This is a genomic window from Bacillus benzoevorans, assembly GCF_014207535.1.
Lineage (GTDB): Bacteria > Bacillota > Bacilli > Bacillales > Cytobacillaceae > Bacillus_BD > Bacillus_BD benzoevorans.
This window is the reverse complement of record NZ_JACHGK010000002.1, coordinates 57,672-173,014: the sequence shown is the minus strand read 5'-3', so window position 1 is coordinate 173,014 and position 115,343 is coordinate 57,672. Positions and strand designations below refer to the sequence as shown.

Annotated in this window: 111 protein-coding genes, 1 tRNA gene and 1 riboswitch (2 of these 113 cut by a window edge); of the genes, 87 read left to right on the top strand and 25 right to left on the bottom strand. The window is 39.9% G+C overall.

What is annotated here, in order from left to right:
• On the top strand, positions 1-84 hold the end of the coding sequence (locus tag HNR53_RS04120) for a hypothetical protein (RefSeq protein WP_184523120.1). 237 nt of this gene lie to the left of the window's left edge; the window shows 84 of its 321 coding nt (coding positions 238-321); the start codon falls outside the window, past its left edge; its stop codon occupies positions 82-84.
• A gap of 147 nt (positions 85-231) precedes the next feature.
• Here HNR53_RS04120 and HNR53_RS04115 read toward each other — a convergent pair whose 3' ends face one another.
• From HNR53_RS04115 to HNR53_RS04105, 3 genes are read right to left on the bottom strand one after another with little or no spacing between them, the layout of a single operon-like run.
• Complete coding sequence (locus tag HNR53_RS04115; RefSeq protein ID WP_184523118.1) at positions 232-1,908, bottom strand: b(o/a)3-type cytochrome-c oxidase subunit 1; 1,677 nt, start codon at positions 1,906-1,908, stop codon at positions 232-234.
• A 15-nt stretch (positions 1,909-1,923) separates the two neighbouring features.
• Positions 1,924-2,391 carry a cupredoxin domain-containing protein gene (locus HNR53_RS04110; RefSeq protein ID WP_184523698.1) on the bottom strand — a complete coding sequence of 156 codons (468 nt, stop codon included), beginning with the start codon at positions 2,389-2,391 and terminating at the stop codon, positions 1,924-1,926.
• 41 nt (positions 2,392-2,432) lie between these two features.
• Positions 2,433-2,570 (bottom strand): cytochrome c oxidase subunit 2A, encoded by a 138-nt coding sequence (locus tag HNR53_RS04105; RefSeq protein WP_184523116.1) that lies wholly within the window; start codon positions 2,568-2,570, stop codon positions 2,433-2,435.
• Positions 2,571-2,656: 86 nt separating this feature from the next.
• Here HNR53_RS04105 and HNR53_RS04100 point away from each other — a divergent pair, with 86 nt between their 5' ends.
• Positions 2,657-3,475, top strand: a complete 819-nt coding sequence (locus HNR53_RS04100) for a carbonic anhydrase (RefSeq protein ID WP_184523114.1) — start codon at positions 2,657-2,659, stop codon at positions 3,473-3,475.
• A 59-nt stretch (positions 3,476-3,534) separates the two neighbouring features.
• Here the strand turns inward: HNR53_RS04100 and hmpA are convergent, their stop codons facing one another.
• Positions 3,535-4,758, bottom strand: a complete 1,224-nt coding sequence (gene hmpA, locus HNR53_RS04095) for an NO-inducible flavohemoprotein (protein ID WP_184523111.1) — start codon at positions 4,756-4,758, stop codon at positions 3,535-3,537.
• Positions 4,759-5,033: 275 nt separating this feature from the next.
• Between hmpA and HNR53_RS04090 the strand changes: the two genes are divergently transcribed.
• From HNR53_RS04090 to HNR53_RS04075, 4 genes are all read left to right on the top strand, one after another.
• The gene (locus HNR53_RS04090) at positions 5,034-5,471 is read left to right on the top strand and encodes an Rrf2 family transcriptional regulator (RefSeq protein WP_184523109.1); all 438 of its coding nucleotides are present in this window, start codon (positions 5,034-5,036) and stop codon (positions 5,469-5,471) included.
• Between the two features lie 188 nt (positions 5,472-5,659).
• Positions 5,660-5,941, top strand: coding sequence for a DUF2325 domain-containing protein (locus HNR53_RS04085; protein ID WP_184523107.1), 282 nt, complete (start codon positions 5,660-5,662; stop codon positions 5,939-5,941).
• A gap of 52 nt (positions 5,942-5,993) precedes the next feature.
• Entirely contained in the window at positions 5,994-6,455 is a 462-nt protein-coding gene (locus HNR53_RS04080) for a flavodoxin (RefSeq protein WP_184523105.1), read from the top strand.
• A gap of 11 nt (positions 6,456-6,466) precedes the next feature.
• Positions 6,467-7,261 carry a PD-(D/E)XK nuclease family protein gene (locus tag HNR53_RS04075; RefSeq protein WP_184523103.1) on the top strand — a complete coding sequence of 265 codons (795 nt, stop codon included), beginning with the start codon at positions 6,467-6,469 and terminating at the stop codon, positions 7,259-7,261.
• Between the two features lie 60 nt (positions 7,262-7,321).
• Here the strand turns inward: HNR53_RS04075 and dapA are convergent, their stop codons facing one another.
• The gene (gene dapA, locus HNR53_RS04070) at positions 7,322-8,215 is read right to left on the bottom strand and encodes a 4-hydroxy-tetrahydrodipicolinate synthase (RefSeq protein WP_184523101.1); all 894 of its coding nucleotides are present in this window, start codon (positions 8,213-8,215) and stop codon (positions 7,322-7,324) included.
• Positions 8,216-8,347: 132 nt separating this feature from the next.
• Positions 8,348-8,529: riboswitch (Lysine riboswitch) on the bottom strand.
• 311 nt (positions 8,530-8,840) lie between these two features.
• On the opposite strand from dapA, the gene HNR53_RS04065 reads away from it, so the two are divergent.
• The 3 genes from HNR53_RS04065 (at position 8,841) to HNR53_RS04055 (ending at position 12,289) form a co-directional block, all read left to right on the top strand.
• Positions 8,841-9,734: a LysM peptidoglycan-binding domain-containing protein gene (locus tag HNR53_RS04065; RefSeq protein WP_246439274.1), complete on the top strand. Its 894-nt coding sequence runs from the start codon at positions 8,841-8,843 to the stop codon at positions 9,732-9,734.
• A 470-nt stretch (positions 9,735-10,204) separates the two neighbouring features.
• A complete protein-coding gene (locus HNR53_RS04060; RefSeq protein WP_184523099.1) occupies positions 10,205-11,251 on the top strand; it encodes a polysaccharide deacetylase family protein in 1,047 nt (348 codons plus the stop codon).
• A 99-nt stretch (positions 11,252-11,350) separates the two neighbouring features.
• Positions 11,351-12,289, top strand: coding sequence for a bifunctional enoyl-CoA hydratase/phosphate acetyltransferase (locus HNR53_RS04055; protein ID WP_184523097.1), 939 nt, complete (start codon positions 11,351-11,353; stop codon positions 12,287-12,289).
• A 295-nt stretch (positions 12,290-12,584) separates the two neighbouring features.
• Here the strand turns inward: HNR53_RS04055 and menC are convergent, their stop codons facing one another.
• Complete coding sequence (gene menC, locus HNR53_RS04050) at positions 12,585-13,712, bottom strand: o-succinylbenzoate synthase (protein WP_184523095.1); 1,128 nt, start codon at positions 13,710-13,712, stop codon at positions 12,585-12,587.
• A gap of 157 nt (positions 13,713-13,869) precedes the next feature.
• Here menC and HNR53_RS04045 point away from each other — a divergent pair, with 157 nt between their 5' ends.
• The 7 genes from HNR53_RS04045 to HNR53_RS04015 all read left to right on the top strand — a co-directional run bounded on the left by HNR53_RS04045 (position 13,870) and on the right by HNR53_RS04015 (position 20,266).
• Entirely contained in the window at positions 13,870-14,376 is a 507-nt protein-coding gene (locus tag HNR53_RS04045; RefSeq protein WP_184523093.1) for a CBO0543 family protein, read from the top strand.
• A 165-nt stretch (positions 14,377-14,541) separates the two neighbouring features.
• The gene (locus tag HNR53_RS04040) at positions 14,542-15,297 is read left to right on the top strand and encodes a polyphosphate kinase 2 family protein (protein ID WP_184523091.1); all 756 of its coding nucleotides are present in this window, start codon (positions 14,542-14,544) and stop codon (positions 15,295-15,297) included.
• A gap of 153 nt (positions 15,298-15,450) precedes the next feature.
• Positions 15,451-15,915 (top strand): DinB family protein, encoded by a 465-nt coding sequence (locus HNR53_RS04035; RefSeq protein WP_184523089.1) that lies wholly within the window; start codon positions 15,451-15,453, stop codon positions 15,913-15,915.
• A gap of 140 nt (positions 15,916-16,055) precedes the next feature.
• Positions 16,056-16,676 carry an NUDIX hydrolase gene (locus HNR53_RS04030; protein ID WP_184523086.1) on the top strand — a complete coding sequence of 207 codons (621 nt, stop codon included), beginning with the start codon at positions 16,056-16,058 and terminating at the stop codon, positions 16,674-16,676.
• Between the two features lie 134 nt (positions 16,677-16,810).
• Positions 16,811-17,554: a ClpP family protease gene (locus HNR53_RS04025; protein WP_184523084.1), complete on the top strand. Its 744-nt coding sequence runs from the start codon at positions 16,811-16,813 to the stop codon at positions 17,552-17,554.
• Entirely contained in the window at positions 17,551-17,769 is a 219-nt protein-coding gene (locus tag HNR53_RS04020) for a YlzJ-like family protein (protein WP_184523082.1), read from the top strand. Before HNR53_RS04025 ends, HNR53_RS04020 begins: the two co-directional genes overlap by 4 nt.
• Positions 17,770-17,911: 142 nt before the next feature.
• Complete coding sequence (locus HNR53_RS04015; RefSeq protein WP_184523080.1) at positions 17,912-20,266, top strand: DNA translocase FtsK; 2,355 nt, start codon at positions 17,912-17,914, stop codon at positions 20,264-20,266.
• Between the two features lie 28 nt (positions 20,267-20,294).
• On the opposite strand, the gene queE is transcribed toward HNR53_RS04015, so the two are convergent.
• Genes queE through queF form a run of 4 tightly spaced genes read right to left on the bottom strand, consistent with a single transcriptional unit; the run spans position 20,295 to position 22,686 of the window.
• On the bottom strand, positions 20,295-21,029 hold the full coding sequence (queE, locus tag HNR53_RS04010; protein ID WP_246439271.1) for a 7-carboxy-7-deazaguanine synthase QueE: 735 nt from the start codon (positions 21,027-21,029) through the stop codon (positions 20,295-20,297).
• Positions 21,022-21,504, bottom strand: a complete 483-nt coding sequence (queD, locus tag HNR53_RS04005) for a 6-carboxytetrahydropterin synthase QueD (RefSeq protein ID WP_221452213.1) — start codon at positions 21,502-21,504, stop codon at positions 21,022-21,024. Before queD ends, queE begins: the two co-directional genes overlap by 8 nt.
• 2 nt (positions 21,505-21,506) lie before the next feature.
• On the bottom strand, positions 21,507-22,166 hold the full coding sequence (queC, locus tag HNR53_RS04000) for a 7-cyano-7-deazaguanine synthase QueC (RefSeq protein ID WP_184523076.1): 660 nt from the start codon (positions 22,164-22,166) through the stop codon (positions 21,507-21,509).
• 22 nt (positions 22,167-22,188) lie between these two features.
• The gene (queF, locus tag HNR53_RS03995) at positions 22,189-22,686 is read right to left on the bottom strand and encodes a preQ(1) synthase (RefSeq protein ID WP_184523074.1); all 498 of its coding nucleotides are present in this window, start codon (positions 22,684-22,686) and stop codon (positions 22,189-22,191) included.
• Positions 22,687-23,174: 488 nt separating this feature from the next.
• On the opposite strand from queF, the gene HNR53_RS03990 reads away from it, so the two are divergent.
• The 20 genes from HNR53_RS03990 to mutL all read left to right on the top strand — a co-directional run bounded on the left by HNR53_RS03990 (position 23,175) and on the right by mutL (position 47,704).
• On the top strand, positions 23,175-23,903 hold the full coding sequence (locus HNR53_RS03990; RefSeq protein ID WP_184523072.1) for a GntR family transcriptional regulator: 729 nt from the start codon (positions 23,175-23,177) through the stop codon (positions 23,901-23,903).
• A gap of 211 nt (positions 23,904-24,114) precedes the next feature.
• Positions 24,115-25,389, top strand: coding sequence for an EF-P 5-aminopentanol modification-associated protein YfmF (gene yfmF, locus HNR53_RS03985; RefSeq protein ID WP_184523070.1), 1,275 nt, complete (start codon positions 24,115-24,117; stop codon positions 25,387-25,389).
• A gap of 4 nt (positions 25,390-25,393) precedes the next feature.
• Positions 25,394-26,683, top strand: a complete 1,290-nt coding sequence (gene yfmH / locus HNR53_RS03980) for an EF-P 5-aminopentanol modification-associated protein YfmH (protein ID WP_184523068.1) — start codon at positions 25,394-25,396, stop codon at positions 26,681-26,683.
• Positions 26,684-26,797: 114 nt separating this feature from the next.
• Complete coding sequence (ymfI, locus tag HNR53_RS03975) at positions 26,798-27,520, top strand: elongation factor P 5-aminopentanone reductase (protein WP_184523066.1); 723 nt, start codon at positions 26,798-26,800, stop codon at positions 27,518-27,520.
• Between the two features lie 158 nt (positions 27,521-27,678).
• A complete protein-coding gene (locus HNR53_RS03970; protein WP_184523064.1) occupies positions 27,679-27,924 on the top strand; it encodes a DUF3243 domain-containing protein in 246 nt (81 codons plus the stop codon).
• Between the two features lie 277 nt (positions 27,925-28,201).
• Entirely contained in the window at positions 28,202-28,990 is a 789-nt protein-coding gene (locus HNR53_RS03965) for a DUF3388 domain-containing protein (protein ID WP_184523062.1), read from the top strand.
• A gap of 10 nt (positions 28,991-29,000) precedes the next feature.
• Positions 29,001-29,954 (top strand): helix-turn-helix domain-containing protein, encoded by a 954-nt coding sequence (locus tag HNR53_RS03960; protein ID WP_343065264.1) that lies wholly within the window; start codon positions 29,001-29,003, stop codon positions 29,952-29,954.
• A 98-nt stretch (positions 29,955-30,052) separates the two neighbouring features.
• Entirely contained in the window at positions 30,053-30,631 is a 579-nt protein-coding gene (gene pgsA, locus HNR53_RS03955; RefSeq protein WP_184523058.1) for a CDP-diacylglycerol--glycerol-3-phosphate 3-phosphatidyltransferase, read from the top strand.
• Between the two features lie 84 nt (positions 30,632-30,715).
• A complete protein-coding gene (locus HNR53_RS03950; RefSeq protein WP_184523056.1) occupies positions 30,716-31,951 on the top strand; it encodes a competence/damage-inducible protein A in 1,236 nt (411 codons plus the stop codon).
• Positions 31,952-32,249: 298 nt separating this feature from the next.
• The gene (recA, locus tag HNR53_RS03945; protein ID WP_184523054.1) at positions 32,250-33,308 is read left to right on the top strand and encodes a recombinase RecA; all 1,059 of its coding nucleotides are present in this window, start codon (positions 32,250-32,252) and stop codon (positions 33,306-33,308) included.
• Positions 33,309-33,666: 358 nt separating this feature from the next.
• Positions 33,667-35,229, top strand: coding sequence for a ribonuclease Y (gene rny / locus HNR53_RS03940; RefSeq protein WP_184523692.1), 1,563 nt, complete (start codon positions 33,667-33,669; stop codon positions 35,227-35,229).
• 72 nt (positions 35,230-35,301) lie between these two features.
• Entirely contained in the window at positions 35,302-36,099 is a 798-nt protein-coding gene (locus HNR53_RS03935) for a TIGR00282 family metallophosphoesterase (RefSeq protein WP_184523052.1), read from the top strand.
• 216 nt (positions 36,100-36,315) lie between these two features.
• The gene (gene spoVS / locus HNR53_RS03930; RefSeq protein ID WP_184523050.1) at positions 36,316-36,576 is read left to right on the top strand and encodes a stage V sporulation protein SpoVS; all 261 of its coding nucleotides are present in this window, start codon (positions 36,316-36,318) and stop codon (positions 36,574-36,576) included.
• A gap of 454 nt (positions 36,577-37,030) precedes the next feature.
• The gene (locus HNR53_RS03925) at positions 37,031-38,761 is read left to right on the top strand and encodes a 2-oxoacid:acceptor oxidoreductase subunit alpha (RefSeq protein ID WP_184523048.1); all 1,731 of its coding nucleotides are present in this window, start codon (positions 37,031-37,033) and stop codon (positions 38,759-38,761) included.
• Positions 38,762-38,764: 3 nt separating this feature from the next.
• Complete coding sequence (locus HNR53_RS03920) at positions 38,765-39,631, top strand: 2-oxoacid:ferredoxin oxidoreductase subunit beta (protein ID WP_184523046.1); 867 nt, start codon at positions 38,765-38,767, stop codon at positions 39,629-39,631.
• Positions 39,632-39,927: 296 nt separating this feature from the next.
• Positions 39,928-41,553 carry a tRNA (N6-isopentenyl adenosine(37)-C2)-methylthiotransferase MiaB gene (gene miaB, locus HNR53_RS03915; protein ID WP_184523044.1) on the top strand — a complete coding sequence of 542 codons (1,626 nt, stop codon included), beginning with the start codon at positions 39,928-39,930 and terminating at the stop codon, positions 41,551-41,553.
• Entirely contained in the window at positions 41,554-41,982 is a 429-nt protein-coding gene (locus tag HNR53_RS03910) for a YlbF/YmcA family competence regulator (RefSeq protein ID WP_184523042.1), read from the top strand.
• A gap of 312 nt (positions 41,983-42,294) precedes the next feature.
• The gene (locus HNR53_RS03905; protein WP_184523689.1) at positions 42,295-42,840 is read left to right on the top strand and encodes an outer spore coat protein CotE; all 546 of its coding nucleotides are present in this window, start codon (positions 42,295-42,297) and stop codon (positions 42,838-42,840) included.
• Positions 42,841-42,996: 156 nt separating this feature from the next.
• Entirely contained in the window at positions 42,997-45,684 is a 2,688-nt protein-coding gene (gene mutS / locus HNR53_RS03900) for a DNA mismatch repair protein MutS (RefSeq protein ID WP_184523040.1), read from the top strand.
• 25 nt (positions 45,685-45,709) lie between these two features.
• Positions 45,710-47,704, top strand: coding sequence for a DNA mismatch repair endonuclease MutL (mutL, locus tag HNR53_RS03895; RefSeq protein ID WP_184523038.1), 1,995 nt, complete (start codon positions 45,710-45,712; stop codon positions 47,702-47,704).
• Positions 47,705-47,820: 116 nt separating this feature from the next.
• Here mutL and HNR53_RS03890 read toward each other — a convergent pair whose 3' ends face one another.
• Both HNR53_RS03890 and mreBH read right to left on the bottom strand, forming a co-directional pair.
• A complete protein-coding gene (locus HNR53_RS03890; protein WP_184523036.1) occupies positions 47,821-48,228 on the bottom strand; it encodes a nucleoside 2-deoxyribosyltransferase in 408 nt (135 codons plus the stop codon).
• Between the two features lie 172 nt (positions 48,229-48,400).
• Positions 48,401-49,408, bottom strand: coding sequence for a rod-share determining protein MreBH (gene mreBH / locus HNR53_RS03885; RefSeq protein WP_184523034.1), 1,008 nt, complete (start codon positions 49,406-49,408; stop codon positions 48,401-48,403).
• A gap of 332 nt (positions 49,409-49,740) precedes the next feature.
• Here mreBH and miaA point away from each other — a divergent pair, with 332 nt between their 5' ends.
• From miaA to spoVK, 3 genes are all read left to right on the top strand, one after another.
• Positions 49,741-50,700, top strand: a complete 960-nt coding sequence (miaA, locus tag HNR53_RS03880; RefSeq protein WP_184523032.1) for a tRNA (adenosine(37)-N6)-dimethylallyltransferase MiaA — start codon at positions 49,741-49,743, stop codon at positions 50,698-50,700.
• Positions 50,701-50,735: 35 nt separating this feature from the next.
• Positions 50,736-50,975, top strand: coding sequence for an RNA chaperone Hfq (gene hfq, locus HNR53_RS03875; RefSeq protein WP_184523030.1), 240 nt, complete (start codon positions 50,736-50,738; stop codon positions 50,973-50,975).
• A gap of 307 nt (positions 50,976-51,282) precedes the next feature.
• Positions 51,283-52,227, top strand: a complete 945-nt coding sequence (gene spoVK, locus HNR53_RS03870) for a stage V sporulation protein K (protein ID WP_184523020.1) — start codon at positions 51,283-51,285, stop codon at positions 52,225-52,227.
• Positions 52,228-52,269: 42 nt separating this feature from the next.
• Here the strand turns inward: spoVK and HNR53_RS03865 are convergent, their stop codons facing one another.
• Genes HNR53_RS03865 through HNR53_RS03855 form a run of 3 tightly spaced genes read right to left on the bottom strand, consistent with a single transcriptional unit; the run spans position 52,270 to position 55,444 of the window.
• Entirely contained in the window at positions 52,270-53,118 is an 849-nt protein-coding gene (locus HNR53_RS03865; protein ID WP_184523018.1) for an STAS domain-containing protein, read from the bottom strand.
• 60 nt (positions 53,119-53,178) lie between these two features.
• The gene (locus HNR53_RS03860) at positions 53,179-55,041 is read right to left on the bottom strand and encodes an ATP-binding protein (RefSeq protein WP_184523008.1); all 1,863 of its coding nucleotides are present in this window, start codon (positions 55,039-55,041) and stop codon (positions 53,179-53,181) included.
• A 1-nt stretch (position 55,042) separates the two neighbouring features.
• The gene (locus HNR53_RS03855; RefSeq protein ID WP_184523006.1) at positions 55,043-55,444 is read right to left on the bottom strand and encodes an ATP-binding protein; all 402 of its coding nucleotides are present in this window, start codon (positions 55,442-55,444) and stop codon (positions 55,043-55,045) included.
• A gap of 250 nt (positions 55,445-55,694) precedes the next feature.
• Here HNR53_RS03855 and HNR53_RS03850 point away from each other — a divergent pair, with 250 nt between their 5' ends.
• The 3 genes from HNR53_RS03850 (at position 55,695) to HNR53_RS03840 (ending at position 59,137) form a co-directional block, all read left to right on the top strand.
• The gene (locus tag HNR53_RS03850) at positions 55,695-56,480 is read left to right on the top strand and encodes an ABC transporter ATP-binding protein (RefSeq protein ID WP_184523004.1); all 786 of its coding nucleotides are present in this window, start codon (positions 55,695-55,697) and stop codon (positions 56,478-56,480) included.
• A gap of 104 nt (positions 56,481-56,584) precedes the next feature.
• Positions 56,585-57,847 (top strand): GTPase HflX, encoded by a 1,263-nt coding sequence (hflX, locus tag HNR53_RS03845; protein WP_184523002.1) that lies wholly within the window; start codon positions 56,585-56,587, stop codon positions 57,845-57,847.
• A gap of 9 nt (positions 57,848-57,856) precedes the next feature.
• A complete protein-coding gene (locus tag HNR53_RS03840; protein WP_184523000.1) occupies positions 57,857-59,137 on the top strand; it encodes a methionine gamma-lyase family protein in 1,281 nt (426 codons plus the stop codon).
• Positions 59,138-59,203: 66 nt separating this feature from the next.
• Here HNR53_RS03840 and HNR53_RS03835 read toward each other — a convergent pair whose 3' ends face one another.
• Entirely contained in the window at positions 59,204-59,650 is a 447-nt protein-coding gene (locus HNR53_RS03835; protein WP_184522998.1) for a ferritin family protein, read from the bottom strand.
• Between the two features lie 212 nt (positions 59,651-59,862).
• Between HNR53_RS03835 and HNR53_RS03830 the strand changes: the two genes are divergently transcribed.
• From HNR53_RS03830 to HNR53_RS03810, 5 genes are all read left to right on the top strand, one after another.
• A complete protein-coding gene (locus tag HNR53_RS03830) occupies positions 59,863-60,270 on the top strand; it encodes a MerR family transcriptional regulator (protein WP_184522996.1) in 408 nt (135 codons plus the stop codon).
• A 120-nt stretch (positions 60,271-60,390) separates the two neighbouring features.
• The gene (gene glnA, locus HNR53_RS03825) at positions 60,391-61,725 is read left to right on the top strand and encodes a type I glutamate--ammonia ligase (RefSeq protein WP_184522994.1); all 1,335 of its coding nucleotides are present in this window, start codon (positions 60,391-60,393) and stop codon (positions 61,723-61,725) included.
• A 205-nt stretch (positions 61,726-61,930) separates the two neighbouring features.
• Positions 61,931-62,959 (top strand): Delta(5) desaturase DesA, encoded by a 1,029-nt coding sequence (desA, locus tag HNR53_RS03820; RefSeq protein WP_184522992.1) that lies wholly within the window; start codon positions 61,931-61,933, stop codon positions 62,957-62,959.
• 81 nt (positions 62,960-63,040) lie between these two features.
• A complete protein-coding gene (locus HNR53_RS03815) occupies positions 63,041-64,183 on the top strand; it encodes a sensor histidine kinase (RefSeq protein ID WP_184522990.1) in 1,143 nt (380 codons plus the stop codon).
• Positions 64,180-64,779 (top strand): response regulator transcription factor, encoded by a 600-nt coding sequence (locus tag HNR53_RS03810; protein ID WP_184522988.1) that lies wholly within the window; start codon positions 64,180-64,182, stop codon positions 64,777-64,779. Before HNR53_RS03815 ends, HNR53_RS03810 begins: the two co-directional genes overlap by 4 nt.
• A 95-nt stretch (positions 64,780-64,874) precedes the next feature.
• Here HNR53_RS03810 and lexA read toward each other — a convergent pair whose 3' ends face one another.
• Positions 64,875-65,492 (bottom strand): transcriptional repressor LexA, encoded by a 618-nt coding sequence (lexA, locus tag HNR53_RS03805; protein ID WP_184522986.1) that lies wholly within the window; start codon positions 65,490-65,492, stop codon positions 64,875-64,877.
• 161 nt (positions 65,493-65,653) lie between these two features.
• On the opposite strand from lexA, the gene yneA reads away from it, so the two are divergent.
• The 4 genes from yneA to tkt all read left to right on the top strand — a co-directional run bounded on the left by yneA (position 65,654) and on the right by tkt (position 69,249).
• Positions 65,654-65,974 carry a cell division suppressor protein YneA gene (gene yneA / locus HNR53_RS03800; RefSeq protein ID WP_184522984.1) on the top strand — a complete coding sequence of 107 codons (321 nt, stop codon included), beginning with the start codon at positions 65,654-65,656 and terminating at the stop codon, positions 65,972-65,974.
• An 11-nt stretch (positions 65,975-65,985) separates the two neighbouring features.
• Positions 65,986-66,648, top strand: a complete 663-nt coding sequence (locus HNR53_RS03795) for a YneB family resolvase-like protein (protein ID WP_184522982.1) — start codon at positions 65,986-65,988, stop codon at positions 66,646-66,648.
• Positions 66,649-66,750: 102 nt separating this feature from the next.
• The gene (locus HNR53_RS03790) at positions 66,751-66,984 is read left to right on the top strand and encodes a DUF896 domain-containing protein (protein WP_184522980.1); all 234 of its coding nucleotides are present in this window, start codon (positions 66,751-66,753) and stop codon (positions 66,982-66,984) included.
• Between the two features lie 264 nt (positions 66,985-67,248).
• A complete protein-coding gene (tkt, locus tag HNR53_RS03785; RefSeq protein WP_184522978.1) occupies positions 67,249-69,249 on the top strand; it encodes a transketolase in 2,001 nt (666 codons plus the stop codon).
• Positions 69,250-69,356: 107 nt separating this feature from the next.
• Here the strand turns inward: tkt and HNR53_RS03780 are convergent, their stop codons facing one another.
• Complete coding sequence (locus HNR53_RS03780; RefSeq protein WP_184523688.1) at positions 69,357-70,319, bottom strand: bile acid:sodium symporter family protein; 963 nt, start codon at positions 70,317-70,319, stop codon at positions 69,357-69,359.
• Positions 70,320-70,533: 214 nt separating this feature from the next.
• Here HNR53_RS03780 and sirA point away from each other — a divergent pair, with 214 nt between their 5' ends.
• From sirA to HNR53_RS03745, 7 genes are all read left to right on the top strand, one after another.
• Positions 70,534-70,977, top strand: a complete 444-nt coding sequence (sirA, locus tag HNR53_RS03775) for a sporulation inhibitor of replication protein SirA (protein WP_246439261.1) — start codon at positions 70,534-70,536, stop codon at positions 70,975-70,977.
• 88 nt (positions 70,978-71,065) lie between these two features.
• Positions 71,066-71,281: a YneF family protein gene (locus HNR53_RS03770; protein WP_184522973.1), complete on the top strand. Its 216-nt coding sequence runs from the start codon at positions 71,066-71,068 to the stop codon at positions 71,279-71,281.
• A gap of 494 nt (positions 71,282-71,775) precedes the next feature.
• Positions 71,776-73,542, top strand: a complete 1,767-nt coding sequence (locus tag HNR53_RS03765; protein WP_184522971.1) for an ABC transporter transmembrane domain-containing protein — start codon at positions 71,776-71,778, stop codon at positions 73,540-73,542.
• Positions 73,526-75,301, top strand: coding sequence for an ABC transporter ATP-binding protein (locus tag HNR53_RS03760; protein WP_184522969.1), 1,776 nt, complete (start codon positions 73,526-73,528; stop codon positions 75,299-75,301). The genes HNR53_RS03765 and HNR53_RS03760 overlap by 17 nt, the downstream gene beginning before the upstream one ends.
• A gap of 93 nt (positions 75,302-75,394) precedes the next feature.
• Positions 75,395-76,102: a cytochrome c biogenesis CcdA family protein gene (locus HNR53_RS03755; RefSeq protein ID WP_184522967.1), complete on the top strand. Its 708-nt coding sequence runs from the start codon at positions 75,395-75,397 to the stop codon at positions 76,100-76,102.
• 55 nt (positions 76,103-76,157) lie between these two features.
• Positions 76,158-76,517 (top strand): response regulator, encoded by a 360-nt coding sequence (locus tag HNR53_RS03750; protein WP_184522965.1) that lies wholly within the window; start codon positions 76,158-76,160, stop codon positions 76,515-76,517.
• 174 nt (positions 76,518-76,691) lie between these two features.
• A complete protein-coding gene (locus HNR53_RS03745; protein WP_184522963.1) occupies positions 76,692-77,180 on the top strand; it encodes a CcdC family protein in 489 nt (162 codons plus the stop codon).
• Between the two features lie 74 nt (positions 77,181-77,254).
• Here HNR53_RS03745 and HNR53_RS03740 read toward each other — a convergent pair whose 3' ends face one another.
• Positions 77,255-77,680 (bottom strand): DUF2621 domain-containing protein, encoded by a 426-nt coding sequence (locus HNR53_RS03740; protein WP_184522961.1) that lies wholly within the window; start codon positions 77,678-77,680, stop codon positions 77,255-77,257.
• A 274-nt stretch (positions 77,681-77,954) separates the two neighbouring features.
• Between HNR53_RS03740 and HNR53_RS03735 the strand changes: the two genes are divergently transcribed.
• Positions 77,955-78,051, top strand: a tRNA-Sec gene (locus tag HNR53_RS03735).
• 130 nt (positions 78,052-78,181) lie between these two features.
• On the opposite strand, the gene dapB is transcribed toward HNR53_RS03735, so the two are convergent.
• Both dapB and HNR53_RS03725 read right to left on the bottom strand, forming a co-directional pair.
• On the bottom strand, positions 78,182-78,946 hold the full coding sequence (gene dapB / locus HNR53_RS03730) for a 4-hydroxy-tetrahydrodipicolinate reductase (protein WP_184522959.1): 765 nt from the start codon (positions 78,944-78,946) through the stop codon (positions 78,182-78,184).
• 228 nt (positions 78,947-79,174) lie between these two features.
• Complete coding sequence (locus tag HNR53_RS03725) at positions 79,175-79,516, bottom strand: cupin domain-containing protein (protein WP_184522957.1); 342 nt, start codon at positions 79,514-79,516, stop codon at positions 79,175-79,177.
• A 183-nt stretch (positions 79,517-79,699) separates the two neighbouring features.
• On the opposite strand from HNR53_RS03725, the gene HNR53_RS03720 reads away from it, so the two are divergent.
• The 10 genes from HNR53_RS03720 to HNR53_RS03675 all read left to right on the top strand — a co-directional run bounded on the left by HNR53_RS03720 (position 79,700) and on the right by HNR53_RS03675 (position 92,252).
• Positions 79,700-81,010 carry a toprim domain-containing protein gene (locus HNR53_RS03720; protein ID WP_184522955.1) on the top strand — a complete coding sequence of 437 codons (1,311 nt, stop codon included), beginning with the start codon at positions 79,700-79,702 and terminating at the stop codon, positions 81,008-81,010.
• Complete coding sequence (locus HNR53_RS03715; RefSeq protein WP_184522953.1) at positions 80,986-82,404, top strand: hypothetical protein; 1,419 nt, start codon at positions 80,986-80,988, stop codon at positions 82,402-82,404. The genes HNR53_RS03720 and HNR53_RS03715 overlap by 25 nt, the downstream gene beginning before the upstream one ends.
• Complete coding sequence (locus HNR53_RS03710) at positions 82,364-83,059, top strand: hypothetical protein (RefSeq protein WP_184522951.1); 696 nt, start codon at positions 82,364-82,366, stop codon at positions 83,057-83,059. The genes HNR53_RS03715 and HNR53_RS03710 overlap by 41 nt, the downstream gene beginning before the upstream one ends.
• Positions 83,037-86,252: an AAA family ATPase gene (locus HNR53_RS03705; protein WP_184522949.1), complete on the top strand. Its 3,216-nt coding sequence runs from the start codon at positions 83,037-83,039 to the stop codon at positions 86,250-86,252. The genes HNR53_RS03710 and HNR53_RS03705 overlap by 23 nt, the downstream gene beginning before the upstream one ends.
• A 341-nt stretch (positions 86,253-86,593) precedes the next feature.
• Positions 86,594-88,087: a YHS domain-containing protein gene (locus HNR53_RS03700; protein ID WP_184522947.1), complete on the top strand. Its 1,494-nt coding sequence runs from the start codon at positions 86,594-86,596 to the stop codon at positions 88,085-88,087.
• A gap of 21 nt (positions 88,088-88,108) precedes the next feature.
• On the top strand, positions 88,109-88,351 hold the full coding sequence (locus HNR53_RS03695; RefSeq protein ID WP_184522945.1) for a toluene-4-monooxygenase system B family protein: 243 nt from the start codon (positions 88,109-88,111) through the stop codon (positions 88,349-88,351).
• Between the two features lie 34 nt (positions 88,352-88,385).
• The gene (locus HNR53_RS03690; RefSeq protein WP_221452211.1) at positions 88,386-88,724 is read left to right on the top strand and encodes a Rieske 2Fe-2S domain-containing protein; all 339 of its coding nucleotides are present in this window, start codon (positions 88,386-88,388) and stop codon (positions 88,722-88,724) included.
• A gap of 6 nt (positions 88,725-88,730) precedes the next feature.
• A complete protein-coding gene (locus HNR53_RS03685; protein WP_184522943.1) occupies positions 88,731-89,030 on the top strand; it encodes an MmoB/DmpM family protein in 300 nt (99 codons plus the stop codon).
• 36 nt (positions 89,031-89,066) lie between these two features.
• Positions 89,067-90,071: a ferritin family protein gene (locus tag HNR53_RS03680; protein ID WP_184522941.1), complete on the top strand. Its 1,005-nt coding sequence runs from the start codon at positions 89,067-89,069 to the stop codon at positions 90,069-90,071.
• Between the two features lie 282 nt (positions 90,072-90,353).
• Positions 90,354-92,252 carry a XylR N-terminal domain-containing protein gene (locus HNR53_RS03675; RefSeq protein WP_184522939.1) on the top strand — a complete coding sequence of 633 codons (1,899 nt, stop codon included), beginning with the start codon at positions 90,354-90,356 and terminating at the stop codon, positions 92,250-92,252.
• 434 nt (positions 92,253-92,686) lie between these two features.
• Here the strand turns inward: HNR53_RS03675 and HNR53_RS03670 are convergent, their stop codons facing one another.
• On the bottom strand, positions 92,687-93,115 hold the full coding sequence (locus HNR53_RS03670) for a hypothetical protein (protein ID WP_184522937.1): 429 nt from the start codon (positions 93,113-93,115) through the stop codon (positions 92,687-92,689).
• A 300-nt stretch (positions 93,116-93,415) separates the two neighbouring features.
• On the opposite strand from HNR53_RS03670, the gene HNR53_RS23620 reads away from it, so the two are divergent.
• Complete coding sequence (locus HNR53_RS23620) at positions 93,416-93,934, top strand: TM2 domain-containing protein (protein WP_377802023.1); 519 nt, start codon at positions 93,416-93,418, stop codon at positions 93,932-93,934.
• Between the two features lie 416 nt (positions 93,935-94,350).
• Here HNR53_RS23620 and HNR53_RS03660 read toward each other — a convergent pair whose 3' ends face one another.
• Positions 94,351-95,304: a zinc-binding dehydrogenase gene (locus HNR53_RS03660; RefSeq protein ID WP_184522935.1), complete on the bottom strand. Its 954-nt coding sequence runs from the start codon at positions 95,302-95,304 to the stop codon at positions 94,351-94,353.
• A gap of 388 nt (positions 95,305-95,692) precedes the next feature.
• Between HNR53_RS03660 and HNR53_RS03655 the strand changes: the two genes are divergently transcribed.
• A complete protein-coding gene (locus HNR53_RS03655; protein WP_184522933.1) occupies positions 95,693-95,983 on the top strand; it encodes a hypothetical protein in 291 nt (96 codons plus the stop codon).
• A gap of 137 nt (positions 95,984-96,120) precedes the next feature.
• Here HNR53_RS03655 and HNR53_RS03650 read toward each other — a convergent pair whose 3' ends face one another.
• Positions 96,121-96,744, bottom strand: a complete 624-nt coding sequence (locus tag HNR53_RS03650) for a hypothetical protein (RefSeq protein ID WP_184522931.1) — start codon at positions 96,742-96,744, stop codon at positions 96,121-96,123.
• 565 nt (positions 96,745-97,309) lie between these two features.
• Between HNR53_RS03650 and HNR53_RS03645 the strand changes: the two genes are divergently transcribed.
• The 14 genes from HNR53_RS03645 to HNR53_RS03580 all read left to right on the top strand — a co-directional run bounded on the left by HNR53_RS03645 (position 97,310) and on the right by HNR53_RS03580 (position 111,567).
• Positions 97,310-97,702 carry a GrdX family protein gene (locus HNR53_RS03645; RefSeq protein ID WP_184522929.1) on the top strand — a complete coding sequence of 131 codons (393 nt, stop codon included), beginning with the start codon at positions 97,310-97,312 and terminating at the stop codon, positions 97,700-97,702.
• Positions 97,677-98,966 (top strand): glycine/sarcosine/betaine reductase component B subunit, encoded by a 1,290-nt coding sequence (locus HNR53_RS03640; protein WP_184522927.1) that lies wholly within the window; start codon positions 97,677-97,679, stop codon positions 98,964-98,966. The genes HNR53_RS03645 and HNR53_RS03640 overlap by 26 nt, the downstream gene beginning before the upstream one ends.
• Before the next feature lie 13 nt (positions 98,967-98,979).
• Complete coding sequence (locus HNR53_RS03635) at positions 98,980-100,284, top strand: glycine/betaine/sarcosine/D-proline family reductase selenoprotein B (RefSeq protein ID WP_184522925.1); 1,305 nt, start codon at positions 98,980-98,982, stop codon at positions 100,282-100,284.
• A gap of 196 nt (positions 100,285-100,480) precedes the next feature.
• Positions 100,481-101,890: an MFS transporter gene (locus HNR53_RS03630; RefSeq protein WP_184522923.1), complete on the top strand. Its 1,410-nt coding sequence runs from the start codon at positions 100,481-100,483 to the stop codon at positions 101,888-101,890.
• A 313-nt stretch (positions 101,891-102,203) separates the two neighbouring features.
• Positions 102,204-102,359, top strand: coding sequence for a DUF3934 family protein (locus HNR53_RS03625; RefSeq protein ID WP_184522921.1), 156 nt, complete (start codon positions 102,204-102,206; stop codon positions 102,357-102,359).
• 767 nt (positions 102,360-103,126) lie between these two features.
• Complete coding sequence (locus HNR53_RS03620) at positions 103,127-104,248, top strand: ferritin family protein (RefSeq protein WP_184522919.1); 1,122 nt, start codon at positions 103,127-103,129, stop codon at positions 104,246-104,248.
• An 18-nt stretch (positions 104,249-104,266) separates the two neighbouring features.
• Entirely contained in the window at positions 104,267-104,563 is a 297-nt protein-coding gene (locus HNR53_RS03615; RefSeq protein WP_184522917.1) for an MmoB/DmpM family protein, read from the top strand.
• A 14-nt stretch (positions 104,564-104,577) separates the two neighbouring features.
• On the top strand, positions 104,578-106,077 hold the full coding sequence (locus HNR53_RS03610) for a ferritin family protein (protein ID WP_184522914.1): 1,500 nt from the start codon (positions 104,578-104,580) through the stop codon (positions 106,075-106,077).
• A gap of 21 nt (positions 106,078-106,098) precedes the next feature.
• Positions 106,099-106,377 carry a hypothetical protein gene (locus HNR53_RS03605; protein WP_184522912.1) on the top strand — a complete coding sequence of 93 codons (279 nt, stop codon included), beginning with the start codon at positions 106,099-106,101 and terminating at the stop codon, positions 106,375-106,377.
• A gap of 79 nt (positions 106,378-106,456) precedes the next feature.
• On the top strand, positions 106,457-107,482 hold the full coding sequence (locus HNR53_RS03600) for an NADH:ubiquinone reductase (Na(+)-transporting) subunit F (RefSeq protein ID WP_184522910.1): 1,026 nt from the start codon (positions 106,457-106,459) through the stop codon (positions 107,480-107,482).
• 127 nt (positions 107,483-107,609) lie between these two features.
• On the top strand, positions 107,610-108,524 hold the full coding sequence (locus tag HNR53_RS03595) for a catechol 2,3-dioxygenase (RefSeq protein ID WP_184522908.1): 915 nt from the start codon (positions 107,610-107,612) through the stop codon (positions 108,522-108,524).
• Positions 108,525-108,582: 58 nt separating this feature from the next.
• The gene (locus tag HNR53_RS03590) at positions 108,583-108,915 is read left to right on the top strand and encodes a 2Fe-2S iron-sulfur cluster-binding protein (protein ID WP_184522906.1); all 333 of its coding nucleotides are present in this window, start codon (positions 108,583-108,585) and stop codon (positions 108,913-108,915) included.
• A gap of 136 nt (positions 108,916-109,051) precedes the next feature.
• Positions 109,052-110,908 (top strand): XylR N-terminal domain-containing protein, encoded by a 1,857-nt coding sequence (locus HNR53_RS03585; protein ID WP_184522904.1) that lies wholly within the window; start codon positions 109,052-109,054, stop codon positions 110,906-110,908.
• Between the two features lie 113 nt (positions 110,909-111,021).
• A complete protein-coding gene (locus HNR53_RS03580; protein ID WP_184522902.1) occupies positions 111,022-111,567 on the top strand; it encodes a DUF1572 domain-containing protein in 546 nt (181 codons plus the stop codon).
• A 339-nt stretch (positions 111,568-111,906) separates the two neighbouring features.
• Here the strand turns inward: HNR53_RS03580 and yppF are convergent, their stop codons facing one another.
• On the bottom strand, positions 111,907-112,125 hold the full coding sequence (gene yppF / locus HNR53_RS03575; protein WP_184522900.1) for a YppF family protein: 219 nt from the start codon (positions 112,123-112,125) through the stop codon (positions 111,907-111,909).
• 333 nt (positions 112,126-112,458) lie between these two features.
• Between yppF and HNR53_RS03570 the strand changes: the two genes are divergently transcribed.
• A complete protein-coding gene (locus HNR53_RS03570) occupies positions 112,459-112,926 on the top strand; it encodes a GNAT family N-acetyltransferase (RefSeq protein WP_184522898.1) in 468 nt (155 codons plus the stop codon).
• Between the two features lie 313 nt (positions 112,927-113,239).
• Positions 113,240-115,343, top strand: the 5' portion of a protein-coding gene (locus HNR53_RS03565; protein WP_184522896.1) for a UPF0182 family membrane protein. It continues 662 nt past the right edge of the window; only the first 2,104 of its 2,766 coding nucleotides appear in the window; the start codon lies at positions 113,240-113,242; the stop codon falls past the right edge of the window.

Here is a 115,343-nt window from a genome sequence, read left to right as displayed (position 1 = left end):
TTTATTGGAAAATATCAGAAGTTTAATCATTTAGGGGAACAGTCGCGAAAATCACCTGTATGGCATGTTTTGGTCCAATTTTAAAACGCTTTCACGAAGCCGGTTTCCAGATATGAATAAAAGGCAGCTCCAAAGGGAAACTGCCTTTTTTGATTAGTAGCTTTTTTTATCCTTATAGATTCAGTTTCCATCTCTCAAAAGTCTCCTGTAGAAACTTTTTTCCCTTTCTTTTTACCAGCTGCGAATCGGCGGAGAACCCGGTGCGTGCTGGAACATATGCATAACAGGTACGGTATAGGCGATTAATACTAAAGCAATGGTGATCCCAATCCATACTGTCCAGCGCTCCAAAATTGCCGGCGGCTTTGGCTGATCTTCCTCCACTTCTCCGATTGGATAATCGACAGCGCTTTCTGCTTTGGGTGAAAAAAACCATAAGTAAACGATATTTACAAGAAATAATACGGCGCTGATAAATAAAAGAACACTTCCAGCGCCGGTAAAAAAACGGTATGGTTCCCAAACTTGAGCGGCTGGATGACCGCTGTACGTCGTAAAGGCAGTTCGCCGCGGTTCACCAAGTACCCCGACAATATGCATGCTTGTGGACATAATTAACATTCCAATTGTCCATACCCAGCATTGGATTAATCCCAATTGGTTGGCAAAAGGGGTTAATTGACGGTTTCGCATCGCCGGAACGAGCCAATAGGCGATAGCGAAGAAAGTTAGGATAACAGCCGCCGCAACGGTAATATGAAAATGACCTGTAATGAATAACGTATTATGTACCACCTGATTCAATTGAAAGCTGGTATTCACAACCCCTCCAGCACCTGCTGGAATAAATATAACCATCCCGAGAAAAGTGGCCGTAAATCTGACATCCTTCCACGGAAGTTTTCCAAACCACCCAAATAATCCAGTTGCTCCTTTTTTGCGTCCGGCAATTTCAAATGTTGCGAGGATGGCAAAAGCTGTCATCAATGATGGAATGACGACAATCATTGTTAAAACAACTTGAAGGAACTTCCAAAAGGATGATACACCTGGTTCCATCAGCTGGTGATGAAAGCCAACCGGGACAGAGTAAAGAATAAACAAGATAAAAGTCAACCTGGGCAAAGAATTGCTGAAGATTTTGCCGCCGACGATTTTCGGAATAAGGACGTACCAATAAATATAGGCAGGCAGCAGCCAAAAATAAACAAGCGGATGACCGAAATACCAGAAAAAAGTCCTGCTTAATTCCACATTAATTTTATCCACCCAGCCTAACGACCATGGAATCAATTGAAAGACCACTTCGATGGCGACCCCGACCGTACAAATAAGCCATAGAACCATGGTTGCTACAGCCATATAGGCAAAAAGGGGAGATGCTTCTCCCGGATGTCTTTTTCTCCATTGATAATAATTCATAAAAACTGCCACACCGCTAAGCCAGCTTCCCACTACAACTAATGCCAGACCAATATAAAAGATGGGGGAAGCTTGCATCGGTGCATAAAATGTATAAAGAACTGAAGCGTCATTGGTAATAATGACATACAAACTGAGCAATGTCCCAATCACCATCATGTAATAGCCAATCCATGCTATTCGGTTCGCTGCAGGCATAAGTTTACCATCGAGTGTTTTGGCTAGTCCTGAATAAAGGAAGCCGATGATAAAAAAGGTGGTAAATATAAGGGCAAGGGAAACACCATGTGCTGTCAACAGCTGATAATACCCAATATTATTGGGCAGATCAATATAGCCTGTTCGCTGCAACGCCTGGAGCAGCCCTGCGATCACACCAATTAGAAAAGCAAAAAAGGCAAAACCAAGATGCGCTAGAATTAGTTTTCTGTCCTGATTCTGAAAAATGATTTTATCGGCTGATATATCACGTACTGTATTCTCCATTTTTAAACTCCTTTATTAAATGACCTTTAATTTTCCCATCATAAGTTGATGACCAGAACCGCAATATTCGTGACATAGGATTAAATAATCCCCCGCCTCTTTAAAGGTATATGTAAATTCGGCAATATGTCCGGGAACCGCCATTATGTTGACATTTGTATTTGGAATGTACAGCCCATGAACCACATCGGGGCTGGTTACTTCAAAATGAACGGTGGAACCAGCGGGTATTTCTAATTCCCCTGGTAAAAATGTAAACATTTGTGCCACCATGGTTGCTTTGTATTCATTTGGTCCGGTTTTAACCAATTCAGGCTTGTTAAATGGTGCCGTTGTTTGCACCTCTTCAGGCGGCATGGTTCTCATCTGACCGGGCGGCTCTAACCCGAGTCCGATGGCCAAAATTCCAAGGATGGTAAGAAAGACGACTAGTGAAAGAGCTCCGATTGTCAGCCAAACTTTCTCGTAATAGGGTAAGTGAATATTCTTGAACATGGTTTCCTCCTTAACACTTCATCATTGAATTATCGCTGTAAATAAATTGCTAACATCACAATCCAAAAAAGAAGGACTAGCGATCCGATGATTAATACAGAATAGAAAGTTCCCCTTAATTCTTTTTTATCTGTAACGTTAGAAGTTGTTTTACTTTGCCGTGTCATGTTCTCACTCCTTCCTCTTTTACCTATTATTTACATTGTGGGTAAATTTATGTATTGTTGAAGGGGAAAAAGAAAGGAATGAAATAATGGAAAAGAAATATCTGAAACTACTTATAATCTTTATGGTTTCAATTACGTTGAGCGCTTTTACAGAAGCTCCAAAGGAAAGCAAGAAAGTTAACCCCATCCATGCGCAAACCGTAATCACGCAAAATACAGAGGAGCCGCACTGGTCTTATGAGGGAGAAACTGGACCGCCATATTGGGGGCAGTTAGATCCCTCCTTTGCATCCTGTGAAAAGGGCAGGGAGCAATCACCGATTCCCATTGAATCATCCTTGAAAGAGGGGCAGAAAGAACTCGATGCGATAAAAGGTCAGTATCAGCCCGCCGCTGTAATGCTCCTGAACACTGGACATGCCATTCAGGCTGATGTAACGGCACCAAATAACAAAATCAGGATAGATGGCAAAGTATATAATCTGCTGCAGTTTCATTTCCATAATCCAAGTGAGCACAAAATCAACGGGAAGCAGTATCCAATGGAAATTCACTTCGTCCATCAGGATGAACATCAAAGGATTGTTGTACTTGGAGTAATGATTGAGGAAGGAAAGGAAAACGGGGAAATATCCGCTTTATTGAAAAACTTAGACCATGATAGAAAAATGACAATAGATATCAAAAAACTAATTCCTAGTCAGTCCAGGGTCTTTCAATATAATGGTTCTTTGACAACGCCGCCCTGTACAGAAGGAGTCAAATGGGTAGTATTAAACACACCGCTCGAACTATCTCAGGAGCAAATCCATGCCTTCGGAGAATTCTATCAAAATAATAACCGTCCGCTGCAGCCTTTACATAAGCGGGAAATAATGGTTGGAAGTTTCAGACAAAACAAATAGATGCTGGCTGATAAACAAAAAGCAGAAGAACGAATGAGATCGTCTTCTGCTTTTTACGATTATGCAGTTACAACTTCTGCTGCCGGTTCTTCTAATTGACCTGCAGGACCGAAGAATTCGAAATGGATATTTTCTGCTGGCACGCCCCATTCTTTTAAGCTGCGGTAGATAGCTTTCATAAATGGTACAGGACCGCAGAAATAGAATTCAGCTTGATTATCTGGAAGAATTGATTGTAACCATGGTAAATCAATAAATCCTTCTTTATCAAATCCATTTGCGGCAATATCTTCTTCGGTTGGCTCGGAATAGGCGACAAAACTCTTAACGTTTGAATTCTCACTAGCAAGACGGGCCACCTCTTCTTTTAACGCATGAACGCTGCTGTTTAAAGCGCCGTGAATAAAGGTGACTGCACGTTCCGGCTGAGATGCCGCAATCGTATTCAACATACTTAACATTGGTGTCAAGCCAACACCGCCGCTGAGTAAGACGACAGGTTTATCGTCAGATTGAAGAGTAAAATCACCTGCAGGAGCGCTAACCTGAAGGATATCGCCAGCTTGAACAGTATCATGCAGATAACTAGAAACAACACCTAGCTCTTCACGTTTCACACTGATACGGTAATAATCTTTTCCTGGTGCATCTGATAAACTGTAATGACGCAGGTGCGTGTATTCGCTGTCTTCCGGCTTCACTTTTACAGTTAAATATTGACCTGGCAGGTAGGAAGCGATAGCTTGCCCATCTTCTGGTTTTAAATAGAAAGAAGTGATGACATCACTTTCTTGAACCTTTTTATCTACGATAAAGTTTCTAAAATCATCCCATCCGCCTGGCTGTTCTTTGGCATCTTTGTACATTTCGCCTTCAATCCCAATAAATGCGTCTGCAATGACACCATAAGCTTCAGCCCATGCATTGATAATTTCATCGGTTGCTGCATCACCTAATACATCTTTAATCGCCTTCAATAAATTTTCCCCAACGATTGGATAATGTTCTGCTTTAATCCCTAATGCGCGGTGCTTTTGCCCGATTTGCTTTACTACCGGAATTATCGCCCCTAGATTATCAATGTTTGCTGCTGCTGCATAAACAGCGTTTGCAAGTGCTGTCTGCTGACGTCCTTGTCTTTGATTGGATTGGTTAAAAACATTCTTTAATTCGGGATGACTGCCGAATAATAATTGATAGAATCTTGTTGTAATATCTTTCCCGTGTTGTTCCAATACTGGAACTGTACTTTTAATAATATCGATTGTTGTTTGCTTTAACATTTGTGTCCCCCGTCCCTAAACATATATATCATTTACATGTTTAATAATATAACAATAGTGAATAAAAAGATATATTAAAAATGTATCTTTTTGAAATGTCACAAAAAATTCACAAATCCACCCTGAAAACTTCTTTGTTCATTTGTCATTTCCTTGATAATCTAAAAGAAAGAAATAGTTTTTCGGAAAAAGATTATATTTTCGCGTCAATGCCGTAAAGATGAAAAAGCGCTCTAAAAATGCTATAGTGAATGGTATACAAGGGAGATAAAATCATGAGACTAACAAATTATACTGACTATGCATTACGGGTATTAATCTATTTAGCTTTGAAGAAGGAGGAAGAATTAAGTACCATCAAAGAAATAGCGGATACCTATCAAATTTCAAAAAATCATTTAATGAAAATCATTCATGAACTGGGATTGCTGGGATATATTGATACGATCCGGGGACGCAATGGCGGGATTCGTTTATCAATGGATCCAGAAGATATTAATATTGGCGAACTGGTTCAGAAAACCGAAGAAGATTTCCACTTGGTTGAATGCTTTAACGGTGATACAGAAAAAGCGAATCATTGTATTATCACTCCTGCATGCCGTTTGAAGCATATTTTGCATGAATCTCTGCTGGCTTTTATCCAAGTGTTGAAAGGTTATACACTAGCTGATTTAATCGAAAACAAAGCAGAGCTAAAAGAATTATTTTAAGAGATTTTAACGGAGCATATTTAAATAAAAAGCAGCATTCTACGGGCAGCAAAGATTTCCATTTAAACGAATAATGGAAATTCTTGCTGCTTTTATTTTGAAGCACTTTTTTATATTGACAATGATAATCATTATCATTTAAAATGAAATTAAGTAAAATATTCAAAAACAATTAGAGGTGACTAGTAATGAATTCCTTGTTGATAATAGGTGCTGATCATTTAGGGGTAATTCCTGATAAGTTAGCATCAGTTGGTTTTAGAAAAATCCTACATATGAATGGCAGAAAAGTTCAGATGGTGAAGAGAGACATACCGGAAAGTATTAATTGCATTCTTATTTTAACAGATTACGTAAATCATAATTTAACAGCTGTGATTAAGAAGCGGGCGAAGAATCAGTCGATTCCAATCTATTATGCAAAACGTTCCTGGAGTTCTATTTATCATGTGCTTAAGGACGTTGTTTAATTATAGACTATATTGAGAATTATTATCAATTAATTAATTGGGGGCGTTAACAATGGCAAAGATCGTCTTAATTTATGCTAGTATGAGTGGAAATACCGAAATGATGGCAGAGGCCGTTGCAGACGGGATAAAGGAAGCAGGGGAAGAAGTGGAAGCCATAGATATTATGAATGGTGTATTTGCGAAGGATTTACTTAATTATGACGGAATCATCCTAGGTTCTTATACATGGGGAGATGGGGAACTTCCTGATGACTACTTAGACTTTTACGAAGAATTGGAAGGGGTTGATTTAAGCGGCAAAAAGGCGGCGGTGTTCGGTTCAGGAGATACGGGGTATAATTCCTTTTGCGCCGCAGTAGATATATTAATGGAGAAGTTAAAAGAACGCGGTGCTGATGTTTATGCTGCAGAAATAAAAGTAGATTTAACACCAAGTGAAGCGGATGAAGACGAGTGCAGAACGTTAGGGAAGAATTTTGTCACGTTCTTGAATGGAAATAGGGTAAAATAAAGGAGGTCAGCATGATGGAAGGCAGCCACCCGCAAATCTCGATCAAAACGATGACAGATGATCACTTAGAGTCATTTATCAGATGTCCGTATAAGTTTTATTATCAGTATGTCCTGCAGCGGCATTCAAAGGGATTGAGATGGAGACAGGTGGTTCAGCATATCGTAAAACGTGTGGTTCGGAAATATTATACATTACCATTAGATGCACGGAGTAATTTGAATATTTCGAACCTGATTGATAAAGCCTGGCGCCCGATTAGTTTAAGATGGTTTGATTCACGTCTGCAATACTATATGGTCATCGCCAAAACAAGTGAACATTTGCTTGAATCTTTATTAAAGGGGAAAAGTGAAACGCCGCCGTTCCTGTTATATCAAAAATTGAATGCTTATGTTGACGAATTGGAAACCCGGATTCAGGTAACTTTTGAATTAGCGGAATGGTCATCCCGTACCTTTACGATAAAGAAATTCCTTTTGCAAGCAGATGTGGAAATGTTCCGCCTCTATTATCACTTACTCGTGGTATTTTCCGCTAAAGTTTTTGAAAAACTCCCGGAGAAAATTGTTTTGATCACTTTGCTTGATGGGAAGGAGCATGTATTTTTCCCGAAGATGGAAGATGTTTCTTCCGGTATTCAGTATCTGCTAACAATGAAATATCTGCTGCAGCAGCATCCTGCTGAATTTTTTCAATCAAGAACATGGAAGGATTGCAGTCATTGTCCTTTTTCAGAGAAATGTACAGAAGGGACTGCCTGGGTAATAAGAGAGAATAAAACAAATGCTGTCTTTTTACATTAAGCTTTCTTTGAATTGAATATGAAAAGGGCTGCGGACATAATCCGCAGCCCTTTTCATGTATTAGCAAGCTTCTTGAATGGCTTTTTTCATGACATCCAATACTTGTTGTAAAGAGTTTATTTCTTCATCATTTAACGGAACAAGCGGCAGGCGTACGCCTCCAACGTGTATACCCGTTAAATTTAAAGCAGCTTTAACAGGGGTTGGATTCGGTGAAGCAAAGAGCGCTTTAATGACAGGCAGAATGCTCTGATGGAACAAAGCGGCTTCACGGTGATTTCCGTTTTTGAAATGCTGAATCATCGCTTGCATTTCATTTCCAATGACATGCGCGGCAACAGAAATGACTCCAGCTCCACCAATCGCTAAAGTAGGAAGTGTCAGAGCATCTTCACCTGTGTATACGGCAAAATCGCTGCCGGTCTGGCTGATAATTTCAGTCATTCCTTCTAAATTACCGCTGGCATCTTTAAGCGCAACAATATTAGGGAGCTTAGAAAGTCGAACAGTTGTCTCAACGGTCATATTAATGACGCTTCGTCCTGGTATATTATAAAGAATAATTGGAAGTTTAGTAGCTTCAGCTATTGCTTTAAAATGTTGATATAAGCCTTCCTGTGACGGCTTGTTGTAATATGGTACCACCAGCATGATTCCATCTACTCCGCATTGTTCAGCGAGTTTTGTTAAATGGATGGATTCCCTCGTATTATAGGAACCTGTGCCGGCAATAACAGGCACTCTTCCGCCCGCAAGTTCAACGACAAATTTATATAGCTCCACTTTCTCTTCTGTTGTTAACGTTGGTGATTCGCCAGTTGTCCCTGATACGACTAAACCTTCTGTGCCATTTGCCAGTAAATGATTAACCAAATTCTTTGTGGCATTAAAATCGATATCACCGTTTTGATCAAATGGAGTAACCATTGCTGTTAAAATTTGTCCAAAATTCATTTCTTCTCCTCATCCTTTTCGTGATTTTTATCAAAATAGAGGGAGAAGGGCAGTTCATAAAAAACGCAAATAAGCAGCATTGAGGGTTCCGCTGCTGCAGTAGAAACAATATGTAACAAAGAATGTTCCTGTGCGTAAGATAGCCCTCCATATAGTTACACCTATATGACAGTTCTGTATTTTTTCAACATCAGAACCAGCTTCAAGAAAAATGAGGTTCTATCAGCTTCGGCAAATTCCCCTTTCTACATTATTCAACGGACCCCATTATCCTTCTAATGTGTACTGATGGTCTTTGCGCCTCTATCCTTACTTCAAAAATAATTGAAATAAGTATATCTTCATTTGGTTATTAAGATAATAGCAGAATTTATTTGCTTTGGCAAGAGCGGTTTAGCAATTCGGCACTTGGACCTTGTACAAGCAAAATGTTGTAAGAGGCAGAGTGGAAATTCTATACATACATTTTCAAAATGGTAAATACGGTTATAGATAAGGAGTTGTTTTCTATTTTAACTTTATTCAGCAGAAGTCTCGCGCTTCAAAAGTTATGGGATCAATAAAATGAGTTAAGCAGTTCAGTAGGGGTGCAAAACCGGCTGAATAAAGTTAAAGCCTCCGGCGGATGCCTCGATTTTTTAAAGGTAATTTTTCGAGCAAGCTCGAAAAAAATCGGGTGCAAATTCGCCGGGTCGAATTTGATGAAAATGGAGTGATGGCTGTGCCCGTTATTTTCCGCGAATATTACATCTACACCGTATATCCAGGGGATACTCTTTATTCGATAGCGCAAAAGTTTAATAGTTCAGCAGGTGAAATCATGAGAGTCAATCACATCTTCCCACCGGTGACGGATCCTGGATTGATTTTCCCGGGAGATGTCCTTTTGGTACCCAATCTGGTGAAAACAGGGAAAGTCCATTATATTGTCCATACCGGAGATGCATTGAACAAAATTTCCTATACGTATAGCACCTATATTGATTTAGTTTCCGGGATCAATCATTTAGGAAATCCGAATATGCTGTTTCCTTCTCAACGGTTAGTCATCCCTGCTTTTATTTATGAAGTGAAAACGGGGGATTCCCTCAATGCAATAGCAAGCAGGTATGGCCTCCCTTTATCGAGTATTGTTCGTGCAAATGAAAGGCGTCCTGGATTCCAGGCGGATGTGATTTGGCCGGGGTACCATTTAATCATCCCATTACCAACCATGCGCAATATGGTCGTTTGGACTCCACTTCCAGGCACCACTGTAGGCAGGGGATTTAAAATTACAGGTCAGGCGAGGTCATTTGAAGCGAATGTGCTTCACCAATTAAAGGATGCAAATGGAATCACCATATCAAATGAACGGTTTACGACAGCTGATATCGGTGCACCTGAATATGGGAATTTTACCAGTATGGTTCCTTTTGACCGCAGCCCGACATCCAATAGGGGTGAACTTTGGGTATATACAAGAAGTGCTAAAGATGGAAGCATGCAGGATTTAGTAAGGATGAGGGTCTATTTTTAGGAGAAAAGAAGGGGAAGTTCTACGAGGAATATAAAATAGGAAAGGGGATCAGCCGCAATCCGTGCTGGTCCCCTTTCAATTAGCGGCGATTTTTCTTTTCTGGAGACTAGTTCAATGGGCTAGTTTTTCCTGTTTTTCCACTACTTCCATGAGGAAATAGGATACAATAGAATTATAGAATATGAGATACTCTAATTAATTCTATTCTAGATGTGATGTACTTTGAACCTTTCCTAACTTCCTGCGCACTAGAACGGAAACAAACAGCATCAAACATACTCTTTTTTATATGAATCTCAGAAAATGGAAAAATATGTATTGAAAAAAATGTAATAATTGTTATATATTGTTAAGGAATGAACTTATTTTGAAAAGAATTGTCGTTTATATTTCATAATTGATGCACAAATCGTCATGCTTATTGGGGATTTCGACCAGGGATAAAAAGGTAAAAGGGGTAAATGGGTACAATGAATAGGAAACAAAGGTTTCAGGATAGACGAAGAAAGAGATTCAGGAAATCTGCGCTTCGTTTTATTTTTAGTGTTTTATTAGTCTTAGTGGGCGGTTTTATCTATGATAATATGAACTTGGACATGGTTTTCAAGGAAATTTTTGCAAACGATGAAATCATTAAAGAGCCAGTGAATGAAGTATCTTCTGTTGTATCAAGGAAAGGACCGCTTGACCTGGATGAACGATTTACATACTCAGAATCCTTTGCCAAAGAAGCTGATCTAAACAGAAATAATATTTTTATAGGAGATAACTATAAAGATATTAAAATAGACCCGAATGGTTTAGCGGACGCTGCGGACAGTCGTGCAGCTGAACAGATAGAAGGGGATGCAAAATATGCCAGTTCTGCAGAACCAGAACAGAAGGTTCAGCAGGCAGATGCCCCGGAAAATGATGTACATACCAAAACGGTGTATTTAACCTTCGATGATGGTCCGAACCAGTTTTCCGATCAATTACTTGCAGTATTGGAGTCATACAATGCAAAAGCAACCTTCTTTATGATTGACAGGAATATTCGCAGCTTTCCTGACGCTGTTAATCATATGATTGCAGCGGGTCATAGTGTAGGGCTGCATAGCGTTAGTCATAATGTGAAAGTATTCTATCAGTCTGCTTCAAGTGTTATTTCAGAAATGAATCAGGTGCACGACACGGTGAAGGAAGTAACCGGGCTAGATACGATGCTTATCCGCACCCCATATGGAAGTGTTCCGTATATGCAGGATTCATATTTACAGGCGGTTCATGATAATGGCTATTTAATGTGGGATTGGAATATTGATAGTAAAGACTGGTATTATCGAGACCGCCGCTATGTTGACACAAGTATTGCCCAGCTTGAGGCGCATGCAGAAAGTACAGAACCGCTTGTGATCCTCCTCCATGAAAGGGAAGAAACGCTGGCGCATCTGCCTGAACTACTTGAATACTTGAAGAGCCAGAATTATAAGATGAAAGCTCTCGACAGTTCCATGACACCAGTGGCCTTTAAATAGTTTCTAAAAAGTCATCAAGATCACTGTACTTGATGACTTTTTGTGTGCTGTGTCTTAAAGTTTTCCAATTTTGTAAATCCTGAAGGAAGAGGAGTTGACATGATGCATGAGCAAATGATTCGCACTATGGATGAGCTGAGGGCAAAGTCGTTCTATGAAAATAAGCAAATTATTGCTGTAGCTGCTGCGGAAGATGAATACGTACTCCATGCGGTTAAAGCTGCTGTCGAGGAAAAGATTTCTGAATTTGTGCTGGTTGGAAATGAAAAGATCATGAAAGAAAAGGCAGAATCCATTGCGCTTGATTTAAGCAATATCCCAATAGTGGATGAAAAAGAGCCGCACCAAGCAGCGGAAAAAGCAGTCAGTCTGATTCGGGAAAGTAAAGCTCATATTCTGATGAAAGGAACGCTTAGTTCTGCTGAACTGCTAAAGGCTGTTCTGCACAAGAAGGAAGGATTACGAACAGGGAATATACTAAGTATGGCAGGGGTGTTTGAATTACCCGCTTATCATAAATTATTAATACTGACTGACCCGGCAGTAAACCTTGTTCAAGATTTAACACATAAAATAAGCATGTTAAAGAATGGGATAGAGATTTCTCAGGCTCTGGGCATTCTGCGTCCGAAGGCTGCTCCTCTATGTGCAATAGAAAAGGTCAATCCTGCAATGCAGGCAACCATGGATGCGCAAATACTGTGTGAAATGGCTGAAAAAGGGGAAATCGAAGACATCATCCTTGAAGGTCCAATGTCACTGGATGTGGCGATCTCTGCGGAAGCAGCTAAGCAGAAGGGAATGGTTAGTCAAATTTCTGGAGATGTTGATATTCTGCTGACTCCTAATATTGAAGCGGGGAATATCCTGTATAAGACGTTAATACATCTCGCAAAAGGGAGGAATGCAGGGATTGTACTCGGTGCAAGTGTCCCAATTATTATGACATCCAGATCCGATTCAGCAGATGCGAAAATGAATAGTATTGCATTGGCGCTTTTAATCTCAGACTGCCGAAAAAAAGCGGGATGGGATTGATGTTGTATGGGTGAAAATACCCACCCCATTTCTAATGCAGTCTTTTTTATAAGGCTGTGTTAAAGATGTTGATTTTGGAGGACTTTGTTGATTGGAGTGGAAGGCACGAAGACTCCTGCGGGAACAGCGAGACAGACGAGACCCCGCAGGCACGAAGTGGCGAGGAGGCTCAGGCGTAGATGAGCGGAAAGCGAAGTGCTTGGAACGGAAATCAACAATCAAGTTTAACAGAGTCTTTTATAACAAGAACGGTCATTCATGAAAAATGACTGATTTTTATCCATATTTCAGCAAATTATATAGGGCGGTATGTTGAAGAGGACAGGGTATAATAATCGACCATAGGGCGGTTTACCTCATAGCCGATTCCCGGCTTTTCCGGGACAGTAATCAGTCCGCCCTCCACGGTTACCTCCGGCTCAATAATATCCCTATCCCAATAGCGCGACGAACCGGCTGTATCTCCAGGCAATGTGAAGTGCTCTAAAGATGTGATGGCAATATTATGAGCACGGCCAACCCCTGCTTCAAGCATGCCGCCGCACCACAGATCGATGCCTTTTTCCTGACAAAGATGATGTATTTTAAGCGACTCACTTAATCCGCCAACCCGGCCGATTTTGAGATTAATGACTTTGCAGCTTCCTAAGTCAATGGCTTTACGGGCATCCTCGGCGGAATTGATGCTTTCATCTAAACAAAGCGGCGTTTTGAGCAGTCCTTGCAGTGCCGCATGGTCAATGATATCATCAGATGCCAATGGCTGCTCAATCATCATCAGCTGATATTGGTCCAATTCTTTGAGTATATCGATGTCTTTCAAGGTATAAGCCGAGTTTGCATCAGCCATTAATGGCAGGTTTGGAAACCTTTTGCGGATACTTTCGATGACGGATAAATCCTGTCCTGGTTTTATTTTGACTTTCACCCGGCGGTAGCCTTCCGCGAGAAATCCTTCAATGACATGCTGAAGCTGCTCCTCGCTTTCTTGAATACCGATGCTGATCCCCACTTCAATTTGCTTTCGTTTCCCGCCAAGTGCCCGGCTTAATGGCATTTGCTGTTTTTTTGCCCATAAATCCCAAACCGCTCCTTCAATGGCCGCTTTTGCCATATGATTTTTTTTCATAAAAGCAAAGCGACGGTTCAAATCGTCCGGGTGTTCAATGGGTGATTGAAGGGCAAGCGGGATTAAAAAGTCCTCAAGCATATGCCAATTTGTTTTAACGGTTTCCTCTGTATACCACGGTGTTTGAAAAGCAACGGATTCTCCCCAGCCGGAGATACCATCTTCATCGATTACCTCAATGAGAATAAAATCCTTCGCCGTCATCGTTCCGTAGCTAGTGACCCAGGGTGATTTCTGCTTCATTTGCAAATGCCTTAAAATGACTCGATCAAGCTTCAAAACAGCTGCCCCCATTCTATTTCGTCTTGTTTCATTATTGCTTTTGTAAAAATAAATTTCAATAGTTCAGCTGGAAATTCATGGCATGATGAAAATGGAGATTAATTCATCCTGATTTCATACATGAAACATTGCTTAAAGAGATAAATTAACCCTTATAGGGGGTGAAGTGATGAAAAATAATAAAGAAAATACTATCGAAGGTTCCGTATGGTTCATTATGACTCTGCTATTATTTATATTTGTACCGAAAAAAAGGATACGCGAAGCGATTGTGATCTTCATTTTTAAACAAAGCATCACCTGGCTTTTTGGTCTGCTTGTTGTGGAAAAGGGATTGATCCGTTATCCAAAACGGCTTTTTTTCAAAAAAGCGACAAAAACCAGTTTCTCTTTTGAATATTTTGTTTATCCATCTCTTTGCGTTTTGTTTAATTTATACTATCCAGTAAAGAGAAATATTTTGTTCAAAAGCTTATATTACCTTTTTTATACCTTCATTATTACCGGATTTGAGCTGTTCGCTTTAAAATTTACAAGGCTGATTTCTTATAAAGGATGGAAATTATCTTGGACCTTCTCCACGATTTTCTTTACTTTTTTATTATCGCATCTTTTTCACGACTGGTTTTTTAAAAACGGCAAAATTAATGAAGAGATCAATCAATTACCGAGTTAGGAGGCTGTAGTACAGCCTTTAAAGTAGGGTCCATTCCTCATTATATTACCTACCACTGCATTGGAACCTGTGTTATTTTATAGAAAGACATATGAAATGATCCGGTATGACCAACAATGGGCATGGTAGCGGAAATCGGGCCATAATAGAGGGAGATGCTTTTAAGTGGAGCAGGGGCGGATTGGAGAAGACTTTACCTATACGGTCATTGAAAAAAAGGAATATGAGAAGACATTAAAGAAATACCAATGGAGATTGTTACGGCTTCAGCATGTGTTTCATCAGGAAAAAATGGCAGCGATAATCGTGATGGAAGGGGTCGATGCCGCCGGAAAAGGGGGAGTTATTAAGCGGATTACCGAACATTTAGATCCCCGCGGGTTCCGGGTAATGGCGATCGCGGCTCCTGAACCGCATGAAAAGAGATATCATTATTTACAACGATTCTGGAGAAAAATTCCTCAGTATGGTCAAATGACGATATTTGACCGTTCCTGGTACGGGCGTGTACTCGTAGAGCGGATCGAAGGCTTTGCTAAAGAGAAAGAATGGAAACGGGCCTATGGTGAAATCAATGATTTTGAAAAAATACTGTCGGTTGATGGCTATTTGATTATTAAATTTTACTTTCATATCACAATGGATGAACAATTAGCCCGCTTTAAAGCAAGACAGGAAAATCCTTTTAAGCGCTGGAAGCTGACAAGTGAGGATTGGCGCAATCGGGAAAGATGGGATGATTATGTGATTGCCGCGGAGGAAATGTTTGCGAAAACAGATAAAAACTATGCACCTTGGCATATCATTGCCTGCGACGATAAGAAATATTCCCGTATTGAAACGTTGAAAATCATTGTCAAGAGTATGGAAAATTATTTAAAAGACCAAGATATTCCTCTGCCGGATTATGGAGAAGAGTAAATGGAGCATGGTTTATCCTTTATATGAAGGAAAAATAAGGTCATGGAATGTCTTTTTATTGCTTATCATTGTATAGATTGTTACAATGAAAAATGTGGCTTTATTACTGTAAATAACATAAATAAATACATAACAGGACATGGAGGAGAAAACATGGGAGATTTATTAAAAAATCAATTTGATATTGTACGTTCAAGACTCGTTTCAAGATTAGCTGAATTACCTGAAGAAGTAACAGAAACAGTGCCTGAAGGGTTTCCTAACAATATTCATTGGAATCTTGGACACTTATTACTAGTAACGGAAAGATTTATTTTTAGCGGTAATGAGCAGCTTCCTGCTCACTATAGCGACTACTTTGCTCCAGGTACAAAGCCTGCTGATTGGAAAGGGGAAGCTCCAAGTGTTGCTGAGCTTCTTGAACAGGCAAAAGAGCAATTAATCCGCATAAAAGCAGTACCAAATGAGCGCTTTCAGGAAAAATTGCCTGAACCAATGGTAGGGCAAACAACAGTTGGACAATTAACAAGCTTTGCTATTTATCATGAATCCTATCACTTTGGTCAAATTCATGCGATGAGACGCGTGATTGAAACCTCTTTAAATAATACAAAATAAGAAATGATAAAGGACAGCCCGTCTATGACCGGCTGTCCTTTTTAGATAGCACTATTTAGCTTGAGTGGCATTCTTTTTCACTTTTAGAGAAAACCATGTATAATAAATATAATTTACTGTCATGTTGGAGGTCGCTATAGATGAATGCAGCAGCCATATATAAAAAATTAAAAGACCGCAAGCCATCCATTCTTGGACACGAAAAGCTTCCAAAGTATGCCGTATTACTTCCACTTGTTACGATCGAGAATGAAACGCATGTTTTATTTGAAGTCAGAGCGATGAGTTTACGCCGCCAGCCTGGAGAGATTTGTTTTCCCGGGGGCAGGATGGACAAGTCTGATGTTGATGAACGACAATGTGCCATCAGAGAAACAACAGAGGAGCTGGGAATTGCTGAGGCCGAAATAGAAGATATCATCCCGCTTGATATTCTCCACTCACCAAATGGTAATCTAGTCTATCCTTTTGCTGGGGAAATTTCTATCTTTGAACAAATTAAGCCAAATACATCGGAAGTCGGTGAAATTTTTACGGTGCCGCTTTCCTTTTTGCTAGAGACAAAACCAGAAATTCACCGCGTACATCTTGTGGTACAGCCTGAAGAAGGGTTTCCGTACGACTTGATAAGCGGCGGTGAAAATTATCAATGGCAGAGACGCAATGTAGAGCAATATTTTTATCAATATAATGGAAAAGTGATTTGGGGATTGACAGCGAGAATTTTGAGTCATTTTATTGAATTACTTAGGAGTAAATAAAAGAAAAACATCCTGTCCTGATGGAGCAGGATGTTTTTTTGCAAACGAAAGAAACGAAAATAGTGCATTTTGCATGAAATGGGCGGCGCCATCTCATACTATTCCTATCATGAGTTTTGAAGGGAGTATTATCGATGGTCAATTTTTTTTTACGTAATGAAAACGAAGAACAGGAAGAGCCGAAAGAAGAACGTCCGTCAAGCTTAATGGAAAAAATTCAGCAGCTGGGGCAGACAAATGTGGCACAAATGCCGCAGGATTCTAAGATTCATTGCCTGACAATCATTGGTCAAATTGAAGGGCATTTGCAGCTTCCTCCGCAAAATAAAACAACGAAATATGAGCATCTCATTCCGCAAATTGTCGCGATCGAGCAAAATCCGAAAATTGAAGGGCTGCTGGTCATTTTAAATACGGTTGGCGGTGATGTTGAAGCAGGACTGGCCATTTCAGAAATGCTGGCATCTTTATCGAAGCCGACCGTTTCCATTGTTTTAGGCGGAGGGCATTCCATTGGCGTCCCGATAGCAGTGAGCTGTGATCACTCGTTTATCGCAGATACTGCGACGATGACGATTCATCCGATCCGCCTGACCGGTCTAGTCATTGGGGTTCCGCAAACCTTTGAGTATTTAGATAAAATGCAGGAGCGTGTCGTCAGATTTGTGACGAAGCATTCGAAGATCAAAGAAGAGGTCTTTAAAGACTTAATGTTTGCCAAAGGAAATTTAACACGAGATATTGGAACGAATGTCATTGGAACCGATGCTGTTGAGTATGGATTAATCGATGAGATCGGCGGAATCGGTGAAGCGATGAGAAAACTGAATGAGTTAATTGAAAGTCGAAATGAAGAAAAGGAGAGGCTGATCCAATGATTTTGTATACAACGATGCCACAGGAGCTTGTCTATCAAACGCCGGTCAGTGAATTTGGAAAACAGGAAATTATCCAATATGAAGGGATACCCCTGCTTGTTGAACGGGATGAAAATCAGAGTTATCGGGTCATCCAAGTCATGAGCACGGATCCGACTCACTTTCTCGATGGCCGCTGCACACCTGGTAGGATTTTGACGAATAACCGATTCTAATGCCATGATCTGCAAAAAAGTTTTGTCCGAAAGAATTTAGGAGTTCGTGCATTCATTGTGATATAATACTAGTATTGAATGTTAGAGCAGCCGCCATGGCTGCTCTCTTCTTTCATAAAAAATAAATCAGTAAGGTGATACGATGGCGAAAAGAAAGAGACGGCGGTCGAGAAAACAAGATCAAATAAAGCGCACGATTCAATTTGAATTAATAGCCCTTATATTGATTGCTTTAGCCATCATTTCAATTGCAAATCTAGGGGCTGTCGGTCATGTAATCGTCCTCTTTTTCCGCTTTTTTATTGGTGAGTGGTATATGATTGCGCTGGCAGGGATGGTGGTTTATGGCGTTTACTTAATGTGGAAACGGGAAAAACCTCCTTTATTTACAAGTAAATTAATTGGTTTCTATTTAATAATTGCCGCCATATTGCTCTTAAGTCATGTGACGCTTTTTCAGCTTCTATCGAATGGCAATCGGTTTGAAAGTCCAAGTGTGATTGCCAATACGTGGGAATTGTTCTGGATGGAAGTGAAAGGTGATGACAGTACGACCGATCTAGGAGGCGGAATGGCTGGAGCTGTGTTATTTGCTTTATTCTATTTCTTGTTTGATGAGGCCGGTTCTAAGTTCGCGGCCGTGATTCTCATTATAATTGGAATCATTTTGCTGACAGGAAAGACTTTTGGTCCAGCACTGGGCAAAGGACTTACTGCTTTTGGATACTTTCTAAAGAGACAATGGCAAGGTTTTCTGGATGATATAAAGAACTGGAAACAAGAACAGCAGGAAAAACGGGAAGTCAGAAGGATGCAGAAGGAAGAAGTAAAAGCAAGACGAGCGCTGGAGGAACACCAGGCGAATCCGATTATACATATTGCCGGACAGACTGAAGCACAACAGGAAGGGTCGATTCGGCCTGAACCGATTATTAACAGTTTTGCCGATCGCGTGTATCAGCCTGTAAATGGACAGGCGGAGGAAACAGCAGAAGCCGTAGAAACAGAAAAGGATCAGGAGGATACAGAAGTCGATGCGGTCCCCATGTCATTTGCAGAAGTGGAGAATGTGGACTACCAACTGCCATCCATCCAATTGTTAAAATTACCACGGAAAACCGATCAAAGCGGGGAGTATGAGTTAATTCATGCGAATGCGGCAACATTGGAACGAACCTTTCAAAGCTTTGGTGTAAAAGCTACCGTTACGCAGGTTCATTTAGGTCCTGCTGTCACCAAATACGAGGTTCATCCTGATATTGGGGTGAAGGTAAGTAAAATTGTCAGTCTCACAGATGATTTAGCTTTAGCTTTAGCGGCAAAGGATATCCGGATGGAAGCACCGATTCCAGGGAAATCTGCGATTGGTATCGAAGTGCCGAATTCGGAAATTGCAGTCGTATCATTGCGTGAAGTGCTGGAATCAAAACAAAATAATAAGCCGGATTCGAAGCTGTTGATTGGATTGGGTCGTGATGTCACTGGAGAAGCGGTGATGGCAGAGTTAAATAAAATGCCTCACCTGCTTGTTGCCGGTTCAACAGGAAGCGGGAAGAGTGTCTGCATTAATGGGATTATTACTAGTATTCTTATGCGAGCGAAACCCCATGAAGTGAAATTAATGATGATTGATCCGAAAATGGTTGAATTAAATGTCTACAATGGGGTTCCCCATCTATTGGCACCGGTTGTGACGAATCCGAAAAAGGCTTCACAGGCATTGCAGAAGGTTGTCAGTGAGATGGAAAGAAGATATGAGTTATTCTCTCACACGGGAACGCGGAATATTGAAGGCTATAATGAACATGTCAGACGGCATAATGCCGAGGAAAATGGCAAACAGCCGCTGCTTCCATATATTGTTGTCATTGTAGACGAGCTGGCTGATTTAATGATGGTGGCATCAAGCGATGTGGAGGATTCGATCACAAGACTCGCCCAGATGGCCCGTGCCGCCGGCATCCATTTAATTATTGCCACCCAGCGTCCTTCTGTCGACGTTATTACCGGTGTTATTAAGGCGAATATCCCATCGCGGATTGCCTTTGCTGTATCATCTGCTACAGATTCACGGACCATCCTCGATATGGGCGGTGCCGAAAAGCTTTTAGGAAGAGGGGACATGCTATTTTTCCCTGTCGGCGCTTCAAAACCGGTCCGTGTTCAAGGGGCCTTTTTATCAGACGATGAAGTAGAAGAGGTAGTTGATTTTGTCATCGGTCAGCAAAAGGCTCAATATCAAGAAGATATGATCCCGGATGATATTCCGCAAAAAAGAGGCGAAGTAGAAGATGAGTTGTATAGTGATGCCGTTGATTTAGTACTGGAAATGCAGACGGCATCCGTATCCATGCTGCAGCGGCGTTTCCGTATCGGCTACACACGTGCCGCCAGATTGATTGATGAGATGGAGGCACGGGGAATTGTTGGTCCATATGAAGGAAGCAAACCGCGGGTTGTATTAGTGGGTAAAACAACAGAAGATATTATAAGCTAAAGAAAACTCGCCGATTGGCGAGTTTTCTTTAGACTCCGCGTTTATTTCCCCATAGGTAGGTATGTAATTGCGGGAGCACCTTTACATCATTTAATTCGGGATCAAGCATGACTTTATCAATCAGGCTTTCATATTTTTGCAGCAAGGCTGATACGAGTGCCTGATGATCTGCCGTTTGGCTGTCGCTGTTGCCAACCTGTAAAAAGAATGGGAAAGCAGGGTAGCGCTGATGAATGTTTTTCGCATAGTTGTAATCTTCCTCATTAAAAACCACGACCTTTATGGAAACATGCTGCTTCAAACTCTTGCTGCCTAATCTTTCTGCAATATCGTCTAAGGTAGAAAAGTTCGTCGTCATTCCGGAACTTGGCGGTTTAGGCGAAAGGGTTAATTCATCAATCTGATAAAACCAGTCCTGCCATTTACTTCCTTGTGTTTCCAGCCCGATTTTGATTTGGTTTTGTTTTAATAGATCGACCAGGGAGGATAAATGATTCAACAGTGCCGGGTTACCTCCGGAAATCGTGACAAAGGAAAAAGAGCTGCCACCTAATGTTTTTAATTCCTGCCAAATTTCAGCGGCATCCATCTGTTTGATTTCGTCCTTAACGCTGCCGTCCCAGGTAAAGGATGAATCACACCAGGAACAGGAATAGTCACAGCCGGCGGTTCTGACAAACATCGTTTTCTGACCGATGACAGCCCCTTCACCCTGAATAGTAGGACCAAAAATCTCGATGACTGGTATGAGACGATTACTCAATTTCCATCCACTCCCGTCTTGCTTCGGCATAAGAAGTTGGGGTTTCGTACAGACGGACAAATTCGACTCTTATCCCGTTCTCTTGTTTTTGTTTATCTTCCTTCTGCAGCGCTTTATTCATTTGTTCATAAATCCAAACCACAATATTTTCGGCTGTCGTATTCATTGGCGGAAGCGTTTCATTCAAGTATCTATGATCCAAATAGATTTCAATGTCCGTTTTCCAAATTTCTTTTATCTCCGCGAAATCAATGGTGATACCTCTTTCGTCGACAAATCCGCTTAGACCCAAAACCACCTTGTACGTATGACCGTGAAGATTCTTACATTTTCCCTCGTAGCAATGTAGGTGGTGAGCAGCGTCAAAGGTGAATTCCTTGCTTACGAGTACCCGTTTGTGGTGGTATTTAAGCTGTTCCCTTTTGATATCTTCATCTATCTTCTGTAATTGTTCGACAATGCGAAATCCATACATGGTTATAATTCCTTTCTTGTGTTCAAGTAATCATCCAGCCCTTTTTGTCTCAGCTTGCATGCAGGACATTCACCGCATCCATCGGCGATAATGCCGTTATAACAGGTCAATGTTTTTTTGCGGACAAAATCAAAGGCACCTAAATCGTCGGCAAGCTTCCAGGTTTCTTCTTTGTTCAGCCACATTAGCGGGGTGTGCAGGACAAAGTTTTTATCCATGGAAAGATTTAATGTGACATTCAATGATTTAATGAATATATCGCGGCAGTCCGGATAACCGCTGAAGTCGGTTTCGCAAACACCTGTTATGATATGCCTTGCTCCAATTTGGCTTGCCAGCACACCGGCAAAGGAAAGAAATAACAAATTTCTCCCAGGAACGAAGGTAGAAGGAAGTTCCCCGTTTTCACCGTCCTTCACTTCAATGTCCGTCCTTGTTAAGGCATTGGGTGCCAATTGATTTAAAAGGCTCATATCAAGGATATGATGTTTGACCCCAAGTTCGGAAGCGATTTGTTTCGCACAATCAATTTCAGCTTTATGTCTTTGGTTGTAGTCAAACGTAACGGCTTCTACTTCAGCAAACTTTTCCAGCGCCCAGAATAAACAGGTTGTACTGTCCTGACCGCCGCTAAATACAACAAGTGCTTTATCTTTTTTCATGCTATGCTTCTCCTTTTTCCAATTATCGGTTATCCACTTTTTCCGGATACAGGTCATGATTCATTAAGCGATACTCCGCCATTTGCTCAAATTTGCTGCCAGATTTACCGTAATTGCAATAAGGGTCAATGGAGATTCCGCCTCTCGGAGTGAATTTACCCCAAACTTCTATATATCTTGGCTCCATAAGCTGAATCAGATCATTCATAATAATATTCATGCAATCCTCATGGAAATCTCCATGATTGCGAAAACTGAATAAATAAAGCTTAAGTGATTTACTTTCTACCATTTTCTTATCAGGGATATAGCTGATATAAATAGTGGCAAAATCCGGCTGCCCGGTAATGGGGCAAAGGCTGGTGAACTCCGGGCAGTTAAATTTAACAAAGTAATCCCGGTTGGGATGCTTATTATCAAATACTTCGAGTATGTCCGGGGAGTAATCAAATAAATATTGAGTGTTTTGATTTCCTAATAATGTAATATTCTCCAGTTGAGAATTCTTTTTTTCAGACATTAAAAAAGGCCTCCTATATATGGTTTTAATCATATACAAAGGCTCATAGCAAAAGTATAACTTTGAAATAATAAAAACCATACCGCAGCTGGATATGGTTGATCAAATAATCAAAGCCATAGTTTTTTATAGAGGGTTTCCGCTATGAACCTCTCCCACTTGAAAAAATGGTATATAATAATAAATAGAGATATTGCTACTATAGTGAATTTTTTATGTGTTGTCAACGGCTCGTGAATGATAGCGATAGAATCATTCATAATGAGGAGGTTATGAGGGAATCTTTTCTGCTTTAACTGTACTATTACAGCGATTTCCATTATATGATAGTAATAAGGTATGTGATTTTGTATCATTATTGATTTTCGACAATATTCGCAAAACAGTATTTATTTATTTTTTGAAAAGTGTTATATTATTTCACAATTGGTTGAAAAGTAATCAGATTAGAGGTCTGACGATATAGAAAAAAGTTGGGGGAGTCCTGCATGTCTTCGATTAAATCAAATAATCGGCATTTATATTTACAGATCATTGATCGCATAAAGCAAGATATTGAAGAGGGGTTATATAAAGAGAAAGAAAAGCTGCCCTCTGAATTTGATCTTGCCAACCAGCTGGGTGTAAGCCGGGCAACGCTTCGTGAAGCGTTAAGGATTCTTGAAGAAGAGAATGTTATCATCCGCCGCCATGGTGTAGGGACTTTTGTCAATACAAGACCGCTGTTTAACACAGGGATTGAACAGCTGAAGAGTGTGACGGGAATGATTGAGCAAGCGGGAATGGTACCGGGTACGATTTTCCTAAGTACAGATACAAAAGGCTTTACGGAGGAAGATGCAGTGTTTTTTTCCTCTTCGATGGAGGATGAAGTCGTTGTCGTTGAAAGGGTAAGGACCGCTAACGGCGAACCAGTTGCCTACTGTATTGATAAAGTGCCGGTGGCTAAATTTCCAGAAACCTTTACCCATGAGCACGAGTCTATTTACCAGCTCTTGGAAGATACGCATCATAAAAAAATTATGTATGCCGTGGCTGATATTGAGCCAATAGGTTATCACGAGAAAATCTCGCCGATTCTTGAATGCGATCCAGAAACGGCACTCTTGGTGTTAAAACAAATGCACTATGATGAAGATGAACAGCCGATACTATATTCTGTAAACTATTTCCGCGCTGACAGATTCCGTTTTCATGTTTTGCGAAAAAAGGTCTGAATGGTTGGAGAAAATATTCAGGTGAGAGTCAAAAAGTCCGATGAAACGTCATCGGGCTTTTTTGCTGTGCCGTGGTCTTAATTATTTGAATTAAATCATTTGATCCCTGTATAGTAAGAATAGGTTGGTAATAATAGGAGAATATAGAAAATAACATGCTGGAAGTATACATATGATGATATGAACGACTTTAAAGGAGGAAGGCAGACGAATGGGTGTTATATCAGAACAAATCATCGATTTAAAGGGATTAAAGCTCCATATCATCCCTACTGAGAAATATAAGACCAATACGATAGTATTTAAAATGAAAGCACCTTTAGATAAGGAAGATGTGACAAAACGGGCACTGCTTGCGAATGTACTACAGAGCAGCTCGAAAACATATCCGTCAACCACCCTGTTAAGATCCTATTTAGATGAATTATATGGTGCCACATTTTATATCGATTTAGCCAAAAAAGGGGATTATCATATTATCAGTTTCACGATTGAAATGGCGAATGAGAAATTTCTCTCGCATGCAGAGCCTCTTTTGCAGAAGGCGTTTGCGTTTTTAGCGGAAGTCATTACGAATCCGAATGCAGATAATAGCTCTTTTGAGCAAAATACGATTGAAAATGAGAAACGTTCGTTAAAACAGCGGATCCAATCTGTTTATGATGATAAAATGAAATACTCCAGTTTCAGGTTAATCCAGGAAATGTGCAAGGGCGAACCGTATGAACTATATGTTCATGGGATTGCTGAGGATGTCGATTCCATTACAGGTGCAAGCCTCTATGAATACTACCGGGAGGCAATAGATGCTGACGAACTTGATTTATTTGTCGTGGGCGATGTACAAAGTACCGAGGTAGAAAATGCCGTCAGCGGTATGTTCCAGTTTGCGGAAAGGACAGCGAAAAAGGCCGCAAGAAGTGCAGTCAGTTCCATATCAGAAGAGAAAGAAGTCATTGATAAACAGGACGTGAAACAAGGGAAGTTAAATATCGGCTTCCGCACGAATGTCTATTACGGTGACGATGACTATTACGCCCTGCAAGTATTTAACGGGATATACGGCGGCTTTTCTCATTCGAAACTCTTTATTAATGTCCGCGAAAAGGCGAGTCTGGCCTATTATGCTGCCAGCCGTCTCGAGAGCCATAAAGGGCTGATGCTGGTCATGTCAGGAATCGATAATAAAAACTACGAACAGGCTGTCAATATTATAAAGGAACAAATGAAAGCGATGACAGCCGGAGATTTTACGGATAATGAAATCCAGCAAACAAAGGCGGTCATCAAAAATCAGCTGCTGGAGACGATTGATACTTCGAGAGGCGTTGTGGAAATCCTTTACCATAATATCGTCTCCGGAGCGCAAATATCACTTGATGATTGGCTCGGTGAAATGGAAAAGGTAACAAAAGAAGATATCGTCAAGGTTGCGGAGAAAATCCAATTGGATACGATTTATTTCTTAACTGAAGGGAGGCAGTAAATCAATGGAAAGAATCGAATTTCAACAGCTTCAGGAAGAACTCTTTCATGAAAAACTAGAAAACGGTCTTGAAGTGTATATTTTACCAAAAAAAGGGTTTAATAAAACGTTTGCTACCTTTACGACCAAATATGGTTCCATCGATAATCATTTCGTTCCGCTGGGCGCTCAGGATTATGTTAAGGTTCCGGATGGAATTGCTCATTTTCTCGAGCATAAACTTTTTGAAAAAGAAGACGGTGATGTGTTTCAGCAGTTCAGCCGCCAGGGAGCATCGGCAAATGCCTTTACCTCTTTTACACGGACGGCCTATTTATTTTCCAGTACGGATAATGTAGAGCTAAATCTGGAAACGTTAATGGATTTTGTTCAGGATCCTTATTTTAGTGAAAAGACAGTAGAAAAGGAAAAGGGGATTATTGGTCAGGAAATCACGATGTATGATGACAATCCGGATTGGCGCCTCTATTACGGCCTGATTCAAAATTTATACCGCAATCATCCTGTCTCTATCGATATTGCTGGTACAGTTGAATCCATTTCCCATATTACAAAAGACTTGCTCTATGAATGCTACGGAACATTTTACCATCCAAGCAATATGCTCTTATTTGTTGTTGGAGCGATTGAACCTAAAGTCGTGATGAAGCAGATTAAGGATAATCAGGCGAAAAAGCAATTTGCTGCGGCACCGGAAATTAAACGGCAGTTCCCGGAAGAACCGCTCGAAGCCGCTCAAGCAAAGCAAATTCTGCCAATGAATGTGCAATCATCTAAATGTCTCGTCGGGATGAAAGCAAACCGCGCGAATATAAGCGGTCCTGAAATGCAGAAATATGAATTAACCCTCAATATCACTTTGGATTTATTGTTTGGCAAAAGCTCGGAAAACTATGACCGCCTCTATTCATCGGGTCTGATCGACGAAACCTTCTCTTATGATTACAGTCAGGAACAAGGCTTTGGCTTTGCCATGATAGGCGGCGATACAAAGGAACCGGACCAGTTAGCGGAGCAATTGAAAAAGATTCTGTTATCGGCAAAGTCTGGCGGTGTCTTTACAGCTGATTCGTTAGAACGGACGAAAAAGAAGAAAATCGGTGCCTTTCTCCGTGCGATTAATTCACCGGAATACATTGCCAATCAATTCACGCGCTATGCCTTTAATGAAATGAATTTATTTGATGTCGTCCCAACAATCGAAAAATTGACGCTGGAGGACATTCAAAAGACGGCTGCAGAGTTTTTTGCTGAAGAGAGAATGACAGTCTGTCAGGTAGTACCGAAACAATAATCTGAAATGCGATAGTAAGCTAAAGCTGATTGGCCAACGCCCAATCAGCTTTTTGTGCTAAAAAATTAATGATATAATACGGTCGTTAATTTATGTTTTAGGAAGTGATTTGTTTTGAAAAAGTTTGCCCTTATTACGGGTGCGAGCGGCGGCATTGGCCGAGCCATTGCGGAAAAATTAGCAGCGGAAGGGTATTCACTCTATTTACATTATCATGAAAATGAAGCGGCGATTATGGAATTATTGGCTGTTCTTAAGGGTTATCAGGGCGAATATATCCCGATCCAGGCGGATTTATCGTCCCCTGACGGCTATAAAAGAATCGCTGATAATATTTTTTCTATTGATGCCATTATCCATAACAGCGGCATCAGCCATTACAGCTTGTTAGTGGATACAGACAACGAGACGATTGAAAAGATGATGGCGCTGCATGTCACTTCGCCTATTTATTTGACGAAGGAACTGCTGCCAAAGATGCTTAGGCAGCAGCGGGGAAACATTTTGTTCATCACGTCCATTTGGGGACAGACTGGTTCAGCCTGCGAAGTAGTTTACTCGACTGTAAAGGGAGCCCAGATTGCGTTTATCAAATCATTAGCAAAAGAACTGGCAATGAATGGTATTCGTGTCAATGGAATCGCCCCTGGAGCAGTCAATACGTCGATGATGGCAGACTTCTCAGAGGAAGAATTAGATATGATTAAAAGCGGAATCCCAATGGGAAGAATGGCCGAGCCTGTTGATGTCGCGGAAAGTGTGTCCTTTTTGCTGAATGACAAAGCCGGGTATATAACCGGTCATATTCTAAATGTAAACGGCGGCTGGTATACTTAATGATTTATGTGTTTTGATAGTTCTATTAGTGTTCACTGTTCATATTAGCCTTATGTGTATGGCGTGAAAAAGAAAAAAAGGCAATCCGTTTTTTTGTGTATATTTTCGGCCTCCTCTTAGCAAAATAACAATGTACTAATTATAAAGGAGGTTCTAACATGTCTGTTTTAGAAAATTGGCAGCAATGGAAAGATTTTTTAGGTGACCGCCTCACTCAGGCAGAGAGCCAGGGAGTTGCAAAGGATTCACTTAATGAACTTGCTTATCAAGTAGGAGATTATTTAGCGAAACAAGTAGACCCGAAAAATGAGCAGGAACGCGTCCTATCTGATTTATGGTCTGTTGCAAGCCAAGATGAGCAGCATGCCATTGCCAGTGTGATGGTAAAATTAGTGGGAAAATAACCGTACTGGTTGTACAATGAATGGAAAAGAGAGGGAGAACCTCTCTTTTTTGCTGAGTATATCCCCATAGTCAGTTTATGGGGGTTTATTTTTCGCCATTATTTAATATGATTATTTTTGCTGAAATATGCCGGAAATGCCTTTTTTTTCTTTCCTATTCCATTAATATCCTTTATGATAGTGGTTAGGAGAAATTTTGTCGATTCGTTTCGTCATTCTGCATGCTGTTTTGAAACCTTTAAAGTGTATTATGACAGATACAGAAAGGGTTGGATAAATGGAGAAGGAAGAATGGTATTTAGAGTATGAGATTACAACGAACCGCCCTGGACTCTTAGGGGATATTGCTTCTTTATTAGGGATGATGTCTATTAATATTGTCACCATTAACGGCGTGGATGAAGGACGCCGCGGCTTATTAATTTTAGCAAAGGATGAACAGCATATTAAAAAGCTGGAATCTATCTTAAATACGATGGAAACCATCACCTTACTTAAACTAAGGAAACCAAAGCTGCTAGATCGTCTTGCTGTGAGGCATGGCCGCTATATACATAGAGATGCTGATGATCGGAAAACTTTTCGTTTCGTCCGTAATGAACTTGGTGTTTTAGTTGATTTTATGGCAGAATTAATGAAGCAGGAAGGTCATAAATTAATTGGAATTAGAGGAATGCCCCGAGTAGGGAAAACGGAATCCATTGTTGCGGCCAGTGTCTGTGCCAATAAGAGGTGGATTTTTGTCTCATCTACACTCATTAAACAAACGATACGCAATCAGCTAATTGAAGATGAATACAGTGAAAAGAATGTGTTCATCCTTGATGGGATCGTTTCCGCCAGAAGGGCAAATGAGCGTCATTGGCAGCTGATACGGGAGATTATGAGGCTGCCGTCAGTAAAAGTCATTGAGCATCCGGATTTTTTTGTGCAAAATACGGAGTATAAAATCGATGATTTTGATTATATTATTGAGCTCCGTAATCATCATGAAGAAGAAATAACGTATGATATTATCGAGCCAAATGATCTATTTTCATCCGATTTTGGAGGATTTGATATTTAGCTAGTGGAAGGTGTTACTCTTGACAGAAATAGGAAATCGATTAAAGGAAGCCCGTTTAGCAAAAGGATTAAGTTTAGATGATTTACAAGGGATGACAAAAATTCAAAAACGTTATTTACTAGGGATTGAAGAAGGAAACTACAGTTCCATGCCAGGCAATTTTTATGTCCGGGCATTTATCAAGCAATATGCTGAGGCTGTTGGCTTAGAAGCAGATGTGCTATTCGAGGAGTTTAAAGGGGAAATACCTAATGCAGCGAATGATGACCTTACTGGTCAGCTTTCCCGTGTCCAATCGAGAAAAAACTTCTCCGAAACCAGTTCGAAAGTTTTAGATATTCTGCCAAAGCTGTTAATAGGTGTCTTTATTGTCGGTGCCTTTGTTTTTGTTTGGTATTTTTTAGCACAAAGAGATGCAGGAGATACAGCGAAAGAACCTGCACCAAATGATAATAACCAGGTTACATATGAAGTATCTGAAGATTTGGCCAAAGAAGAGCCTGTAAAAACGGAAAAAGACACGCAACAGGACACGAAAGCAGAAAGCAAAAAAGTGAATGAAAAAAAGACGAAAGATAAAGAAAAAGACAGCGCTAAAGAAGATACGACAAAAACAAAGCAAGAATTAACAGTGAAACAGACACAAGGGGATGAATCCTCTTTCGAGCTAACAAATGCCGAAAAGTTTGAATTAAAGCTTGTATCAACTGGAGAAACCTGGGTTAATGTGAAAAATGGAAAAGGCTATTCATTCTTCCAAGGGATGTTGCAAAAAGGAGGAACAGAAAGCCAGACATTCGATTTATCACAAGAAACAGATGTCGTCATTGTCGTTGGGAATACGACAGCAACAGAGATCTATGTGAACAATCAGAAACTGGAATATGCCATTAACCCTAGTGACGTCGTTCGCCAAGATATTGCGATTCACTATGTTAAATCGGAAGCAAAACCGGAACAATAGTCATCGTATTTGATGACTATTTTTCTGCGTAATGAAATATTTGCGTATAGAGAGATATAATAAAATGAAAAGTTCCATAATTATTGGGGGTAAATACCATGAATGTACCGAATAAGATCACGATATCACGTATTCTTATGATTCCTATTTTTTTGATTATAATGGTCGTTCCATTTGATTGGGGAAATGTGACGATTTTAGGAGCTGATATGCCAGTTACCCATTTAGTAGGGGCACTTATTTTTATTATTGCTTCCTGCACCGACTGGGTGGACGGATATTATGCAAGAAAATATAATCTTGTGACCAATCTTGGAAAATTTCTTGATCCGCTTGCAGACAAGCTGTTAGTCTCTGCCGCATTGATTGTTCTGGTAGAATTAGGAATGGCCCCATCATGGATTGTCATTATCATTATCAGCCGTGAGTTTGCCGTTACCGGGCTTCGCCTTGTATTAGCCGGTCAAGGGGAAGTAGTGGCAGCAAATATGCTGGGGAAAATAAAAACATGGACACAAATCATCGCTATTTCGGCCCTGTTATTACATAATATTTTATTTGAAATGATGTCCATTCCTTTTGCTGACCTGGCTTTATGGGTGGCCCTGTTCTTTACCGTTTGGTCTGGCTTGGACTACTTTATCAAAAATAAAGAACCATTTATTCATTCAAAATAAGACTTCGCAAATGCTGATGAACCATTAAGGGGAATATAATGGTGATGGGAAAAAAGCTATATGGAAGACGAAAGGGGTATGTGAATGAAAGCGGAAATCATTGCAGTGGGTTCAGAATTACTTTTGGGACAAATTGTTAATACTAATGCCCGATTTTTATCAAGCCACCTGGCGGATATGGGCATCAATATGTACTTCCATACGGTTGTCGGCGATAATGCAGCGAGACTCCTTTCTGCCATCGAAATAGCCGAAACCCGCTCCAATTTAATTATCTTTACAGGGGGACTCGGGCCAACAAAAGATGATTTAACAAAAGAAACAGTTGCAGAGCATGTCAACAAAAAACTAGTTTTAGATCAGGATGCACTCAACTACATTATGGAGTATTTCAACAGGAGCGGGCGTACGGCGACTGAAAATAATCGGAAACAGGCATTAGTCATGGAAGGCGCAACGGTCTTGAAAAACGACCACGGGATGGCACCTGGAATGATCTTTACATCAGGAGAACGTACATATATGCTTTTACCGGGACCTCCGAAAGAAATGGAACCCATGTTCACCGCCTATGCCAAGCCTTTGTTAATGGAAAAACTCCAATTACAGGACCGGATCATCTCGAAAGTATTAAGATTTTTTGGAATCGGTGAATCACAGCTGGAAACAGAAATCGACGATTTAATTGATGCGCAAACGAATCCGACCATAGCACCGCTGGCATCTGACGGAGAAGTCACGTTAAGAATTACAGCCAAGCATCAGTCCTCTGAAACAGCCATTAGGATGATTGAAGAAACTGAAAAGAAAATCCTTGAGCGCGCTGGTGAATATTTATATGGTTACGATGATACTTCGCTTATGGAAGAACTAGCGAAATTATTAAAAGAAAAACAATTAACTATTGCCGCGGCAGAGAGCCTGACAGGAGGAATGTTTCAAAAGGAATTAACCGCCGTTCCTGGTGCAAGCTCGCTGTTAATAGGCGGAGTGGTTTGCTATTCCCCACAGGTTAAGCGCGAAATTCTCCATGTCAGCCAGGAGACGATTGATACAGATGGAGTAGTCAGTGCCGCATGTGCACAGCAGCTGGCTGAAAATGTTTCTAAATTAATGAAAACGGATATTGGCATCAGCTTTACCGGTGTAGCCGGACCAGAGGATTTAGAAGGCCACCCCGCAGGAACAGTCTATGTCGGAATCGCTATAAAAGGAGAGCCGGCAAAAGTAGAATTGTTAAACCTCGCCGGAAACAGAACGGCTATCCGCAAACGAACAGTAAAATATGGCTGCTACTATCTATTAAAATATCTGAAATAATAATTGAAACAGATCCCTCGTTCAGTAAAAGTGAACGGGGGTTTTTGGCAAAAATGACAATATTATTAGAAAATAAGCGAATCGTTAAAATTCAGGACATCAAAGTGATAGAAAATGAACATTTCATCTTAGAAATCTTGATTTTATGCGCCTTTTTCGTGTGTGAAAAATAACGAATGAACGTTCGATTTTTTGATAGACAAATGAAGAAAAAAAGGATATAGTTAATTTAGATATTGTTACAACTAACCGGTAATTATGATACAATTGCGGTTCATGATAAAGGAGGATTTATATAGTGAATGATCGTCAGGCAGCCCTTGAACAGGCTTTAAAACAAATAGAAAAGCAATTTGGTAAAGGTTCCATTATGAAGCTTGGTGAGCAGACCGATCGTAGAATTTCAACCAGTCCAAGCGGATCTCTGGCACTCGATATTGCTCTTGGAGTTGGTGGATACCCAAAAGGCCGTGTGATCGAAATATATGGTCCTGAAAGTTCTGGTAAAACAACTGTAGCGCTGCATGCCATCGCTGAAGTGCAAGCGCAGGGAGGCCAGGCAGCGTTTATCGATGCCGAACATGCACTCGATCCGGTTTATGCGCAAAAGCTTGGAGTAAATATTGATGAGCTCTTGCTTTCGCAGCCGGATACCGGTGAGCAGGCTCTGGAAATTGTGGAGGCTCTTGTTCGAAGCGGCGCCATTGATATTATCGTTATTGACTCAGTTGCAGCGCTTGTACCAAAGGCAGAAATTGAAGGGGAAATGGGAGACTCCCATATGGGTCTGCAGGCTCGTTTGATGTCGCAGGCATTGCGTAAGCTTTCAGGAGTCATTAATAAGTCTAATACCATTGCGATCTTCATTAACCAGGTTCGGGAAAAAATCGGTGTTATGTTTGGAAATCCAGAAACAACCACTGGGGGCCGTGCGCTAAAATTCTACGCGTCTGTACGTCTTGAGGTCCGCCGTGCCGAAGCGATTAAGCAGGGAAATGAACTGGTAGGAAACAGAACAAAAATAAAAGTGGTTAAGAACAAAGTGGCGCCGCCTTTCCGAACTGCGGAACTTGATATTATGTATGGGGAAGGAATTTCCAAAGAGGGCGAAATTATCGATATGGGCTCAGAACTGGATATTGTGCAAAAAAGCGGTTCGTGGTACTCCTATAATAATGAGCGTGTTGGACAAGGCAGAGAAAATGCGAAGTTATTCTTGAAAGAAAACCCTGCAATCTGTCAGGAAATCCAGCAAAAGATTCGTGATCATTATGCTCTTGATGTTGATGTTAACATGGCGTCTGCTTCAAACGGCAAAGAAGCGGACCTGCAAGATGAATTTGATTTAATAGACTAATCGACTAATAGGCTGGCGGAGCTGCCGCGATTAATATTTAGTATCTATTTGCAGAAATTAGGATGAGTATAGAAAGCGGAGACTGACATCATCTGGGTCAGTCTCTTTTTTTACCTGCAGAAAATGTGGTGAAAGAAATGTCAGACCACTGTGCGGAGGAATTTGCGTATAATTTCCAAAAGCCTGTAGGACAAACTTGACATTGAAAATGCACAGCTTTACAATTAAATTGTATATTTTACATTTCTATGAGTTTTAAAAAGCCATTTGAGCTGTATATTGAATTTAACAATGTACAAGTTGACACTTTAGAAACGTAACAAAAAAAAACAAGTTCATAGCAGAAGGAGGTGAAATGATGGACCTTATGACAGCAATCATCTCCATTTTGCTTGGCCTTATCGTCGGTGTAGTTGTTGGCTATTTTTATCGTAAATCCATTGCTGAAGCAAAAATAGCAGGCGCGCAACATGCTGCGGAGCAAATCATAGAAGATGCTAAACGTGACGCAGAAACGTTGAAGAAAGAAGCCCTGCTTGAGGCAAAGGATGAAATTCATAAGCTTCGTAACGAAGCAGAACGAGAAATTCGTGATCGAAGGAATGAACTGCAAAAACAAGAAAATCGTTTGCTGCAAAAAGAGGAAAATCTTGACCGAAAAGATGAAACGTTAGATAAACGTGAAGCCCTTTTAGAGAAAAGAGATGATTCTCTTAATAAAAGACAACAGCATATTGAAGAGATGGAAAGCAAAGTGGACGAGATCGTGCGAACACAGCAAGCAGAACTGGAACGCATCTCGGGCTTAACTCGTGATGAGGCAAGGGCCATCATTTTAGAGCGCGTGGAACATGAATTGAACCACGATATCGCCGTAATGATAAAAGAAAGCGAGATAAGAGCTAAAGAGGAGTCTGACAAGAAGGCAAAATCAATCTTGTCACTAGCTATCCAACGATGTGCAGCTGATCATGTTTCTGAAACAACCGTATCAGTTGTAAACCTTCCAAATGATGAGATGAAAGGACGGATTATTGGCCGTGAAGGACGTAATATCCGTACATTAGAGACCCTTACCGGTATCGATCTCATTATTGATGATACCCCAGAAGCCGTTATTCTTTCTGGTTTTGATCCAATCAGACGGGAGACTGCACGCCTGGCATTAGAAAAACTTGTTCAAGATGGCAGGATCCATCCTGCACGTATTGAAGAAATGGTAGATAAAGCGAGACGTGAAGTAGATGAACATATTCGCGAAATCGGTGAACAAACTACCTTTGAAGTAGGAGTACATGGTTTGCATCCTGATCTGATTAAAATTTTGGGACGCTTAAAATTCCGTACCAGCTACGGGCAGAATGTACTTAAGCACTCAATAGAAGTGGCACAGCTGACAGGATTACTTGCCGCAGAGCTTGGGGAAGATGAGGCATTAGCCCGCAGAGCCGGATTACTTCATGACATTGGTAAAGCAATTGACCATGAAGTGGAAGGCAGCCACGTTGAAATCGGGGTTGAGCTGGCTACAAAATATAAAGAACACCCTGTGGTTATTAATAGCATCGCTTCTCACCATGGAGATACAGAACCAACTTCTATTATTGCTGTACTCGTGGCAGCGGCAGATGCATTATCTGCAGCGCGGCCTGGAGCAAGAAGAGAAACGCTTGAAAATTACATTCGCCGTCTTGAAAAGCTGGAAGAAATATCCGAATCCTATGATGGAGTAGATAAATCATTCGCTATTCAAGCAGGACGCGAGGTCCGTATTTTAGTAAAACCAGAACAGATTGATGATCTGGAGGCACATCGGCTTGCTCGTGATATACGTAAAAAGATTGAAGATGAACTGGATTATCCAGGTCATATCAAAGTTACGGTTATCCGTGAGACAAGAGCGGTTGAATATGCAAAATAAAGCGGTGTATCTACACCGCTTTATTTTTATGGATTAAAGCATTCAGAAACAGAAACAGGAAGGGAAGCATTCATGAATATATTATTTATAGGTGACGTTGTTAGTTCAATGGGAAGGGATATGGTAAAGGAATACCTACCCAAAATGAAAGAAAGATACCGTCCGCATGTTACGATTATTAATGGGGAAAATGCGGCAGGCGGAAGGGGGATTACGGAAAAAATATACCGTGGCTTTCTCGAAGCGGGTGCACAAGTCGTAACATTAGGGAATCATACATGGGACAATCGTGAAATCTTCGAGTTTATTGACGAAGCAAAATACCTCGTCAGACCGGCTAATTTCCCTGATAATAATCCTGGAAAAGGGATCGTCTACTTAAAAATGAATCAAGATGAAATTGCTGTCATCAGCCTTCAAGGGAGAACATTTCTGCCTCCAAACGCGTGTCCTTTCCAAAAGGCAGATGAACTGATTTCAGAGGCCCGTGAACGTACTTCAATCATCTTCGTGGACTTTCATGCTGAAGCTACAAGTGAAAAGCAGGCAATGGGATGGTATTTGGATGGTCGTGTATCAGCCGTTATTGGAACCCATACACATGTACAGACGGGCGATAACCGGATTCTGCCACAAGGGACTGCATATATGTCTGATGTGGGCATGACAGGACCCTATGACGGGATATTAGGGATGGATAGGGAGATAGTTCTTAGAAGATTCCTTACCGGCATGCCGGCGAGATTTGAGACACCTAAAACAGGTCGTGCCCAGTTGAGTGCGGTTTCGATTGAGATTGATAAAAAAACAGGCTTAGCAAAGAAAATTGAACCGATCCTGATAAATGAGGATCATCCATTTTATTCATAATAAAAAAAATAAATATTTACAGAGTATGTTATTTGATTCACAAATGGTATATATAATAGAAGGAAAATAGGATAATGCTTTTGCTGGAGCCATTTCTTTTTTGTCCAAGCAGACATATACAGGAGATTTCCCGAATATAGTATCAATGGAATGATATATCCTGAATTGTTCATTCTACAAACACATAGATGGGGATCAAATAAGGGGGAGCTAGGAATGGAAATATTAAAGGTTTCAGCAAAGTCTAATCCTAATTCTGTAGCTGGTGCTCTTGCTGGGGTTCTGCGAGAAAGAGGCGGTGCAGAAATTCAGGCAATTGGTGCAGGTGCATTAAACCAAGCGGTTAAAGCGGTAGCCATTGCAAGAGGATTCGTTGCGCCTAGCGGAGTGGATTTAATTTGTATCCCAGCCTTCACTGATATTCAAATTGATGGTGAAGAGAGAACAGCGATCAAATTAATTATTGAACCCAGATAAACAAAAAGCCCAAAGAAAAAAGTATAACCTGTTTGCCATAGGCAGACAGGTTTTCTTCATGTTGTGCTCAATAAACTTGCCCATCTAAAAAAAGTAAATGACCCTAAGAGGAAGTTTGAAAAGAGGACAAATTATAAAATAAAGACAGTGCAGAATGAATGTAATCGTTTTCTTGCTATATAAAAACAATATATCGATAGAAATCAATAGGAACACCGTAGTATTTTTTCGTAAATAAAAAATATTCATATTTTAGCCATAAATTTGTCGGAAAGGGTTGCAATTTTGTTGAATCAGGTCTAGAATTGAAAACGTTTAGAAGTATTCAATTCAAAACCATCAAAAAATATTGAAAATACTAAGCATATTTTTAGTGGTTGGATAGGAAGAATGTTATACTAAACAGAGGTTACATACAGAAATTATTCTTTAAGTAATTAAAGGGGTGTAAATCATGATCAATCAGCTTTCATGGAAAGTTGGAGGACAGCAGGGAGAAGGAATTGAAAGTACGGGGGAAATTTTCTCAATTGCACTAAACCGATTAGGTTATTATTTATATGGATATCGTCACTTTTCTTCTCGGATTAAAGGCGGTCATACAAACAATAAAATACGTGTTAGTACGACTCAAATTAGATCAATCGCAGATGATCTTGATATATTAGTAGCTTTTGATCAAGAGACAATCGATGTCAATTACAAAGAGCTGCACGAGAATGGAATTATCATTGCTGATTCCAAGATTAATCCGAAGAAACCGGAAGACACAAAAGCATCCATGTATGCGGTTCCATTTACAGAAATTGCTACTGATTTAGGAACTTCATTAATGAAGAACATGGTGGCTGTAGGTGCATCTTGCGCGATACTGAACCTTGATATCAATGTATTCAAAGATGTTGTTCATGAAATTTTCGGTAAAAAGGGTCAGCAAGTGGTTGACAAAAATATGGAGGCCATTAAAGCTGGTTATGATTATTTAAACCAGCAATTAACGGATAAAACTCAATTAATGGAGTTAGAAAAAGCTGACGGTCAAAAACGCTTGTTTATGATCGGTAATGATGCAATCGCTTTAGGTGCCATTGCAGGAGGGTGCCGTTTCATGGCAGCTTATCCAATTACACCAGCTTCAGAAATAATGGAATATTTAATTAAACAACTTCCTCCACTAGGCGGAGCTGTTATCCAAACAGAAGATGAAATTGCGGCGGCAACAATGGCTATCGGTGCAAACTATGGTGGTGTTCGTACAATAACAGCATCTGCAGGTCCTGGTCTTTCTCTTAAAATGGAAGCAATCGGTTTATCCGGTATGACTGAAACACCTCTTGTTATTGTAGATACACAACGCGGAGGTCCATCAACTGGTCTTCCAACAAAACAAGAGCAATCTGATTTAATGGCCATGATTTATGGAACACACGGTGAAATTCCAAAAATTGTTATGGCTCCAAGCACAGTACAAGAAGCATTCTATGATGCAGCAGAAGCCTTTAACCTGGCAGAGGAATATCAATGTCCTGTTATTATTTTAACAGATTTACAATTATCACTTGGTAAACAAACAGTTGATCCGCTTGATTACAGTAAAGTAGAAATCCGCCGCGGTAAACTAGTTCAAGAGGAACTTCCGGAAACGAACGGATATTTCAAACGTTATGAAGTAACAGAAGATGGGGTGTCTCCACGCGTGATTCCTGGTCAAAAACATGGTGTACACCATGTTACCGGGGTTGAACACGACGAAACAGGGAAACCTTCTGAAGCACCAGCAAACCGTAATGCACAAATGGATAAACGTTTTAGAAAGCTTGAAAATATTAAATTTGATACTCCTGTATATAAAAATGCACCGCATGAAGAAGCTGATCTATTAATTATTGGTTTCAACTCAACAAGAGGTGCTATTGAAGAAGCTGTTACACGTCTAGAAAAAGATGGCTTGAAAGTAAACCATGCTCATATTCGTTTAATTCATCCGTTCCCAACAGATGAACTGCTTCCTTTAGTCAATTCAGCGAAGAAGATTGCTGTCATTGAAAATAATGCAACAGGTCAATTAGCGAATATTATTAGAATGAACGTTGGAAATATCGGTAAAATCAACAAAGTGTTAAAGTACAACGGAAATCCGTTTTTACCGCATGAAGTTTACACAAAATGCAAGGAGTTGTTATAATCAATGGCAACATTTAAAGACTTTCGAAATAATGTAAAACCAAACTGGTGTCCTGGATGCGGAGATTTCTCCGTACAAGCTGCTATTCAGCGTGCTGCTGCTAACGTGGGTTTAGAGCCGGAAAATCTTGCAGTTATTTCAGGTATTGGATGTTCAGGTCGTATTTCCGGATATATTAACTCATATGGTGTGCACAGCATCCATGGTCGTTCCCTTCCAATCGCTCAAGGTTTAAAAATGGCAAACCGTGATTTAACGGTTATTGCTGCCGGCGGAGACGGAGACGGATTTGCCATCGGGATGAGCCACACAGTTCATGCTATCAGACGTAATATTGATATCACCTATATCGTTATGGATAATCAAATCTACGGATTAACAAAAGGGCAGACATCACCTCGCTCTGCTCAAGGATTTAAAACGAAATCAACTCCTTATGGTTCTGTTGAACAGGCAGTTTCACCAATGGAATTAGCATTATCAGCTGGTGCCACTTTTATTGCCCAAGGATTTTCAACAGACTTAAAAGAGCTGACTTCACTTATTGAAGCAGGGATTAATCATAAAGGTTTTTCATTCATTAATGTATTCAGCCCATGTGTTACTTACAATAAGGTAAACACATATGACTGGTTTAAAGAAAACTTGACACATTTAAGTACGATTGAAAACTATGATCCTTCGAACCGTGAAGCTGCTATGCAAACAATTATGGAGCATAATGGTCTCATAACAGGTTTAATTTATCAAAATAAAGAGCGCCCTTCTTATCAACAATTAATTAAAGGTTACTCTGAAGCTCCGTTAACAGAAGCGGATTTAACTCTTGACGTAGAGCACTTCAATAAACTTGTTGCAGAGTTTAAATAATTATAGTTTGATATGAATTTTTGAATAAAAAAGACCGGTGATGAAATTCACCGGTCTTTTTGTATGAGACGACGTGCTAGAAAGAAACGGAAGGCTCAAGATTGACATGCTATTTTGCCCAGGTAAAAGAATGAAAAACAGCTTATTTTTAGTAATGTGAAGGAGTGCACTGAGAATTATCTAGTAAATAGGATAAGATATTGTTTGTTTCTTTGGTTTAGTTTAAAATGGTAAGTTGTATGTCAACAATGAGAGATAGGACGTTCGTTCTACAAGAATAAAGAGAGGGGATTGACATGAACGAAAAGCAGCGTAAAGATCAAACGGAACAAATTAATTCGATTTCGCCAACGGACAAAAAATCCGCTTCTGTCGAAAAAGATTACAGCAAATACTTTGATTTCACCGGCGCTAAGGTGCTTAAGCAGGAAGAAGGGAAAACGACTTACAGGATTTCTGGAAGGGACGTAACGATAAATGAAGCGCCTGATCTAAAAGAAGGGAAAAGACGCGGTAAAGAGCAGGTCAATATTCTAACCGATTTTAAAATTCCCGCAGAATTACAGGGGATGGGAGAAGGCAAGAAATTTAAAATACTAACATACGGCTGCCAAATGAATGAACATGACACAGAAGTTATGTCAGGGATTTTCCTTGCTCTTGGTTATGAGGATGCTGATACTGTTGAAAATGCTGATGTTATTCTCTTGAATACTTGTGCAATCCGCGAAAATGCCGAGAATAAAGTATTCGGTGAAATTGGACACTTGAAGTCGTTAAAGGTAGAAAAACCGGATTTATTATTGGGCGTCTGCGGCTGTATGTCCCAGGAAGAATCAGTGGTCAATAAAATTTTAAAAACTTATCACCATGTTGATATGATTTTTGGTACCCATAATATTCACCGCCTGCCGCAAATTTTACACGAAGCCTATATGTCCAAAGAAATGGTCGTAGAGGTTTGGACAAAAGAAGGAGATGTCATTGAGAATCTTCCTAAGGTGAGACGCGGAAATATTAAAGCATGGGTCAATATCATGTATGGCTGTGATAAATTCTGTACGTACTGTATCGTTCCATATACACGCGGTAAAGAAAGAAGCCGCCGTCCGGAGGATATCATTCAGGAGGTACGTCAGCTGGCTGCTCAAGGGTATCAGGAAATCACGCTGCTAGGGCAGAATGTCAACGCATACGGTAAGGATTTCGCTGAGATGAAATACGGATTGGGTGACCTGATGGATGAAATTCGCAGCATTGGGATCCCGAGAATCCGGTTTACAACCAGCCATCCGCGTGATTTTGATGACCATTTAATTGAGGTGCTGGCTAAAGGCGGAAACCTGATGGAGCATATTCATTTACCGGTTCAATCCGGTTCAACGGATGTATTAAAAATTATGGCACGTAAATATACAAGGGAAGAATATCTTGAACTAGTCCGCAAAATTAAAGCGGCGATCCCAAATGTCGCTTTAACAACGGATATCATTGTTGGTTATCCGAATGAAACGGAAGAACAGTTTGAAGAAACTCTTTCACTATACCGTGAAGTAGGCTATGAGGCGGCATATACCTTTATTTACTCCCCAAGAGAAGGAACACCTGCTGCGAACATGCAGGATAATGTACCGCTGGCAGTGAAAAAAGAACGACTTCAGCGTTTAAATGCAGTTGTTAATGAATTATCTGCAGAAGCGTTGAAGAAATATAAAGGCCAAGTAGTAGAAGTATTAGTTGAAGGGGAAAGTAAAAATAATCCTGACATCTTAGCTGGTTATACAAGAAGAAGCAAGCTGGTTAATTTTTCCGGTCCAAAAACGGCGATTGGAAAAATCGTCAAAGTTAAAATAACAGACACCAAAACATGGTCATTAAATGGTACAATGGTAGAAGAATTAGATATGGTTGAGGTGGACTAAATGGGGAATTATACAAAGGACGATATTATCGCGAAAGCAAGAGAATTGGCTAAAATGATTGCTGAAACGGATGAGGTCGATTTCTTCAAGCGAGCTGAAGCTGCCATCCATGAGAATGAGAAAGTTCGAGTGAATATCAAGACGATAAAGGGGCTGCAAAAGCAAGCTGTTAATTTGCAGCATTATGGCAAAGAAGAAGCTTTAAAGAAAACAGAAGAAAAAATCAGCCAGCTGGAACAGGAACTGGATGCCATTCCTGTTGTAAACGAATTTAAACAGTCGCAGGGGGATGTAAACGATCTCCTCCAGCTTGTTGCAACTACAATCTCCAATGCCGTTACCAATGAAATTTTAGAAACTACAGGAGGCAATCTGCTAAGCGGAGAAACCGGAGCAGAACTCGCCAACAAATCCTGTCACCATCATTAATAATAAGGACGGGGCTGGCTCTTTTTAGAGTTTGCCCCGTCTTTTTCCATTTTATCAATGTTTCTGCTTGAAGGAAAGATTCTCTGTTCCCAGCAAGATTTATGATGATGAAAAATTAGCATTCTCCTTTTTTCAGTTATATCAGGACTATTCCTGCAATGGCTTTTAACTGTGCGTAACTTTCGCCATTACCCTGCATACAATGAAATATGCCTATAGTTATTGACGTGACATTCAGCGAAAAATAATCGCACACTAGTCTTATATCACGCATAGGATGAATGGAAAATGAATGAGGAGGTTTCGCTCGCAATGGGAGAGTATAGAGAGATTTTTGCGAAAGCAGTCGTAGCGAAAGGACGTAAATTTACGCAGTCTAATCACACCATTTGCCCGCCTAACGACCCGGCTTGTATCCTTGGCTGCTGGATTATAAACCATACGTATGAGGCGAAAAAGGTTGGGAAAACGGTAGAAATTGATGGGTATTATGATATCAATACTTGGTATGCTTACGACAATAATACAAGAACAGAGGTAGTAACAGAACGTGTTGAGTATCGGGATATTATTAAATTAAAATACCGTGATCGGGACAGCGTTGAAGATCAGGACGTCATTGCTCGCGTCATGCAACAGCCAAATTGTGTAGAAGCTGTGATTTCTCCAAGCGGTAATCGCATTACGGTGCACGTTGAAAGAGAATTTTTAGTTGAAGTCATTGGTGAAACCAAAATTTGCGTAGCTGTACATCCGGATAAATGTGAGTGTAAGGATGATGACTGGGGAATGGAAGTTTCTGACGAAGATTTTGAGGAACTAGATCCGGATTTCTTACAAGAAAGTAAAGATCGTTAACAGTAAGCTAGGAAGGGATTCTTCCTAGTATTTTTTTGCGCAGAATTTTCCCGATAAAAAAATGAAATAAAATCTGTTTGCAAATCATCCCATTAAGATTCATCTCACGGTGTGATATAATAAACAGGAAAATTAGATTTGCTTTTGGAGGTAACAATGGTCGTTTATACGCCGATGATTCAGCAATATTTACAGGTAAAGGCAGACTATCAAGATGCCTTTTTATTTTTTAGACTTGGAGACTTCTACGAAATGTTTTTCGACGATGCCATTAAAGCATCTCAGGAGTTAGAAATCACCTTAACAGGCCGGGAAGGCGGCGGGGATGAACGCATCCCCATGTGCGGAGTTCCATACCATTCTGCCAGCCAATACATTGAGCAGCTGGTTGCCCGTGGCTACAAAGTGGCGATATGCGAGCAGACAGAGGATCCGAAGCATGCTAAAGGAGTCGTCCGCCGTGAAGTGGTACAACTGATTACTCCGGGAACGATGATGGCGGTCAAAGGTCTGGAAGAGAAACAGAACAACTATATTGCCACGATGACTGATTTTGCCGATGGTACAGTAGGATTTGCCTATAATGATCTGTCTACCGGCGAAAATAAAGTAACGCTTTTAAGCTGGAATTTTGATGAAGTTATGAATGAACTTTCTGTGTCAGGGGCAAAGGAAGTGGTGATTTCCTCTGACTTTGATAGCGAATGGCAGCGTCAGATTCGCGAGCGCATGTTTATAACATTCTCTTTTGAAGAGGATGCCACGATTCATGAAGAAAGCCAGTCGCTTTTTGCTGATGTTCATGAGGATAAGCTGCAAAAAACAATGGCACGGCTGCTTAATTATTTATACCGAACGCAAAAGAGAAGTTTAGATCACCTGCAGCCTGTTTCCCTTTATAAAGTCTATCAATATATGAAAATTGACTTTTTTTCGAAACGGAATCTTGAACTGACCGAAACGATTCGCTCGAAAGGAAAAAAAGGCTCTTTGCTATGGCTTTTGGATGAAACAAAGACGGCAATGGGCGGGAGAATGTTAAAGCAGTGGATTGACCGTCCGCTGATTCAAAAAGAGGAAATCGCGCAGCGGCATCAAATGGTGGAAACCCTGATGAGTGCCTATTTTGAACGGCAGGAGCTGCGGGAAAAACTGACCGAGGTCTACGATTTGGAGCGGTTGGCCGGGAGGGTGGCATTTGGTAATGTCAATGCCCGCGATTTAATGCAGTTAAAACGTTCCCTGCAGCAAATTCCTTCTATCCAGGATTTGACTGAAAAGCTGGGAACGGAAAGTACGGTCCGTCTTGCAACACGGCTTGATCCATGTGAGGAAGTAACGGATTTATTAGAGCGGGCGATCGTTGATAATCCGCCGCTTTCCGTCAAGGAAGGAAATATGATTCGCGATGGCTATCATGAGGAACTGGACCGCTTTCGTGATGCGAGCAGAAACGGAAAGACTTGGATTGCTCAACTGGAACGGGAGGAACGGGAAAAAACGGGCATTAAATCATTAAAGGTCGGATATAACCGGGTATTCGGCTACTATATTGAGGTGACACGGGCGAACCTGCAGCATCTTGAAGAGGGAAGGTATGAGAGAAAGCAGACGTTAACGAATGCTGAGCGCTTTATTACACCTGAATTAAAGGAGAAAGAGGCGTTAATTTTACAAGCAGAAGAAAAAAGCGTGGAATTGGAATATGAATTATTTACGGCTGTTCGTGAGCAGATCAAAGAACATATTCCACGGCTGCAGGCATTGGCCAAAACAGTGAGCGAACTGGACGTTCTGCAATGCTTTGCCACTCTCAGCGAGGAACGGCATTATGTAAAGCCGGTTTTTTCAGATGAAAGACAACTCATGATTAAAGACGGACGTCACCCGGTGGTGGAGAAGGTCATGAAAGCAGACCGCTATGTTCCAAATGACTGTGTCATGAATGAAGAACGGGAAATCCTCCTGATTACGGGTCCGAATATGTCAGGAAAAAGCACCTTTATGCGCCAGGTTGCGTTAACGTCGATCTTAGCGCAAATCGGTTGTTTTGTGCCGGCAACGGAGGCGGTGCTGCCGATCTTTGATCAAGTATTTACCCGGATTGGGGCCGCTGATGATTTAATTTCCGGACAAAGTACCTTTATGGTCGAAATGCTGGAGGCAAAGAATGCCATTACCAATGCGACGAAGGACAGTCTCATCCTCTTTGATGAAATCGGGCGCGGGACATCCACCTATGATGGGATGGCCCTGGCACAGTCGATTATCGAATATATTCACCATCGCATCGGGGCGAAAACCTTGTTTTCAACCCATTATCATGAATTAACCGTGCTGGAGGAAGAATTGAATCATCTGAAAAACGTTCATGTCAGTGCCATCGAACAAAGCGGGAAAGTCGTTTTCCTTCATAAAATTAAAGAAGGACCGACAGATAAAAGCTATGGGATTCATGTGGCGCAGCTCGCTGAATTGCCGGATGAAGTCATAACCAGGGCGAATGAAATCTTAATCTCACTAGAGCAGCTCGGGTCTGCCAGTAACAGCGTGGGAACTGCTCCTTCAGCAAGAGAGCACGGCATCAGCGAAACTTATGGATCAGTTGAAGAGATGAAAGGAAACAAGGCCGCTAAAGCGGATGATGCGCAAATCGAGGCAGGTCCGGAAGCCGCAGATGCTCAATTATCCTTTTTTGATGCAGAACCAATTCCAGCGAAGAAAAGCTCTTTAAGCTCAAGAGAAAAGCGGGTGATGGAGAAAATCAAAGAACTGGACATTTTAGACATGACGCCAATGCAGGCGATGAATATTCTTTATGAACTGCATAAGAGGCTAAAATAATATCAATCGTGGAGGTGAGCATTTAATGGGGAAAATTATTCAGCTTGATGATGCTCTATCCAATAAAATAGCAGCGGGTGAAGTCGTAGAACGTCCGGCATCTGTTGTCAAAGAATTGGTTGAAAATGCCATTGATGCAGGAAGTACCATCATCGAGATCGAAATTGAGGAAGCAGGTCTGGTGAAAATCCGCATCAGCGATAATGGAGAAGGGATCGAAGAAAGTGATGTTCCACTGGCTTTCAGCCGCCATGCTACGAGTAAAATCAAAAATGAACATGATCTTTTCCGCATTCGTACACTTGGATTCCGTGGTGAAGCCCTCCCGAGTATCGCTTCCGTATCCAAACTAGAACTAGTCACGTCCACCGGTAGTGATGGGACGCGGCTGATTTTGGAAGGCAACAAAGTGGTCACGCTCGAAAAGTGCGCGGCATCAACGGGGACAGACATTACGATTACGGATCTTTTTTATAACACACCGGCACGTTTGAAATATATGAAGAGTGTTCATACAGAATTAGGCAATATTACCGATGTCACAAACCGTCTGGCCTTGGCCCATCCTGAAGTGTCTCTCCGTTTGATTCATAACGGGAGAAAGCTGCTTCATACCAATGGAAATGGGGACGAGAGGCAGGTGCTTGCCGCGATATACGGGATGAATATCGCCAAGAAAATGATTCCGATTCAGGCAGAATCACTGGATTTTACGATAAAAGGTTATATCGCTTTGCCGGAGATTACCCGGGCATCACGCAATTATATCTCGACCATGATAAACGGTCGTTTTATTAAGAACTATCCGCTTGTCAAAGCCATTCAAGAGGGGTATCATACCTTACTGCCGATTGGCCGCTATCCTATTGTTCTCTTAAATATCAACATGGATCCAATTCTTGTCGATGTCAATGTCCATCCATCCAAGCTGGAGGTACGAATCAGTAAGGAACAGGAACTAAATGCCCTTGTTGCGGACACGATCCGGGCTGCTTTTAAAACGAAGGAATTGATTCCAGCGGGCTTAATTCGGGAAAAGGCGGAAAAACGAAAGTCTGAACAAGCAGCCTTTGACCTCGACCATTTGCCAGTCCAGCCTCCGGTGAAGGAATATCAAGCGCCAGACAGCATGCCGATTTCTAATTTTACGGGAAATACTTTTTCGCACCCCTCTATTTCAATCAGGGAAGAGCAAAGCGCTGAAGCACCAGAGAGAATGAGCCCAGCGGCAGGCTTTTCCATCCAGCAGCATGCCGCAGATGCTGACTCAGGAAATGCCTCTATTAGGTCACAGATAGAAGAGAGCTGGAATAAAGAAGAGCTTGATCCCATTTTTCCAGCGGCAGAAGATGGAGGTGCTGCGGAAGTACCTCTGTCAGAGGGAGAATCTTTCAACGCCCAAGACGAAGGCATCGGCGTTGTTGAAACCACTGGATGCAGGGTGCCGCCGCTTTATCCCATTGGGCAGATGCACGGAACGTATATATTTGCCCAAAATGAACGAGGCTTATATATTATTGACCAGCATGCAGCCCAAGAGCGGATCAAATATGAGTTTTTCAAAGAAAAGGTTGGACGAGTGGAAAAAGAATTGCAGGAGCTGCTCGTTCCGATTACATTGGAATATTCAACGGATGATGCGATTAAAATAGAAGAAAATAGGGTCGAATTAGAGAGTGTCGGAGTGTTTCTTGAGCCATTTGGCATCAACAGCTATATTGTCAAGGCACATCCCCAATGGTTTCCAAAGGGGGAGGAAAAAGAAACAATTGAAGAAATGATTGAACAAGTGCTGGCGATGAAAAGGGTAGATATTAAAAAGCTACGCGAAGAAGCGGCGATTATGATGAGCTGTAAAGGTTCCATTAAAGCGAATCGGCATTTGCGCAATGATGAGATTCAGGCGTTATTAGACGAGCTGCGCAGGACATCTGACCCGTTTACCTGCCCGCATGGCCGTCCGATTATCATCCACACCTCAACCTATGATTTAGAAAAAATGTTCAAACGAATCATGTAAAAAAAAGAAAGCTATTGCAGCGGATATACAATAGCTTTCTTTTTTTCTATGTAATAAATAGGTCCGGCAGGCCGGTATGTGACAAACTAGAAACGCATCAGCTTGCAGTTCTCATCTTAATGTAAGACAACATTGTTATTCTCGCATTTAATGACAAATGATATAAAGTCAGCCAGTTGACCGACGAACGGTCTGAGTTCAGGAAGAAAATAGTAAGTAATGGTCTTATCCATATGATAAATATCTTCATCAGGCGAATATAAATAAATTCTTTTATTTAATGCCATGGCCATCCCTAACTCTAAATGACTGCCTTTACCGGCCGGAAGAATCATCACAACAAAGTCTGCATCCATAATTCCTTGCTTGGCTTCCTCCCCAATATAACGAAGTTCTTCAAATGTTGCTGCCTTTTCATTCATCGTCCAGTCGTATGCTTGAATAAAATCGTTTTGCGAAAATAAAAAGGTTGCCACCCGGACGAGATCGCGATTTTGAAAGCTGGAAGCAATATAAAATTTCAATTGGATTCACCTGCCTTTAATAAATTGAATTTGATTATACACTTATAGAATACACCGAAAAAGGATAAATAGCGATAAAAAGTAATAGATAAGGTAACGATAATCACATTATGTAAACTTTGTAGAGATAGAAATGATTCCAGCCAAAGTGAATCGGGCTGGAATCATTTCCTTATATAGCAGTAGTAGGCAGTTTGTGTACATATTTCAGTGCTTTTCCTGTGCCGATAGCTACTGATTCAAGGGGGCTTGGAGCTAATGCAACGGGAACATCAATTTCTTTTGCCATCCATTCCTCGATACCGTTTAATAAAGAAACACCGCCGGTTAGGATAATACCGCGGTCGACGATATCTCCGCTCAGTTCTGCTGGGCAGTCTTCTAACGTTGCTTTGATGGTATCTAAGATCGCGAGCAGCGATTCTTTAAGACAATCGCGAATTTCAAACGAGGAAAGGGTAGTCGTTTTTGGCAAACCGCTGACCAAATCACGTCCTCTGACCTCCATGGTCTGTTCTTCGTGCTCGATAAGTGCGAAACCGATCTCCAATTTAATATTTTCCGCTGTTCGTTCACCGATCAGCATATTATATTTTTTTCTCACATATTGGATAATATCATCATCTAATTTGTCGCCGCCAACCTTCAGTGAGTGGCAGGAAACAATACCTCCATAGGAGATAATGGCCACCTCTGTTGAACCGGCGCCAATATCGACAATGACACTTGCGACAGGCTCATCCACCGGCAATCCGGCCCCAATAGCCGCCGCAACCGGTTCTTCAATCAAATACACCTTCTTCGCTCCCGCATTGCGGACAGCATCCTGAATAGCCCTTCGTTCTACGCTTGTAGAGCCTGCAGGGGTACAGACTACGATCGTTGGCTTTCTTAAGGAGAAGCCCATCATTTTTGCCGCTTTTTGAATAACATGCCGCAGCATTTCAATTGTCAGATCATAATCAGCAATCACCCCGTTTTTAAGCGGTCTGACCGCCGTTACTTTTTCCGGAGTTTTCCCGATCATTTCTTTCCCATCATTTCCTACCGCTGTTACCTTTTTGCTCACGGTATCCACAACAACCACACTTGCTTCATTAATCGCAACGCCTTTATTTTTACTGTATACTAAAGTATTCGCTGTTCCTAAATCAATTCCAATTTCAGCATTTGAAAGCATATGACCCTCACCCAATTCTTCATGATAATAACAGTTGAACAATATTCTCACTTTAGCATGAAAAAGAGCGGAAATTAGCGAATGTTATCAGAACTTAAATGAACTGTAAACAAACAGGATAGATTTTCCACTATTTCTACATTCATTACGAAATCATTTCTGTCCAGTTTCAGGATTGAAAAAGATTTTCAATCCTGTTAAATCATGAATAGTTATTATTAAAATGGTCATAATGAATAGATGTTTGACTGAAAGATATGGTAAATATGGTATGATAATGATAGTGAGGGATGACCTAACCGAATACTGTGATAAAAGGTAGTTGACGGAATTTGACAGACAAACAAAAGCTCGTTGTTTTAATCGGACCGACTGCAGTCGGTAAAACAAAAACAAGTATTGAGCTGGCAAAAGCATTTAATGGGGAAATTATCAGCGGAGATTCGATGCAAATCTATAAAAGGATGGATATCGGCACAGCAAAAATATCAACTTCAGAAATGGAAGGAATTCCGCATTATCTAATCGATATAAGAGAGCCGGATGAATCCTTTTCTGCAGCTGAATTTCAGGAATTAGCCAGAGAAAAAATCAAGGAAATTGCAGGACGGGGCAAGCTTCCAATAATTGTAGGCGGGACAGGATTATATATCCAATCCGTCTTATATGATTATCACTTTTCAGAAGCAGCAACAGACAATTCCTTTCGTGAAAACATGGAAAAACGTGCAGAGCAGTTTGGCAATCAGGTGCTTCATGAGCAATTGCTGGAGATCGACCCCAAGAGTGCAGAACGAATCCACCCTAATAATATCCGCCGTGTGATTCGGGCGCTTGAGGTATTTCATTGCACGGGCAAAACGATGACAGAACTGCAGAGTGAGCAGCAGGTCGAAGCCAGATATGACGCGGCCATCATTGGCTTAACAATGGAACGAGATCAATTATATGAACGAATCAACAAACGAGTTGATATGATGCTTAAAGAGGGGTTATTATTTGAGGTCCAGCAATTATATCAACAGGGGCTCATCGATTGTCAATCGATTCAAGCGATTGGCTACAAGGAATTATATGATTATTTATACGGCAGAATCAGTCTTGATGAGGCAGTGGAGAATCTGAAACAAAATTCACGCCGCTATGCGAAGCGGCAGTTAACTTGGTTTCGCAATAAAATGGCTGTAGATTGGTTTGATATGACAGGGATAGAAAACCAGGCTGACCTTGAAAAAAAAATAGTAGAAATTTCTTTTTATTTGGAAGGAAAGCTCCAACTTAAATCGAATTAATAATAGTAGAGATAAATAGAGGAGGATCTTAAATCATGAAAACATCCGTAAATATCCAGGATCAGGTATTAAATCAACTACGTAAAGATGGAACAAATGTAACAGTCTTTTTATTAAATGGCTTTCAAATCAGAGGACAAATTAAAGGTTTCGATAATTTTACCGTGCTATTTGAAACGGAAGGCAAGCAGCAGCTTGTTTATAAACATGCCATTTCAACCTTCGCACCGCAGCGCAATGTTGAGATTGATTTAGAAGGAACTCAACAGAAATAAATATATGAGTAAAAAAGGCATTCTCATCATATGATTGATGGGAATGCTTTTTTTAATGCTTTTTATAACGTCATATGTAATTTGTTTTAATGAATAAGCCTTTAACTGAATACACATAAAATAAGCAATTATTTCTTGGGAAAGCGCATAAAATGACAAAATAAAAGGATTTATGGATATTTTTGCCACACTGCCCGAAAATGTGGCAGAATACGACTGAATTTCGTTTTACTTTTTGAGGTAAAAAAGCAGTGGTTCACCGTAACAGGATGGACGTAAACTGTTGTGAGAATGAGAGGTGAAAAGTTTGGAACAGCCAATGCGCATGAAAAATAATGGGCAAATCAGCATTGTTCTAAACACAAAAAAGCGGGATCCTCTGCCAAAGGAAGTCAACCCTTTATCCGCTTCACCAAAATTGGCTGCACCGGAGCATACAGCATTGAAAGAAATTGAAGCGGAACTTGGAACGCTTGTTGGCATGGAAGAAATGAAAAGGATGATTAAAGAGATCTATGCGTGGATCTACATCAATAAAAAAAGGGAAGAAACCGGCTTAAAGGCGGGAAAACAGGCACTGCACATGATGTTTAAAGGCAATCCGGGTACAGGAAAGACAACGGTAGCAAGATTAATCGGAAAACTATTCCAGAGGATGAATGTTCTTTCGAAAGGGCATTTAATAGAAGCGGAACGGGCGGACCTGGTAGGTGAATATATTGGGCATACAGCACAAAAGACAAGGGATTTGATTAAAAAAGCAATCGGTGGGATTCTCTTTATTGATGAAGCCTACTCATTGGGGAGAGGGGGCGAAAAGGATTTTGGCAAAGAAGCCATCGATACGTTAGTCAAGCATATGGAAGACAAGCAGCATGAATTTATTCTGATATTGGCGGGCTATTCCCGGGAGATGGATTATTTTCTCACTTTAAATCCCGGTCTGCTTTCTCGGTTTCCGCTGGTCATTGATTTCCCGGATTATTCGATTGAGCAATTAATGGAAATTGGCGGCAGGATGTTAAAGGACAAAGAATATACTCTCAGTCATGAAGCAGAGAGAAAACTCCGCGAACATTTGCAATGGATTAAATCCTTGAATCCAAACAGTTTCTCGAATGGAAGATATATTCGCAATGTGCTCGAAAAGTCCATTCGTACCCAGGCCATGCGTCTCCTCATGCAAAATAACTATGATAGATATGAATTAATGACCTTAAGAAGCAATGATCTTGTTTTTGAAGAAGAATAATAAACAGTCCCGCAAATCGTCTTTGCGGGACTGTTTCACTGTCTATTGGTATAAATGTATATCTTGAAGCGCTTGCTGCAAGTCCGATCGCGTCTTAATTTCGTTATCAATTTCAATTCCTAATTCAATCATCGTATCAGCGATTTCCGGACTGATCCCTGTCAGGATCGTCGAGCATCCTAGTAATTTAATGCCCTTCACAATCTTGAATAAATGATTGACTACAGCTGTGTCAACAAAAGGTACCCCGGAAATATCAATGATTAATTGCTGAGCCTTCAATTCGTTGACACGAATCAACGTTTTTTCGCGGATTTTTTTCGCACGGTAAGTGTCAACATTTCCTACGATTGGCAGGATACATACTTTGTCAGCCAGGGGAATGATCGGAACCGTTAATTCATCCACTGTTGCACGATGGCTTTTTAATAATTCATCTTTATATGTGACATATTGTGCTGTATAGGCTTCAATAAATAAATCAATAATATCGTTGATCCGGCGCTCCAGCTCGAAGAATTCCTCTTCATTCAAAGGAGTTTGCGATTCAGTGTAATAGTTTCTAATCGCATTCCAAATAATGCCGCGGCTGGATTGAAATAATTCCCATGCCATGTGGATAGGGTATTCTGTTTTTGCACTAGCAATGCCTCTTCTTCTTGCTTCATCCATGATACTCTCTTCGTTGACTTCAAGGATGTTTTCGGCAATGATTCTAAGAATAGGATTTCCGTGTTCTTGTAGCTCTGTCAACTCACCATTATCATTCAACAAAGAAATGAGGTAACTCTTGTTATTTTGCAAATATTGTAACCATTCTTTTGAATAAAAATTGATTGTTTCATTAAGAAAACGTTGTATGTCCATTTTAATATTTGCTGCAGATTGCATTTAATAATGCCCCCTATACTTTTTTCGTATTTGCCCTCTGATTGATTGCCCCCGTGCTTATTATGCAGTAAAAATCTTGATATCTTGTAACGCCTGCTGCAGGTTAGATTTTGTTACTAATTCACTATCAATTTCAACACCTAATTCAATCATCGTATCGGCAATTTCTGGTCCAATGCCCGTTAAAATTGTGGAACATCCTAATAATTTTATTCCTTTCACAATTTTAAAGAGGTGGTTCACGACCGCTGTATCAACAAATGGAACACCCGAGATATCGATAATAAGCTTCTGTGCCTTCAGCTGGCTGATGCGGAAAAGCGTTTTTTCGCGAATTTTCTTGGCCCGGTACGTATCAACATTCCCAACGATAGGCAGAATACAGACCCTTGGTGCAATCGGGATGATGGGAACGGATAATTCATCTACTGTTGCCCGGTGTGCCTTTAATAATTCTTCTTTATAATTGACGTAATACGCGGTATAGGAGTCGATATATAAATCGATGATATTGTTGACATTACGCTCGAGCGCAAATAATTCATCTGTATTAAGCGAATTTTTCGATTTGAAATAAAACTCGCGAATTGCATTCCAAACAATTCCGCGTGTGGACTGGAATAACTCCCAGGCCAAATGAATCGGAAATTCTGTTTTGGCGCTGACAATACTTCTGCCTTTTGCTAAATCCATAATGGCCTCGGTTTTTAATTCAGCAATATTATCTGCGACAATTTGCATCAATGGATTTCCGTGTTCCTGGTAATAAGTTAATTCGCCATTATCCCGCAGTATCGCTACAAGATGTGATTTATGTTTTTTCATATAATCGAGCCAGACAGCTGTAATTTCAAGAATATTATGTCTCATGTGATTGGATAATTCCGCTTCTATACTAATGGCCTGTACCATTGAATGACCTCCTAAATAACTCTCTGAAAATTTGGGCTTTGAAAATGTAAGAGAAAAGGTGGTACCTTTCCGTTCCTCACTTGTGACGCTGATTGTCCCATGGTTGCTCTGAATCGCATTAAAGACTTGAGCGAGACCCATTCCTTTCCCATCTTGCTTTAAGGTAAAGAAGGGGGTACCCAGCAGCCGGAGCTTGTCTTTCGGAATTCCTACCCCTGAATCGGTAATATTAATATGAATCCCATGGAAATCTTCAAATTGCTCAACAATAAGTGAACCGCCCTCAGGCATTGCCTCAATGGCATTTTTAATTAAATTAAACAGCGCTTTTTTGATTTGATCTTTTCTGCCGCTGATGATGGAATTCTCATTTTGAAACTTTTTTGTCAGATTGATAGAGTAAAGCTGATTTTGAAATAAAAGTAAAATGGATTCCAATTCAGCACATACATTAAAGCGAATTTGTTTTTCCTGAATGAATTCTGGTTTTGATACACTCATTAAATCATTGAGAATATGAATCGCCCGATCTAATTCACTTTGCGCTATTTTCGAGTATTCTTCATTATAGGTTTGATCCATCAATTGCAGGAATCCCTTTACAGATGTCAGGGGATTCCGCACTTCGTGAGCAATGCCGGCAGCCATTTCGCCAACCGATGAAAGCAAATGGCTGTTCCAGTTGTTTTGCTCGTGACTATTTTGCAGCTGAGTAACATTCATCATGTAAATATAAATTTTCTCCAGCTTCTGCTCCACAAATGTTCGATGGAAAAGGAAAAAGTATGGCTGCGACTCCATCGTCACCATAAATTCATTGCTTTTTCCCATGAAGCATTCGTGTAATTTTGTTTTAATTTCGTTATTTTTAATCCGATTAAAAAGATAATTCGTTTCTGTATCATCCGAGAATAACAGTCTCTTTCCCTCGCTGTTAGCTTTTAAGATCATACCGTCGGGATTGAGCTCAATTAATCCATATAATTGTTCATTTGCGGTTGAAGTTATCATCTTATGTTTTTGCCTTCCCTTCGTCAAACCTTTTTACTGCTCTAACCTTTGTACCCAAATGAACGGTACTTTCAATTTCAAACTCATCCATTAAGCGCTTTACCCCGGATAGCCCCAAACCAAGCCCTGTTTTCGAACGGACTGTTTGATTGAATACTTGATCAAGGTTTTCGATACCAGGGCCTTGATCAACGGCAGTAATTTCTATTCCATAGGATGGGATGACTTTGATAAAAAGCTGACCTTTACCGGCGTAAAAAACGATATTACGAGTCAGCTCCATAATCGAAACGACTAATTTGGTCTGTTCACTTTTACTTAAGCCGTTATCTTCTGCAACCCTCTTTCCTATAGTACTCGCCATATAAACATCATCTTCTCTTTCGATCACAATCCTGTACAAGTTTCTATATATCCCCCTCGAATGCGATTCCAATTCTATTCCTATCCTATTTCATTTATAATCAGTTTAATGAGAATATTTTAGCATATTTAAGTGTTTATCGGATAAGTTTTTGACGAATTTATGAAAATTTCGTAGGATCGCTAGTAGATTAATCGACAAAAAAGTGCTATTTAGGTAAATAGTTGTTCTACGCATTGGATCTGATAAACTAAAAAAGTCTTAGTATATAGTGTGGAGGGAAATAATCATGGTTGTACAGATGGAACAGGTCTCATTAAAAAGAGAAGGCAAGTGGATCCTTCATGATATTAACTGGAAAATAGAAAAAGGAGAGCATTGGATCTTATTTGGTTTGAATGGGTCGGGAAAAACATCGTTATTAAATATGTTAAATGCGGAATATTTTCCAACAAACGGTCACTTAACGGTGGTGGGCTTGGAGTTCGGCAAAACCATCCTCGGTGAAAAACTGCGCACGAAGATTGGTCTTGTTTCTTCTTCGCTGCAGGATAAATTATACTCAAGTGATAACGCCTTTGAAATTGTTTTAAGCGGTGCCTTTGCCTCGATTGGTCTCTATGAAACTCCATCGGATGAGATGAGAGAGCGGGCAATTGGCTTATTAAAGGATATGGGTTGTTTTGAATATGCAAATCGAAAGTATGAAACATTGTCACAAGGGGAAAAACAACGGGTCTTGATTGCTCGGGCTTTAATGGGAAATCCGCAGCTGCTCATATTAGACGAACCGGCAAACGGTCTTGATTTCATTGCCCGCGAACAGCTTCTTGAAGCGATCAGCGGGATGATCGGCCATTCAAAGGGCAAAGTACCTACCATTATATATGTTACACATCATATAGATGAAATCCTGCCATGCTTTAACAAAACACTATTATTAAAAAAGGGGGAGGTTTTTGCTTCTGGAGACACAGCCAAAATGATTTCAAGCGAGCAGCTGACAGAGTTTTTTGACTTGCCTGTTCAGGTCATCTGGCAAAATGGCCGACCTCTGCTATCCAAAAGAATTTAAGCTGCAGCATATTGATGAAGCAGTTCGTATACAATGATTAGAAATTGGCGTTAGGGAATATTAATGAGTAACTAAACAATATTGCAGAGAGAGAAGGGGATGTATTGGAATATAAACAGGATAAAGAAAGAGTGGTTCTCGTTGGCTGTCAAACAAATGAAGATGAGAAAGCCTTTCAATATTCAATGGAAGAATTGTCGTCGCTTACAAAAACGGCAAATGGAGAGGTGCTTGCTGTCTTAACACAGAAAAGAGAACGGGCTGATCATTCTACATACATAGGAAGAGGAAAGGTGCAGGAATTAAAAGCGCTGGTCGAAGAACTGGAGGCAAATGTCGTTATTTTTAATGATGAATTAACGCCAAGCCAGGTACGAAATTTAGCGTCGCAAATAGAAGCGCGAATCATCGACCGGACCCAATTAATTTTGGATATTTTCGCGCAAAGGGCCCGTTCAAAGGAAGGGAAACTGCAGGTTGAATTGGCGCAATTACAATATTTACTGCCAAGACTCAGCGGTCAGGGGACGCAATTATCACGCCTAGGCGGCGGTATAGGCACAAGAGGACCCGGTGAAACCAAACTTGAGGCAGACCGCCGCCATATCCGCAATCGGATTCATGACATTAAAACAAGTTTAAGCGGAATTGTGGAACATCGGAAACGATACCGGGAGAGACGAAAGCGAAACCGCGTTTTCCAAATTGCTTTAGCAGGCTATACAAATGCAGGGAAATCCACGCTCTTCAATCGCTTAACCGAGGCAGACTCATTCGAAGAGAATTTATTGTTTGCCACGCTCGATCCAATGACACGCAAGTGCATTTTACCAAGAGGGTACACTGTCTTAATGACAGATACTGTTGGCTTTATTCAGGATTTGCCGACCAGCTTAATTGCGGCCTTTCGCTCGACACTGGAGGAAGTGAAAGAAGCCGATTTTCTGCTGCATGTTGTAGATTCATCCAACCCAGATTATTTCCAGCATGAGCAGACCGTTAATCAATTATTGGATGAATTAGAAACATCTAGAATTCCACAATTAACGGTGTATAATAAAAAGGATATCCATCATCCGGAGTTTGTGCCTTCAACGAGAAATGAATCGATTCAGATTAGTGCTTTGTCAGACAGAGACCTCGAATTCTTAAAACAAACGATTGAAAATAAAGTAATTGCCATGATGAACGATTATCATGTGGAGGTGCCTTCGACAGAAGGAAAATTATTGGCACTATTGAAAAATGAAACCATTCTCAATGAATTGAAATTTGATGAAGAAAAACAAATGTATATCTGTAAAGGATATTATTTGCCGGATCATCCTATTTTTGGCCAACTCCAGCCATTTCTAGTAAAAAGATAGGGGAAAGACATGTTTCAATCATTAAAGTATGGTAAAAAACTTCAGCCGCTGGTAGCGGAAGTGGAACAACAAATTAAAGAAATACATGCCGCGATTGATGAACGGATTGACCGCAATCAATTTCGCGTATTAACTAGTTTTCAGACGCAAAAAGTAAGTGATTCGCATTTTATTCCTTCCACTGGATACGGGTATGATGATTATGGAAGAGATACTCTTGAGAAAATTTATGCCCAGGTGTTTGGTGCTGAAGCAGGCTTAGTGCGTCCGCAGATTATTTCCGGAACACATGCCATTTCAACCGCCTTATTTGGCGTCCTCAGGCCTGGTGATGAATTATTATACATCACCGGGAATCCCTATGACACTTTGGAAGAGATCGTCGGGATACGAGGGAAGGGTACAGGGTCGCTAAAGGAGTTTGGTATCAGCTATCAGAGTGTAGCACTGCTTGCGAGCGGCGGGGTTGATTATGAAGCTGTCGCCCGCGCCATCAAGCCAAATACAAAGATGATCGGAATCCAGCGTTCAAAGGGATATGCTGTCCGGCCTTCCTTTACGATTAAAGAAATTGAGAACATGATTTCATTTGTGAAAGAAATCAAACCTGATTGCGTTGTCTTTGTTGACAACTGCTACGGTGAGTTTGTCGAAGAAATCGAGCCATGCCATGTTGGAGCTGATTTGATGGCGGGGTCACTTATTAAAAATCCGGGTGGAGGGCTTGTGAAGACGGGTGGTTATATTGTCGGTAAAGCAGAATGGGTTGAAGCTTGTTCGTACCGGCTGACGTCGCCTGGAATCGGTGCGGAGGCTGGAGCCTCTTTGTACAGTTTACTGGAAATGTACCAAGGATTTTTTCTAGCGCCGCATGTTGTCGGTCAGGCACTAAAAGGAGCGGTCTTTACTGCGGCATTGCTTGAAAAACTGGGAATGAATTCAAATCCAAAATGGAACAGCCCGCGAACAGATTTAATTCAATCGGTTCAATTTGATGATCGGGAAAAGATGGTCGCTTTCTGCCAGGCCATCCAATTTGCCTCGCCGATCAACTCGCATGTGACACCGCACGCGGCCTATATGCCGGGTTATGAGGATGATGTGATCATGGCTGCAGGTACTTTTGTTCAAGGAGCGAGCATTGAGTTGACAGCTGATGGTCCGACAAGACCGCCTTATGTTGCCTATGTACAAGGAGGATTAACCTATTCTCATGTCAAAATGGCCGTTTGTATCGCCTTAAACTCTTTATTAGAGAAAGATTTGCTGCAACTTCCAGAGGCTTATTAAAAATAACAGAAATGATGCGGTGATAGCGCATCATTTCTCCTTGAAGTAAGAGGTAATGTCATGACATTACTCAGTCATTTGCTTTGTAAAATAATATAAAAACCAAACGGCATGCTGCTGCTCATCTGCGGCTGCGCGCCGGAAAATTTCTTTTATATATTGGTTATTTGTTTCATCTGAAATGGACAAATAAAAGTCAACCGTATGCTGTTCATCCTGCATGGCAGATTCAAGCCCTTCAATATAATGATTGGGACAGCTTTCGCTTAGCGATGGTTGTGCCTGCCGGCCGGTAAGCCGTGAATAGATTTGCATAAACTGCTGCAGATGCTTCTTTTCATCGTCACGAATCTCAAGTATCTGCTTGCTTACTGCTTCAGTCGGTGCTAATGCTGCCAGCGCTGCATAGCATTGGACAGCACTGAATTCGCCGTTAATGGCATTTTCAATATCGCCGATAAGTTTTTGCTGCTGCCGGTATTGGTCATTGTAGGGATTTATATATGGATACACATTTTTATCCTCCTGATTTATCGTCATCTTAATATATGAAAAAATGCGTATGTAAGTGCCAGTATCATCCGTTGATGAAAATAGAAACAAAGACCTCAATTATATATAAATAGAAATCTAAAATTATATGTAAGGAATCCTAACGTATCATTGACAATATTTCTAACACGGAATATAATAACTTTAAGAAAAGAAGGGAATGAAATAAATTAATGACAGGAAGTCAAATTCGACGTTCCATGCCCCTTTTTCCTATTGGTACAGTGATGCAGCTGACCGAATTAACGGCCAGACAAATTCGTTATTATGAGGAGCATCAATTGATTTCACCAGCCCGTACAGACGGGAATCGCCGGCTCTTTTCTTTAAATGATATTGATACATTGCTAGAAATCAAAGATTTGATTGATCAAGGTGTTAATATGGCCGGGATTAAACAAATCTTTGCCCAGAGAGTGCAAAAAGCAATGGATCAGGATTTACAAAACAAGCCTGCAATTAAAGCGAAAAAAGAGCTCACAAACGAGGATATTCGTAAGTTGTTAAGGAAAGAATTAACGAATGCAGGGCGATTTAATCACAGCTCATTGGGAGGAAATATGCATCGCTTTTTTCACTAAGCTTAAAGCGAATATCTGTGGTGTATGATTTTGAAAAATGCCGTTTAGCATCACTCCATTTGACTTATGTTATTGAACATTTTAACTACTAGATTGTAAAATTTCGGGAGGAATTTAAAAATGAGTAAATATTCAAAAGATGATATCAAACGTATGTGTGATGAACAAAATGTGAAATTTATCCGCCTTCAATTTACGGATATTTTAGGTATTATCAAAAATGTAGAAATCCCGATCAGCCAATTAGAAAAAGCCCTTGACAATAAGATGATGTTTGACGGTTCTTCTATTGAAGGTTTCGTTCGGATCGAAGAATCTGATATGTACTTATATCCTGATTTAGATACATTCGTTGTCTTCCCTTGGACAGCTGAAAAAGGGAAAGTAGCTCGTTTCATCTGTGACATTTACAATTCTGACGGAACTCCATTTGCCGGGGATCCTCGTAATAACCTGAAACGGGTGTTAAAAGAAATGGAAGAGCTAGGATTCACTGAATTCAACTTAGGGCCTGAGCCGGAATTTTTCTTATTTAAGCTGGATGAAAAGGGCGAGCCAACATTAGAATTAAATGATGCAGGCGGATACTTTGATTTAGCGCCGACTGACCTTGGTGAAAACTGCCGCCGTGACATCGTTCTTGAGCTGGAAGAAATGGGCTTTGATATCGAAGCTTCTCACCATGAAGTAGCTCCTGGACAGCATGAAATCGATTTTAAATATGCAGATGCTCTTACAGCATGTGATAATATCCTAACATTTAAGCTTGTTGTAAAAACAATCGCCCGCAAACATGGATTGCATGCGACATTTATGCCAAAACCATTATTTGGCGTTGCCGGATCTGGAATGCACATGAACCTGTCGCTATTCAAAAACGGTCAAAACGCATTCTATGATCCAACTGCTAATATGGAATTAAGTGACACAGCACTGCAATTTATTGCTGGTGTTGTCAAACATGCTACATCATTTACGGCCATTACAAATCCAACCGTAAACTCTTATAAACGTTTGGTACCTGGATATGAAGCACCTTGCTATGTTGCATGGTCTACAAGTAATCGCTCTCCATTAGTTCGTATCCCGGCTTCACGCGGACTGAGCACACGGATCGAAGTGCGCAGTGTTGACCCTGCTGCAAATCCTTATTTAGCCATGGCTGTTCTATTAAGAGCAGGACTTGATGGAGTGAAAAACAAGATGACTCCGCCTGCTCCAGTAGATCGTAACATCTATGCAATGGATCGTGAAGAACGTCTTGCTGAAGGCATTACAGACCTGCCGTCTTCTCTTGCTGCTGCCATAGGTGAATTTATTTCTGATGAAGTAATGGTTTCTGCATTAGGCGAACACATTGTTGAACACTTCATTGAAGCAAAAGAAATTGAATGGGATATGTTCCGCACAACCGTTCACCAATGGGAACGCGATCAATATATGCACATGTATTAATAAAGAAATGAGGATCCCCTTAGCGCATTCGCCGTTAAGGGGATTTTTTATGTGTTTCGGAAAAAATATGTCGAAAAGTGACAAATGTCATATAAGGGACATGACGGGTATGACTTGGAGGAATCGGTTAGATCTTTATAATAAGGAATAGAAATTCACTGTTGGGGAATGATACAAGGGGATTGGATTGGGAGGTAATTTTTGTATGACCAGAGAGAAACAATTGAAGTTAAGAAAATCTATTGCACCATATGAAAAAGCGGATACAAAAACAAGCGTTAGACAGTTGGTTAACACATTTATACCATTTTTTCTGCTGTGGTATATAGCCTATGAAAGCTTAGCCATATCCTATTTATTGTCGCTGCTATTTATCGTGCCGGCAGCAAGCTTTTTGGTGAGAATTTTTATTCTTTTCCATGATGCATGCCACAATTCTTTTTTTAAAAACAAGCACGCCAATAATGTTCTTGGAAATATTACCGGAGTTTTGACCTTATTTCCTTTTCGTCAATGGCGCCACAGCCATAATGTCCATCACGCTACAAGCAGTAATTTAAATAAGCGCGGTGTCGGAGATATTTGGGTCATGACGGTTGAGGAATATCAGAAAGCTTCCGGTTGGCAGCGTGCGGCTTATCGCATGTATCGCAATCCATTTGTGATGTTCGTGCTCGGACCTCTGTATTTACTATTTGTTACAAACCGTATGAACCGCAAAGGGGCACGTATGAATGAAAGAATGAATACGTATCTCCTTAATCTATCGATTATTGCTTTATATGGAATGATGTGCTGGCTTATTGGCTGGCAGGCATTTATTATGATACAGGGACCCATCGTATTTATTGCGGCATCTTTAGGGATTTGGCTGTTTTACATTCAACATCATTTTGAAGATACTTATTTTGAGAAAGAAGAAGACTGGGATTTTGTGAAGGCAGCTGTTGAAGGAAGTTCTTTCTATAAATTACCGAAATGGATACAGTGGCTTACTGGAAATATCGGTTATCATCATGTCCATCATTTAAGTCCCAAAGTACCTAACTATTATTTGGAAACCGTTCACGAGAAAAATGACGAGTTAAATTCCGTTCCGGTTGTGACGATTCATTCTAGTTTTATTGCCTTGAAATACCGACTCTGGGATGAAAAAAACAAGCGTTTTATCAGTTTCCATGAATTAAATAAAATTCAATTGGGCCGGAAGTTCGTGCAAAAAGCGATCGACTAAGAGGGAAGAAATAAAACTTCCCTCTTTTCTTGTGATGTGATACGGTTAAAGTTAATTAATCAGGAAAAATGAGGTTTATGAATGAAAAAGAAATTTCCTTTTTTATATAGCAGTTCAGGGGTTTCACCTTATATCTGGACGTTATTTAGTATTCTTCCATTCTATTTTATTTATCAGTGGTCAACGACAACTGAAGTCATCGTTGGCATATTATTAACGCTATTTTTCTTTATTACGTACCGCATGGCCTTCATATCAAAGAACTGGCTAAAATATGTGTTGACTGCATTCCTCATTATTACTTCTATTGCCATGATCAGTTACTTAGGATATGTCTACTTTGCCTTTTTTGTCGCTTATTTAATTGGGGGTATAAGCAACCGGATTGCCTTTTTTACTTTTTATATCATCCATTTAATCTTTTCAACGGTGGCGATTAATGTCAATTTTGTCATGCAGGATCCGCTCTTTCTTAAGCAATTTCCATTTATTATTATCATCTGGATCAGTATTATTTTGCTTCCATTCAACATCTATAACCGTAAAAAAAGGGAACAACTTGAGGAACAGCTTGCTTTTGCCAACAAAAGAATTTCGGATTTAATTGTTCAGGAAGAACGCCAGCGGATTGCCCGTGATCTCCATGATACTTTAGGACAGAAGCTTTCATTAATCGGTTTGAAGAGTGATTTGGCGAGGAAACTTCTTGATAAAAATCCTGAGCAGGCACGTTCGGAATTAAAGGATATCCAACATACGGCAAGAACGGCATTGAATGAAGTCCGTAAGATGGTTTCACACATGCGCGGACATCGCTTAAAAGATGAAATCATCGAGGTAAAGGAACTGCTGACAGCAGCGCAAATTGAAATGGTGGTCGAGCAGGATACGCCGCTGACAAATGTTTCATTGTTTCTCGAAAATATTTTAAGTATGTGTTTAAAAGAGACGATAACTAATATAGTGAAACATAGCCAGGCATCAAAGTGTGTCATTTCGATCAGGCAATCGAATGATGAAATTACGATCATGATACATGATAATGGAATTGGGTTTGCGCGAAGTGATATCTTTGATAAAGGAAATGGATTGATTGGAATCAAAGAGCGGCTTGAATTTGTCAATGGCAATCTTGAGATTCTCACTGAAGCTGGGGCAAAGGTTGTCATTAAGGTACCGAATGTGGTAAAACAAGCGCTGGAGAAGGAAGGGAAAACTCGATGATTCGAATTGTCATTGCTGAAGACCAGCAAATGATGCTGGGGGCATTAGGGTCACTGCTCAATTTAGAAGAAGATATGGAAGTAGTAGGAATGGCGAATAACGGGGAAAAAGTGATTTCCCTCGTCCACGAGCTTCAGCCGGATGTCTGCATTATGGATATTGAAATGCCATTAAAAAGCGGTCTTGATGCAGCGGAGGAATTAAAAGGGCAGGAATGCAAGGTTATCATTTTAACAACGTTTGCCCGCACCGGATATTTTCAGCGGGCTGTAAAAGCAGGTGTGAGCGGTTATTTATTAAAAGACAGCCCGAGTGAAGAGTTAGCAAAAACCATTCGCAGCGTCATCTCAGGCAGCAGAGTCTATGCACCTGAGTTGATGGATGATTTATACAGTGAAGAAAATCCCCTGACAGACAGGGAAAAAGAAGTTTTGGAATTGGTGGCAGACGGAAAAAATACCAAGGAAATCGCAGATGAACTCCGGCTGAAAGCAGGCACAGTCCGAAATTATATTTCTACGATTCTGGATAAACTCGAAGTAAAAAACCGGATAGAGGCCATAGCGAGATCAAAGGAAAAAGGCTGGTTTAAATAATTGAAGAAAAAACCACAGATTGACGGAAGAATTTGTCCTTGTTTTGTTTAAGGCAAATTCTTCCGTTTTTTGTTTTGTATGGATGATCTAATTCCTTAATGAATCTGCCGGTAAACACCAACGACTTTGCCCAGAATCGTGACATTTTTTAGAATGATAGGGTCCAGCATGGAATTCTCCGGCTGCAGACGGAAATAGTCCGTTTCTTTAAAGAAACGTTTTACGGTTGCCTCATCCTCTTCGGTCATAGCTACGACAATTTCCCCATTATTGGCCGTGTTTTGCTGGCGGACGATCACATAGTCACCATCTAAGATCCCAGCTTCAATCATACTGTCACCCATTACTTCAAGCATAAATAATTGTTCATCAGCAGGCGCCAAACGCTCAGGCAATGGAAAATATTCCTCTACATTTTCGATTGCTGTAATCGGCTGTCCGGCTGTTACCTTTCCAACAATCGGTACATTGACAACAGGGGCATTTGGGATTTGTGAGTCCTGATCTAATATTTCAATGGCTCTTGGTTTAGTAGGGTCTCTTCTAATTAGTCCCTTCCCTTCAAGACGGGCTAAGTGGCCGTGCACAGTAGAACTTGATGCAAGACCTACCGCTTCACCGATTTCCCGTACGGATGGCGGATATCCTTTTAATTTTACTTCGCTTTTAATAAAGTCTAGAATATCTTGCTGTCTTTTTGATAGTTTAACCATTTTAAAGCACCTCGATTCTTATTCATTATTATTAGTTTCATTATAGCATGAAAACATATCTTCTACAAACATTAGTTCGAAAATGTGTTGACACAAAACAAATGTTCGAAGTATAATGAAAACAATTAAACGAACGTATATTCTTGAAGGCGGGTGCGGTCATGAAAAAGTTATGGAGCAGATATTCATATGTTATGATTTTAGTAGGATTAAGTTTAGCGGGAATCATTATTTTTTCGTTTGTCTTCCCAACCTCTACAGAGGATTATTTGAAAATCACCGTTTCAGACGGTGATACTTTATGGAATCTGTCGGAAGAATACGCAGGATATCATCGCTTATCCAATCCAGACTTTATTGCTTGGGTTGAACAATATAACGGCATTTCTGGAGAACGAATTTATGCTGGACAGGAAATCATGATCCCTGTGAAAGATTCTGCTGTTGAAATTGATGAAATCAGCAATTTGGCTAGTAATTGAAGGTGTGAGGAATGAAAGCTGTTATTTATTGCCGGGTCAGTACGAATAAAGAAACACAAGAATCCTCTCTAAAACGGCAAGAGGAAGAACTGCTGGAGCTGGCAGATAGGAATCATTTAACCGTAGAAAAGGTTATAAAAGAACAAGCAAGCGGATATGAATTGGAACGGGATGGCATACTAGAACTCTTAAGTCTTATTCGTGACAAGGAAATCAATGCTGTCTTAATTCAGGATGAAACAAGGTTAGGGAGAGGAAATGCAAAAATTGCCCTGCTCCACTGTATTTTAAAAGAGGGAGTAAAGCTTTACAGCATTTCGCATAATGGTGAACTGCAGCTTTCTGAATCGGACTCGATGGTGCTGCAAATAGTCGGGATGGTCGAGGAATACCAAAGAAAGCTTCATAATGTAAAAATCAAACGGGGGATGAAAAGAGCTGTCGACCAAGGCTATAAACCACAAAAAAATCTAAAAAATAAAGGAAAAAATGCCGGGCGTGATCGGATCGAGGCACCGATAGAAGAAATTGTCCGCCTGCGCCGGAATCAGTTGACTTTCGCTGAAATCGCTGCAACACTAAGAGGCTTTGGTTATTCGATTTCTAAGGCGACCGTACATAGAAGATACCAGGAGTATACCGAAGAAATGGAATTGGAACAAAATAAAAAATAAAATAACTTGCTTTTTGAGAAATGTCATGTAACCTAATTAATAGAATTATGGATGGCTGCTGCCATTCCATGTGTGAAAATAATGATTCGAATGGAGGATTACATGCTTTCAAAAGAAAAATTAGCAAGAATTAATGAATTGGCAAGAAAGGCGAAGCAAACAGGATTAACTGAACTTGAGGCAAAGGAACAGTCGAAGCTGCGTGCTGAATATTTACAAACATTCAGATCATCCATGCTCAATACGTTAAAATCTGTCACGGTGATCGATCCGGAAGGGAATGATGTGACCCCGGAAAAATTAAAGAAATTACAAGAAAAAAACCGCCTGCACTAAGGAGTAGAGAGAGTGAGCTATGATTGTTTTTCATTTAAACAGTCAGAGTTTACTCTCGATTTTTATAAGTGGGGTGAAATGGAAAAATTTCCATTTGTCGAATATACAGGTAAATCGTGGCGAAATTTATCTTTTTTACCTATTTTTTTGTAGAATTTGTTGTATAAAAAACACTCTCCCTATAATATTAATAGAGTAATGAATCCTGAATATGAAATGTATATGTATGATGGTTCAAGTCAAAAAGGAAAGGAATGTTTATAAATGTTTGATCAAGTTGATTCTTTAGCAATTGCGTCGATTCGGACACTATCCATCGATGCGATTGAAAAAGCAAATTCCGGTCATCCTGGTATGCCGATGGGATCTGCACCAATGGCTTATACACTATGGAGCCGTTTCATGAATCATAATCCAAAAAATCCACAGTGGTTTAATCGGGACCGTTTTGTGCTGTCTGCAGGTCACGGTTCAATGCTATTGTACAGCCTGCTGCACTTGTCAGGTTATGATCTCAGCATGGAGGATCTGAAGCAATTCCGCCAATGGGGGAGCAAGACTCCAGGACATCCTGAATTTGGCCATACAGCGGGTATTGATGCTACATCCGGTCCGCTTGGACAAGGAATTGCGATGGGTGTTGGGATGGCAATGGCAGAACGCCATTTAGCGGCTGCGTATAATAAAGATAATTATCCTGTTGTCGATCATTTTACATACAGCATTTGTGGTGACGGGGATTTAATGGAAGGTGTTTCTGCTGAATCAGCTTCATTAGCCGGTCATTTAAAACTCGGAAAATTGGTTGTTTTATATGATTCCAATGACATTTCTCTTGATGGAGATTTACATCAGTCATTCTCAGAAAGTGTAGAAAACCGTTTTAAAGCATATGGCTGGCAATATATAAGAGTGGAAGACGGCAATGACTTAGAAACCATCGCCAAAGCGATTGAAGAGGCCAAACAAGATGAATCAAGACCAACCTTGATCGAAGTAAGAACAGTTATTGGCTACGGTTCACCAAATAAATCAGGTAAAGCCGCTTCACACGGTGCTCCGCTTGGCAGTGATGAAGTAAAACTGACGAAAGAAGCCTATAACTGGACATTCGAAGAAGATTTCCATGTTCCAAATGAAGTATATGATCGTTTCAAATCTCTTATCGTGGAACAAGGTGAGAAAAAAGAAAAAGAATGGGTTGAGCTCCTTAACCAATATAAAAACGAGTACCCTGAATTAGGACAAGAACTTCAAACAGCGATTAATGGAGAACTTCCTCAGGGCTGGAGCAAAGACCTTCCGGTATATGAAGAAGGCAAAAGCCTTGCCAGCCGTGCATCTTCAGGGGAAGCCATTAATGGCATTGCGAAGAATTTGCCTTCTTTATTCGGCGGTTCTGCTGACCTTGCCGGCTCAAATAAAACGACTATTAAAGGAAGTGCTGACTTCCTGCCAGGTTCTTATGAAGGTCGTAATATTTGGTTTGGTGTGCGCGAATTTGCAATGGGTGCAGCATTAAATGGTATGGCTCTGCATGGGGGATTAAAAGTATTCGGCGGTACATTCTTCGTATTCTCCGATTATCTGCGCCCTGCTATTCGTATGGCCGCATTAATGCAGCTTCCTGTTACGTATGTATTTACTCATGACAGTATCGCGGTAGGAGAAGATGGACCGACACATGAACCAATTGAACAATTGGCGGCATTACGGGCGATGCCAAATCTATCCGTTCTTCGCCCTGCTGACGGCAATGAAACAGCAGCTGCTTGGAAGCTTGCGATTGAATCCACAAATACGCCAACAGCACTTGTATTAACAAGACAAGATCTGCCGACTATTACTACAAGTGCACAAAATGCCTATGATGGTGTATCCAAGGGAGCTTATGTGATTTCACCTGCAAAGAAAGAAAATGCAGATGTGCTGTTAATAGCATCAGGTTCCGAAGTAAATCTAGCCATTGAAGCGCAAGGAGCGTTAGAGAAGGACGGAATTTCCGCCTCAGTTATCAGCATGCCTTCATGGGATCGTTTCGAAAAGCAGACGAAAGAGTACAAGGAATCTGTTCTTCCTAAATCTGTAAAGAAACGTCTGGCAATTGAAATGGGTTCTTCTTTCGGATGGCACCGTTATGCTGGTGATGAAGGGGATGTACTTGCCATTGATCAATTTGGTGCATCTGCTCCAGGTGAGAAAGTGATCGAAGAATACGGCTTTACCGTTGAAAATGTTACAACCCGTGTTAAAGCCTTATTCTAAAATATTGGTTAATAACATGAAAAGTAAGAAAGGATCTATGTTCTCGATTGAACATAGATCCTTTTTGCCATTCAAGGAATAAGTACACTTCAATTTCTACCATCGGCTTACGCTGAACGTATTTCGACTTCATGCCTCTGAAAATGTTTTTCCAAAAAAGTTCCTACGAAAGATGAAATAATTTGCTGGAACAGCATCCCCACGACCACAGGAAGAACGACGGCAGGCGGGAAGAAGGAAACCGCCAAAACGGCTCCTGCACTTATATTTCGCATTCCGGCAGTATAAGTGACCGTTACAATGCTCTCGTTGTCTTTTGTTAACAGCCTCGCGGCCAAAAACGACATGAAAAAACCACAGATTGAAATAAATAAGACGGTTAGGGCAATCAAGAGCAATTTAAAGGTAATTTCCTTAAAATAAGGGGCAATGACGGCGCCGTTCAAGGCGACCACACAGCCAAGAAAAACTTTTGAAATCGGCATTAGGCGTGGTTTCCAACTCGTGCTTACTTTTCCTTTTGTCAGCTGATTCAACACCATGGCTGCGATGGAAGGAAGGACGATCATATAGAAAAGACCTGACATCATGCCGAGGGCGTCCAACTCCACTTTCTGACCTACCAAAATGGATAAACTGTACGGCACAATAAAAGGAGAAAGCAGTGAATCGATCAGGATGATGGCCAGTGTTAACGCAGTATTTCCTTTATGAATCGATACCCAAATAAAACTGGTGATCCCTGTAGGAATAACCATCCCCAAAATTAGACCTGTTATCGTGTAAGAATCCCCATTAAACACGAGATGGCCGATTCCCCAGGCATATAAAGGCATCACTATCTGAAGAAGTCCTAATGTAAGGAAAACCGGAAAAGGATGGAGGAGGGCGTTTTTTACCGAGCGGAAATTTAAACTAAGGCTGCCTTCAAAGGTCATGAAGGCAAACAGCCATGGGACTAAAAAGGTAAAATCCTGTAAGTAAGCGGATAAGAGAATTCCTAAAATCACACCAGTGGGTGTAATAAAAGGCATCATTTTCGTCAATTTTTTGTTTATTTTCTCAAGCATCACTCATTCTCCCCCTCATCATACAATTCTAATTATATCTCGATAAACATAAATGTATAATGGTGATTTCATACAATTTTAAGGGGAAATTCAAAAGTAAATAGGAAAAAATGATGATTTCGACAAAATTAGGCTCGTTTTTTAACACTAACAGACAAGGAAAAATGGAATATTTTTATATAATAGAAAAAAGAGTTGAAAAAAATGGAGGAGAATGCACTTGAGAATCTATCAGATACATTTAATTGTCGATGAGTTTGCCTCCCATTTCTTCGGTAGAGAACGGGTGATTTTTCATTTATTTAAAGAATTTGAAGAATCCTTTGGAGAATTTAAACAAACACTAGAAAAGCAAATTCGTTTTATTACGAAGCCGATTCAAAAATTAAAAATTAATCATGATTTGGTACATTCCTTACAAAATAATCAGTATTTTTATAAAAATGACGGTGTGTTTTATTTAGACATGAACCAGCAAAGTTTTGCCCAGCTCGAAATTCAGGAACGGTCATTAGTCATGACATCTTGGGGGAATTATGAAGCGGAAACAGTATTCTTTGAGATATTACGGAAAATGGAGTCAACTTTTCTTGCTATTGACCGCCAGCGTCAGCGCTGTGCCTGGCTTAAGCCAATTAAGGAAAGAAAATTTGTCTAGAACTGTATGAAATCACAAAGAGAATATTGTATAATATCCTTTGGTTTAGTACACTGTATGGTAGACAACATGAAGGAGGAAGTGTTTTATGGGTATGTACATTCTAGTTGGTGCATTGTGCTTATTAGCCGGTGTAGCACTAGGATTTTTCATCGCTCGAAAGTATATGATGAGCTATTTGAAGAAAAATCCACCTATTAATGAACAAATGTTAAAAATGATGATGATGCAAATGGGAATGAAACCATCACAGAAGAAAATCAATCAAATGATGAATGCGATGAATAAACAGCAAGGAAAATAATACCCGCTTCTTTTAGGGTGTCCAAGCTTTATGAAAAAAAATGCAGATGAGATTTAACAAATTGTTAGGCATAGATTAGTTCTCGCTCATATTTAATAAAGTTGGTACAGCTTCCGCATAATCGAAACACGACCACTTTTTCTGCGAAAATCATAGCAGAAGGAGTGGTTTTTGTATTATGATACAAGCTTCTTACTAGACGGCTCATAATAAAAAGGAAAAATATACATGAAACAATCATTCTTTCAGAAATTCAATTAATAGACAATTTACAATAGAAGTGATATATTTCTTTTAGCAGAAAAATGGCTGATAGACCTGAAACCTTCATACGCAATCATACTACTAAAAATTAATATGAGGCAGCCGTCATTAGAATTGCAGTCTATGCAAAAATAATAAAGAAGACAAGCACTCGTTGTAGAGTGCTTTTTATTTGGTACAGAGGGAACCAGAATCTGATGGGTTTCTTATGTATTCATGGGAGTGGTGGAATGAAAGTATTTATTGATTTAAAGTGGTTCTTTAAACAGGAAAAAAGACCATATATTTTAGGGATAAGCTTATTAATTGTTGTGGCTATGCTTGAGCTGGTGGCGCCGAAAGTAATCGGGATTGTTGTCGATGAAATCAAAAATGGGACCTTATCGCCGAGCATGCTTTTCAAGTGGATGCTGGTGCTGGCTCTCACAGTGCTCACGATGTACGTGGCACGTTATTACTGGAGGCTGATGATCTTCGGTTCGGCCTATAAGCTGGCAAGACAGCTGCGGGATATGCTTTACTCGCATTTTACGAAAATGTCGCAGACCTTTTATCAAAAGAAAAGAGTAGGGGACTTAATGGCTCATGCGACAAATGATCTTCAGGCCATCCAGCAGACGGCCGGGGCTGGTGTGTTAACGATGGTTGATTCCTTGACGATTGGTATTGCAGTGATTGTCGTTATGGCAGCAACTATCAGCTGGAAATTGACGATTATCTGTCTGATTCCGATGCCGTTAATGGCGATTATGACCAACTGGTACGGCGGCATGCTTCATAAACGCTTCTATAAAGCACAGGAAGCTTTTTCGTCACTGAATGATAAAACGCAGGAGAGTATTACAGGGATAAAAGTGATTAAAACCTTTGGTCAGGAAAAAGAAGATATCGACGAATTTTATCAGCAATCTGCAGATGTCGTGAAAAAAAATCTCGCGGTGGCTCGAGTGGATGCCTTATATGATCCGACGGTTGCGGTGATCGTTGGGGTCAGCTTCTTCTTATCCATTGCCTTTGGGGCAAAATTTGTGCTCGACGGTGCCATTACGATTGGGGAACTGATTTCCTTTAATGCGTATTTAGGTCTCTTAGTCTGGCCGATGCTGGCGTTTGGCTGGCTGTTTAATATCGTAGAACGGGGAAGGGCATCGTACGACCGGGTACGCTCCATTCTGGACGAACCGGTGGATGTAGAGGATGGACCAGGAGCCATTGATGAAGTTCCAAGCGGTGAGATCGCCTTTCATATAGAGAAATTTTCGTATCCGGGTGGGTACCGTCCTGTGTTAAACCAAATTGAATTTCGCCTGAAAAGAGGAGAAACTCTAGGAATTGTTGGGAAAACGGGTGCAGGGAAAACGACTTTATTAAAACTTCTAATTCGTGAAATCGAGGGCTTTGACGGGGAGATTTCATTCGGGGGCAGGCAGCTGCATGAATATAAGCTTGAAAGACTTAGAGAAGCGATTGGCTATGTGCCGCAGGAGCATTTTCTCTTCTCCTCTTCTGTTGCCGATAATATATCATTCGCCAAACCGGAAGCATCAATGGAAGAGATTCAATACGCGGCCCGTTTAGCGAAGATGGATCAGGATATTCTCCAATTCACCGATGGCTATGATACGATTGTCGGTGAGCGGGGTGTCTCCTTGTCAGGAGGACAGAAGCAGCGGATTTCCATTGCCAGAGCCTTGTTAATGGAACCGGAGGTCTTAATTCTTGATGATTCCTTGTCTGCTGTTGATGCAAAGACAGAAGAGGGGATCCTGTCAGCATTAAGAGAAACCCGTGCCGGGAAAACAACGATAATTACAGCCCATCGTTTAAGCGCTATCCAGCATGCGGACCTCATTCTTGTTCTCGATGAAGGGGAAATTGCACAAATGGGAACGCATTATGAATTAATGAATGAGGATGGCTGGTATAAAGAGATGTATCTCCATCAACAGTTAGAAGAATTAGTAGAAAAAGGGGGAGCTTATGGGCAGAACAACTGACTTTAATAAGCAGGAACAACGCAGCATTTTCTTTCGTCTCCTATCCTATACGACCCCTTATTACAAAAAGATTATTTTTGCCTTTATCCTGCTGGCACTGGCCACATTGGGGGAAGTTACAGGACCGATTTTAATTGGAATGTTTATTGATGATTATTTAACTCCGAAAAACCTGGCTTATGGACCATTGCTGCTCTTAGGGGGAGGCTATTTAGCCATACAGGTTGCAAAATCGCTGATCACCTATTTTCAGCAATATAAATTCCAAGAAATTGCCTTAAAAATTATCCAGCAAATTCGCGTGGATGTTTTTACAAAGGTGCAAGAATTAGGTTTAAAATATTTTGATAAGACGCCTGCCGGCAGCATTGTCTCGAGAGTAACCAATGATACGGAAGCAATTAAGGACCTCTTTGTGACAGTCATTTCCAGCTTTATCCAAAGTGGTTTCCTGATGGCCGGTATTTTTATCGCGATGTTTTCGCTGAATGTGAAACTGGCCGCATTCTGTATATTCATGCTGCCGATTATCCTGATGGTCATGAAAACGTACCGGAAATATAGTGCACGTTTTTATGCCGATATGCGGGAAAGATTAAGCCAGCTGAATGCAAAAATCAATGAATCTTTGCAGGGAATGGCGATGATTCAAATGTTTCGCCAGCAGAAAAGACTGGAAAGAGAGTTTTCAGAAATTAATACAAAGCATTTTGAAGCAGGAAGAAGAAATATTAAACTCGACAGCCTGCTTTTGCGGCCGGCGATGGATATCGTTTATTTCAGCGCTTTAATTCTGGCGCTGAGTTATTTTGGCATCACCTCTTTTAACAGTCCGGTTGAGATTGGGGTCGTTTATGCCTTTACTACGTATTTAAACCGTTTCTTTAGACCGGTAAATGAAATGATGAAACAGCTTTCTATGTACCAGCAAGCCATTATTGCGGCTGGCAGGGTATTCCGGCTGCTTGATGAGACTGAATTGGCTCCGAAACAAAAGGTCAGCGACGGAAGAGAAATCGAGAATGGAGAAATCGAATTTTGCAACGTTAGTTTCTCCTATGATGGAAAAAAAGACGTACTGAAAAATATTTCGTTCACAGCAAGACCGGGTGAAACGGTAGCTCTTGTCGGTCATACGGGCAGCGGAAAGAGTTCGATTATAAATTTATTGATGCGGTTTTATGAATTTGAACGCGGCGATGTTCTGATTGACGGGGTATCGATAAAGGAATATTCTCGGGAAGAATTACGGAATAAAATGGGTCTCGTTCTTCAGGATCCGTTCCTCTTTTATGGTACGGTGAGGGATAATATTCGTCTGCATAATGAGAAGATGTCAGATGAAAAAGTACGAGCTGCAGCAGAATTTGTCCAGGCGCATTCCTTTATTGAAAAGCTTGAGGATGGCTATGAACATCGCGTCGTGGAACGCGGTGCAACTTTCTCAAGCGGGCAGCGACAGCTGGTTGCTTTTGCCAGAACAATCGCAACCGATCCGAAAATCCTCGTTCTCGATGAAGCGACCGCGAATATTGATACAGAAACAGAAGAAGAGATTCAGGCGGCACTTGCGAAAATGCGGAAAGGGAGAACAACGATCGCCATTGCCCACAGGCTGTCAACGATTCAGGATGCGAACTTAATTCTTGTGCTCCATCAAGGAAGCATCGTGGAAAGAGGAACACACCAAGAGCTGCTAACGCAAAAGGGACTATATTATCAAATGTTCCAGCTGCAAAATGGTCTCGTCGTTTCGTAATGTTTGTCACAAAATGTTCACGTACACTTAGTTATCTTTTTATGTCTTGTTTTGATAAAATGGATAAAGTATGAACAGAGTGGAGAGGATAAGATGTCAGATTTAAACATTTTCATGGCTTTCGGGGCGGGCTTTCTGAGTTTTATCTCACCTTGCTGTCTCCCGCTTTATCCAGCTTTTCTTTCCTATATAACAGGGATGAGTGTAGGAGAATTGAAAAGTGATAATGGAATGTTGCAGAAACGGAGTTTATTACATACACTCTTTTTCTTACTAGGTTTTTCAGCGATTTTTGTTGCTATTGGATTTGGAACGAGTTTTGTCGGTTCCTTTTTCGCCAATTACCAGGATTTGATTCGCCAAATCGGAGCGATTTTCATTATCTTATTTGGCTTAGTCATTGTTGGTGTATTCAATCCGGAGTTCATGATGAAGGAGCGCCGCTTCGAGTTTAAAAACAGACCTTCCGGTTATGTTGGTTCCATTTTAATTGGGATGGCATTTGCTGCAGGATGGACACCTTGTACAGGACCCATTCTCATGTCTGTTATCCTCCTTGCGGGGACGAATCCTGATTCGGCTATGCTTTATATGATGGCTTATGTATTAGGATTTGCGATTCCATTCTTTATCCTTTCATTCTTTATTGGAAAAATGAATTGGATTCGAAAGCATAATGTAAAAATAGTTAAAATTGGCGGATGGCTGATGATTATAATGGGAATCTTCCTTTTCTTCGATTGGATGTCAGAGATTATTTCTTTTTTAACATACCTATTTGGCGGATTTAAAGGATTTTAACCATTTACTGATAGAAGGCATTTTGATGTTGCGTGTAATTTAGGAGGAGGCCATTATGGCTAGAATTTTACTTGTTGACGATGCGAAATTTATGAGAGCTACCCTGACAAATATGTTAACAAAAGCAGGCCATGATATTGTTGGAGAGGGAATGAACGGTATTGAAGCCGTTGAAATGTACCATAGGTTGAAGCCCGATTTGGCGATCATGGATATTACCATGCCGCAAATGAATGGTATTGATGCGGTGAAAGCGATACGCAGTGAATTTCCCCAGGCTAAAATCATCATGTGCTCAGCGATGGGGCAGCAAAGAATGATTGTTGAAGCAATTAAATCAGGTGCCAAGGATTTTATTGTCAAACCTTTCGTTGAATCTGCAGTATTGGATGCGATTAACCGTATCTTATCTTAGTCTTTTCTCTGAAGAAGTTTGTGCTTGCTTTTTATGAGCCAGTATTGTTTCGGATAAAGAGCAATTTGTCAAAGGATTTAAATTTTTTTCTATGGGAATGAAAACATTTCTCCATTTTATCTATATGCGTTATAATAATAGTGCATTTATTAGAAATGAAGGGGAATGAAACGTATGAATATGGTGGTCGCATCATCGATTGGGGCCATTTTTATGGCCGTGTTTGCTATGTTTATCCGAATGAAGGCAGCTAAAAAGCCTGCTTCTGTCAAGAAAATATTATTACCGCCTCTCTTTATGAGTTCAGGCGCATTGATGTACCTAGTTCCTGATTTTCGTCTAACCGCAAGTGAAATTGTGGAAGCGATGATTGTGGGAATGCTTTTCTCTATCCTCCTGATTAAAACGTCTAAGTTTGAAATAAAGGATCAAAATATTTATTTAAAACGGTCGCGAGCGTTCGTGTTTATTTTAGTCGGTCTGCTTGTCATCCGCATTGTCATGAAGCTGGTATTAAGTTCAACGATTGATTATGGTGAATTAAGCGGGATGTTTTTCTTATTAGCTTTCAGTATGATCGTACCATGGCGGATTGCGATGTACCGCAATTATCAGAAATTATATCATGAGCTTCGGGGAATGATTGGACCCACCTCGATATAAGGGTTTTTGCAAATATCATGAAAAACGGCTGTCTCCATGTCAGGGGACAGCCGTTTCGATATCGCTAGAATTCATCAAAAGAGATGTTCATACGGTCCGGTTTCGATTTGTCTTTCCGCTAATTTCTTCCGTAAAAATTTATGATCTCGTTTCGGTGTTGCCATGATATAGCCGCGGATAACTAAATCCTGGTTGATTTTCTCCGCCTCTTCCTTCAGAGCCAGCTCGCCAATTTTACCGGCTATCTTATGCTTGGCCACATCGCGGAACAATTCAGGAACCGGGGAGACTAAATCGGCAAGCAAATTTTTTTCATCCGGCTGCCAGAGATGAATCGTCTCGTTGACATAGTGTTCTTCCCAATCCATATCCGACTTCCCGTCCTCTTTCGGCAGCTTTTTCAAAAATTTGCGGAACATAAAAAATCCTCCGATGGCAAACGAACCCATCAGTACAAACACCCAAAAGAAAATAAACCACATAAACCAGCCTTCAAGCATATCCTTCACCTACAATAATTATTCTAAATTAATTATATGATTTTTCTTATTTTGAAACAAGGGGAAAGGCAGGGAGTAGAAAAAGGAGGCTGTGTTATTGCTGAAAAATACTCTCTTGATATATTGTTGAAGAGAAGCTATTATATAGAAGAAACGCTGATATGGATAAGAAAGGACAGCGTGATGTTATGGTTTAATCCGAAAAAAATCTTTATTATAACATCATAGTACTTGCTTTATATTTATTTTGCTAGTATAATAATATTTGTCTTACGGGGTCGAATGGGGTACTGGTGTCCCCCGCGGTCTTCAAAACCGTTTGTGACCTGCGTGCCAGGTTAGCTGGGTTCGATTCCCAGGCGGTCCCGCCAATTACATACGCTATTTTGAGAGCTGCTCTAATTCTGGGCAGCTCTTTTGCATGTTTGGCTGGGAAAGGGGGACAGTTTCGTGTCCCCCTTTTTTTGGAAACTGGGACAACTGACCTGTCCCTTTGTCCCTTTAGAATGAGATTAAATCTTTCATATTATATAATCCCGGTTCTTTTCCTTTTAAGAAGAGGCTTGCGTTAACGGCCCCAACAGCAAATACTTCTTTCGAAGCGGCATGATGGGAAAGCGTAAGGATTTCATCCCGGCCCGCAAAAATAATATCATGGTCGCCAACGATCGTGCCCCCGCGAATCGCATGAAGCCCGATTTCTTTCTTCGTTCTTTTTTCACGAACGCTGTGTCGGTCGTATGTATAAGTATATTGATGATCTAATTCCTCGTTTATTTCATCTGCAAGCATAAGGGCAGTGCCTGATGGTGCATCGATCTTTTGATTATGGTGTTTTTCGACGATTTCAATATCAAACTGATCACCTAAAATAGCCACCGCTTTTTTTGCTAGTTCTGCAAGTAAATTTACCCCAAGAGACATATTGGCCGTGAAGAAAAGGGGGATTTCTTTTGCTGCTTGATGGATTTTTTCAACTTCTTCTTGGCTGTATCCAGTTGTCGCAATCACGAGTGCCACTCTGTTGGTGAGACAATAATCAAGTAATTCATCCAGAACGGAGGGGTGAGAAAAATCAATAATCACATCCGGTTCTATGGATAGAGAAGAGAGTAGATTTGGAGTCGCAACAACCGGAAAATCCGCTGTGTCCTCTGTATACTTGTCAATTCCTGCCACCACTTTACAGTTATCTCTGGTAGAAATGATATTATGAATCACCTTTCCCATTTTACCTGAGCTGCCACAAATTACGATATTCGTCAAAATCATTCATTCCTTTCATTGGTAGATAGTTTATTTTACCAATAATGTTCTTTTGCCAACAACTAATTATAACAAAATACTGCTGATCCGGAAAAATTCAACACGAATGACAGTGTGCAGCCGCTCGAATGACAAACTTATCGAGAGATTTCCCATAATGAAATAAAAAACTTGCCGCAAATAGCAAGTTTTTTATATTCGTTTCAGCACAGCCCCTGTCTAGAAATGCTAGATATTTTGCGCATATCTCTCATCGGGAATTTTATTTAACAGGACATATAAACTTGTATTTTCCTGTCCGTCGTTTAGAAAGGCCATTTCCTCTTCTGCCGTACATAAAACGACATCATTTTTTTGAACTTTTATTTCCTTCTTGTCAATGGTAAAGGTACCGCTGCCTGCAACAACTAAAAGATAGACATTAGCTCCTGGATGTTTATGTGCCGGCAATGCCTGCTGCGGAGCAAAATTCAGAACAAATACGGCACTGTCACCTTCCTTGAAAATGACACGTTTTGTAAATTTTTCCTCACTGTACTCTATAAATTTTTGCAGATTCGTTTGTTCCATAATGAAAATTCCTCCTTTAGGTTAGCTGCTAATTTCCATATATATATATTAGTTTTTACAAAAACAAATAAGAAATTCCTGTCCTATTGACATCATTGGTATCAATTCCCGAATGAATTCAATATATGTACCAAGGTTAGTACGTTATAATGAAAATATGAAAAGTTTCCAGGAGTGTATCCCATGCTGCCAGAAAAAGTACAACTTTATATAGCTGCATATTTCCTGCGTTCTCAAGAAGAGATTGATGATTATCAATTAAGGGACACGGGTGATGGTTTTTTTGAAATACCGATTGTCAAAAGGACAGCGAAACGCCGTCGAAAAACGAGAGAAATACTAATCAATTCAAGATGTAATATGGATTCTTCTGAATTGCAAAAAATAAGCAAAATCTTTTCCAGTCCAGGTGTGAGAAAGAATTGGTCAAGTGAAGAAGGAGATCCATTCATCGATTCCGGCGCTCTTATGAGAGTCATTAATTATGAAAATGATGAGAAAAGTGTAAAGGATATTTATTACGTAATGGCGCCGGCCTTATATGAATTTGTCAAGAAAATGGAAGAAGATGATCGGGAAGAGCTAGATAATGAGTTAAAAAGACTTAGAGCTCAATGTGATGAATTACAAAAAATACCCCTTGCAGAAAAAATTCCACTGGAACGAATAGGGTACATGTCAAAAATCATAGATTTGTTCCATGAATTAATCCCTAGTTCTCCTGAAAAGGATAAAATTCCGGCACATTGGCGTCAGAATAAGCGAATTCTTTTCCTCCATTTCATACTGGCTTTTTATCTGCAAATGAAAACAAATACGCAATTCGATTGGAAAGAAATTGGTGCAAACTATTATTCGGAAATTGGCGGGTCCAAAAAGTTTGATACTGCAAAAAAAGAGTTTCTCGACATTTTAGAAGGGCTGGATTTTCCACCCGTTTCAATTGCCGGACTGTTCAGTTTGGGAACGATTATTTCGATTCCGTTCAGCGGTCCTTTGACTGGTTCCATGAGTCAATTTCAGTATGGGACCGTTCATACTGTAACGGATCATGATGTATTTACAGATGTTTTTTCAACGAATGCTAGAAATCTCTGGCTGGTTGAAAACCGTGGTGTGATTACCCGATTTGCTTATGAAAAAGACTTTTTAAAAAACACAAACAGCCTGGTAATTGGCGTGGAAGGTCAATTAAAAAGTGCAGTGAAACGGCTCGTCAAAATGGTTTCTCAAAGTCCTTCCATTGAACAAATTTTAATTTGGACGGATTATGACGAGGCTGGAGTTACGATAGCTGATCACATTTACGAAGTTTTAATGGCAGAAAATGTTCAAGATCGAACATTCAAGTGGATTGTCCCGGAGCAGCCAAGGGTAGCCACCGATTCACAGAGTTACCATCAAATGCTAAAGGGTTATTTGTCTAATAGAAGTGGTGAACAAGAGGAGAAGATGGAAGGGGTGAATGAATGGCTGACATGGATGGAAAAATGATCTCGATTTTTAAAGAATCGACAACTTCAAGTGAACTTCATGAGGCGATGCGTGATATTGTCAAATTGGCAGGGGTTCTGAAGGAAATGAGTGACGAAGACTATTTCCAATCACCAGTCAAGTTGTTAAAAGTCCTTCGGTTATTGAACATTCTCCAAGAGGAAGCGTTGGGACTTTCCGAACAAGAAATGGAGAATGAAAAGTCCATTTATTATCGTTATCGTAACCTTTACGGCGAAGATGAGGACATGTCGCTGGATGATGTGAAACACCTGGTTTATGTTCTGGGAAAATACAATTGGATTATGAAGACTCCCTCCAGCATTAAAATGCGTTCGCTTGGAAAGCGGCTGTTGGACCTTCTTATTCGTCTCGCGAATGATTCACTTGCTTATTATCTGCATGACGATATTACTCGTTCCTTATTTCAGGCAAAAAGAGATGCCGAGTTAAGCGAAGCTTATGATGATAAAGGGATTTCCGGTGGCAATAAACTCGCCAGTATGATTCGCAATGTCGAGGAAGCAGTAAAATTATTAAAAGAGCGTGAACTGGAGTATTTAGCCAATCGCCATGCACTAACACAGGTTCAGTTGATTAATACGTTAATGGAAGAGCTGGAAGTGAAAATGAATGAGCGGATTCGGGCCTTTGAAACCTTCGAGGACAGTTTGCCGCTGACCAATTTGTTTCAACAGGGAATATACACGATATCAGAAGGCATTAAAATCAGTCTTGGTACGATTAATAAAATTGTTAAGTTCACCAATCTTCAACAGACGGAACAAACCCATACGATCCGTCCGGAACTTATTCGAAATTATATGATTAAAACCTTCCATAACCCTTATGATGAAGATCCGGATCCCCATCAAATTTTAAGTTTTATGGAACAGGACCAATATGAGGACGAAGCCATGGATGGCATGTGGATACCGGTCAAATTTGCCGCTCCATTAACGGCGGAAGATATATTGGATGGAATTGATTATATCGAAAACTATGAACCTGCCACGAATGAAATTGAAGAAATCCTTTTCATCGAGTACGGCGAACCGGAAGAATTAAGTGATGAAGAGATTGCTGGAAAAATGGAAGAAAGTCAGTGGAAAATGACAAAGGAACAAATTCCGACTGAGCATATTGAGCGGTATTTAGAAGAGTCCGGTGGACAAGCTCAGCTTCATTCTTTAGTTTTTGAGGTTGGAGAGGGGAAATGGGGAGATGCCCTTCAATCCTTATTAGGCGTTGCCGCCATGGTAAGTAATCAGCGAGCTGAGTTAGGCGAGGAAATAAAAAGCAATACAAAGATCACAACGGACACCGATTGGGAATGGATGGAGGGAGATTTACATGGAAGAAAAACAGTTCGAGCAAGAAAACCAAAACGTTAATCCTTTGGCTGCCCTTGCTTTATTGCCAAGCTTTTTAAGTAAGGCTGAAGAAGCGACCTTTATGAATGTTCTTTACTCCTCTTCTGCTAGAGTCCGGCGTGATAATTTTGGACTTTCGAGAAAAGAAGTGGAGAAACAGTTAGGCATTGAAAAAAATGATCATGAATTCGAGTCTTTCCTTGCTCGTGTCAATCAAGCTATCGGGCGTTATTTCCAGCTTATATATGATGAAACGAGAGATCAGGTGGTTGTCATGATGAGAACGACAGCTAGACGTGCAAGAGGAGTTCTCCCTAAAGAAGCGATGGCGATATTAATGTATATTTTTTATGAGCAGGAGGTTTTGCAGCATCCTTATACCTTATTTTCACAACTGCTGGAGGCATTTGGTCATGAATCGTTTCAGGCTAACCGTAAAATCCAATCAAATATCGATATTTTGATGAAAATCGGAGCAGTAGACCACTATTCCTCCGTATCTTCTGAGGAGGCTTATCGGCTAACAGCCATCGGTAAGCACATGTTTTCTGACTCTTTCTTGCGCCGATTTACAGAATTTAGCCAATCGACACAGTTAAATATGGATGATGTGTTGAAGTTTTACAAACGATACAATCTGGAAGGGAGATTGAATGATGATTCCTTGGAGGCTTAATATCGCCGGGGTCCGTGACTTTCCACCGCAATCGATTGATCTTTCCGGAGAAATGGAGCATATCGGGATTTTAGGACCGAATGGGAGCGGGAAATCGACGCTTTCTTTTTGTATGGGTGCTGTTCTACATTCTGGAAAAGTCGATATCAGCGGTTTACGTTCGGCCAATTTACCCGCTGAGCAAATGTGGAAAGCGAATATTTCATTATTATTTAAAAATGATGGTCTCCTGAAGGTTGATGCGCCAAAGTTTATTCAATTTGAACTGCAAATTGAACAAACCACTCCGCAGACGATCGCACGAGAATACACGATTTCCTCTGGTGATGATCAAGATGAATGGGAGGAGCAGACTAAGTTTAAATCTGGCGACAGGGTTCATGGTTTTTCTGCTTATAAAAAATTGCTCCAGACGAAATATCATATTGATCCGGATTACTATTACTTAATTTGGTATCAGAATGAAGTCAATCAGTTCTCCGAGATGGCACCAGAAGAAAGATTTCGCATTTTCAGTGAGATGCACGGAATTGATAAAATTCAAAAGAACTGGGAAGAAAGTCGAGAACTCGTGAAGGAAGCTGAAACCTCTTTAGAAGAGGCAAAATTCCAGCAGGAAAATCGAAAGTTCCAGCTTAATTTGCAAAAACAAAAATTAAATCAATACAATGATAATCAAAAAAGGCTACAAGAAGGTTTTCTTTTATATTATCAAGCACTTTCCGTGTTAATTTCAAAAACCCAAGATGAAATCGAGCGATGTATAGAGGATGAAGCACTTATTCAGGAAAAAATAGATGAGGTACAACAACAACTGGTAGAATATGACAGTAAGCAAACTGAACAAAAACAGGAATTAATAAAGTGTCAAAACGATAGAGGCAGCTTGGAACAACAAGTGTTAGAGTTGCAAAAGACCCTAAATCAATTACGGGATGAGCAACAGAAACTCAAAGGGTCCTATGAAAAATTAGAAAAAGAATTGGCTGAGATTCGGAATGAAATCAGCCGGATTCCGGATGAAACCACAGTCGAACGCGAGCTAGCCAATGGTCAAAAAGAAATGGAACGTCTGGATGTGCTAATACAAAAACAAGAGAGCAGGTTGGAGGAGATAAAAAACTCTATTCATCAAGCGAACATAGAAGTAACGGCCATTGTATATGCGATGAAACAGGATGAAACGAAAGAGATTAAGGTGAGACAGTTACTAGAGTTGTATAAAAGCAGCCATGCCATCGAGCAAAAAATCGAAAAGTTGGATGGAGCAGTCTCAAATGAAAAGGACCAGTTAAAGGAATTACAAAACCTTTTAGCAGAATACAAGCAAGAAGAAATGGAGTTAAAACAAAATGAGCTAAGCAGTCCGCGCCAGAAAAAGGCAAAGCAATATTTTTCTAGAGCGGGGATTGAGGCATTTACCTTAAGAGAACTAGTTAAACTCGATGATTCAGCTAAACTGTCGGATGAAAAAATATTTGATGCGATCAAATATACGATGTTTGTGAACAGCAGGAAGTTTACCCCGCCTAATGATTTGTATTTTGTATCGTTACCAATGGTTGTTCCGGATGGGTACATCACGAGCATAGAGGAATATCATCTTTCGATTCGAGATGATCTTTCTGAGCAGATCGTGCCATATGCCGTTAAGGCGTTATCCTGGGTTCATTCATTTTTCACTGAAAACAGTACAGTGAAAATAGAAAATGGAAGCTTATGGGATGAAAAAGGTTGGCGCGGTACACAGGAAGAACAGCGCTGCATTTTATCAGTTCAAGCTGTTCAGGAGCGGCTTTCTAAATTAACTGGATTGATTGGTGAAAGCGAAAAAAAGATTGAAAAAACAACCACGTCCATTCGAGAAAATGAAGAAATGGCAAGGAATTTAAGAAATATTGTTGGTGATGTGAAGGATGCGGAGGCTTTTCAAGCAAATGAAAAACACCGAGTTCTTCGTCAAACACGTTATGAAAGCCTGATGCGGCAAATTTCGGAGGACACTGCTGCTGAAAAAGAAGAAACTTTGTTATTAAACGACTTTAATACTAAGAGATCAGAAGTTAAAGCTAAATGGGACCTCTATCTTTCTTTTAAAAAGAAATGGGAGAAGTTTGCTGAAGAAAAGGAAAAGATTAATCAGCTATACCAACTGAAAGATCGGCTCGACAAATTGGAAAGACAAATTCAAGATACAAAAAACTTATTTGAAATTCGCTCAGAAGAATATGATCATTGTCAGGACCAATGCTCTTCACTACAAAAGTCGTTAAAGAATTTAAGTGAAAATATTCAGGATGGTTTTAAAGGGAAAAAAGATCTGGAGCGGCAATTAGGTCAAAAGACTGAAGATAAGGAAATACAACAAAATGCTTATTTTCTATACAATGAGGAAATAAACGACTTGGAAAAGATGGCTGAAGCAAAAGTGAAAGAAGAAAGAGAGAAAATGGCGGAACTTCCGAGCTGGAACATTTCGGAGGCACGTGAATTCAGAGAAAATGGGAAGGCCATGTTTACACATGCTGTGAACGAGAAAGATATCGATCATTATGCTCCTGAAAATTATCAAAAGATGAAAGAAGCCTACGATCAATTAACTCATGAGGTGAATGAATCGCAAAATCTGTTAACGCGGCATCAAGAGCGGATGGAACAACTTCGAAATGATTTGGATTCCACCATTAGCGGAAAGGTTTTACTGATTAATAAGCATTTTGTTACCTATATTGGTCAGTTTGGTTTCGATGGGGAAATTGATTGGGATATGCACGAAGATAAAAAAGGGACCACCCGCTATTATTTATATTTAAAAGCAAGAAAGTACGGACATCGAATGACGATGGAAGATGTGAGCGTCAAAGCTCGCGGTGGAAGACAGGGTGTTGGTTTATCCGGAGGAGAAAAATCACTAGTTTCGCTGCTTTACGCGCTTGCGCTGTTACAGACGATTCAAACCAATCCAAGTTTTATTGTCCTCGATGAATTTGATAGTGCTTTAGACGAGGGCAGAAAAGTAAAGGTTTTTGATTTGTATGTGAAAGAACTTGGCAGAAAAATGATTATTTTAACACCAAAATCACATGATAAGGATTATTTCAGTCGTTTTCATAAAGCTTATATTATTTACCATCGGCCGGATGTTTTAGAGAGCGGCATTATGAAAGTACGCCGCAAAGCAAATCATTTGTAATTAGAAAATGTTGCAATCCCGTCATATCGCGGCTAATATGGCGGGATGTTTTTTATTTGTTTGGCTGAAAGAAATGTTTCAAACGCCTTTCATCAATCTTAGCCCATCGAAAAATAATGTGCTTCTCTCAAACTATTAACCTGGAAATAATTAGGGAAACAGAAGAACCGACCCGTGTTTACCCACCAGGTTTCTTCGTTTTAGTTTATTAATTACTAAAAATTCTGAAAATTTAGATATATATTGACGTATATATTCATATTTTCATGTTTTATAATTTGTTTACACCTTCGAAATTGGAATTAAATGGAGGGTATGAAAAAGAGAAGGAGTGATTATCAATGGCACTATTAGCAAGGGAAGAGTGGTACGGCGTTGCACAGAAATTAAATTGGACTTTCTCTTATGTAAAGCATGAAGAAGTTTTTCCAAAGGCAATGACGGGTGAATCGAAAGTTCCTATGGAAGCGTGGGAAGACTGGGATGAGCCTTATAAAATGACCTATCGTGAATATGTCGAAACACAGCGTGATAAGGATGGGGGAGCATATGCTGTAAAAAGCGCATTGTCAAAGGCGAAGATTACGCAACAACTTGGTCCAGGATGGAATTCCATCTTAAAGGCTCACTATGGGGCGATTGCTGTGGCGGAGTATGCGGCATCCATTGCCGAAGCGAGAATGGCTCGTTTTGGTCTTGATAGTGCTTGGCGTAACACAGCTGTCTTTGGTTCGTTGGATGAGGTGCGGCACGGGCAGATCCAATTGTATTTTCCACACGAGTTGGTCAGAGATGATATCCAGTTCGATTGGGCTCATAAAGCGCTACATACGGAAGACTGGGCTTCCATTGCGATTCGGGCGTTATTTGACGATATGTTTTTGGCCACGAATGTCCTTGATACAGCCATTCAATTGCCGTATTCCTTTGAAACCGGTTTTACAAATCTGCAATTTCTAGGGATGGCTGCTGATGCAATGGATATCGGCGATTATAATTTTTCTAGTTTAATGTCCAGCATCCAGACGGATGAATCGAGGCATGCCCAAATTGGTGAGGCCACAATCCAAATTATGGCGAAATATGACAAAGAACAAGCTCAATTTTTAGTGGACAAAATGTTTTGGAAAGCGTGGAGAACCTTTGCCCTCTTAACCGGTTCCAGTATGGATTATTATACGCCATTGGAGCATCGAAAGTCGTCATTTAAGGAATTTATGGAGGAATGGATTATTGATCAGTTTATCCAGAGCATTGAAGCGGTTGGTTTGAAAAAGCCGTGGTATTGGGATCAATTTATCTATGAACTGGATCATACGGTACATGCCTTACACCTTGGTGTTTATTTCTGGCGCCCGACTGTTTGGTGGAATCCGCCTAGTGGAATGAGTTTGGAGGAGCGCCACTGGTTAGCAAGTAAATATCCGCAGTGGGAAGAAACATATGGCCAATATTGGGATGTGATTATTGATAATTACCAAAATGGACGCATGGAAAAAACATTGCCGCAGACATTGCCGGTCGTTTGTGCTTGTGATCAATTGCCAATTTGTGAAACCGATTACAAGACGGGTAAAGTAGCAGCCCGAGTTTTAACTTATAAAGGGAAAAAATATCATTTCTGTTCTGATGTTTGTCAGTGGATTTTCGAAAGCCAGCCGGAAAGGTTTGCTGGTCAGAAAACGATTGTTGATCGTTTTATAGAAGGAAGGATAAACCCGCCTACACTTGAAGGTGCATTAGCTTATATGGGGTTATCACCACATGATATGGGAAAAGACCCTGCAAATGGTGCTTGGGCCTTTGAACATGGAGTTAAAAATCCAGTAGGATAACAAATTGATGGAGGGATGGAAATGATACCATTAGCAGGTTTATTTGACGGAGATTTTGTTGTGCAGTTATTAGCCGTTGATGAAAAAGATACGATCGAGCAGCTAGCTGAAAAAATGGCGGAGCTTGCGGTAGGGTTAAGGATTAAAAAGCAGGATAAACCGTTGGAAGTGTTGTTTCAAGGTGAAATGCTCGCTAGGAATGCAAAGATAGAAGATGTCGGTCTTACGCCAATGGATTATGTCCTTGTTCGCTATGCTTTGTAATCGAAAGATGGGAGTTCAATAAAGGAGGGGTTTCATGGTGCTGGTGAAAGAAAGGGTATGTCATCGAGATGAGATTTGGGAAGGAGAAAAGTTTTTTGGCTATGTAAGCGGGAAACCCGTGGTTCTTGTCAATGTGGAAGAAGATATTAAAGCTTTTCAAGGCTGGTGCCCCCACCAGGACATATCGTTTGAAGATGCAGAGTTAGAGGGCTGTACTCTATCTTGTATGGCGCATGTTTGGACATTTGATATGCGGACGGGAAAGGGGATTAATCCGAAAAAAACACAATTACAAGAGTTTCCGGTTGAAATTGATAGAGAAGGAATGGTTTTTGTAACTTTGCTGGAAAAAGAAACAGATAAAGGAGAGTGACCGAAAATGGGAGAGCAGGAAACATCAGTAAAAGCAATTAAAGTAGGACCCGTTTTACGCGGTAATGAAATGGCAGATGTGATTATCCAAGCGATTGAAATAGATAATGCAGAGCGGAAAATTGAAATTAAAGATCGCGGTGGTTATGTCCGCGTAATGGTTGAAAATTATTGCGTCATAACAAAGCAAACGGTCGAAGAAGTTTTAGGACGAGAGTTCCGTATGCCTGGTGAATTTGAAGTAAACCTGGCTTCTTTTACAGGTAAGATTAACAACGGCACGGATAAAATTGAATTTTTTGTATAACAGTTATGAGGAAAATCAACTAGGGGGGAAGAATAGATGTCAATGCCAAAGTTAAGAACGTGGAGTGATTTATCCAAGTTTAAAAGAATTCCAAGCGAATATGAGACGGTTACTCACAATTTACACTATAATAAAAATTTGCGTTTTGAGATAGATCCGAATGATCCTGTGGTGGAGTGGTATCGAACCTATCGGGAGGGAAGTGTGATTCGCGCAGACAACATGGATGATTGGAATAAATTCCGCGATCCGCAGGGTATTGTATACCGTAAATACACCGAATTGCAGGACGAGCGCGAAACGTTTATTGATGTTTTATTTGAACAGAATGAGGAGCTGCGGGCGGATGATAAACTCAGCGACGAATGGCTTACTTTTCTTTTGCAAGCCTTTACCCCGCTGCGATTTGCCGGTCATGGATTGCAAATGACAGCTTCTTACGGTGCCATGATCGGTCCATCTAGTTATATCTCAAATTGTTTTCATTTCCAAGCAGCTGATGAAATGCGCCGTGTCCAAAGAATTTCTTATCGGGCGAAGGAGCTGCAGAAGAAATATCCGGAACAAGGTTTTGCAAAAGAGGAACGTTCCATATGGGAGCAAAACCCGATGTGGCAGCCATTGCGTGAAATAACGGAACGTTTATTGGTTGAATACGATTGGGGTAAATCTTTTATTGCCTTAAACATGGTATTAAAGCCGCTGCTTGATGAATTAATCCTAGTAAAATATGCCGAGCTATTTCGCTTAAATGATGATGATTTAATGGCAGAAATGCTCGAAAACCTGTATCTCGATTCAGTGAAAAGTAAAGAATGGTCGATCGCCCTGACGAAGTTAATCTTGGAATTACATCCAGATAATAGATTGGTAGTCGAGGAAACGATCCAGCAGTGGTATCCACTGGCTTTACGCGCTATTTCCGGATTAGCTCCTGCATTTGAGGTTCTACCTCCAAAACAGCTTCCATTTGGGCAAGTTCTGGAAGACGTCGTAGCAAAATACCGCTCCGTGTTGGCTGAAGTTCAATTAACAATTTAAAAGTGAATCAGGGAGTAGTTGTTCCGGCACATAGAGTGTGTAACCGTGTCAGTTACACACTTTAAGTGCCGGGTAGAACATTTCTTAATGGATTCCGAACGGAAGAGGGATATATATTTCTGTATAGTATATTTCCGAAACTGAAATAAATTTAGCATATTCATAGATGAAATTTGCATGATGAAGGATAGCATTATATTATCTTTTCATATAGTAGATTTATTAAAGATTAATTAGTCATCATATGGATGTATGAATAATTTTATTAAGGAGTGCTATCCTTTGCAAATATCACAATTAGATATCGAAAAAATTATTTCGATTTTTCAAAATAATAGAAAAACTGAAGAAAATGCTAAACGTTTTGTCAGTATTCCCAGAACAGCAATGGGCACCCTCAGGCAGGACCTGATCAATACTTTAGGTGTCGACCGCACAAAGGGCTTTCTCATGCGGTATGGATGGAACTGTGGTGCCAGCGATGCGAATGAGGTTAAACAAAAGAAATGGAATTCACCGAGGGATTTAGTGCTTGAAGGGACCCGGATGTGCACAATGAGGGGATATGGGTTAATCGAACCATTAAATGTTTCTTTAGATTTAAGAAATAGTGAAGGAATCTGCAAGAATTCTTATGAAGCGGAAGAACATATTAAATATTTTGGCTATAGTGATTCCTTTGTTTGTCATACACTAATGGGCTATGCGAGCGGATATTTATCAGCCATCACTGGAGAAAAGATTATTGCCAGGGAAGTTCAATGCTCGGGAATCGGTGATGAACATTGTTATTGGGTAGCAAAACCTGTAGAAGAATGGGGAGAAGGAATCCAAGAATATTTGGCCTATTTTGAAGAAGAAAATTTGGCACAGGAGCTCGACCAAGCATATCAAAATCTAAAAACCAAATTAGATATTTTTAATAAAGGATATCATGTTCAACAGCAATTAATGCAAACCGTATTGTGGGAAGAAGACTTGCATTCTATTGCGCAAACAGTGTTCGATTCAACACAAGTTCCAGTTTTAATTGAGGATACCCATTTCAAACCAATCGCTTTTGCCGGTATAAATCTAGAGACAGCGCAAATGTGCAGCCGGTCATTGCATGAGTGGTTTCTTGAACGAGAGGAGCAAGGTTTACAACCTTTAAAATGGTCAAATCCTATGGAAGAGCTCCCAATTACTAATCATTGTCGGAGATTAATTTCACCAATCAGGGTTCGTCAAAGCATTGTCGGCTATGCTTCTTTTATTTCAGAAGGCACTCCTTTTGAAGAAAGTGATTACTTTATTCTTGGACAAACTTCATTGGCCTCATCCCTTCATTTTTTAAATGAACGTGTTCGTTTAGATGCTGAGCTAAGAACACGAGGGGACTTTTTAGAAGAAATCTTGAGTCAAAAAATATCTCTCCAGGAAATCTTAAATCGGGCTCAGTATATAGAATTTAATTTACAAGGTTCCTATTCCATTCTTACCATGGATAAACAAGAGATTCATGGTGATGAAGAAGAGAGGTATAAACTAACTGATGAATTAGTGAAGTCCTTGTCCGCCTTTTTTAAAGAGCGTGAAATCAATGTTTTGATTGGAAAGAAGCTTGGTTGTGTCGTCATATTGCTTGCGGATACAAAGATCGTGGGGAAAAATGAAAAGATAAACCGGCTTTGCCAGGAAATTATTGACTACTGCCGTTATCTGAATTCTAAATATTATTATAAATTGGGAGTCAGTTCTGAATCCACATCGATTTTGGAGGCCTCAGATTTATATGAGGAAAGTCTTGCAGCATTAAAGGTAGCGAATGAACAGAAGAATATTATTTCCTTTTGTTCTCTTGGGATTGTTGGGATCCTTTTCCAATCGAAGAATAAAAAAGGGATTCGGAAGTTTTCAAACAAGCTTTTAGGAAAGTTGTTGGAAGAAGATCAGGACCGCAATATGGAATTAACGACAACTCTTTATCATTATTTGAATAATGGCTGTAATGCACAAAAAACAGCCAAAGCGACCAATTTTTCCATTACCGGGATGAGATACCGATTAAGAAGAATTAGTGAACTGCTGGATGTTGATTTTAATGAGCCTGGAATGAGCTATCAGCTTTACTTGGCGATACAATCATTGATCGTTTTAGGTGATTTGGACATCCAACAGATTGAGAAGTGGACGCAATAAAAAAATAATGTAAAGTAAAATGACGAATGATGATAAACTGTTTTCTGATGGAGAATGGCTAATACTTGCAAGTCCTCGTTCGTTCAGATGAATACATACTTGAACAAGTTTACATCTAAATTATCTTTTCATCAGCTGCTCAAATTGATGGGCAGCTGCTTTTGCTTCTTTTGATATATTTATTATTTAGGCTATGTTAAACTCTGTTAAACTTGGTTGTTGATTTCCGTTCCAGGCACGCACGGTTCCGCGGGCGACCGCCGAGCCTCCTCGCCACTTCGTGCCTGCGGGGTCTCGTCTGTCTCGCTTCTCCCGCGGGAGTCTTCGTGCCTTCCACTCCAATCAACAAAGGACATAAAAATCAACATTGACCTTTAACACAGCCATTATTTATTAAAGGAAAACAAACTAGATCAGTCAGCATGTCTTTCTTTCTAGTAGCTCTTTAGTAGAGTTTTATCTATTTCACGGACTTTATCATAGGAATTTAAAAGTTGTTGGGGTACCAAAGATCTCCCATATTCCCAAGCATTCGTTTCTATTTTAGATTTAAGCTTTTCTTTTTCGTCTTTGTCACCATACAGTAGAGTCCTTAAATCATGTTTGTTTTTCTTAAAATCTAGATAATATCCAATTTCATGATAAAGAATAATCTTGACATAGTCTTCAATTGTCTCTTTCGTGTTAACTTTCATGATACTAATATAACTATTAACTTTAAGATAATTAAATTTTATCGTGTTTGTAGATACGTTATAGCTCATAGGTGCAGTGAGATCATTGTTAAATTCATAATGAATCTTTAAATTATGTTCATTTAATGTAGCTTCAATTATCTTCTCAATATCCCAAATATAAAGCATTTTCCTATCACTCTCTTCTAAATGACTGACCTCATAAAGTATTTTCTTAAGTCATCTTTGTATAATAAATATCATAATCTCTTCCTGTTTTTTGTCAATTTTATTCATCAGCACCGTTTTAAAAAAAATTAGATTTATTCATCTATAATAGTTGTATTTTATCCGTATGGAGCTAATAGATTTAAGATTTGACATTCTATAAAAATCAATGAAATTTCTATTTGTATAAGTTATAATTATTTTATAAAGGTAATTATTGGTATTAATTTCAGAAATATATATTATAGGAGGGGAGATTTTATGTCAACGTGTTATGTTCATCATGATGTTGATGCAGTTGGAACGTGTGTGGGTTGTGGTAAATTTATTTGTGAAAATTGTAATACTGAAATTAAAGGTAAAAATTACTGTAAGAGCTGCATAGATGAGTTATTTGAGGAAAATAAAAAGAAAATTGAAAAACTAGAGGATCATGTAAAAGTAAATCAGCCAATGGTATTTATGAATGCTGGAGGAGGCGGTGGAGCATCAAGTTCTTCATCTTCTTCATCCTCATCTTCTTCTAATAATGGTGGAATGCTTGGAGCACATTATACAAAAAGTAAAGTAGTTGCTGGATTGCTGGGGATTCTTTTAGGTGGTATAGGGGCCCACAAGTTTTATTTGGGGAGATGGGGCTGGGGCATCATTTATTTATTATTTTGTTGGACTTATATCCCGTTGGTTCTCGGTTTAATAGAAGGAATTTTATATCTTGTCTCTAATGATGATGACTTTGCTAGGAAGTATGACAAGGGTTATCGAAGAATGGCTGGGTAAATTAGAGACCTAGTTATCTATGAAATATTCGCAAGATTTTGTAAGTTAAATCCTTGTTTATATAAAATGGCAATCTGCCTATCTAGAGTGTAAGATAATCATTGTAGTACATATCCAAAAGTATAATTAGACTCATCTCCAGCTAATTATTGCTTCATTTATCTGTTTAAAATATCTTATATCTTGTTCAATGGTTTAAACCTGATCTTATATCCCTCTATATCAATGTTGATATAGAGGGATATTTTTTCATTGGCTTAACGGTAAGAATCGTTTCAAACTGCTATTTGTCTAAATAAAAGAAGCATGGGGGCCTGAATCACTTTCATTAATCTAGACCCATCGAGGGATAGAGTCCTATCCTCTATCATTAGCCTGGAAATAATTAGGAAAACGGGAGAACCATCTCCATGTTTTTATTCAAATACAGCTACTAGGCGGCCTTTTACTTCGTGGTTCTTAAGTTTTTCCAATCCTTTATCTATTTCTTCGAACGGTATTGTTGTCAATTGCGGGCTCATCTTTCCGGTAGCAAAACACTCATATACGCCTTCGAGGTCCTCAATCGTTCCTCCATTGCTTCCAAGTACCTTTAGTTCCTTGGTAATCATCAGATAGGTATTGATTGTGGACTCTAGTTTACCCATTCCAACAATAACAACCGTTCCTTGAGGTTTTACAGCGTCCAAGGCGTCGGCAGTAGTTTGTCCAAAACCGGCAAAGTCAACAATCACATCACACTCTGCTTCTTTCATATCAAGAACATTATTATAAACCTTTGTACATCCTAATTCTTCTCCGAGCTTCACGGCATCAGGCGAGACATCTGAAGCATATACTTCACATCCCTTGATCATTGCCATCTGTACTGCAAACTGACCAAGCCCTCCGATTCCAATAATACCAACTTTCATACCGGGTTTAGCTCCTCCAATAGCAAAAAGCGCATGATAAGCAGTGAGTCCGGCATCTGTTGATGCGGCACCTTCTACAAAAGATACTCCGTCCGGAATTTTTACACACTGTTTCGCTGGAACCCGTACTTTGTTGGCATACCCTCCATCATAGTTGTATCCCTCAGCTTCGCGTGTCTCCCGATCAAGAGGATTTACCCCGACACGGTCACCTACTTTTAAATCCACAACACCTTCTCCTACTTCGGAGATGACACCGGCACATTCATGCCCCATGATAACAGGTCCATTTGGAAATAATGGCATCCAACCCGGGTCCTGTAGTGCCGCAACGTCCGAATGGCAGAGACCAGTAGCCTTGACGTCAATAACTACGTGGTTTGGAATGGCGTGAGGGTCTTCTTTTTCGATCAATTTCAGTGGTATATCTGTTTTTGTAAATAACCAGCCTTTCATACTAAACCCCTCCTAAAGGTTATGAATACAATTTCATTATATACATTTTTAGGTAATGAATGTATAGTAAAATAATTATTTTCTCTAATTTTGAAAATCTCATAATTGTTAGATTGTTGATAAGTGCAGCCACTTATCGAAATGGCTGATTTCACTGATATTATAGAAGGAAAAAACATGGAGTTCTATCTCTCGAACTATTAGTTGGGAAATAACTAGTACAAAATGAGAACCGTGTTCCGTATTTCAGTTAAAAGCGATTAATATTTATCTGAAAAACATATATTCACATTTTTTACACAGACTTTGTTCAGTAGCAAACACATAATTATCTTGTAATAATTAATTCATTGTACATAGAGCTATTCCAACAAAAGGCGAAAAAACGATGTGCATGTATGGGTATGAATATGAATACGGGCAAAGTCATGTTAATATCGGTTTTAACTCAGAAACAACAATGGTAAGAAAAGTAACGAAAAAAAATCCAGATACGTCCATTTACGGGATCGTTCCCGGTACAGAGTTAAAGGAAGTTTATAAAATCATCGACTCCCATGGGTTTTCAAAATCTGAAAGCTCAAAGTATGTCTTTTATAAAGAAAACATAAGATTAACCTTGATTTCTATGAAAGGCACTCTTGCTGACGGTGTTACGATAGAAATCAATCCTGAATAGGGAATGGGCGATCACAACAAAACGGTTTGACACATACGTCAAACCGTTTTTACTATTATCGGATATTTTCTATGAAATAGCATCTTAAAGGAAAGGTGGATTTCGATTAAAAAATCCTTTTCTATTATCCACTCGTTTTATGATAGATTTTGTAATTCGTTTTCAAGTTGTTTAATTTCCTCATTTAAACTTGTCATTTCTTCCGTCAGTTTTTTCTTCATTTCATCATGATCTAGGTTCTTCGCAAATTCGTCCAATTTCGCATCGATATTTTTTTTCTTAGCTAAAATTTCTTCCTTGATTTGCAGTTTTCTTTTTTCTACATCCATATTATTTTTTTTATTTTGCAGTTCTTCAATTTTTTGTTGGTAATGTTCAATGTGTTTATCAATTGATTCTTCGGTTAAGGCTTTAGGTTCTGAGAAAAATGGCTCATTCAATAATGAGAATTGACTTTTACCGAAAAATGGAGTGGTTTCTTGGAAAAATTGTTCGATCCCCTGATGGAATTTCTTAAATTCAGATTCTATATTTGGTATCAATTGGTTTTGCGCTGCGAATTCATTCCATATTTGCTCAAATGCGGCTTGATCGTTATTTTTGGCTGCTTCTTCTAATTTTTTGCGAAAGTCATCAAAGGTTTTGTCATCGATGGCATTGGTCGAAAAACGATAAACTGCGCCATTTGGGGCTTTCAGCTCCAATTCTTTTTGACCATTCAACATGGATTTGAAGAAATCTTTATTAAAAAATGGAAACATAGTGAAAAACCTCCTAAATATGTTTTTAAACATTTTTCATTAAATGTTTGACTTTGACTATCTTTGACCTTTTACAATTTTATTTTACAACTTTACGTGAAAAAGTCAAGAATTTATTTGACCTATTTTGACTAATTGATTAAATCCTTCTAATGTGGAAGACAATAAGCAGTGGAGTAGAGGCTGTCCAATTGGAGGTTCTATTGATATTTATTTTTAAAATATTATCGGTCTTATTAGTTATTGCTCTATTTTGTTAATGAAAATTTTGTGAAAATAATATTAATAATATTGTAATATAAAAGGCGTCATGTTACTCTTCTGTTGTACAACAATGGCGCGACACTGACAGATTTAGTTTTTATATTTATTCTGTTACGAAATTTTTCATTTGTTTGTGAAAAAATCAACGAAAAATGGAGGTGAACAGTTTAGTAAAAAAACTAATTCATTTTGTTTTAATTAATCAGAGCTTTATCTCCCTGCATTTCAATTAACTATGTGTTTTTATGTGAGATATTGAGCATAACGCTGTTTTGAAAGTACAAAAGGGATGTGAGTAAGGATGATTGTAACAAATAATCAACAAGTTGCTGAAAATTACGAAGGGGCTATCTATATAAACGGAGATATGAATGAATTGTACAAAAAAGTACGTGATTTTGTATATCTCGGCCATAAATTACATACTCACCCCCTTTCCGCAAGTATTGGAATGCTTCATTCACCGGTTAAAACGGTTATTCTTTCAGACGAAAAACATTTTGACCAGAACTCAATGAAGATCATCAGCGAAAGTATTCAAAAATACAATGTACTGATTGGAAAAAGGCAGCCGATTATTGCCTGTCAATCTGACTATGAATTTCTAGACCTTGAATTAACGAATACAGCATTAGAAGAATTAAAGAAATTTAGAAGGGGTGAGTATATTGAGACTCGAAATCCAAAAAGTTAAAATTGATACTATCGAATTTGGCAATGAAACAAATGTAAGCGGTTCACAGCTAACAATTAATAAAGCTGCCCTTATTGAAAAATTAAAACAATTACCAAACATCAAAGACATCAAAATCGATCTGGCGATGCCTGGTGAGAAAAAACGTATTATTCCAGTAAAAGATGTCATCCAACCCCGCGTTAAAGTCGAAGGTGCTGGAAAGGGCTTCCCTGGTGTTACCAGCGGCATCGCTCAAATGGGCGACGGTGTAGTGAAAGCTTTAGATGGGGTTGCTCTCGTGACAATTGGAGATATTGTTGGTTTCCAAGAAGGAATCATCGATATGTGGGGAGAAGGCGCTAAGTGGACTCCTTTCTCAAAGACCAAAAATATCGTTGTCGACATTACCCCAGTTACTGGTTTACACCCGCATGAACATGAAGAAACAGTTCGTATTGCAGGACTAACTGCAGCAGAAATGATTGGAGAAGCTGCCAGAGATGCAGTAAGTTCCGAATCAGAAGTATTTGAACTGGGAACCATTTCAGAAGAAACAAAAAAATACCCTGATTTACCTAAAGTGGCTTATGTTGAAATGTTAATTTCTCAGGGATTACTGCATGATGGATATATTTATGGTGTCAATTCCGGACAAATCCTGCCAACATACTTACATCCAAATGAAGAGTTAGATCATGCTGTTATCTCCGGTAACTGTGTTGCTGCATGCGATAAAATTACCACTTACCAGCATCAAAATAATGCAGTTATTAAGGAATTATATAAACTTCATGGAAAAGAAATTAACTTTATCGGTATTGTATTGCAGCCGGAGTTAACAACAATGGATGGTAAATTAATCGCTACCGATTATACAGCTAAACTTTGTAAACAACTTGGAGCTGATGGGGTTATTATTTCTGAAGAAGGATACGGAAATCCTGACTCTGACCTGGTCATGATTTGTGAAAGACTTGAAAAAGCCGGTGTAAAAACAGTTCTGATTACAGATGAATGTTCAGGCTGGGACGGTACAAGCCAACCGCTTACAGATGCAAAACCAGAAGCTGTTGCAGTTGTGTCTGCAGGAAACGTCAGCCACGTTGTTGAACTTGAAAAAGCCGATGTGATTTTAGGAACCCCGCATGCTATTGCTAATATTGCCGGCGGCTGGGATGGTGCTTATGATGAAGCAACAGGCACGATGAAATGCGAATTAAACGCAATCATTGGTGCAACTTCTGAAATTGGAACACACAACGCTACAGTAAAACTATACTAGGAGGTTGAAAGAAATGAGTAAAAAAGTATTATACTACTTAAACCAATTTTTCAGCCAAATCGGCGGTGAAGACCAAGCGGGAATAGCTCCTCAATTTAAAGAAGAACCTGTTGGCCCGGCAACTGTTTTTGCTGCGGGTATCAAAGAACATGGAAAATATGCTGGGACCATGATCTGCGGGGATAACTTCTTCAATGAACACAATGAGGAAGCTCTTCAGTTTTTAGAAATGATGTATCATGATCTTCACCCTGATTTAGTAATCGCAGGACCTGCCTTCAATGCCGGACGTTACGGAATGGCTTGTGCGGGTGTTGCAGAATTTTTCAATAAAAAAGGTGTTCCAGTTATTTCAGGAATGTATGAAGAAAATCCAGGACTTGAAACAACTCGCCGAAACGCATATGTTTTTCCAACTTCTGACTCTGCAGCCGGAATGCGTAAAGCTCTTCCTGCCATGATCGGACTGGCAAAAAAAGTTTTGACTGAGCAAAAAGTCGATCCTAATGAAGACGGCTATTTCACACAAGGTAAACGTCTGACAGAAATGACTGAAGATATCGGTGCAAAACGTGCTGTAGATATGCTATTGAAACGCCTTAAAAATGAAGAATTTGAAACTGAATTACCAATGCCTGAATTCGATAAAGTTGACCCTGCTCCGGCAATTGCAAATTTGTCGAAAGCAACGATCGCTTTAGTGACTACTGGCGGAATTGTTCCGAAAGGAAACCCTGATCACTTGCAATCAGCATCTGCGCAAAAATGGGTTAAATACGATGTTTCTAAACTTGATAGATTAGGTGAAGATTATTACACTGTCCACGGTGGGTATGACCCAGTTTACGCAAATGAATTCCCTGACCGTGTAGCTCCGCTGGATCAACTTCGTCAATTCGAAAAAACCGGCTATATTGGCAAAGTTCATGAATTCTTCTATTCTACAACGGGTACAGGTACTGCTGTAGGAAATTCAGAAAAATTCGGTCGTGAAATTGGAAAAGAATTGAAAGCTGCTGGTGTGGACGCCGTTATCCTAACTTCCACCTGAGGTACTTGTACTCGTTGCGGTGCAACGTTAGTAAAAGAAATTGAACGTTATGGTATTCCTATTGTCCATATGGCTACTATCACTACCATCTCACAATCTGTTGGTGCAAACCGTATTGTTCCAACTGTTGCTATTCCTTACCCTGTGGGGAACCCAGCATTAGAAGAAGAAAAAGAAAATGAATTGCGTCATACATTAGTTAAACATGCATTAGATATTTTAGCAAAAGAAGTGACAGAACCACCATTAATCTATTCAAAAAATTAATTCATTACTCAACTTTCGCAACAATAAAGTGAAGTTTCCAGCAGTGGGGGTTTCTTCATCCCCCACTGATTCCTTACTTTAACTCTCGTTATCTATTTGATCGTTTATGACAAATTCTCTGCCATATTTGTCGTGCCCGTATTTCATTTGAAATAGTTAATTCAATGGATAGTTTACCAAAAATGGGAGGTATACCATGGAAACAAACTATAAAGGCAATAACAAAATGTTAACAGGGATTGTATTTGGAGTTCTTACTTATTGGCTCTTCTCACAAGCACTCATTAATGTTGTACCTGAAGTTCAAAAGGATATGGGAATTTCATTAGGACTCTTGAATACAGCCATTAGTTTAACCGGATTATTTTCAGGCTTATTTATTGTGGCAGCAGGGGGAATTTCTGACCGAATTGGGCGAAAGAAAATTGCAACTGCTGGCTTAGTATTAAATATTATTGGTTCACTTTGTCTTATCCTTGCACAAGGGACAGTTCTCCTCATTATTGGACGTGTCATTCAAGGTTTTTCAGCAGCTTGTATCATGCCTGCGACGCTTGCTTTGGTGAAAGCTTATTATGAAGCTGCTGACAGGCAAAGAGCGTTAAGTTACTGGTCTTTTGGTTCTTGGGGCGGCGCCGGTATTTGTTCGTTTGCCGGAGGGGCAATTGCTACATATTTGGGATGGCGTTATATCTTTGTTTTTTCAATCGCTTTCAGTTTAATGTCTATGTTTTTAATTAAAGATGTACCGGAGAATAAAGGAGAACAAAATGGTTCATCAAAATTTGATTATGCCGGATTTGTTGTCTTTATCCTCGTGATGGTTGCTTTAAATATTGTCATTACACGCGGCGGGGACTTCGGTTGGAAAAGTCCTACTTCGTTAGCGCTAATGGCCTTTACTGTCGTTGGCGGTGGACTATTTCTAAAGATTGTAAAAGGGAAAGCAAACGGATTTATCGATATTTCTTTATTTAAAAATAATTATTTTACCGGAGCGACTGTATCAAACTTTTTACTAAATGCTGTAGCTGGTGCCCTTATTGTGGCAAATACGTATGTCCAAGTAGCAAGAGGCTACACTTCTTTCCAATCCGGGTTATTATCTCTTGGTAATTTAATTTTTACATTAGCCATGATTCGTGTTGGTGAAAAATTATTACAAAAACACGGTCCAAGAAAACCGATTATCATAGCTTGTATTTTAGTAATGTCTGGAATCATGCTCATGACTTTAACATTCTTGCCAAATACATTGTATACCATCCTTGTTGTGATTGGATTTACATTATTCGGCATTGGGCTTGGACTTTATGCCACACCATCTACCGATACAGCAATTGATAATGTTCCGGCAGAGAAGGCCGGAGAGGCAGCAGGTATTTATAAAATGTCCAGTACACTTGGCGGCTCATTCGGCTTTGCTATATCTGTTGCTGTTTATAGTGTAGTTGATGGTATTGGAAGCTTGGAAATAGCTGCAAGTGCAGGGCTGGTAACAAATATTATTTTTGCTGCACTAGCCTTAATGGCTGTAGTCGTTACAATTCCCAGCGGGCCTGTTAATAAATCTAATGTCACAAAATTTAGGAAAAAGGCTATTTAAACGAAGAGGCTTACTTTAAAATTAATACTCTCTTAATTATATTTTGAAAGGTAACAACCATTGATCTTTCTAATTTAACCAAGCATAAACATTTTTATTAATTGAAGTAATATCCTTTTTTAGAGATAATAAAATGACGAAATTGAGCAGAGTATTACAAATTTAACCTTCTGATTCCTAAAATTCAGGAGGTTAGTTTTTTGTAAAGAAGAAAAACATTCAATAAAAGCAAGTAATGATAAGGAAATAAGAGTAAAATGAATAAATGGCAAATACTTAAACATACTAGGATAATGATAATGGAGTTGATTCTATGAGTAAAGCGAAAGGCAAGGGAGGAACGGGAAGAGGAACAGGTAAGAAAGGTTGGAACCGCTGGCAAACAAGTGCAAACAAAGCAAAAAGTGCTAAACCATATAAAAGTAAAGGCGTTAAAAGTCATGACAGTGCAAATACCAACAATGACTGATGCCACTTTATTAAACAGAAGGGCGCCATATCCGAAGATAAAGGATTGGCGCTCGTTTTGTATTTTAAGGCCCTTTTGAGGAATAAGAGATATAATTACATCGCTGTACTCGTAGACAATTAATAATGGAGAAATCCCATCTTATGTTTAGTTTTATTAATAAAGCAAATTATTAACCTTACTATTATTGGTACATGCAACAGTATAAACAACAGTCTAAACCTATAGCTGCTTATACTCTGAGTGTTCCTATCAATGTTAATGGGGTAGATATAAATAAGTCTGCGTATCCTTGTTCCGGACCAAACCTAGCCGTTGGGAAATATTATACTGCCATTATAATGACCCAGGAATTGTTTTTTTGTGCTTTTCCTTCTAAATTTTCCCCTTGCTTTTAAAAGTATAAGAATTCCCCCCCTGCTATTTTCTCGACAAAAAACTCAAAAAACCCCAGAAGTTTGCTTCTTTTTGTCGAATCATCCAAATAATTTCTGTTTCAACAGTGGAAATATTAGAAATTGGTATGATTCGTACCAAAATGATGAAAAAGTTTGGTGGGATCATCCGTATACTAATTATTCAGACTATTCTAAACTTAGGATACGCTTACATGATAGATAAACAAATTCAAGGTTAAGCAAATCCATTAATTAGAGTTTATCCATGATAAGACGTTTGAAAATCAATGTTTATTCATTTCCAGCACTTTAAAATGGAAGGTAAAAGAAATTGGCGGAATTTTCCGTATTTATAAAGGAGGAAAAAGGATGTCCGAAAAACCTGTTTTCAAAAAAACACTCCGCGATCAGCCGTGGGACTATAAAACAAAAAATGAGTATGAAGAACTGACCCTAAGGCAACAGACATATGTTCATATGCACTACCGCAATATTTTTGATGAACGTGATTATGATCTCTATGATCCACGCTATACCCGTTTAAAATCTTCTGATTGGGAAGCTTTCCGTGATCCAAAGAAATACTGGTACACAACGTACGTAAATAATAGAAAGAAGATGGCTGAAGAAGTTGAAAACGGGTTCAGTCAAGCACAAGAGCTTGGCGTCATTGAAAATCTCTCACCACAATGGGTAGAAGCGTTAAGGAATCTTTTTACACCGCTTCGCCACCTTGAATATGGGGAAAATGTGCAAATGCAACATGTCATCCGCTATGCATTAGGTTCAGCCATCGAGCAGTGTGCAACGTATCAAGCGTACGATAAAACAGGACGAGCACAATGGATCACGCAGTGGGCCATCAATATGGAAGAACACCACGGCGATTTTCTCAAACACGGGAAAGAAATGCTGCTAAATGACCCGGCATTTGAGCCATTGCTCAAATATGTGGAAGAAGTTCTTGTAACGGATGACTGGGCGGAAGTCCTTGTAGCTGAAAATTTAACTTTAGATCTTTTACTGGGAAACCTTATGTACCGCGAATTTAATAAAGAAGCAGTTAAACAAGGAGATTCACATTTATCCGTTATGAATCTTGTTATCGCTAAACAGTTAGACTGGCACCGCGACTGGGCATTTTCACTATTCAAGTTATTAGCTGAAGATAAAGCCGAAAGCCGCTGGGATTATTTAAAAGCAATGGGCTATGAAGAATGGGAAGGCGATTATCGCTGGGGTCGAACTTTAAGCGACCCAAGGGAGACTCCGGAAGAAACAATGTCGAATCCAGAAATCATCCAGGAATGGGTAGAAAAATGGTATCCAAAGGCGTTTGAAGCTGTACTCGCTTTAGCCCCATTATTTGAGAAACATGGAATTGAAATAGACCTTCCGGCAACATTGAAAAAAATAGAAGAAGAAGCAATTATCCCGATCTATAAAAAATACAAACTTCCATTTAAACAATACGAACTAGCTCTTAGCTAAGAGAAAGGAACGATCAGAATGAGTGAAAAACAAGCATATGTCGGAATGGATTTAGATACAAGTATGGGGAATATCACAGATGCTCTCATTGCAGCAATTGAAGAAGATAACGAGGGAGTTATTGTTGAGGACTTCGCTGTTTATAAAAAGGTAAAAGCACCTGGGAAAATGGTTGTGAATAGAGAGACGGTTGAAGAACACCTTGGCGCCGATTTTGATATGGATCGAGTACATATGGCCATGTCTTCCTGTTTCGGATTTATCAAGGATTGGGACGAAGAACAGCTAATCATCCAATGGGATGAGGAAGAATAAGGAGGGGACGACACATGGCAAAATTAGGAACAAAGGAAAAATACCATGCAATGACAAGGGATTTAATGTGGGAACCAAAGCATTTTGATATGGAAAAGGTCTATCCCTTAATTGAAAAAGAAGGAATTATTTTAAAAGACCCAAGTCGATGGGAAGATCCCTTCCGCATGGCTTATAACCAGTATGTAAAAATTCAATCTGAAAAAGATGGCATTTACCATGCCGTACGAAACGCATTTGAGGCAAACGACGGACATGCCAAAGTGATTGATTCCCGCTGGTATGAAGGAGTAAAAATATTTGCCGTAAACGTTCAGCCCGGCGAATATCAAGCACACAGATTAATGGCCTATATTGGTCGTAATATTCCAATTGAAGCGATTCGTTTTGCTACTTTTAATCAGGCGATCGATGAATTGCGCCATGCGCAAATTGAATTGAAACATTATGCACATATGAGTAAACAAATTGACGGGCTTCATAATATTCCGGCTACATCACAAAACCTATGGCTCAATACCGTGGTTAAATCATTCTTTGATGATGCGTTGAGCGCTGGTCCGTTTGAAGCACTTATGGCGATTTCATTCGCATTCGAGTATGTGTTTACCAATATTCTATTCTTACCGTTTGCTTCATCCGCCGGTGCAGTGGGTGACGATAACTTTGCCGCGGTTGGAAAAACGGTACAATCGGACGAATCACGCCACATGGCATTAGGAATGTCAGCCCTGAAAATGCTGTTAGAAGAAGATGAACGTAATGTTCCGATCATCCAAGGCTGGTTGGATAAATGGTATTGGAGAGGCTATCGTCTGTTTTCGGTTATTGCCATGCTGGTAGACTATTATCCTCGTATTCGTCCAATTTCTTGGAAAAAAGCATTTGAAACCTATGTAGAGGAACAAGTATTTAACGGCTTGTTCAAAGACCTTAGAAAGTATGGCATTACCCTGCCGAAATTTGCCGGGGACAGCATCAAAGAAAAAGAATATTATTCTCACACAGTTTTCCGTATTTTGGACCAATACAAAATGGCCAATCCGTATAGAAGCTTTAAGCTTCAGGAGGATGACTATGAGTGGCTGAATAACGAATATTCTAAGTTTAGCCATTTTGAACCATTCATTCGCAGAAATGAAGAGAATGTTTTTGCTAATTCAAGTCCTGGAATGCCGGCTGTATGTTCGGTATGTCAGCTTCCAGCAGAATTCCCTAATCCGGATAGTCCTTTGGAGCTTTGGACACAGTACAGTGAACATAACGGTAAAACGTATATGACATGCTCACCGGGATGTAAACATGTGTTTGATCATGAACCGGATAAATATACGCAAATTTGGTGGCCGGCAGAAGCTTATTTAAGCGGTGAATTCGGTGAGGATCCAATTGCCGGAATGTTTAAATATACGGGCCTTTCTCCAGAAGAGACTGGCGAACATTATTCATCCAGAGAACATGCACACTGGCTGGAGCACCGCAGACATTTGGGACTAGATAAGAAATTTTTCTAATAGTGGACGGGAGGTAGGAAGATGCCAAACTATTTAAAAGTCGATAATCAATTGATTGTCTGGCATGTACTTCGAAGAGAAAATGAAATGAATCCAAGTAATATTGGTTTGCCAACACGATTAGATGTAACAACAGACCAATTACTAGAAACCTGTTTAGATACGTATCAGGCTGATAAAGAAAAGAACTATCGTTTCATCTTAAAACGTGGAACAGGTGATATAGATATTCCTTTAGGAGTCACGTTAAAAGATGCGGGAATACGAAACGGCGATTATATTGAAATCGCAGCTGTCTAAATAGGGCTTTTTCTCCTTCATGGAAACAGCATGGAGGAGAAAAGGTTATTCGATAACAAAATGGAGAGGAGAACGGTACATGAGCAATTCAACAACAGCAACAGAAACGTTTGAAATCACATTAGAGCCAAGTGGGAAAGTGATTACAGTAAAAGAAGGTCAAACTCTGCTGGATGCAGCAATCCGCAACGGAGTACAAGTCGCATACGGATGCCGGCATGGAAGCTGTTCGGCGTGTAAATGCCAAGTTCTTGAAGGGGATTTTGAAATCATGGACCGCGTATCCGAATATTCTTTGATGAGCTTCGAGAGGGAAGAAGGATTTACCTTAATGTGCAGCACGCTGGCAGAAAGTGATCTTGTGATTGAAATTGAAGAAGAAGAGTCCGAACTTCCATTCTTTGCCGTGCACGACTTTGAGGCCGAAGTGGTTGAAAATAAACAATATACGCATGACATTCATGCAATCAAGCTGAAATTACAGGATCCAACGAATATTCCATATGGTTCCGGCCAATTTTTCGAGTTTGATATACCTGAATTAGAGGAAACTCGTGCCTATTCGGTAGCAAATAAATATCAAGAAGGCCGTATCGTTGAGTTCCATATTAAGCGTGTTCCTGAAGGAAAAGGATCCAATTATATGTGTGACCTTCAGGTTGGAGAAGCCCTAACCGGATCAGGCCCATACGGCAGCATGCAGCTTCGTGACCGCAATAAAGGTTTAGTATTTGTAGCCGGCGGTTCTGGTATGGCGCCAATTAAATCCTTAATCGAAGAAGTATTTTCCGATACATTTGAAAAAGAAGCATGGTTCTTCTATGGAGCTCGTGCGAAAAAGGACTTGTATTTAACAGAGGAATGGCAGGAATTAGAAGAGAAATATCCAAACTTCCATTTCGTTCCTGCCCTGTCACAGCCGGATGAAGGCGATGAGTGGGACGGAGAAACTGGCTTTATTGCCGATGTAATATCTCGCACACTGGAAAATATGAGCGGTATGGACGCTTATCTTTGCGGACCGCCGATCATGATTGAAACAGCTTGTGATGCTCTCAGCAAAGGCGGAGTCAGGGGTTCTGATATCGCTTATGACGAGTTTTAATGAAGAAGTTTTTAAAATAGGCTGACGCTTCGGCAAGATTTTGTGGTAGCGAAAGCCTTTCAAATTTAAATAAATTACACTATTAGTGAATTAAAAAATATATGAATAGTGAACAGGAGGAAAAATAATGGCTAAAGTTATGCGTATGGGTAGAGCAGAATTAAAAGTTTTGGACTTGGAAAAAGCAGTAGATTACTATACAAATGTCATCGGTTTAGAAGAAACAGGCCGTATGGGTGACAGCGTTTATTTGAAAGCATGGGATGAATATGATCATCATAGCATTATTTTAACGAAGTCTAAATCTGCCGGACTTGCTCATTTTGGCTTTAAAGTAGAGACGGAAGATGATTTGGCTTATTTTGAAAGAAAAGTAGAAGAATTTGGCTGTACGACAACAAGGGTGAGCAACAACACGAGATTAGGTGAGGGTGAAGCCGTTCGTTTTATTTTACCAACGGGTCATCAATGTGAACTTTATCATGAGATTGATTTTATTGGAAAAAAAGTAGGGCATGTCAATCCACACCCATGGTCATTAGAATCAAAAGGAATTGCGCCGCATAGCCTTGACCATATTTTATTAACAGGTGATGACTTAAAAACAGTGACAAGATTCTTTATTGAAGCGCTTAACTTTAGACAAAGTGAAAAGATTACAACAGTAGATGGAGAAGAAATGCTGGGTACTTTCTTATTTACTTCCAATAAAGCCCATGATATAGCTTTCGTGAAAGGTCCGGACGCAAAACTTCACCATGCCGGATTCCATGTCGAAGAACTACACGATGTATTCAGAGCGGCAGACATCCTTTCCATGTATGAAGTGCCGTTCGATATTACGCCAACACGTCATGGGCTGACAAGAGGAAAAACGATTTATTTCTTTGACCCATCTGGTAACCGTAACGAAGCATTTGCAGGCGGCTATTATGCATTCCCAGATATGCCAACCGTCACTTGGACAGAAGACAAAATCGGACAAGGTATTTTCTACCATCGCAGAGAACTATCCGAATCCTTCATGAAGGCTTTAACTTAATTTGGCGGTAAAAATACTGTCTTGAGAAGGAATAATGAAAAGTTAGGGGGAAAGCAAAATGAATAAAGTCACTTTGAAAGCAAGAGGCCAGCAGTTTGAATATCAATGTGCTCCTAATGTCACTCCATTAAGAGCAGCCCGTGACCAGTTTATTCCCATTCCAACCGGCTGTATCCGCGGCGGCTGCGGGATGTGCAAGGTAAAGGTAGTGAGCGGCGAATATGAGCAAGAAATGATTCGTTCACATGATGCTCTATCGGATGAGGACTTAGCAAACGGTTTTGCTTTGGCTTGCTGTATGACGGCGAAAAGCGATATTGAGATCATTACGGTAGAAGATTATGAGAAACTACAACAGAATGAATCTGGTTTGGAGAAAATTGAAAAATAAAATCAGATAGCAACAACTAAATCATTTTAAGATAACGAATAAATCTCTTTTTTTAAAAAAGGGATTTATTCGTTATTTTTTAAATATTTTGATAAAATGAAGAAAGGTTAAATACATCCTTTGGGCGGTGAAGACTTTGAATTACAGTATGATAGCAGCACAACTAAACCAAAAAGAGCAGCAGCCGATGATCACGATCCCAAGTTCTGCCTTTGGGGCTCTGAGAAGGGAACTCATTGATACCATTGGAATTGAGCGTTCAAAAGGTTTTCTTCTCCGTTATGGCTGGGATTGCGGGGAAACAGATGCGTTACGAATGATGGAATTAGAATGGGACGATCGAAAAGAGTTGTTGTTGGCCGGACCAACGATGCATACGACGAATGGTCATGCCCAAGTAGAGCATACAATTTGTGAAGTTGATTTCGATAAGGGGATTCTTCATTTTGAAGGGGATTGGAAGAATTCCAATGAAGCCAAGGAGCATCTTAAACTTTTTGGAAAAAGTGAGGAGCCTGTCTGTCATTCATTAGCCGGATACGCGAGCGGTTATTTATCGACGGTAATTGGAAAAAAGGTGATTGTCAAAGAGGTTCGCTGTATGGCCATGGGGGATGAACACTGTCATTGGATTGCTAAAACGGTGGGGGAATGGAGCGGAGATCCCGAGATCGAGCAAGAGAGTTATTTATATGAGACCGACCGCATTAACGATGAGTTGGAAGAAACCTATGAAAAACTGCGAGTCGAAAGAGATAGTCTCAGCAAAACCTATGATGTTCACATGCAATTATTTCAGGAGGTTATTTTTGAAACAGGACTGCAGCCGATTGTAGAAATCTTATACAATACGACGAAAACTCCGGTCCTGATTGAAACCCTGAACTGTGAAATTCGGGCTGTCGGAGGACTGAAGATGCCGGATGCTCAGAGAGTTGCCAATGAATTGAGAGAATGGTTTGCTGTTCAAGATCAGAAGACGGGTCAGGAAAAGCAGGAGATTTGTCAAACACAGTTGGTTGACATTGCCCCTGGACATCGCCGCATTATCACCCCGATCTATTTTCGCCAGAAAATCTATGGTTATTGTTCTTTGTTTACGGACAAAGATACGGTGAGTGAAGTGGATAAGATGGTTTTAGGCCAGGCCGCACTCGCCTGTTCTCTTCACTTATTAAATGAAAGAACTCGGTTTATCACCGAGCAGCGGATTAGAGGCAGTTTACTGGAAGATCTGTTAAATAAACGGATCACGATGTCGGAAATGCTCAATTTTGCCCACAATAATGATTTTGAATTGAAAGATCCCTATTTTATGGTGGCGATCCACCGTTCTTTAGTGGAAACTTCCGCGGAGGAGGAAATAGAGTTTAATGACCAATTTATGAATGACTTGAACAAATACCTTCAATCCGTTTATGTGAAGGGGTTGATAGGAAAGAAATCAGGGGCATTCATCATTCTATTTTCGGAATCCGCCTTATTAAACCGTCATTTGGATAAGGAGACTTTTAGTAAACAGCTGTTTGATTATTGTTCGGGCAAGTATCCGCAGCATGCATTTGAAATGGGGGTTAGCTCCAGTTACGCCTCTCTTGAAGAGGCCCCGCAATTATATGTTGAAAGTACCGCAGCGCTTAAATTAGCCAACACCCAACAAAATTTAGTCTATTTTGACTCGTTGGGTGTGGTAGGAATGCTCCTGCAAACGAGAAACCTGGAGACAATCGAAAGATATGCCCATAAAATTTTGGGCAAATTAATAGAAGAAGATAAAAATATGGAATTAACCAATACTCTTTACCACTACTTAGAAAATGGATCCAATGTTCATCAAACAGCCCGTGCCATGAATTTCTCCGTCAATGGTCTCCGTTATCGGCTTGGGAAAATCAATGAACTGCTAAAAGTGGATATGGGCAAAGGATATAACCGAAATGAAATCTATGTCGCCTTGCAATGCCTGATCGTGTTGGGGGCGCTGAAGCTATAAGAAACGCGGGGACCGTCCCCTTGTTTCATGTTGTGAAAGAAAAAGGAATTTATTAGGGAAAGTCCAATATAATAAAATGCCCTTTTTTAATAAACGATTGAGGTGGGACATGGATGAATCTTGGAATTGAATATTTAAAAGTGGTGCAGGAAAGATTTCAAAGTGTTAAAAGTCTTGGAGATAAAACAATCATGCAATTGTCAGAAGAAGATTTTCAATGGGCATTAAATGAAACATCCAATAGCATTGCCGTTATCGTCAATCATTTAAGTGGAAATATGGTTTCCAGATGGACTGATTTTTTGATATCGGATGGAGAAAAGCCCTACAGAAACCGTGAACAAGAATTTATAGATATACTATCATCACAACAAGAATTAATCGCAGCTTGGGAAAAGGGGTGGAACGCCCTTTTTGTGTCACTGAATGAATTAAAAGAAGAGGATTTATTAAAGAATATCTATATCCGTGGTGAAAGACATACGGTGATTGAAGCGATTGAAAGGCAAATGTCTCACTACTCTTATCATATTGGACAAATCGTATATATTGGTAAGCAGCTTAAAGGAGAGAAGTGGAAAAGTCTTAGTATTCCAAAAGGGAAATCGGAAGAATTCCTTCAACAAATGCTAAAAAGACATCAGAAACCTGACAGTTGAAGGCCGGTATTAATCGAAAGGACTGGGGGTGGATGTGAATGGGGCAGGTTTATTGAGATATTGTAATGATCGCTGCAATGGACGTTGTGAAGGAATTTAAGAAAATATGGACCCTTACAAATGCTTTAAGTCAAATATCTGAATCTACTCATTTACAGCATTAATGATCTAAGTTAATTATTCGAATCAAATGATTGGTAAAAAGCCAGGGACTCGTTTTCCCCGGCTTTTTTGTAATTTTTATGGCTTGAAAGAGCAGATTTATCAAACGAGGTGTTCTGACACCTTAATCTTGCCTTTTCTATGGTTTTAAAAAATGGGTATCCCTTATCACCCAAATTAACATACGTCTGTTATTAACTCCCTGTTATTAAATATAAAATCATCAGGTTTCACTGCACCTTGATTGTTCAATTTGCAAAAAAGTCTTTTATACTCAACAATATTAATTTCCCCTGTTAGATAACATTTCTGAGCGAAATCTAGTTGTTCATTAAGATTCAATGTATTTTGTTTTTTAATCATTACAAATTCATACATTAAGCCTTTTACTGACATTATAAATCACCCATTTCCATGTTATTTATAGTATGAAATCGCTTACACATAAGATATCATATATTACGAAAACTAGATAGAGTCTATTTTTTGGAAATTATAGATGTTCCAGATAGAACGGTTTTAGAGTGTCCGTAAACAGGGAAATACCAAAGCGGTTCTTAATTCCTAACGGTAGGGAGTCGTGCTCAGGGTCAAAAAAAATGATGGGGTCAGATTACCGCAACGTTAACGCATTGAAGTCTTGGGTCTCCTTTTTTTATAATAAAATAATCGACAAGTGGTGGCGGTTGTCGATTATACTATATAAAGAACCGATTTAAGGAGAATGATATGATTATAAGACAAGCAACCATTGATGAGATGTTCGCACTTTGGTATAAATTTTATACCTCTGATTTTTTTGCGGATAATATACAAAGAGGGAATGCAGAATTTTGGGCGATGGAATATCATGCCCGATTGATTGGTGAATTATACATTTTCAAAGAACTCCATGATAGAGATTTCGCTGATGGGGCCACAACTGCCTATCTTTATGGGTTCCGTATTGAAGAACTCATGCGCGGCAAAGGCTTGGGCACCATGCTGATGGACCGTGTTTTGCACAGATTAAAGGCGTTGAATTTCAAATATGTAACGGTTGGGGTGGAACTCGAACATGAGGAAAATATTCGCCTATATAAGAGAATGGGATTTACAGAAACAATCAAAACAGTAACAGAAAACCCCTGTGATGTTGATGAGAATTTCATCCCTACTTATGGTCCGGCATACCTATTATTGCGTAAGGCGCTTTAGAATGGAGAGTGCAGTCCCCCGCAGTGTTAAAGCATGTAAGCAGTAGTGGTCTGGTTCCATTTTCACTGAACCCATTTTGAGCGAAACAGCTTTATATTTATCTGTTGACCCAATAAGTAGTAAATGTGGGTATATTTAGGGAAACACTGAAACCGTCCCCTTGTTTCGCCTTTGAAATGACTTATAGATATATTGTTGTTACAATAATGTTATAGTTTGTGATAACATAGGCGTCGGTTCTTGTCTCTTTTTATGTTAAAACATAGGAATTGCTAGAAATCTATATGATAGGAACCGAATGAAAGGAGGAATTATGGCTTTTAAAGTTTACACAAATACAAATCAGATGAAAAAAATGAGAAAGTGGAGAAAGTTTAGCGGCAGGACCGGAGGGGCTATCGGGGTACTGTTCCTTCTATTTATTTTTGCTTCTGTTTCATTCCAATGGGTTATAGATTATATCTGGATGGATTCCCTTGAATTTAGTTCCGTGTTTACGACCATTCTAGAAAGTAAGGCGATGCTTGGTACAGCTGGTTTTGCTATTTATGGTTTTGTAACGTGGCTGACGTTATTTTGGATACGGAGAAGTTATTTAAGTCATTTTGAACGGGATCAACTTCCCGCATTTTTATTTGCACAAAAAAGAACGATCCATGGAGCTCTTATCATCATCGCGATTTTCGCAGGACTTATTGGTAGTGTTATTGCCCAAGGAGTAGGTTGGGAGCCGCTGCTAAAAATGTTAAACTATGAAACCTTTGGAGAAAGAGATCCGATTTTTAACCGAGATATTTCTTTTTATATGTTTATTCTCCCATTTTTAGAAATCGTTATTAATATTTTATTAGGATTGGGTTTCTTCATCTTGTTCATTGTGGCAGCAGCTTATTCTGTTTTCCGTATGTATCGGATGAATCGTTCAGCGCAAATCCATCTTGGATTCACGGTCGCCATTATGGGTGTCTTACTGGCAGCCTCTCATTTATTATTACCCTATCAAACACTTTTGACGAATCAAGTCAATGTGTTTCAGAATAGTGTCGTGCATGGATTAAGCTATACAGACCGGATGATTAATATTCCTGCTTCCTATGTCTTAGCTGCAGTAGCAGTAATCGGGGCGATCTGGATCATCTTTACACTAAGAAAGGGCAATATCAATTTGATGTTCGTCCCCGTCGTCGTTTATATTGGCGTCATGATTTTAGGACAAGGGGCTTCCATCGTCGTCCAAAACTATGTCGTAGAGCCAAATGAATTTCAACGCGAAAAACCTTACCTGAAGCATAATTTAAATTATACAAGACAGGCATACAACCTCGAAGATATTAAGGTAACAGAGCATCCAGGGAATCAAGAGTCACTGAATGCACAGATGATTAGGAATAATGAATTAACGATCAATAACGTGCGGATTAATGATGCACGCCCATTGCTTGATATTTACAATCAATTACAGACGTTCCGTACGTATTATCAATTCAATGACATTGATGTCGATCGCTATGACATTGACGGAGAGTACCAGCAAGTATTTGTTGGAGCAAGGGAACTAAATACACAAGATTTGCCGGATCAGGCTCAAACGTGGGTGAATAAGACGTTGCGCTATACTCATGGATATGGGATCGCCATGAGCCAGGTCAATAAGGTGACATCCCAAGGGCAGCCACAATATATTGTAAAAAACCTTCCGCCGGAAGGAGTAGTTAATGTGGAGCGCCCGCAAGTCTATTTTGGGGAATTGGATTATCCAAATGTAATCGTCAACAGCGCTGTTGATGAATTCGACTATCCATCTGGTGAGGAAAATAAGACAAACATTTATGAAGGAGATAAGGGCATTCAACTTAGCGGTTGGAATCGTTTCTTATTTGCTCTAAATGAAGGATCGCTCCGGATGTTTGTATCTGATCAACTTTCTAATAAAAGTCAGCTTCTCGATACCCGCAATATTGTTGACCGAGTGAAACGAATCGCTCCTTTCTTCGAGTATGATGAGGATCCGTATATCGTTGTACGTGATGACGGGACATTAGTTTGGATTATCGATGCCTATCTTGTCGAACAAGGTTATCCATATGCAGAAAATTTTCAAGGCAATTTAAATTATATTAAAAATGCAGCAAAGGTCATGATTGATGCTTATACGGGAGAAGTTCAATTCTTTGTGACAGAACCAGATGAGCCGCTTCTCAAAACGTATGAGAATATCTTCCCGAAACTTTTTACAACGGAAATTCCAGAAGATGTACAGCATCATTTCCGTTATCCAGAAAGACTTTTCTCCATTCAAGCAAATAAATATGGTACGTACCATATGACGAATTTAGAGATTTTTTATAATCGAGAAGACCGCTGGGAATTTCCAACGGAGCATTACTATAATGAAGATATTGAAATGCAGCCTTATT

Coding starts and splice junctions, on each gene's coding strand:
- HNR53_RS03590 (WP_184522906.1), top strand. CDS start 108,583: ATGAATAAAGTCACTTTGAAAGCAAGAGGCCAGCAGTTTGAATATCAA.
- HNR53_RS04075 (WP_184523103.1), top strand. CDS start 6,467: ATGATGGAAGGCAGCCACCCGCAAATCTCGATCAAAACGATGACAGAT.
- HNR53_RS03740 (WP_184522961.1), bottom strand. CDS start 77,680: ATGCTTGAAGGCTGGTTTATGTGGTTTATTTTCTTTTGGGTGTTTGTA.
- mreBH (WP_184523034.1), bottom strand. CDS start 49,408: ATGCTTTCAAATGCTGAAATTGGAATTGATTTAGGAACAGCGAATACT.
- HNR53_RS04105 (WP_184523116.1), bottom strand. CDS start 2,570: ATGACACGGCAAAGTAAAACAACTTCTAACGTTACAGATAAAAAAGAA.
- lexA (WP_184522986.1), bottom strand. CDS start 65,492: ATGGTTAAACTATCAAAAAGACAGCAAGATATTCTAGACTTTATTAAA.
- HNR53_RS04060 (WP_184523099.1), top strand. CDS start 10,205: ATGAATAGGAAACAAAGGTTTCAGGATAGACGAAGAAAGAGATTCAGG.
- HNR53_RS03795 (WP_184522982.1), top strand. CDS start 65,986: ATGAAAGCTGTTATTTATTGCCGGGTCAGTACGAATAAAGAAACACAA.
- HNR53_RS03645 (WP_184522929.1), top strand. CDS start 97,310: ATGATTGTAACAAATAATCAACAAGTTGCTGAAAATTACGAAGGGGCT.
- hmpA (WP_184523111.1), bottom strand. CDS start 4,758: ATGTTAAAGCAAACAACAATCGATATTATTAAAAGTACAGTTCCAGTA.
- HNR53_RS03685 (WP_184522943.1), top strand. CDS start 88,731: ATGGGAGAGCAGGAAACATCAGTAAAAGCAATTAAAGTAGGACCCGTT.
- HNR53_RS03615 (WP_184522917.1), top strand. CDS start 104,267: ATGAGTGAAAAACAAGCATATGTCGGAATGGATTTAGATACAAGTATG.
- HNR53_RS03970 (WP_184523064.1), top strand. CDS start 27,679: ATGTCTGTTTTAGAAAATTGGCAGCAATGGAAAGATTTTTTAGGTGAC.
- HNR53_RS03570 (WP_184522898.1), top strand. CDS start 112,459: ATGATTATAAGACAAGCAACCATTGATGAGATGTTCGCACTTTGGTAT.
- HNR53_RS04045 (WP_184523093.1), top strand. CDS start 13,870: ATGAAAAATAATAAAGAAAATACTATCGAAGGTTCCGTATGGTTCATT.
- HNR53_RS03690 (WP_221452211.1), top strand. CDS start 88,386: ATGGTGCTGGTGAAAGAAAGGGTATGTCATCGAGATGAGATTTGGGAA.
- yppF (WP_184522900.1), bottom strand. CDS start 112,125: ATGTCAGTAAAAGGCTTAATGTATGAATTTGTAATGATTAAAAAACAA.
- tkt (WP_184522978.1), top strand. CDS start 67,249: ATGTTTGATCAAGTTGATTCTTTAGCAATTGCGTCGATTCGGACACTA.
- HNR53_RS04055 (WP_184523097.1), top strand. CDS start 11,351: ATGATGCATGAGCAAATGATTCGCACTATGGATGAGCTGAGGGCAAAG.
- HNR53_RS03910 (WP_184523042.1), top strand. CDS start 41,554: ATGGGGAATTATACAAAGGACGATATTATCGCGAAAGCAAGAGAATTG.
- HNR53_RS03695 (WP_184522945.1), top strand. CDS start 88,109: ATGATACCATTAGCAGGTTTATTTGACGGAGATTTTGTTGTGCAGTTA.
- HNR53_RS03655 (WP_184522933.1), top strand. CDS start 95,693: ATGTGCATGTATGGGTATGAATATGAATACGGGCAAAGTCATGTTAAT.
- HNR53_RS03810 (WP_184522988.1), top strand. CDS start 64,180: ATGATTCGAATTGTCATTGCTGAAGACCAGCAAATGATGCTGGGGGCA.
- HNR53_RS03670 (WP_184522937.1), bottom strand. CDS start 93,115: ATGCTTTATATTTGGGATATTGAGAAGATAATTGAAGCTACATTAAAT.
- mutS (WP_184523040.1), top strand. CDS start 42,997: ATGGTCGTTTATACGCCGATGATTCAGCAATATTTACAGGTAAAGGCA.
- HNR53_RS03725 (WP_184522957.1), bottom strand. CDS start 79,516: ATGGAACAAACGAATCTGCAAAAATTTATAGAGTACAGTGAGGAAAAA.
- HNR53_RS23620 (WP_377802023.1), top strand. CDS start 93,416: ATGTCAACGTGTTATGTTCATCATGATGTTGATGCAGTTGGAACGTGT.
- HNR53_RS03850 (WP_184523004.1), top strand. CDS start 55,695: ATGGTTGTACAGATGGAACAGGTCTCATTAAAAAGAGAAGGCAAGTGG.
- miaB (WP_184523044.1), top strand. CDS start 39,928: ATGAACGAAAAGCAGCGTAAAGATCAAACGGAACAAATTAATTCGATT.
- HNR53_RS04085 (WP_184523107.1), top strand. CDS start 5,660: ATGAATTCCTTGTTGATAATAGGTGCTGATCATTTAGGGGTAATTCCT.
- dapA (WP_184523101.1), bottom strand. CDS start 8,215: ATGAATTTTGGACAAATTTTAACAGCAATGGTTACTCCATTTGATCAA.
- spoVS (WP_184523050.1), top strand. CDS start 36,316: ATGGAAATATTAAAGGTTTCAGCAAAGTCTAATCCTAATTCTGTAGCT.
- HNR53_RS03865 (WP_184523018.1), bottom strand. CDS start 53,118: ATGCAATCTGCAGCAAATATTAAAATGGACATACAACGTTTTCTTAAT.
- HNR53_RS03905 (WP_184523689.1), top strand. CDS start 42,295: ATGGGAGAGTATAGAGAGATTTTTGCGAAAGCAGTCGTAGCGAAAGGA.
- HNR53_RS03705 (WP_184522949.1), top strand. CDS start 83,037: ATGATGATTCCTTGGAGGCTTAATATCGCCGGGGTCCGTGACTTTCCA.
- HNR53_RS03745 (WP_184522963.1), top strand. CDS start 76,692: ATGAATATGGTGGTCGCATCATCGATTGGGGCCATTTTTATGGCCGTG.
- HNR53_RS04090 (WP_184523109.1), top strand. CDS start 5,034: ATGAGACTAACAAATTATACTGACTATGCATTACGGGTATTAATCTAT.
- HNR53_RS03710 (WP_184522951.1), top strand. CDS start 82,364: ATGGAAGAAAAACAGTTCGAGCAAGAAAACCAAAACGTTAATCCTTTG.
- HNR53_RS03715 (WP_184522953.1), top strand. CDS start 80,986: ATGGCTGACATGGATGGAAAAATGATCTCGATTTTTAAAGAATCGACA.
- yfmF (WP_184523070.1), top strand. CDS start 24,115: ATGGGTGTTATATCAGAACAAATCATCGATTTAAAGGGATTAAAGCTC.
- glnA (WP_184522994.1), top strand. CDS start 60,391: ATGAGTAAATATTCAAAAGATGATATCAAACGTATGTGTGATGAACAA.
- HNR53_RS03610 (WP_184522914.1), top strand. CDS start 104,578: ATGGCAAAATTAGGAACAAAGGAAAAATACCATGCAATGACAAGGGAT.
- HNR53_RS03600 (WP_184522910.1), top strand. CDS start 106,457: ATGAGCAATTCAACAACAGCAACAGAAACGTTTGAAATCACATTAGAG.
- HNR53_RS04015 (WP_184523080.1), top strand. CDS start 17,912: ATGGCGAAAAGAAAGAGACGGCGGTCGAGAAAACAAGATCAAATAAAG.
- HNR53_RS04065 (WP_246439274.1), top strand. CDS start 8,841: ATGCCTCGATTTTTTAAAGGTAATTTTTCGAGCAAGCTCGAAAAAAAT.
- HNR53_RS04100 (WP_184523114.1), top strand. CDS start 2,657: ATGGAAAAGAAATATCTGAAACTACTTATAATCTTTATGGTTTCAATT.
- HNR53_RS03925 (WP_184523048.1), top strand. CDS start 37,031: ATGATCAATCAGCTTTCATGGAAAGTTGGAGGACAGCAGGGAGAAGGA.
- yfmH (WP_184523068.1), top strand. CDS start 25,394: ATGGAAAGAATCGAATTTCAACAGCTTCAGGAAGAACTCTTTCATGAA.
- HNR53_RS04020 (WP_184523082.1), top strand. CDS start 17,551: ATGATTTTGTATACAACGATGCCACAGGAGCTTGTCTATCAAACGCCG.
- mutL (WP_184523038.1), top strand. CDS start 45,710: ATGGGGAAAATTATTCAGCTTGATGATGCTCTATCCAATAAAATAGCA.
- HNR53_RS03625 (WP_184522921.1), top strand. CDS start 102,204: ATGAGTAAAGCGAAAGGCAAGGGAGGAACGGGAAGAGGAACAGGTAAG.
- queC (WP_184523076.1), bottom strand. CDS start 22,166: ATGAAAAAAGATAAAGCACTTGTTGTATTTAGCGGCGGTCAGGACAGT.
- HNR53_RS03595 (WP_184522908.1), top strand. CDS start 107,610: ATGGCTAAAGTTATGCGTATGGGTAGAGCAGAATTAAAAGTTTTGGAC.
- HNR53_RS03700 (WP_184522947.1), top strand. CDS start 86,594: ATGGCACTATTAGCAAGGGAAGAGTGGTACGGCGTTGCACAGAAATTA.
- queD (WP_221452213.1), bottom strand. CDS start 21,504: ATGTATGGATTTCGCATTGTCGAACAATTACAGAAGATAGATGAAGAT.
- pgsA (WP_184523058.1), top strand. CDS start 30,053: ATGAATGTACCGAATAAGATCACGATATCACGTATTCTTATGATTCCT.
- HNR53_RS03830 (WP_184522996.1), top strand. CDS start 59,863: ATGACAGGAAGTCAAATTCGACGTTCCATGCCCCTTTTTCCTATTGGT.
- HNR53_RS03790 (WP_184522980.1), top strand. CDS start 66,751: ATGCTTTCAAAAGAAAAATTAGCAAGAATTAATGAATTGGCAAGAAAG.
- HNR53_RS03770 (WP_184522973.1), top strand. CDS start 71,066: ATGGGTATGTACATTCTAGTTGGTGCATTGTGCTTATTAGCCGGTGTA.
- HNR53_RS04035 (WP_184523089.1), top strand. CDS start 15,451: ATGGGAGATTTATTAAAAAATCAATTTGATATTGTACGTTCAAGACTC.
- HNR53_RS03755 (WP_184522967.1), top strand. CDS start 75,395: ATGTCAGATTTAAACATTTTCATGGCTTTCGGGGCGGGCTTTCTGAGT.
- HNR53_RS03630 (WP_184522923.1), top strand. CDS start 100,481: ATGGAAACAAACTATAAAGGCAATAACAAAATGTTAACAGGGATTGTA.
- HNR53_RS04025 (WP_184523084.1), top strand. CDS start 16,811: ATGGTCAATTTTTTTTTACGTAATGAAAACGAAGAACAGGAAGAGCCG.
- hfq (WP_184523030.1), top strand. CDS start 50,736: ATGAAAACATCCGTAAATATCCAGGATCAGGTATTAAATCAACTACGT.
- HNR53_RS04080 (WP_184523105.1), top strand. CDS start 5,994: ATGGCAAAGATCGTCTTAATTTATGCTAGTATGAGTGGAAATACCGAA.
- HNR53_RS03920 (WP_184523046.1), top strand. CDS start 38,765: ATGGCAACATTTAAAGACTTTCGAAATAATGTAAAACCAAACTGGTGT.
- HNR53_RS03605 (WP_184522912.1), top strand. CDS start 106,099: ATGCCAAACTATTTAAAAGTCGATAATCAATTGATTGTCTGGCATGTA.
- HNR53_RS03765 (WP_184522971.1), top strand. CDS start 71,776: ATGAAAGTATTTATTGATTTAAAGTGGTTCTTTAAACAGGAAAAAAGA.
- HNR53_RS03620 (WP_184522919.1), top strand. CDS start 103,127: ATGTCCGAAAAACCTGTTTTCAAAAAAACACTCCGCGATCAGCCGTGG.
- HNR53_RS03935 (WP_184523052.1), top strand. CDS start 35,302: ATGAATATATTATTTATAGGTGACGTTGTTAGTTCAATGGGAAGGGAT.
- HNR53_RS03650 (WP_184522931.1), bottom strand. CDS start 96,744: ATGTTTCCATTTTTTAATAAAGATTTCTTCAAATCCATGTTGAATGGT.
- HNR53_RS03950 (WP_184523056.1), top strand. CDS start 30,716: ATGAAAGCGGAAATCATTGCAGTGGGTTCAGAATTACTTTTGGGACAA.
- sirA (WP_246439261.1), top strand. CDS start 70,534: ATGCACTTGAGAATCTATCAGATACATTTAATTGTCGATGAGTTTGCC.
- yneA (WP_184522984.1), top strand. CDS start 65,654: ATGAAAAAGTTATGGAGCAGATATTCATATGTTATGATTTTAGTAGGA.
- HNR53_RS03990 (WP_184523072.1), top strand. CDS start 23,175: ATGTCTTCGATTAAATCAAATAATCGGCATTTATATTTACAGATCATT.
- rny (WP_184523692.1), top strand. CDS start 33,667: ATGGACCTTATGACAGCAATCATCTCCATTTTGCTTGGCCTTATCGTC.
- HNR53_RS03750 (WP_184522965.1), top strand. CDS start 76,158: ATGGCTAGAATTTTACTTGTTGACGATGCGAAATTTATGAGAGCTACC.
- menC (WP_184523095.1), bottom strand. CDS start 13,712: ATGGGGGCAGCTGTTTTGAAGCTTGATCGAGTCATTTTAAGGCATTTG.
- HNR53_RS03760 (WP_184522969.1), top strand. CDS start 73,526: ATGGGCAGAACAACTGACTTTAATAAGCAGGAACAACGCAGCATTTTC.
- HNR53_RS03815 (WP_184522990.1), top strand. CDS start 63,041: ATGAAAAAGAAATTTCCTTTTTTATATAGCAGTTCAGGGGTTTCACCT.
- HNR53_RS03680 (WP_184522941.1), top strand. CDS start 89,067: ATGTCAATGCCAAAGTTAAGAACGTGGAGTGATTTATCCAAGTTTAAA.
- HNR53_RS04115 (WP_184523118.1), bottom strand. CDS start 1,908: ATGGAGAATACAGTACGTGATATATCAGCCGATAAAATCATTTTTCAG.
- HNR53_RS03720 (WP_184522955.1), top strand. CDS start 79,700: ATGCTGCCAGAAAAAGTACAACTTTATATAGCTGCATATTTCCTGCGT.
- HNR53_RS03660 (WP_184522935.1), bottom strand. CDS start 95,304: ATGAAAGGCTGGTTATTTACAAAAACAGATATACCACTGAAATTGATC.
- HNR53_RS03580 (WP_184522902.1), top strand. CDS start 111,022: ATGAATCTTGGAATTGAATATTTAAAAGTGGTGCAGGAAAGATTTCAA.
- HNR53_RS03965 (WP_184523062.1), top strand. CDS start 28,202: ATGGAGAAGGAAGAATGGTATTTAGAGTATGAGATTACAACGAACCGC.
- desA (WP_184522992.1), top strand. CDS start 61,931: ATGACCAGAGAGAAACAATTGAAGTTAAGAAAATCTATTGCACCATAT.
- HNR53_RS03780 (WP_184523688.1), bottom strand. CDS start 70,319: ATGCTTGAGAAAATAAACAAAAAATTGACGAAAATGATGCCTTTTATT.
- HNR53_RS03860 (WP_184523008.1), bottom strand. CDS start 55,041: ATGATAACTTCAACCGCAAATGAACAATTATATGGATTAATTGAGCTC.
- HNR53_RS03840 (WP_184523000.1), top strand. CDS start 57,857: ATGTTTCAATCATTAAAGTATGGTAAAAAACTTCAGCCGCTGGTAGCG.
- HNR53_RS04030 (WP_184523086.1), top strand. CDS start 16,056: ATGAATGCAGCAGCCATATATAAAAAATTAAAAGACCGCAAGCCATCC.
- queF (WP_184523074.1), bottom strand. CDS start 22,686: ATGTCTGAAAAAAAGAATTCTCAACTGGAGAATATTACATTATTAGGA.